The sequence below is a fragment of the Pseudomonas sp. SH10-3B genome, from assembly GCF_019891415.1.
Taxonomy (GTDB): Bacteria; Pseudomonadota; Gammaproteobacteria; order Pseudomonadales; family Pseudomonadaceae; genus Aquipseudomonas.
In genome coordinates this window covers 55948-169412 of sequence record NZ_JAFLXD010000001.1, presented here as the reverse complement: position 1 = coordinate 169412, position 113465 = coordinate 55948, and the positions used below count along the sequence as shown (strand labels likewise).

General features: G+C 61.1%; 105 protein-coding genes, 1 other RNA gene and 1 riboswitch (2 of these 107 only partly in view). Of the genes, 58 read left to right on the top strand and 48 right to left on the bottom strand.

The window, feature by feature from the left end:
• From J1G35_RS00810 to hisC, 7 genes are all read left to right on the top strand, one after another.
• On the top strand, window positions 1-542 hold the 3' portion of the coding sequence (locus J1G35_RS00810) for an ABC transporter substrate-binding protein (RefSeq protein ID WP_053131531.1). 106 nt of this gene lie to the left of the window's left edge; 542 of the gene's 648 nt are visible here — the last part of the coding sequence; its start codon lies off the left edge, out of view; it ends in the stop codon at window positions 540-542.
• Window positions 539-844, top strand: a complete 306-nt coding sequence (locus J1G35_RS00805) for an STAS domain-containing protein (RefSeq protein ID WP_223012956.1) — start codon at window positions 539-541, stop codon at window positions 842-844. The genes J1G35_RS00810 and J1G35_RS00805 overlap by 4 nt, the downstream gene beginning before the upstream one ends.
• Before the next feature lie 114 nt (window positions 845-958).
• Window positions 959-1198 carry a BolA family protein gene (locus tag J1G35_RS00800; RefSeq protein ID WP_027604803.1) on the top strand — a complete coding sequence of 80 codons (240 nt, stop codon included), beginning with the start codon at window positions 959-961 and terminating at the stop codon, window positions 1196-1198.
• 23 nt (window positions 1199-1221) lie between these two features.
• Window positions 1222-2487 (top strand): UDP-N-acetylglucosamine 1-carboxyvinyltransferase, encoded by a 1266-nt coding sequence (gene murA / locus J1G35_RS00795; RefSeq protein WP_024073479.1) that lies wholly within the window; start codon window positions 1222-1224, stop codon window positions 2485-2487.
• A gap of 212 nt (window positions 2488-2699) precedes the next feature.
• Complete coding sequence (gene hisG / locus J1G35_RS00790) at window positions 2700-3335, top strand: ATP phosphoribosyltransferase (RefSeq protein ID WP_003188599.1); 636 nt, start codon at window positions 2700-2702, stop codon at window positions 3333-3335.
• Window positions 3336-3463: 128 nt separating this feature from the next.
• Window positions 3464-4783 carry a histidinol dehydrogenase gene (gene hisD / locus J1G35_RS00785; RefSeq protein WP_053131525.1) on the top strand — a complete coding sequence of 440 codons (1320 nt, stop codon included), beginning with the start codon at window positions 3464-3466 and terminating at the stop codon, window positions 4781-4783.
• Between the two features lie 3 nt (window positions 4784-4786).
• Window positions 4787-5839: a histidinol-phosphate transaminase gene (gene hisC, locus J1G35_RS00780; protein ID WP_223012954.1), complete on the top strand. Its 1053-nt coding sequence runs from the start codon at window positions 4787-4789 to the stop codon at window positions 5837-5839.
• A 130-nt stretch (window positions 5840-5969) separates the two neighbouring features.
• Here the strand turns inward: hisC and J1G35_RS00775 are convergent, their stop codons facing one another.
• Window positions 5970-7244: a uracil-xanthine permease family protein gene (locus tag J1G35_RS00775; RefSeq protein WP_053131520.1), complete on the bottom strand. Its 1275-nt coding sequence runs from the start codon at window positions 7242-7244 to the stop codon at window positions 5970-5972.
• A gap of 2 nt (window positions 7245-7246) precedes the next feature.
• Entirely contained in the window at window positions 7247-7885 is a 639-nt protein-coding gene (upp, locus tag J1G35_RS00770; RefSeq protein ID WP_027604798.1) for a uracil phosphoribosyltransferase, read from the bottom strand.
• Window positions 7886-8049: 164 nt separating this feature from the next.
• Between upp and J1G35_RS00765 the strand changes: the two genes are divergently transcribed.
• The 3 genes from J1G35_RS00765 to J1G35_RS00755 all read left to right on the top strand — a co-directional run bounded on the left by J1G35_RS00765 (window position 8050) and on the right by J1G35_RS00755 (window position 9555).
• A complete protein-coding gene (locus J1G35_RS00765; protein ID WP_027604797.1) occupies window positions 8050-8607 on the top strand; it encodes a hypoxanthine-guanine phosphoribosyltransferase in 558 nt (185 codons plus the stop codon).
• A 60-nt stretch (window positions 8608-8667) separates the two neighbouring features.
• Window positions 8668-9153: a hypothetical protein gene (locus J1G35_RS00760; RefSeq protein WP_053131517.1), complete on the top strand. Its 486-nt coding sequence runs from the start codon at window positions 8668-8670 to the stop codon at window positions 9151-9153.
• A 114-nt stretch (window positions 9154-9267) separates the two neighbouring features.
• Window positions 9268-9555, top strand: coding sequence for a PA4642 family protein (locus J1G35_RS00755; protein WP_003188614.1), 288 nt, complete (start codon window positions 9268-9270; stop codon window positions 9553-9555).
• 128 nt (window positions 9556-9683) lie between these two features.
• Here the strand turns inward: J1G35_RS00755 and mqo are convergent, their stop codons facing one another.
• Together mqo and J1G35_RS00745 are read right to left on the bottom strand one after the other, a co-directional pair.
• The gene (mqo, locus tag J1G35_RS00750; protein ID WP_223012952.1) at window positions 9684-11210 is read right to left on the bottom strand and encodes a malate dehydrogenase (quinone); all 1527 of its coding nucleotides are present in this window, start codon (window positions 11208-11210) and stop codon (window positions 9684-9686) included.
• 727 nt (window positions 11211-11937) lie between these two features.
• Window positions 11938-12171 carry a hypothetical protein gene (locus J1G35_RS00745; protein WP_223012950.1) on the bottom strand — a complete coding sequence of 78 codons (234 nt, stop codon included), beginning with the start codon at window positions 12169-12171 and terminating at the stop codon, window positions 11938-11940.
• Window positions 12172-12365: 194 nt separating this feature from the next.
• On the opposite strand from J1G35_RS00745, the gene J1G35_RS00740 reads away from it, so the two are divergent.
• A complete protein-coding gene (locus J1G35_RS00740) occupies window positions 12366-12953 on the top strand; it encodes a YajG family lipoprotein (protein WP_053131509.1) in 588 nt (195 codons plus the stop codon).
• Window positions 12954-13010: 57 nt separating this feature from the next.
• Here the strand turns inward: J1G35_RS00740 and J1G35_RS00735 are convergent, their stop codons facing one another.
• Window positions 13011-13220, bottom strand: a complete 210-nt coding sequence (locus J1G35_RS00735) for a hypothetical protein (protein WP_053131506.1) — start codon at window positions 13218-13220, stop codon at window positions 13011-13013.
• 184 nt (window positions 13221-13404) lie between these two features.
• Here J1G35_RS00735 and J1G35_RS00730 point away from each other — a divergent pair, with 184 nt between their 5' ends.
• Window positions 13405-13662, top strand: coding sequence for a hypothetical protein (locus J1G35_RS00730; RefSeq protein ID WP_223012948.1), 258 nt, complete (start codon window positions 13405-13407; stop codon window positions 13660-13662).
• 60 nt (window positions 13663-13722) lie between these two features.
• Here the strand turns inward: J1G35_RS00730 and J1G35_RS00725 are convergent, their stop codons facing one another.
• Complete coding sequence (locus J1G35_RS00725; RefSeq protein WP_172681463.1) at window positions 13723-14886, bottom strand: 1-acyl-sn-glycerol-3-phosphate acyltransferase; 1164 nt, start codon at window positions 14884-14886, stop codon at window positions 13723-13725.
• A gap of 133 nt (window positions 14887-15019) precedes the next feature.
• Between J1G35_RS00725 and J1G35_RS00720 the strand changes: the two genes are divergently transcribed.
• The 4 genes from J1G35_RS00720 to J1G35_RS00705 all read left to right on the top strand — a co-directional run bounded on the left by J1G35_RS00720 (window position 15020) and on the right by J1G35_RS00705 (window position 17100).
• Window positions 15020-15199 carry a CPXCG motif-containing cysteine-rich protein gene (locus J1G35_RS00720; RefSeq protein WP_223012946.1) on the top strand — a complete coding sequence of 60 codons (180 nt, stop codon included), beginning with the start codon at window positions 15020-15022 and terminating at the stop codon, window positions 15197-15199.
• Between the two features lie 11 nt (window positions 15200-15210).
• Complete coding sequence (locus tag J1G35_RS00715) at window positions 15211-15471, top strand: DUF2007 domain-containing protein (RefSeq protein WP_053131492.1); 261 nt, start codon at window positions 15211-15213, stop codon at window positions 15469-15471.
• Window positions 15472-15507: 36 nt separating this feature from the next.
• On the top strand, window positions 15508-16128 hold the full coding sequence (locus tag J1G35_RS00710) for an SOS response-associated peptidase (RefSeq protein WP_053131489.1): 621 nt from the start codon (window positions 15508-15510) through the stop codon (window positions 16126-16128).
• Between the two features lie 153 nt (window positions 16129-16281).
• Window positions 16282-17100 carry a M48 family metallopeptidase gene (locus J1G35_RS00705; protein WP_053131485.1) on the top strand — a complete coding sequence of 273 codons (819 nt, stop codon included), beginning with the start codon at window positions 16282-16284 and terminating at the stop codon, window positions 17098-17100.
• A gap of 81 nt (window positions 17101-17181) precedes the next feature.
• Here the strand turns inward: J1G35_RS00705 and J1G35_RS00700 are convergent, their stop codons facing one another.
• The 3 genes from J1G35_RS00700 to J1G35_RS00690 all read right to left on the bottom strand — a co-directional run bounded on the left by J1G35_RS00700 (window position 17182) and on the right by J1G35_RS00690 (window position 20021).
• On the bottom strand, window positions 17182-17766 hold the full coding sequence (locus tag J1G35_RS00700; RefSeq protein ID WP_005784895.1) for a TMEM165/GDT1 family protein: 585 nt from the start codon (window positions 17764-17766) through the stop codon (window positions 17182-17184).
• Between the two features lie 89 nt (window positions 17767-17855).
• Window positions 17856-17975, bottom strand: a riboswitch (yybP-ykoY riboswitch).
• Between the two features lie 51 nt (window positions 17976-18026).
• On the bottom strand, window positions 18027-19025 hold the full coding sequence (locus J1G35_RS00695) for a class I SAM-dependent methyltransferase (RefSeq protein ID WP_053131482.1): 999 nt from the start codon (window positions 19023-19025) through the stop codon (window positions 18027-18029).
• Between the two features lie 30 nt (window positions 19026-19055).
• Complete coding sequence (locus J1G35_RS00690; RefSeq protein ID WP_053131479.1) at window positions 19056-20021, bottom strand: 2-hydroxyacid dehydrogenase; 966 nt, start codon at window positions 20019-20021, stop codon at window positions 19056-19058.
• Between the two features lie 84 nt (window positions 20022-20105).
• Between J1G35_RS00690 and J1G35_RS00685 the strand changes: the two genes are divergently transcribed.
• From J1G35_RS00685 to J1G35_RS00655, 7 genes are all read left to right on the top strand, one after another.
• Window positions 20106-20738 (top strand): LysE family transporter, encoded by a 633-nt coding sequence (locus J1G35_RS00685; RefSeq protein ID WP_223012944.1) that lies wholly within the window; start codon window positions 20106-20108, stop codon window positions 20736-20738.
• 199 nt (window positions 20739-20937) lie between these two features.
• Window positions 20938-22620: a fatty acid--CoA ligase gene (locus tag J1G35_RS00680; RefSeq protein WP_053131473.1), complete on the top strand. Its 1683-nt coding sequence runs from the start codon at window positions 20938-20940 to the stop codon at window positions 22618-22620.
• Window positions 22621-22951: 331 nt separating this feature from the next.
• Window positions 22952-24814: a DUF1302 domain-containing protein gene (locus J1G35_RS00675; protein WP_223012942.1), complete on the top strand. Its 1863-nt coding sequence runs from the start codon at window positions 22952-22954 to the stop codon at window positions 24812-24814.
• A gap of 29 nt (window positions 24815-24843) precedes the next feature.
• Window positions 24844-26208 carry a DUF1329 domain-containing protein gene (locus tag J1G35_RS00670; RefSeq protein ID WP_053131466.1) on the top strand — a complete coding sequence of 455 codons (1365 nt, stop codon included), beginning with the start codon at window positions 24844-24846 and terminating at the stop codon, window positions 26206-26208.
• A 241-nt stretch (window positions 26209-26449) separates the two neighbouring features.
• The gene (locus tag J1G35_RS00665; protein ID WP_223012940.1) at window positions 26450-29179 is read left to right on the top strand and encodes a LuxR C-terminal-related transcriptional regulator; all 2730 of its coding nucleotides are present in this window, start codon (window positions 26450-26452) and stop codon (window positions 29177-29179) included.
• 113 nt (window positions 29180-29292) lie between these two features.
• Complete coding sequence (locus J1G35_RS00660) at window positions 29293-29937, top strand: MBL fold metallo-hydrolase (RefSeq protein WP_223012938.1); 645 nt, start codon at window positions 29293-29295, stop codon at window positions 29935-29937.
• Window positions 29938-30153: 216 nt separating this feature from the next.
• Window positions 30154-30927 (top strand): OmpA family protein, encoded by a 774-nt coding sequence (locus J1G35_RS00655; RefSeq protein WP_053131457.1) that lies wholly within the window; start codon window positions 30154-30156, stop codon window positions 30925-30927.
• Window positions 30928-30995: 68 nt separating this feature from the next.
• Here the strand turns inward: J1G35_RS00655 and J1G35_RS00650 are convergent, their stop codons facing one another.
• From J1G35_RS00650 to J1G35_RS00635, 4 genes are all read right to left on the bottom strand, one after another.
• Entirely contained in the window at window positions 30996-31577 is a 582-nt protein-coding gene (locus tag J1G35_RS00650) for a BON domain-containing protein (protein WP_027604770.1), read from the bottom strand.
• Window positions 31574-32167: a phosphoheptose isomerase gene (locus J1G35_RS00645; protein ID WP_007904374.1), complete on the bottom strand. Its 594-nt coding sequence runs from the start codon at window positions 32165-32167 to the stop codon at window positions 31574-31576. The genes J1G35_RS00650 and J1G35_RS00645 overlap by 4 nt, the downstream gene beginning before the upstream one ends.
• 92 nt (window positions 32168-32259) lie before the next feature.
• Window positions 32260-32631: a YraN family protein gene (locus J1G35_RS00640; RefSeq protein WP_053131454.1), complete on the bottom strand. Its 372-nt coding sequence runs from the start codon at window positions 32629-32631 to the stop codon at window positions 32260-32262.
• On the bottom strand, window positions 32631-34442 hold the full coding sequence (locus tag J1G35_RS00635; RefSeq protein WP_223012936.1) for a penicillin-binding protein activator: 1812 nt from the start codon (window positions 34440-34442) through the stop codon (window positions 32631-32633). The genes J1G35_RS00640 and J1G35_RS00635 overlap by 1 nt, the downstream gene beginning before the upstream one ends.
• Window positions 34443-34618: 176 nt before the next feature.
• On the opposite strand from J1G35_RS00635, the gene rsmI reads away from it, so the two are divergent.
• The 18 genes from rsmI to lpxC all read left to right on the top strand — a co-directional run bounded on the left by rsmI (window position 34619) and on the right by lpxC (window position 54131).
• Window positions 34619-35524, top strand: a complete 906-nt coding sequence (gene rsmI, locus J1G35_RS00630; RefSeq protein WP_156338198.1) for a 16S rRNA (cytidine(1402)-2'-O)-methyltransferase — start codon at window positions 34619-34621, stop codon at window positions 35522-35524.
• A 96-nt stretch (window positions 35525-35620) separates the two neighbouring features.
• An RNA gene (gene rnpB, locus J1G35_RS00625) (RNase P RNA component class A) lies at window positions 35621-35974 on the top strand.
• A gap of 354 nt (window positions 35975-36328) precedes the next feature.
• Complete coding sequence (gene mraZ, locus J1G35_RS00620) at window positions 36329-36784, top strand: division/cell wall cluster transcriptional repressor MraZ (RefSeq protein ID WP_003171868.1); 456 nt, start codon at window positions 36329-36331, stop codon at window positions 36782-36784.
• Between the two features lie 2 nt (window positions 36785-36786).
• Window positions 36787-37728, top strand: a complete 942-nt coding sequence (gene rsmH / locus J1G35_RS00615) for a 16S rRNA (cytosine(1402)-N(4))-methyltransferase RsmH (RefSeq protein ID WP_085989259.1) — start codon at window positions 36787-36789, stop codon at window positions 37726-37728.
• The gene (ftsL, locus tag J1G35_RS00610) at window positions 37725-38018 is read left to right on the top strand and encodes a cell division protein FtsL (protein ID WP_003216203.1); all 294 of its coding nucleotides are present in this window, start codon (window positions 37725-37727) and stop codon (window positions 38016-38018) included. Before rsmH ends, ftsL begins: the two co-directional genes overlap by 4 nt.
• Complete coding sequence (locus J1G35_RS00605; protein ID WP_164673122.1) at window positions 38018-39760, top strand: penicillin-binding protein 2; 1743 nt, start codon at window positions 38018-38020, stop codon at window positions 39758-39760. Before ftsL ends, J1G35_RS00605 begins: the two co-directional genes overlap by 1 nt.
• Window positions 39760-41223 carry a UDP-N-acetylmuramoyl-L-alanyl-D-glutamate--2,6-diaminopimelate ligase gene (locus J1G35_RS00600; protein WP_223012935.1) on the top strand — a complete coding sequence of 488 codons (1464 nt, stop codon included), beginning with the start codon at window positions 39760-39762 and terminating at the stop codon, window positions 41221-41223. Before J1G35_RS00605 ends, J1G35_RS00600 begins: the two co-directional genes overlap by 1 nt.
• Complete coding sequence (murF, locus tag J1G35_RS00595) at window positions 41216-42586, top strand: UDP-N-acetylmuramoyl-tripeptide--D-alanyl-D-alanine ligase (protein WP_223012933.1); 1371 nt, start codon at window positions 41216-41218, stop codon at window positions 42584-42586. Before J1G35_RS00600 ends, murF begins: the two co-directional genes overlap by 8 nt.
• Window positions 42586-43668, top strand: a complete 1083-nt coding sequence (gene mraY, locus J1G35_RS00590) for a phospho-N-acetylmuramoyl-pentapeptide-transferase (RefSeq protein ID WP_003171875.1) — start codon at window positions 42586-42588, stop codon at window positions 43666-43668. Before murF ends, mraY begins: the two co-directional genes overlap by 1 nt.
• Window positions 43669-43674: 6 nt before the next feature.
• Window positions 43675-45021, top strand: a complete 1347-nt coding sequence (murD, locus tag J1G35_RS00585; protein WP_223012931.1) for a UDP-N-acetylmuramoyl-L-alanine--D-glutamate ligase — start codon at window positions 43675-43677, stop codon at window positions 45019-45021.
• Window positions 45018-46241, top strand: coding sequence for a putative lipid II flippase FtsW (gene ftsW / locus J1G35_RS00580; protein ID WP_053131437.1), 1224 nt, complete (start codon window positions 45018-45020; stop codon window positions 46239-46241). Before murD ends, ftsW begins: the two co-directional genes overlap by 4 nt.
• Window positions 46231-47301, top strand: a complete 1071-nt coding sequence (gene murG, locus J1G35_RS00575; protein ID WP_053131434.1) for an undecaprenyldiphospho-muramoylpentapeptide beta-N-acetylglucosaminyltransferase — start codon at window positions 46231-46233, stop codon at window positions 47299-47301. The genes ftsW and murG overlap by 11 nt, the downstream gene beginning before the upstream one ends.
• On the top strand, window positions 47294-48739 hold the full coding sequence (gene murC, locus J1G35_RS00570; protein WP_053131431.1) for a UDP-N-acetylmuramate--L-alanine ligase: 1446 nt from the start codon (window positions 47294-47296) through the stop codon (window positions 48737-48739). Before murG ends, murC begins: the two co-directional genes overlap by 8 nt.
• Entirely contained in the window at window positions 48736-49692 is a 957-nt protein-coding gene (locus tag J1G35_RS00565; RefSeq protein ID WP_223012929.1) for a D-alanine--D-alanine ligase, read from the top strand. Before murC ends, J1G35_RS00565 begins: the two co-directional genes overlap by 4 nt.
• Before the next feature lie 4 nt (window positions 49693-49696).
• Complete coding sequence (locus J1G35_RS00560; RefSeq protein ID WP_016974963.1) at window positions 49697-50566, top strand: cell division protein FtsQ/DivIB; 870 nt, start codon at window positions 49697-49699, stop codon at window positions 50564-50566.
• 15 nt (window positions 50567-50581) lie between these two features.
• Window positions 50582-51844: a cell division protein FtsA gene (ftsA, locus tag J1G35_RS00555; protein WP_027604757.1), complete on the top strand. Its 1263-nt coding sequence runs from the start codon at window positions 50582-50584 to the stop codon at window positions 51842-51844.
• A gap of 66 nt (window positions 51845-51910) precedes the next feature.
• Window positions 51911-53107: a cell division protein FtsZ gene (gene ftsZ / locus J1G35_RS00550; protein WP_053131424.1), complete on the top strand. Its 1197-nt coding sequence runs from the start codon at window positions 51911-51913 to the stop codon at window positions 53105-53107.
• 112 nt (window positions 53108-53219) lie between these two features.
• Complete coding sequence (gene lpxC / locus J1G35_RS00545) at window positions 53220-54131, top strand: UDP-3-O-acyl-N-acetylglucosamine deacetylase (RefSeq protein ID WP_003171886.1); 912 nt, start codon at window positions 53220-53222, stop codon at window positions 54129-54131.
• 113 nt (window positions 54132-54244) lie between these two features.
• Here the strand turns inward: lpxC and J1G35_RS00540 are convergent, their stop codons facing one another.
• The 6 genes from J1G35_RS00540 to J1G35_RS00515 all read right to left on the bottom strand — a co-directional run bounded on the left by J1G35_RS00540 (window position 54245) and on the right by J1G35_RS00515 (window position 63775).
• Window positions 54245-55741 carry a sensor domain-containing diguanylate cyclase gene (locus tag J1G35_RS00540; RefSeq protein WP_223012927.1) on the bottom strand — a complete coding sequence of 499 codons (1497 nt, stop codon included), beginning with the start codon at window positions 55739-55741 and terminating at the stop codon, window positions 54245-54247.
• 83 nt (window positions 55742-55824) lie between these two features.
• The gene (locus tag J1G35_RS00535; RefSeq protein WP_223012925.1) at window positions 55825-57153 is read right to left on the bottom strand and encodes an OprD family porin; all 1329 of its coding nucleotides are present in this window, start codon (window positions 57151-57153) and stop codon (window positions 55825-55827) included.
• Between the two features lie 285 nt (window positions 57154-57438).
• A complete protein-coding gene (locus J1G35_RS00530; RefSeq protein WP_223012923.1) occupies window positions 57439-58803 on the bottom strand; it encodes a heavy metal sensor histidine kinase in 1365 nt (454 codons plus the stop codon).
• Window positions 58793-59485: a heavy metal response regulator transcription factor gene (locus tag J1G35_RS00525; RefSeq protein WP_223012921.1), complete on the bottom strand. Its 693-nt coding sequence runs from the start codon at window positions 59483-59485 to the stop codon at window positions 58793-58795. Before J1G35_RS00525 ends, J1G35_RS00530 begins: the two co-directional genes overlap by 11 nt.
• A 31-nt stretch (window positions 59486-59516) precedes the next feature.
• On the bottom strand, window positions 59517-62612 hold the full coding sequence (locus J1G35_RS00520) for a multidrug efflux RND transporter permease subunit (RefSeq protein WP_223012919.1): 3096 nt from the start codon (window positions 62610-62612) through the stop codon (window positions 59517-59519).
• Entirely contained in the window at window positions 62609-63775 is a 1167-nt protein-coding gene (locus J1G35_RS00515; protein ID WP_223012917.1) for an efflux RND transporter periplasmic adaptor subunit, read from the bottom strand. Before J1G35_RS00515 ends, J1G35_RS00520 begins: the two co-directional genes overlap by 4 nt.
• A 213-nt stretch (window positions 63776-63988) precedes the next feature.
• Between J1G35_RS00515 and J1G35_RS00510 the strand changes: the two genes are divergently transcribed.
• Both J1G35_RS00510 and J1G35_RS00505 read left to right on the top strand, forming a co-directional pair.
• Window positions 63989-64222: a hypothetical protein gene (locus J1G35_RS00510; protein WP_053131410.1), complete on the top strand. Its 234-nt coding sequence runs from the start codon at window positions 63989-63991 to the stop codon at window positions 64220-64222.
• Window positions 64223-64387: 165 nt separating this feature from the next.
• On the top strand, window positions 64388-65170 hold the full coding sequence (locus J1G35_RS00505) for a transporter substrate-binding domain-containing protein (protein ID WP_053131408.1): 783 nt from the start codon (window positions 64388-64390) through the stop codon (window positions 65168-65170).
• Window positions 65171-65213: 43 nt separating this feature from the next.
• Here J1G35_RS00505 and J1G35_RS00500 read toward each other — a convergent pair whose 3' ends face one another.
• The 5 genes from J1G35_RS00500 to J1G35_RS00480 form a co-directional block, all read right to left on the bottom strand.
• The gene (locus J1G35_RS00500) at window positions 65214-65957 is read right to left on the bottom strand and encodes a YkgJ family cysteine cluster protein (RefSeq protein ID WP_223012915.1); all 744 of its coding nucleotides are present in this window, start codon (window positions 65955-65957) and stop codon (window positions 65214-65216) included.
• 108 nt (window positions 65958-66065) lie between these two features.
• Window positions 66066-66548, bottom strand: a complete 483-nt coding sequence (locus tag J1G35_RS00495) for a GNAT family N-acetyltransferase (protein ID WP_223012913.1) — start codon at window positions 66546-66548, stop codon at window positions 66066-66068.
• A gap of 3 nt (window positions 66549-66551) precedes the next feature.
• A complete protein-coding gene (locus J1G35_RS00490) occupies window positions 66552-67454 on the bottom strand; it encodes a chemotaxis protein (RefSeq protein ID WP_053131401.1) in 903 nt (300 codons plus the stop codon).
• A gap of 99 nt (window positions 67455-67553) precedes the next feature.
• Entirely contained in the window at window positions 67554-68528 is a 975-nt protein-coding gene (locus J1G35_RS00485) for a D-glycerate dehydrogenase (protein ID WP_053131398.1), read from the bottom strand.
• Window positions 68529-68741: 213 nt separating this feature from the next.
• Window positions 68742-69710, bottom strand: a complete 969-nt coding sequence (locus J1G35_RS00480; RefSeq protein WP_027604744.1) for a LysR family transcriptional regulator — start codon at window positions 69708-69710, stop codon at window positions 68742-68744.
• 183 nt (window positions 69711-69893) lie between these two features.
• Here J1G35_RS00480 and J1G35_RS00475 point away from each other — a divergent pair, with 183 nt between their 5' ends.
• From J1G35_RS00475 to J1G35_RS00460, 4 genes are read left to right on the top strand one after another with little or no spacing between them, the layout of a single operon-like run.
• The gene (locus tag J1G35_RS00475; RefSeq protein ID WP_223012911.1) at window positions 69894-71429 is read left to right on the top strand and encodes an efflux transporter outer membrane subunit; all 1536 of its coding nucleotides are present in this window, start codon (window positions 69894-69896) and stop codon (window positions 71427-71429) included.
• A gap of 26 nt (window positions 71430-71455) precedes the next feature.
• Entirely contained in the window at window positions 71456-73633 is a 2178-nt protein-coding gene (locus J1G35_RS00470) for an FUSC family protein (RefSeq protein WP_223012909.1), read from the top strand.
• Window positions 73623-73823, top strand: coding sequence for a DUF1656 domain-containing protein (locus J1G35_RS00465; RefSeq protein WP_053131390.1), 201 nt, complete (start codon window positions 73623-73625; stop codon window positions 73821-73823). The genes J1G35_RS00470 and J1G35_RS00465 overlap by 11 nt, the downstream gene beginning before the upstream one ends.
• 10 nt (window positions 73824-73833) lie before the next feature.
• On the top strand, window positions 73834-74694 hold the full coding sequence (locus J1G35_RS00460) for an HlyD family secretion protein (protein ID WP_167654752.1): 861 nt from the start codon (window positions 73834-73836) through the stop codon (window positions 74692-74694).
• Between the two features lie 40 nt (window positions 74695-74734).
• Here the strand turns inward: J1G35_RS00460 and J1G35_RS00455 are convergent, their stop codons facing one another.
• From J1G35_RS00455 to yaaA, 16 genes are all read right to left on the bottom strand, one after another.
• Complete coding sequence (locus J1G35_RS00455; protein ID WP_053131384.1) at window positions 74735-75136, bottom strand: hypothetical protein; 402 nt, start codon at window positions 75134-75136, stop codon at window positions 74735-74737.
• Entirely contained in the window at window positions 75137-75949 is an 813-nt protein-coding gene (locus J1G35_RS00450; RefSeq protein ID WP_223012907.1) for an SDR family oxidoreductase, read from the bottom strand.
• Window positions 75950-75963: 14 nt separating this feature from the next.
• Window positions 75964-76428: a multidrug transporter gene (locus J1G35_RS00445; RefSeq protein ID WP_131698358.1), complete on the bottom strand. Its 465-nt coding sequence runs from the start codon at window positions 76426-76428 to the stop codon at window positions 75964-75966.
• A 263-nt stretch (window positions 76429-76691) separates the two neighbouring features.
• Window positions 76692-78143 carry a mannose-1-phosphate guanylyltransferase/mannose-6-phosphate isomerase gene (locus tag J1G35_RS00440; RefSeq protein WP_053131371.1) on the bottom strand — a complete coding sequence of 484 codons (1452 nt, stop codon included), beginning with the start codon at window positions 78141-78143 and terminating at the stop codon, window positions 76692-76694.
• A 105-nt stretch (window positions 78144-78248) separates the two neighbouring features.
• Complete coding sequence (locus J1G35_RS00435; protein ID WP_053131368.1) at window positions 78249-78902, bottom strand: alginate O-acetyltransferase AlgF; 654 nt, start codon at window positions 78900-78902, stop codon at window positions 78249-78251.
• Between the two features lie 16 nt (window positions 78903-78918).
• Window positions 78919-80103 (bottom strand): alginate O-acetyltransferase, encoded by a 1185-nt coding sequence (locus tag J1G35_RS00430; RefSeq protein ID WP_223012905.1) that lies wholly within the window; start codon window positions 80101-80103, stop codon window positions 78919-78921.
• Between the two features lie 11 nt (window positions 80104-80114).
• Window positions 80115-81647 (bottom strand): MBOAT family protein, encoded by a 1533-nt coding sequence (locus J1G35_RS00425; protein WP_053131362.1) that lies wholly within the window; start codon window positions 81645-81647, stop codon window positions 80115-80117.
• A 155-nt stretch (window positions 81648-81802) separates the two neighbouring features.
• Entirely contained in the window at window positions 81803-82912 is a 1110-nt protein-coding gene (locus J1G35_RS00420) for a mannuronate-specific alginate lyase (RefSeq protein ID WP_082340950.1), read from the bottom strand.
• An 8-nt stretch (window positions 82913-82920) separates the two neighbouring features.
• On the bottom strand, window positions 82921-84369 hold the full coding sequence (locus J1G35_RS00415) for an alginate O-acetyltransferase (RefSeq protein ID WP_223013120.1): 1449 nt from the start codon (window positions 84367-84369) through the stop codon (window positions 82921-82923).
• 11 nt (window positions 84370-84380) lie between these two features.
• Window positions 84381-85949, bottom strand: coding sequence for a mannuronan 5-epimerase AlgG (gene algG, locus J1G35_RS00410; protein ID WP_053131355.1), 1569 nt, complete (start codon window positions 85947-85949; stop codon window positions 84381-84383).
• The gene (locus J1G35_RS00405; protein WP_053131352.1) at window positions 85949-87436 is read right to left on the bottom strand and encodes an alginate export family protein; all 1488 of its coding nucleotides are present in this window, start codon (window positions 87434-87436) and stop codon (window positions 85949-85951) included. The genes algG and J1G35_RS00405 overlap by 1 nt, the downstream gene beginning before the upstream one ends.
• On the bottom strand, window positions 87433-88824 hold the full coding sequence (gene algK / locus J1G35_RS00400; protein WP_053131350.1) for an alginate biosynthesis TPR repeat lipoprotein AlgK: 1392 nt from the start codon (window positions 88822-88824) through the stop codon (window positions 87433-87435). The genes J1G35_RS00405 and algK overlap by 4 nt, the downstream gene beginning before the upstream one ends.
• A 2-nt stretch (window positions 88825-88826) precedes the next feature.
• Window positions 88827-89993, bottom strand: coding sequence for an alginate biosynthesis protein Alg44 (locus J1G35_RS00395; protein WP_053131927.1), 1167 nt, complete (start codon window positions 89991-89993; stop codon window positions 88827-88829).
• Between the two features lie 41 nt (window positions 89994-90034).
• Window positions 90035-91516, bottom strand: coding sequence for a mannuronan synthase (gene alg8 / locus J1G35_RS00390; RefSeq protein ID WP_053131348.1), 1482 nt, complete (start codon window positions 91514-91516; stop codon window positions 90035-90037).
• 83 nt (window positions 91517-91599) lie between these two features.
• Entirely contained in the window at window positions 91600-92916 is a 1317-nt protein-coding gene (locus J1G35_RS00385; protein WP_053131345.1) for a nucleotide sugar dehydrogenase, read from the bottom strand.
• An 826-nt stretch (window positions 92917-93742) separates the two neighbouring features.
• Entirely contained in the window at window positions 93743-94522 is a 780-nt protein-coding gene (gene yaaA, locus J1G35_RS00380) for a peroxide stress protein YaaA (RefSeq protein ID WP_223012903.1), read from the bottom strand.
• Between the two features lie 119 nt (window positions 94523-94641).
• On the opposite strand from yaaA, the gene J1G35_RS00375 reads away from it, so the two are divergent.
• The 5 genes from J1G35_RS00375 (at window position 94642) to moaE (ending at window position 98761) form a co-directional block, all read left to right on the top strand.
• Window positions 94642-95766: a polysaccharide deacetylase family protein gene (locus J1G35_RS00375; protein WP_223012901.1), complete on the top strand. Its 1125-nt coding sequence runs from the start codon at window positions 94642-94644 to the stop codon at window positions 95764-95766.
• Window positions 95767-96113: 347 nt separating this feature from the next.
• The gene (locus tag J1G35_RS00370) at window positions 96114-97508 is read left to right on the top strand and encodes a PhoH family protein (RefSeq protein ID WP_032877681.1); all 1395 of its coding nucleotides are present in this window, start codon (window positions 96114-96116) and stop codon (window positions 97506-97508) included.
• 88 nt (window positions 97509-97596) lie between these two features.
• Complete coding sequence (gene moaC / locus J1G35_RS00365; protein ID WP_223012899.1) at window positions 97597-98070, top strand: cyclic pyranopterin monophosphate synthase MoaC; 474 nt, start codon at window positions 97597-97599, stop codon at window positions 98068-98070.
• The gene (gene moaD, locus J1G35_RS00360; RefSeq protein ID WP_223012897.1) at window positions 98067-98309 is read left to right on the top strand and encodes a molybdopterin converting factor subunit 1; all 243 of its coding nucleotides are present in this window, start codon (window positions 98067-98069) and stop codon (window positions 98307-98309) included. The genes moaC and moaD overlap by 4 nt, the downstream gene beginning before the upstream one ends.
• Window positions 98310-98311: 2 nt before the next feature.
• Window positions 98312-98761: a molybdopterin synthase catalytic subunit MoaE gene (gene moaE / locus J1G35_RS00355; RefSeq protein ID WP_223012895.1), complete on the top strand. Its 450-nt coding sequence runs from the start codon at window positions 98312-98314 to the stop codon at window positions 98759-98761.
• Window positions 98762-98889: 128 nt separating this feature from the next.
• Here moaE and rhlB read toward each other — a convergent pair whose 3' ends face one another.
• Both rhlB and J1G35_RS00345 read right to left on the bottom strand, forming a co-directional pair.
• The gene (gene rhlB, locus J1G35_RS00350; RefSeq protein ID WP_223013118.1) at window positions 98890-100353 is read right to left on the bottom strand and encodes an ATP-dependent RNA helicase RhlB; all 1464 of its coding nucleotides are present in this window, start codon (window positions 100351-100353) and stop codon (window positions 98890-98892) included.
• Between the two features lie 96 nt (window positions 100354-100449).
• Window positions 100450-101106: a dienelactone hydrolase family protein gene (locus J1G35_RS00345; RefSeq protein ID WP_223012893.1), complete on the bottom strand. Its 657-nt coding sequence runs from the start codon at window positions 101104-101106 to the stop codon at window positions 100450-100452.
• 345 nt (window positions 101107-101451) lie between these two features.
• On the opposite strand from J1G35_RS00345, the gene J1G35_RS00340 reads away from it, so the two are divergent.
• From J1G35_RS00340 to J1G35_RS00325, 4 genes are all read left to right on the top strand, one after another.
• Window positions 101452-102483 carry an amino acid ABC transporter substrate-binding protein gene (locus J1G35_RS00340; RefSeq protein ID WP_053131322.1) on the top strand — a complete coding sequence of 344 codons (1032 nt, stop codon included), beginning with the start codon at window positions 101452-101454 and terminating at the stop codon, window positions 102481-102483.
• 72 nt (window positions 102484-102555) lie between these two features.
• Window positions 102556-103737 (top strand): amino acid ABC transporter permease, encoded by a 1182-nt coding sequence (locus tag J1G35_RS00335; RefSeq protein ID WP_053131320.1) that lies wholly within the window; start codon window positions 102556-102558, stop codon window positions 103735-103737.
• Between the two features lie 10 nt (window positions 103738-103747).
• Complete coding sequence (locus tag J1G35_RS00330) at window positions 103748-104845, top strand: amino acid ABC transporter permease (RefSeq protein WP_223012891.1); 1098 nt, start codon at window positions 103748-103750, stop codon at window positions 104843-104845.
• An 11-nt stretch (window positions 104846-104856) separates the two neighbouring features.
• Entirely contained in the window at window positions 104857-105621 is a 765-nt protein-coding gene (locus J1G35_RS00325; protein WP_003171943.1) for an amino acid ABC transporter ATP-binding protein, read from the top strand.
• A 50-nt stretch (window positions 105622-105671) separates the two neighbouring features.
• Here the strand turns inward: J1G35_RS00325 and J1G35_RS00320 are convergent, their stop codons facing one another.
• Window positions 105672-106154: a type II toxin-antitoxin system MqsA family antitoxin gene (locus J1G35_RS00320; RefSeq protein ID WP_223012889.1), complete on the bottom strand. Its 483-nt coding sequence runs from the start codon at window positions 106152-106154 to the stop codon at window positions 105672-105674.
• Window positions 106151-106462, bottom strand: a complete 312-nt coding sequence (locus J1G35_RS00315) for a type II toxin-antitoxin system MqsR family toxin (RefSeq protein WP_053131314.1) — start codon at window positions 106460-106462, stop codon at window positions 106151-106153. The genes J1G35_RS00320 and J1G35_RS00315 overlap by 4 nt, the downstream gene beginning before the upstream one ends.
• Before the next feature lie 159 nt (window positions 106463-106621).
• Between J1G35_RS00315 and J1G35_RS00310 the strand changes: the two genes are divergently transcribed.
• Together J1G35_RS00310 and J1G35_RS00305 are read left to right on the top strand one after the other, a co-directional pair.
• Entirely contained in the window at window positions 106622-107281 is a 660-nt protein-coding gene (locus J1G35_RS00310) for a FadR/GntR family transcriptional regulator (RefSeq protein WP_053131924.1), read from the top strand.
• On the top strand, window positions 107271-108536 hold the full coding sequence (locus tag J1G35_RS00305; protein ID WP_223012888.1) for a CynX/NimT family MFS transporter: 1266 nt from the start codon (window positions 107271-107273) through the stop codon (window positions 108534-108536). Before J1G35_RS00310 ends, J1G35_RS00305 begins: the two co-directional genes overlap by 11 nt.
• Here the strand turns inward: J1G35_RS00305 and J1G35_RS00300 are convergent.
• The 4 genes from J1G35_RS00300 to J1G35_RS00285 all read right to left on the bottom strand — a co-directional run.
• A complete protein-coding gene (locus tag J1G35_RS00300) occupies window positions 108533-109183 on the bottom strand; it encodes a DUF1120 domain-containing protein (protein ID WP_223012886.1) in 651 nt (216 codons plus the stop codon). The genes J1G35_RS00305 and J1G35_RS00300 overlap by 4 nt on opposite strands.
• Window positions 109184-109200: 17 nt before the next feature.
• A complete protein-coding gene (locus tag J1G35_RS00295) occupies window positions 109201-110301 on the bottom strand; it encodes a DUF1120 domain-containing protein (RefSeq protein ID WP_223013117.1) in 1101 nt (366 codons plus the stop codon).
• A gap of 50 nt (window positions 110302-110351) precedes the next feature.
• Window positions 110352-112784: a fimbria/pilus outer membrane usher protein gene (locus tag J1G35_RS00290; RefSeq protein WP_223012884.1), complete on the bottom strand. Its 2433-nt coding sequence runs from the start codon at window positions 112782-112784 to the stop codon at window positions 110352-110354.
• A gap of 77 nt (window positions 112785-112861) precedes the next feature.
• Window positions 112862-113465 carry the 3' portion of a fimbria/pilus chaperone family protein gene (locus J1G35_RS00285; RefSeq protein WP_053131301.1) on the bottom strand. Its footprint extends 98 nt past the window's final position, so 604 of the gene's 702 nt are visible here — the last part of the coding sequence; its start codon lies beyond the right edge, outside the window; its stop codon occupies window positions 112862-112864.

Below are 113465 nucleotides of genomic sequence, written 5' to 3'. Positions count from 1 at the left end.
AGATGTTGGCTGACCTGACTGCCAATAAAGAGCAGTACAAGCAAGACCCGAGCAAATTCTACGAAGCGCTGAACACCATCGTCGGTCCTGTCGTCGATGCTGAAGGCATTTCGCGCAGCATCATGACGGTCAAATATTCGCGCAAGGCCACCCCTGCGCAAATGCAGACGTTCCAGGAAAACTTCAAGCGCGGCCTGTTCCAGTTCTATGGCAATGCGTTGCTTGAGTACAACAACCAGGGCATTACCGTCGCTCCAGCCGGGGATGAATCGGGTGATCGCACCAGCGTCAACATGAGCGTCAAGGGTAACAACGGCGCCGTCTACCCGGTGCAGTACACGCTTGAGAAGGTCAAGGGCGAGTGGAAACTGCGCAACGTGATCATCAATGGCATCAACATCGGCAAGCTGTTCCGTGACCAGTTCGCCGACGCCATGCAGCGCAATGGCAACGACCTGGACAAAACCATCAATGGTTGGGCCGGTGAAGTCGCCAAGGCCAAGGAAGAGACTGATAAAGCTGCCGGGAAGCCTGCGCAATGACCGAGTCGGCTGTTCGTCTCGGCGACGCTGGCGAGTTGTTCCTCAGCGGCGTGCTGGATTACCGCACCGGGCCTGACCTGCGCAAGCAGGGCCAGACGCTGATCAAGACCAGCACGGCCCCTGAGTTGGTGCTGGATTGCTCGGCGGTAACCAAGTCCAGCAGCGTCGGCTTGTCGTTGCTGCTGTGCTTCATGCGTGATGCCGAGGCGGCCAAAAAAACGGTCAGCATCCGTGCATTGCCTGAAGACATGCGTGAAATCGCCGAAGTTTCCGGTTTGACCGAACTGTTGGCGCATCCTTAATACACATTATCGATGAAGCCCCCCGTCAGAGTCCTGCTATGCGGGGTTCGCAGGCGCGGGGCTTTTTTGTATGATGTGCGACCCGTGCGCACTGGGCGCCGATAGAGGTTGATCATGCAGGCCCTAGAAGTTAAGAGCTTTCTCGAAGGAAAGCTGCCGGATACGAACGTAGAAGTTGAAGGCGAAGGCTGCAACTTCCAGCTGAACGTGATTAGCGATGAACTGGCGGCACTCAGCCCGGTCAAGCGTCAGCAGCAGATCTATGCCCATTTGAACCCGTGGATCACCGATGGCAGCATCCACGCGGTCACTATGAAATTTTTCAGCCGCGCGGCCTGGGCCGAGCGCACCTGAGCCCCCAAGGCGTCGAGATTCTTATGGATAAATTGATTATTACCGGCGGTGCCCGCCTTGATGGCGAGATTCGCATTTCCGGTGCGAAAAACTCTGCCTTGCCGATCCTGGCGGCGACCCTGCTGTGCGATGGCCCGGTAACCGTAGCCAACCTGCCGCACCTGCACGACATCACCACCATGATCGAGCTGTTTGGTCGCATGGGTATTGAGCCGGTAATCGACGAGAAGTTGTCCGTCGAAATCGACCCGCGCACCATCAAGACCCTGATCGCCCCGTACGAACTGGTGAAAACCATGCGTGCGTCGATCCTGGTACTGGGCCCGATGGTCGCCCGTTTCGGCGAAGCCGAAGTCGCATTGCCTGGCGGTTGCGCCATTGGCTCGCGTCCGGTGGACCTGCACATCCGCGGCCTTGAGGCCATGGGCGCGACCATCGACGTCGAAGGCGGCTACATCAAGGCCAAGGCGCCGGAAGGCGGCCTGCGTGGCGCGAACTTCTTCTTTGATACCGTCAGCGTGACCGGTACCGAGAACATCATGATGGCCGCTGCCCTGGCCAACGGTCGCAGTGTGCTGCAAAACGCTGCACGCGAGCCTGAAGTGGTCGACCTGGCCAACTTCCTGATCGCCATGGGTGCCAACATCACCGGCGCCGGCACCGATACCATCACCATCGACGGTGTGAAACGCTTGCACCCGGCCACCTATAAAGTGATGCCGGACCGCATCGAGACCGGTACCTACCTGGTTGCTGCTGCCGTCACCGGTGGTCGCGTCAAGGTCAAGGACACCGATCCGACCATCCTGGAAGCGGTCCTGGAAAAACTGCGCGAAGCCGGTGCCGAAATCACCACCGGTGAAGACTGGATCGAGCTGAACATGCACGGCAAGCGGCCAAAAGCCGTTAACGTGCGTACTGCTCCGTACCCGGCGTTCCCAACCGACATGCAAGCGCAGTTCATCTCTTTGAACGCGATTGCCGAAGGTACGGGTGCCGTGATCGAGACCATCTTCGAAAACCGCTTCATGCACGTGTACGAACTGCACCGCATGGGCGCGAAGATCCAGGTTGAAGGCAACACCGCCATCGTTACCGGCACCGAGAAGCTCAAGGGCGCGCCAGTCATGGCCACCGACCTGCGCGCTTCGGCCAGCCTGGTGATCTCGGCGCTGATCGCCGAAGGCGATACCCTGATCGACCGCATCTACCACATCGACCGTGGTTACGAGTGCATCGAGGAAAAACTGCAGATGCTCGGCGCGAAAATTCGCCGCGTACCGGGCTAGTCCCCACTGCATTGTAGGAGCGAGCTTGCTCGCGAAGAACTCATGGGCACCGCGTTGAGTCTGAATAAACGCGTTATCGTTGACGTTTTTCGCGAGCAAGCTCGCTCCTACAGACACTGGTTTGTTTCAAATCGAGGCTGTCATGGCCTCGATCTGTGTCTGGCGCCGTTTGCGACCGGACAGCAATAGCCTGATGAAGGACTGACGTTCCCATGTTGACCATCGCACTGTCCAAGGGCCGCATCCTTGACGACACTTTGCCGCTTCTGGCTGAAGCGGGCATCGTGCCGACCGAGAATCCGGACAAGAGCCGCAAGCTGATCATCCCCACGACCCAGGACGACGTGCGCCTGCTGATCGTACGGGCTACCGACGTGCCGACTTACGTTGAACATGGCGCGGCCGACCTCGGTGTCGCCGGTAAAGACGTGTTGATGGAATACGGTGGCCAGGGCCTCTACGAGCCGCTGGACCTGCGCATTGCCCTGTGCAAACTGATGACCGCTGGCCGTGTCGGTGATGTCGAGCCTAAAGGCCGCCTGCGCGTGGCCACCAAGTTCGTCAACGTCGCCAAGCGTTACTACGCCGAACAAGGCCGCCAGGTCGACATCATCAAGCTCTACGGCTCGATGGAGCTGGCGCCGCTGATCGGCCTGGCCGACAAGATCATCGACGTGGTCGACACCGGCAACACCCTGCGTGCCAACGGTCTTGAACCACAGGACTTTATCGCCGACATCAGCTCCCGGCTGATCGTCAACAAAGCGTCGATGAAGATGCAGCACGCCCGTATCCAGGCGTTGATCGACACCCTGCGCAAGGCAGTGGAGTCTCGACACCGCGGTTGACTCATCCGCGTAGCTGAAAAGCTGCGCCCGTCTATCCGCCTCATAGCCAGAATTCTCAGGTGCCCAAGCGGAAACGACTGCTAGTTTAGGGCGCCTGAGTTTTTGCCAATTCTATTGAGGCCCTCGCTATGACCACGTCCACTGCAATTGCCCGACTCAACGCTGCCGACCCGGATTTCGCCCATCATCTGGATCATCTGCTGAGCTGGGAAAGCGTGTCCGACGACTCGGTCAACCAGCGGGTGCTCGACATTATCAAGGCTGTGCGCGAGCGTGGTGACGCCGCGTTGGTGGACTTTACCCGCCAGTTCGACGGCCTGGACGTCAAGTCCATGTCCGATCTGATCCTGCCTCGCGAGCGCCTGGAGCTGGCCCTGACGCGCATCACCGCGCCCCAGCGTGAAGCCCTCGAAGTCGCCGCGACCCGCGTGCGCAGCTACCACGAAAAACAGAAGCAGGACTCCTGGAGCTACACCGAAGCCGACGGCACCGTGCTGGGCCAGAAGGTCACGCCACTGGACCGTGCCGGCCTGTACGTGCCGGGCGGTAAAGCCTCGTACCCGTCGTCGGTGCTGATGAACGCGATCCCGGCCAAAGTGGCCGGCGTGACCGAAGTGGTCATGGTGGTACCGACCCCGCGCGGTGAAATCAACGAGCTGGTGCTGGCTGCCGCCTGCATTGCCGGTGTCGACCGCGTGTTCACCATCGGCGGTGCCCAGGCGGTTGCAGCCCTGGCCTATGGCACCGAAAGCGTGCCGAAGGTCGACAAGGTGGTCGGTCCCGGCAACATCTACGTCGCCACAGCCAAGCGCCATGTGTTCGGCCAGGTCGGTATCGACATGATCGCCGGCCCTTCTGAAATCCTCGTGGTGTGCGACGGCCAGACCGACCCGGACTGGATCGCCATGGACCTGTTCTCCCAGGCCGAGCACGACGAAGACGCCCAAGCGATCCTGGTCAGCCCGGACGCCGAGTTCCTCGACAAGGTCGCCGCCAGCATCAATAAGCTGCTACCGACCATGGACCGCGCCGAGATCATCGAGAAGTCGATCAATGGTCGTGGCGCGCTGATCCTGGTGCGTGACATGGAGCAGGCCATCGAAGTGGCCAACCGTATCGCGCCGGAGCACCTGGAGCTGTCCGTGGCCGATCCACAGGCCTGGCTGCCGTCGATTCGCCATGCGGGTGCGATCTTCATGGGCCGCCACACCAGCGAAGCGCTAGGCGACTACTGCGCCGGTCCCAACCACGTCTTGCCAACCTCTGGCACCGCGCGTTTCTCGTCGCCGCTGGGGGTGTATGACTTCCAGAAGCGTTCGTCGATCATCTTCTGCTCGCCACAAGGCGCGTCCGAGTTGGGCAAGACCGCCTCGGTGCTGGCCCGTGGTGAATCCCTGAGCGCCCACGCCCGTAGTGCTGAGTACCGAATCCTGGAAGAGGGGAAATAACACATGAGCAAATTCTGGAGCCCCTTCGTCAAGGACCTCGTGCCTTACGTGCCCGGCGAGCAACCGAAGCTGACCAAGCTGGTCAAGCTCAACACCAATGAAAACCCCTACGGCCCGTCGCCCAAGGCGCTGGCTGCGATGCAGGCCGAGTTGAACGACAACCTGCGCCTGTACCCGGACCCCAACAGCGACCTGCTCAAGCAGGCCGTGGCCAAGTATTACGGGATCGACGCCGGCAAAGTGTTCCTCGGCAACGGTTCCGATGAAGTCCTGGCGCACATCTTCCATGGCCTGTTCCAGCATGACTTGCCGCTGCTGTTCCCGGATATCAGCTACAGCTTCTATCCGGTGTACTGCGGTCTCTACGGCATCAAGTCCGACCCGGTGCCATTGGACGAGCAGTTCCAGATCCGCGTGGCGGACTACGCCAAGCCCAACGGCGGGATCATCTTCCCCAACCCGAACGCGCCCACCGGCTGCGTCCTGGCGCTGGACGCCGTGGAGCAGATCCTCAAGGCCAGCCCGGATTCGGTGGTGGTGGTCGATGAAGCCTATATCGACTTCGGTGGCGAAACCGCCATCAGCCTGGTGGACCGTTACCCGAACCTGCTGGTGACCCAGACCCTGTCCAAGTCGCGCTCACTGGCCGGTTTGCGTGTGGGCCTGGCCGTGGGCCACCCGGACCTCATCGAAGCGCTGGAGCGGGTCAAGAACAGCTTCAACTCCTACCCGCTGGATCGCCTGGCGATTGTCGGCGCGGCAGCGGCCTTCGAGGATCGTGAGTACTTCGAGAAGACGTGCCAGTTGGTCATCGACAGTCGCAACCAGTTGGTCGCGCAACTGGAAGGCAAGGGCTTTGAAGTGCTGCCGTCAGCGGCCAACTTCATCTTTGCCCGCCACCCACGGCACGACGCTGGCGGCCTGGCGGCCAAGTTGCGTGAGCAAGGGGTGATTGTGCGGCACTTCAAGCAGGCGCGGATTGCCCAGTTCCTGCGGATCAGCATCGGTACGCCGGAGCAGAACCAGGCGCTGATCGATGGGTTGGGTGAGCTCTAAGCCACACTGAAGATCAAAAAATGTGGGAGGGGACTTGCCCCTGATAGCGGTGTATCAGTCAGCTAATGAATTGACTGACACACTGCCATCGGGAGCAAGCCCCCTCCCACATTAGGTTCTGCCATATGTGTTAGATCAGCGGCTCATCCGGCTTCTTGTTCTTCCAGCCATCATTGCCCGGCAGCAGCAGGTTCAAGCCAATCGCTACCACCGCACACAGGGCAATGCCCTTCAGGCCGAAGTCATCCGGACCAGTCCCGGTCCCCACCAGCACCCCACCAATCCCGAACACCAGGGTCACCGACACAATCACCAGATTGCGCGCTTCACCCAGGTCGATCTTATGGCGGATCAACGTGTTCATCCCCACCGCGGCAATCGAGCCGAACAGCAGGCACAGGATCCCGCCCATCACCGGCACCGGGATGCTTTGCAGCAGTGCGCCGAACTTGCCGATGAACGCCAGGCTGATGGCAAACACCGCCGCCCAGGTCATGATTTTCGGGTTGTAGTTCTTGGTCAGCATCACCGCGCCCGTTACTTCGGCGTAGGTGGTGTTCGGCGGGCCGCCAAACAGGCCGGCGGCCGTGGTGGCGATGCCGTCACCGAGCAAGGTGCGGTGCAGGCCGGGCTTCTTCAGGTAGTCGCGACCGGTCACGCTGCCCACCGCAATCACGCCGCCGATGTGTTCGATCGCCGGGGCCAGGGCCACCGGGACGATGAACAGGATCGCCTGCCAGTTGAACTCCGGCGCAGTGAAGTGGGGCAGGGCGAACCACGGTGCTGCGGCGATCTTCGCCGTGTCGACCACACCGAAGTAGAACGCCATGGCAAAGCCCACCAGCACGCCGGATATGATCGGCACGAGGCGGAAGATACCCTTGCCGAACACCGCCACGATCAACGTGGTCAGCAGTGCTGGCATCGAGATCATCATTGCCGTCTGGTAATGAATCAACTCGGCGCCATCGCCGGATTTACCCATCGCCATGTTCGCGGCAATCGGTGCCATGGCCAGGCCGATGGAAATGATCACCGGGCCGATCACCACGGGTGGCAGCAGGCGGTCGATGAAACCGGTGCCTTTGATCTTCACGGCCAAGCCGAGGAAGGTATAGACAAACCCGGCTGCCATCACCCCGCCCATGGTCGCCGCGAGGCCGAACTGGCCCTTGGCGAGAATGATCGGGGTAATGAAGGCAAAGCTCGATGCCAGGAACACCGGCACCTGCCGCCCTGTCACCACCTGGAACAACAACGTGCCCAGGCCGGCGGTGAACAGTGCGACGTTTGGATCAAGACCTGTGATCAGTGGCATCAACACCAGCGCGCCAAATGCTACGAAGAGCATTTGTGCGCCAGACAGGATCTGGCGCCAAAGCGGGTCGTTGAACTCATCCTGCATGCTCACGCGTCCTTCTGCTTGGTGCCGAAGATCTTGTCACCGGCATCGCCCAGGCCAGGGATGATGTAGCCGTGTTCGTTCAGGCGCTCATCGATGGAGGCGGTGTAGATCTGCACGTCCGGGTGGGCTTTCTCGACGGCGGCGATGCCTTCGGGAGCGGCCACCAGCACCATGGCGCGGATGTCCCGGCAACCGGCTTTTTTCAGCAGGTCTATGGTGGCGACCATGGAGCTGCCGGTGGCGAGCATCGGGTCGATGATCATCGCCAGGCGCTCGTTGATTTCCGGTACGAGTTTTTCCAGGTAGGTGTGGGCCTGCAGGGTTTCTTCGTTGCGGGCTACGCCGACGGCGCTGACCTTGGCGCCCGGAATCAGGCTGAGCACGCCTTCGAGCATGCCGATACCGGCGCGCAGGATCGGCACCACGGTGATCTTCTTACCGGCGATCTTCTCGACCTGGACGGTGCCAGCCCAACCTTCGATGTCGTAGGTTTCCAGAGGCAGATCTTTGGTGGCTTCGTAAGTGAGCAGCGCTCCAACTTCCTGAGCAAGCTCACGGAAATTCTTGGTGCTGATGTCGGCGCGGCGCATAAGGCCGAGTTTGTGTCGGATCAGCGGGTGGCGGATCTCGCGAGTGGGCATGGGAAAGGCTCCGGCGGCGGGCAAAAAAACCGGCCTAGATTAATCTATCCGAGGGTGTTGTCCTATAGACATCTAGTACGTTAGTCCATTAAGGCTTGCTCGGAACGCATGAGAAGCGTACCTTCGCCCGCTTTTCTTGCCACAGCACCCCCTTGGAGAGCGCCATGTCCGCTGATCTTGAGCATATCCGTCAAATCATGCGTGAGGCTGATTGCCTGTACACCGAAGCGCAAGTCGAAGCAGCGATCGCCAAGGTCGGCGCCCACATCACCCGCGAAATGGCCGACACCAACCCAGTGGTCTTTTGCGTGATGAACGGTGGGCTGATCTTCGCCGGAAAATTGCTCACGCATCTGCAATTCCCGCTGGAAGCGTCCTACCTGCACGCCACCCGTTATCGCAACGAAACCAGTGGCGGCGACCTGTTCTGGAAAGCCAAACCGGAAGTTTCGTTCATCGACCGCGACGTGTTGATCATCGACGACATCCTCGATGAGGGTCACACCCTGGGTGCGATCATCGACTTCTGCAAACATGCCGGCGCACGCAAGGTGCACACTGCCGTGCTGATCGACAAAGACCACGACCGCAAGGCACGCCCCGAGTTGAAGGCCGATTTCGTCGGCCTGCCGTGCATTGATCGCTACATCTTCGGTTACGGCATGGATTACAAAGGCTACTGGCGCAACGCCAATGGGATTTACGCCGTCAAAGGCATGTGATCCGGGCTCCGGCGCAGGGTGTCATGCTATCGTGCTTGGCCCCTGCGTCTGGAGCTGTCCATGAACCTGTTGATACGCACCTGCGCCACCCTGGCGCTGACCCTCAGTTTGCCCCTGGCCGCTGCTCCTGCGCCGATGCACAACCAATTCCTGCCGGCTGATGACCTGGCCCTGCGCGCCGAAACGCCGGACCAGCAGCAGTTGCTGCAAGTCGCCGAATACACTGTGGTGGTGGGCAACCAGCGTCAATCCAACCAGCAACCGATTCCGGTGACCTCACCGCTGATGATCCGCCTCAAGGGCAAGCCCCTGAACAAAGGCGCGACCATCAACCAGGTGGTGCTCAACTTCGATGCCGAAAGCAAAAGCCTGAAAAAGCCGGTGTTCGACGATAAGACCAAGACCCTGACCCTGTCTTACCCCGTTGCCCAATACCGGGTGATCGTCGACCTGCTGCGCAATGACACGGTGTATGTGCAGTTCCTCAGTTATGCCAATGGGCATATCTGGGCGGATTTGCATACCGGTGCTGTTCGTACCAAATAGCAAAAAATACTGAAGATCCAAATGTGGGAGGCGCGGTTCTTCAGCGCTTTCGAAGCCTGCGCCTCGCAGGTAGACTTCAAATCCCGTGTAAATGTCTGCTGGCTGGAGTCGGTAATGCGTAAAGATAAGAAACAGGTGATTGGTGACGAGATCGGCGACGATCAGATCAAGTTGTTCCTGGACTTTGAGCCGGTTGACGCGACTTCCCCGTCCCTGCACAAACTGATCAAGGCCTACCGTGGCCTGCGGATCGACGATTTCGAGCGCTTCCTGGGCTTTTTCAAGGAGGCCGGCCTGGACCTGGATGGCAAGGATGAACACGGTCAGACCTTCGTCGACCTGATCAAGGACCAGCGCAACGCCGCCGAGTACATCGAGCTGATCGACAACGCCCGCGGCTGATGCTTCCGGGCAAAAAAACGCCCCGTTCTCATCGTGAGAGCGGGGCGTTTTTGCTTTTTACTGTAGGAGCGAGCTTGCTCGCGAAAAACCAGAGAACGCCACGTTAAACCAGATGCGCTGCGTTATCGTTAACGATCTTCGCGAGCGAGCTCGCTCCTACCGGTCTCGGCGGCAGGTTCAACCAGCTCCAGGCTGATGTTGTTCTGCGCGTTGATCGTGCGATACAACTCAGCATCAGTCTCCAGGACTTTTTCCCGCGCCGGGAAGATCTCATGCAGCTTGGTGGCCCACTCACCGGCAGCTTTCTGCGGGAAGCAACGCTCGATCAGTTCCAGCATGATCGAAACGGTCACCGAAGCGCCTGGGGATGCCCCCAGCAGTGCCGCCAGCGAGCCGTCTTTGGCCGCGACCAGCTCGGTGCCAAATTGCAGCACGCCGCCTTTTTTCGGGTCTTTCTTGATGATCTGAACCCGTTGGCCAGCCACTTCCAGGCGCCAGTCTTCGGCTTTCGCTTGCGGGTAGAAACGACGCAGGGATTCCAGACGCTGCTCCATCGATTGCATCACTTCGCTGACCAGGTACTTGGTCAGGTCCATGTTGTCGCGGGCCACGGCCAGCATCGGGCCGATGTTGCCGGCGCGAACCGACAGCGGCAGGTCGAGGAACGAGCCGTGCTTGAGGAACTTGGTGGTGAAACCGGCGTATGGCCCGAACAGCAGGGATTTCTTGCCGTCGACTACGCGGGTGTCCAAGTGCGGCACCGACATCGGCGGCGAGCCCACGGCGGCCTGGCTGTAGACCTTGGCCTGGTGGTGCTTGACCACTTCCGGGTTGTCGCAACGCAGCCACTGGCCGCTGACCGGGAAACCGCCAAAGCCCTTGCTCTCTTCGATGCCCGAGGCCTGCAGCAGCGGCAGGGCCGCACCACCGGCGCCGAGGAACACGAACTTGGCATCCACTTCGCGGCTGTTACCGCTGTTGACGTCCTTGATGCTTACAGTCCAGCCCGCGCCGTTACGCTTGAGGCCGGTCACGCGCTTGCTGTACTTGACCTGGGCGTCCGGTGAACTGGTCAGGTGAGTGAGCAACTGGTTGGTCAGGGCGCCGAAGTTGACGTCGGTGCCGTTCATCACGCGGGTGGCAGCGATTTTTTCGTCGAGCGGGCGGCCCGGCATCATCAACGGCATCCACTCGGCCATCTCGTTGCGGTCTTCGGTGTAGTGCATGTCCGAAAATGCATGGTGCTGGCTGAGGGATTCAAAGCGCTTCCTGAGGAAGTCCACGCCTTTTTCGCCCTGTACGAAGCTCAGGTGCGGCACCGGGCTGATAAAGGATTTGGACGAGCCAAAGGTGCCTTTCTTGGTCAGGTACGCCCAGAACTGCTTCGACACCTCGAACTGGGTGTTGATGTGCACGGCTTTCTTGATGTCGATGGAGCCATCGGCGGCCTGCGGCGTGTAGTTCAGCTCACACAGCCCGGCGTGGCCGGTGCCGGCGTTGTTCCACGGGTTGGAACTTTCCGCGGCACCCGAATCCATCAGCTCAACGACTTCCAGCTTGAGGCCGGGGTCGAGCTCCTTGAGCAGTACGGCCAGGGTGGCACTCATGATGCCGGCCCCTACCAGTACTACGTCGACTGCTTCGTTATGCGCCATTTAACGCGTCTCCAAAATCTGCAGCACCAAATTGACGGCATGGCTGCCAGGAGTGACGGGGCGGTTCACGTGTTGCCCCAGGTTACCCATGGCCAGGATCGCCATGTCCGTTTCGCAATTCTTTGCAACTTCAGCACACGCTTCCTGCCAGCCTGATCTGCCTATGAACGCATTCATGGGCGCCTGTGGCAATTCGACTTATGGTCAAAGCGTGCGATTCGTGCAATCAATCCGTAGCGGACAGGCTCAAGCTCCGGTGTTTGCGGAGTACTCGGGCCTGTGTGGTTGGGCTGTTCCAGACGCTGATGGTGCTTGTACAAACGCCAAACTATTCATTTGCTCGCCACACTCTTGTGAAGTTGTGAAAACCCGTTTTTTTCACGCTCTTTTGAAGACGTGAACCTCAAAAAAGGGCTACCGCGGCCTGGCACCTGGCCCGCAAACCTCTGCCGACATGCGGCAAAACGGGCAAACAACTCAAGTGGCCGAGCGCAATGGCAGCTCTGGCAGATTCGGTAAAGGCGGGTGTTTGCAAAGGAAACAGCAAGCGCGCCAGCTTCACTCGATCTGTGTGGGCGGCTCTCTGTGGGCGATTCTTGGGGGTTAATGCCGTGGCATTAACGGTGTTGCGAGGCCCGATCAGGAGACGTCCTTATAATCGGGGGGAGATTGTAGCGAAGAACGTCAGACAAATGGGCGTGTTTTATGACTTTTATTAGGTCTTCGGTCAGGCGGCCAACGGCAGGTGGCGGGACGACCGCACAGGGCGTGGGCTTACACGGGCGCGGGCCGGCAATGGATGATGCATCCAGCTCAGGCGAATTTCTTCGATTTCCACCCAGCCTTCGCCGCTGGGAGGCTGGCAGCACTCTTTGAAGGCCTGGCAACGGCCTTGCGCATCGAGCAGGGCAAACTGGCGAAGGGCGGGCTTGCGCATAAACAGCGACCAGAGAAAACGCATGGCGATAGACCTCCTGAGATTGGGGCCAAGCATGCCTGTCGGGGATGACGAGCCGATGTAACGGCTATTACATATCGGTGACAACGAACCGCCGCCGGGGCGACGGGTCATAGGTTGTAACTGACGCTAGTTCCCTGCGGGGGCGCCCCGCTATACTGCCCGCCTGTCGGTACCTGATTTCTGGAGAGAAGCGCATGTTGCAACGCCTGTTGTTCGGTTTGATCACTGTGACCAGTTTGACCCTGGTTGGCTGCGCCAACAGCCCGCAACAACTCAGCCCGCAACCGAAGCTCACCACGCAGTTGGCCCCGGTGGGTCACGGTCAGCCGGTGTCGGTGCGTGTGGTGGACGGTCGTCCGTCGCCGACCCTGGGCTCTCGCGGAGGCCTGTACCCGGAGACCGCGCTCATCTCGGTGACCGGCCAGGACGTGCTGCCCAAGCTGCAAGCCCAGGCTGAAGCCGCCGTGCGCCTGCTGGGCTTCACGCCGAGCCCCAACGCCCCAGGCGCTCCGCAGTTGACCATCACCTTGGCTGAGCTGAAGTACCAGTCGCCCAAGGAAGGCCTGTATGTGACTGAAGCGGCTATCGGCGCAACGTTCAAGTCTGACGTCACCGCTGGCACCCGTCGCTATAGCGGCCGGTACGGCGCGTCGCTGAACCAGCGCTTCGGCATGTCGCCGAACCAGGAAACCAACACCAAGCTGGTCAGCGATGTCCTGAGTGACGCCTTGACCCGCCTGTTCAAGGATCCAAGCATCGGTTCATTGCTCAGCTCGCAGTAATCGCTCCAATAAAAAACCGGGCTCAGCGATGAGCCCGGTTTTTTTATGCCTTCAGTTTCACGCGGCAGTGTCGATACAGAAATCCAGCATGCTCACCCCCGTCAACAGATCGGCCTCCGGCGAGTCTGCATGCTGGTGCCCGGCCAGGGCGCAATACACCAGCCAATGGCGGTCCTGCACGTTGAACGCCAGGCCGCCGATCAGCGCCTCTTGCTCGTCGCTCTGGGCAATCAGATACAGCCGATCCTGGTTGTGCGCATGCAGCATGACAAGCTCCTGAATGTACGAAGGGCAACAGAGTGGCTTGTTAAGGTGACGTTCAGGTGACGGCGTAAATTACTGGATACATTGACCGTCCATGGGGGATGGAGAAGTTTTGGCGCTGGAGGCCACTATCGTTCAGGTTTGTATCTGAACCGATACCCAGACACTGTTTCACCCGAGGTTTGCGATGGCGCTGCCCGCACTGTTGATCAATGTTGTGGCTTTGTTGGTGGCCTGCCCAGGTGCAGCGCTGCTGTTCATTACCCGCCTGCGCGAACAACGCGCCATGGCTGAGCTGGCTGCGCAAAGTGAAGAGCGCGCGATTGACCAGCCCATGCTGTTTCTGGATGTGCGCACCGAGCGGGCGAATCGTGTGGCTTACCGCGTAGGGTTCGCCTGTCTTGGACTGGCGCTGGCTATTTCCTGGCTCAGCACCCGAATCTAAAAAAACGCAGAGCCAATGTGGAAGGGAGGCTTGCCCCTCCCACATTTTCTTGATCGGTGCTTACAGCGGGATTCCAGCCTTGACCCGATACTGATTGCGCACTGGTGTCGCGTATTGCACCACCAGGAACGGCCGGTGCTCGGCCGGGCAGTCGTTCAAGCGCCGCTCCCACTCTGCCTTCGCCTTGGCCAGTTCATCGGCCGGGAACACGTCGGCCGCCTTCGGCACCTGCAACTGCGGGTCGGCATCGCTCCACTGGGCGTACGCCAGGTAGTGCACCGGGAACAGCCGATAGCCGCCGAGAATCTGCCGATCCATTTCCACGGCCAGTACTTTGGTGTCTTCGAAGCGCTCGGTAATCGGCGCTGCGAAGTTGATATGTACGCGGCCTTTGTAGCCAGTGATGCCCAGGGCAATGCTGACGTCATCCTCGCCCGGTGCCTTGACGTAGGTGCCGGTGGTGGCGCGAATATACAGCTCACGTGCTTTGGCGGCATCGCACGGGTCGTACTCGTAGCTGATGGACACCGGCGTCAGGTTCAGTGACTGGATCACCTCGGCAAACGGCTCGTCCTTGCGGCTGACATGGAACATCTTGAGGATCGCCGACTCGGTGCGGTCATCCCCGTCCTTGGCGCGGCCTTCGGCCTGGGCGATCCAGATCGACTGACAGTCGTTGCGGATCGAATGGTTGATGTAGGCCGACAGCAGGTTGAACGCCGCCATCTTCTCCTTTCGCCCGGTGATCGAGCGGTGCACGATGAAGCTCTTGTTCAGGCGCATCAGGTCGCTGACAAACGGCTTTTGCAGCAGGTTGTCACCGATGGCGATGCGCGGTGTCGGCAGGCCGGCGTGGTACACGGCGTAGTTGACGAAGGCCGGGTCCATCACGATGTCGCGATGGTTGGCCAAAAACACATAGGCGGTGCCCGACTTGAGCTGTTCCACGCCGGTGTAGGTCACGCCGTCGGTCGCCCGGTCAATGGTATGGTCGACGTAATACTCGACTTTGTCCTGCAGCGTGGCCACGGTGGTGACGCCGGCGAACTCACGGCGCAGTTTGCGCGCGATCATCGGCTTGAGCAGCCAACCCAGGGCGCCGGCAAAGCGCGGGAAGCGGAAGTGGGTCAGGATGTCCAGAAAGGCCTTGTCACTGAACAGCCTGGCCAGCACTGCCGGGACTTCGCTGTCGTTGTAAGGTCGGATGGTATCGAATTCGCCCATCATGCTCTCTTGTTAGAAACGGCTAGGGTAAGTAGAGGAAATACCAGGGTGCGGCCTGAGTAATGGGCTCAGCCGATCTATAACCCTGTAAATAGACCGGCGATTATACGCACAAGTCACTTGGGAGACTGCGATGGAAGAGGAGTCGTACGAATGTCCTTATTGTGGGGAGCTGGTCACGGCGTTACTGGACCTGTCCGGGGGCGATCAGGAATATATAGAGGACTGCCCGGTGTGTTGCCGGCCGATCACTTTCCAGCTGCAGGTGCACGACCACGAGTGGATGCTGTTCGTGCGCAGTGAAAACGAATAACAGGTACACCCATGCAGCGAATCTACGAACCGGAAAACCTGATGGAAGGCGAGTTGCTGCAGCAAATGCTCGCCAGCGAGGGCATTGATGCGCATCTGGTGGGGCGTCATTTGCTCGGCGGCACGGGGGAGTTACCGATCTTCGGCCTGCTGGGGCTGGAAGTGGACAACGACCGGGCGGCTGAAGCCCGCGAGCTGATTACCGCCTATATCGGTGCGCAACCCCTGCCCGGCGATGAACCCGACAGCTTCCCCGACGTATTGGTCTGTTAGGCTGTCGGTCGGTTTACCCAAGAGTCGTGTTACCCCATGTGTGGACGTTATGCCCTGTTTCGCTGGAACCCCACCTTTGCTGCCTTGCCTGGCTTCCCGGCCGACCAGCAGGCCCAGTGGAACATCTCCCCGAATGATTCGGTGCTGATCCAGCGCCAGAGCGACGGCCAGCGCACCCTGGCCCGCGCTCGCTGGGGCCTGACGCCGCCCTGGCTGACGGACCTTTCACGCACTCCGGCCCATGCCCGTGCCGAAACCCTGGCCGAGCAACCGATGTTTCGCGAAGCGTTTCGCCAACGCCGTTGCCTGCTGCCGGCCAACGGTTTCTACGAATGGCGCGGCACCCAGCGCAAACGCCCGTACTGGCTGACGCCGGGGGAGGGCTCGACCCTGTTTTTTGCAGCGATCTGGGAGGCGTACCCGGTGCAGGAGCAGGTGTGGCTGAGTACGGCCGTGGTGACCCAGGCCGCCCAGAGTCAGCGCCGGCCGTTGATTCTGGACGCAGCGGGGCAGGCCGCCTGGCTCGATCCCGAGACGCCCTTGCATGTGTTGCAAGGCTTGCTGGCCAGTGAGCCGGTCGCGTTGCGCGAGCGGGTGCTGGCCAACATGGTCAATGATCCCAAGCTCAATGGGCCGGAATGCCTGACCCCGGCTTGAGCCTTGAACTGATTGGTCAAGCACCGTTGCCGAGTCTTGTGGGATGTGTCTGAAAATCAGCGGTTACACGTCTGGTGTATCTGGCGTTGATACACATGAGCGCCTACGATACGCGCCATGTTTTCAGGGCGTCTTTTCAGGGAGAGTGTATTGATGAAGAAATCATTGGTCGTAAGTGTATTGGCAGCAGGCGTGTTGCTGGCCGGGTGTCAGTCGGTCAACACCACCAGCGGCGGCGCCGTCGGGGTTGAGCGCAAGCAATATATGTTCAGCATGCTGTCGAGCCAGGAAGTCGACCAGATGTACGCCCAGTCCTACCAGCAGACCCTGGGCGAGGCCAGCAGCAAAGGCCAGCTGGACAAGACCAGTGCCAACGCCAAGCGTGTGCAGGCGATCGCCAACCGCTTGATCGCCCAGGCGCCCACCTTCCGCCCGGATGCAGCGCAGTGGAAGTGGGAAGTGAACCTGATCAAGAGCGATGAGATGAACGCCAACTGCGGGCCTGGCGGCAAGATCTTCGTGTACAGCGCGCTGATCGACAACCTCAAGCTCACCGATGATGAACTGGCTGCGGTGATGGGCCATGAAATCGCCCACGCCTTGCGTGAGCACGGCCGCGAAGCCATGTCCAAGGCTTACGGCATCGAGATGGCCAAGCAGGGTGCCGGTGCGTTGTTCGGTCTGGGCCAGGACAGCCTGGCACTGGCCGATACCGTGGCCAACTACGGCATGACCTTGCCCAACAGCCGCAGCAATGAAAACGAAGCGGACCTGATCGGCCTGGAACTGGCGGCTCGCGCCGGCTACAACCCGAACGCGGCCATAACCCTGTGGAACAAGATGGCCAAGGCTTCCGAAGGCGCACCACCGGAGTTCATGAGCACTCACCCGGCCTCTGACAGCCGGATCGCCTCATTGCAGGCGGCGATTCCGAAGGTGATGCCGCTCTACCAGAAGGCTAAGAAGTCCTAAGACTTCAAAGACAAGTAGCAAGCTTCAAGCTGCAAGAAAAAGCACTGCTTCTTCCTGCAACTTGAGGCTTGAAGCTTGCAGCTAGATCCAGCCACTGCTCTGCATGGCCTTGTACACCGCCACGATCGCCAGGACAAAAAACGCCGTCGCCGCCAGTCGACGAATCAACGTCAGCGGCAGTTTCTCCGCCGCGAAATTCCCCGCCAGAACCACCGGCACGTTGGCAATCAACATGCCCAGGGTGGTGCCGATAATCACCAGCCACAGCTCCGGGTATTGCGCCGCCAGCATCACCGTGGCGATCTGGGTCTTGTCACCGATTTCTGCCAGGAAGAATGCAATCAGCGTGGTCAGGAACGGCCCGAACTTGCGCGTGGTGCTGGCTTCGTCATCGTCGAGTTTGTCTGGCACCAGAGTCCACAGCGCGGTGGCACAGAAGCTGGCTGCGAGAATCCAGTGCAACACCGCATCCGAGAAGAAACTTCCGAACCAGGCCCCCACGGCACCGGCCGCCGCATGGTTGGCCAGGGTCGCGGCAACGATGCCGGCGATGATCGGCCAAGGCTTGCGAAAGCGTGCGGCAAGGATGAGTGCGAGCAGTTGCGTCTTGTCGCCGATTTCGGCCAAGGCAACGATTGCGGTTGGAACGAGTAATGAATCCAGCATCAGGTAGGTTTCCAGGGGCGGGTCGACACGGCTATGACACGTACAGCCTTCCCGCCCCGGGTAAGGTGTGCGTGTCATAGGTCTTGTCAAACCCCGGTCCGTCTGTGCGGACTCCTGGGTCGCATACGCCATGGCCTGTTGACCAAGTATGTTGACGTATGCCGGACGAGCGTGGCGCTCGTGGGAGACTACTCCCCTAGGACGGAGCGGATTCTGCCTAGGCAAAATCCATTCGGCAAGCCTTCTTTTTCAAATTGCGATCAGCCGCGTTTGGCACGGTAAATGCGAAAACCGTTGCCTTCGGCCTTGACCGCACATACGCCCAGATGCTCTTCGATCAGCGGCTGGTACTTCAGGAAGCTATTGGCGACTAGGCGAAGTTCGCCACCTTTTGCCAGGTGTTTCGCCGCTTTTCGCAGCAGGTTCTCGGTAGCGAAATAATCGGTGTGCACCCCGACATGGAACGGCGGGTTGCTCAAAATCGCGTTCAAACCCATCGGCGCGGCGTCAATACCATCACCGGTCAGCACCTCGGCTTCCAGCCCGTTGGCGGCCAGGGTCAGGCGACTGCTGGCAGCGGCGAAGGCGTCCACATCCAGCATCGTTACGGTGTTGTGCGGGTAGCGACGTTTTACCGCCGCCCCCAACACACCGGCGCCGCAACCGAAGTCCAGTAAATGACCGCTGGGCAGTTTATCCAGGTGCTCCAGCAGCAGCGCGGTGCCGCGATCCAGACGGCCATGGCTGAATACGCCCGGTAGGCTCACGACCTTCAGTGGCCCTTCGGCCAGCGGCACATCGAACACCTGCGCCAGGCTCTCCAGCTCGACCGCTTGCGGGGCGTCGGCCACGGTGATTTGCCACAGCTGGCAATGCCGTGCGTTGTCGAGCTTGCGCGGTTTGCCAAAGGGCGCCATCTGCTTGGCGGCGCTCTCGATACCGCCTTTTTTCTCCCCCACCAGGAACAGCTCGGCGCCGGGCAGGCGCGCGGCCACGGCGTTGAGCAGGTAGTCGGTGAGGTCCTTGGACTTGGGCAGGAAGATCACCGCCGCATCAAACGAACGCTCGGGCACGTTCACGCCGAATTGGCTGCGCTCCGGGAAGCGCGCGTCGAGCGCGGTCTGGTCGCCGGCATGCCAGCACCAGCCGTGGGCGTTGGGCAGGCGACCCAGTAGGTCGTCGGCGGGCAAACCCACCAGCAGCAGGTTGCCTTGAAAAAGTTCGGCCTGACGAAGCAGTACTTCACTGCGCGGATCCATGGTCTGCTCCTTGAAAAGGGGCGCAGTTTATCAACTGACGACGCGCAGCGGGGCGCCGCTGAAAAAGCCCCGGGCGTTTTCCGTCAGTTGGCCGACGATACGCTGCCGCGCTTCACGGCTGCCCCAGGCATTGTGGGGCGTGACGATCAGTCGAGGAATATCGCCGGCCAGCAGCGGGTTGCCATTGACCGGTGGCTCCACGCTCAGCACATCGGTCGCCGCGCCGCCCAGGTGGCCGCCGCGCAAAGCGTCGGCCAGGGCCTGTTCGTTGATCAAACCACCGCGCGCGGTGTTGACGATAAACGCGCCGGGCTTGAGCAGCGCCAGTTCACGGGCGCCGATAAAGTCGCGGGTGTGTTCATTGAGCGGGCAGTGCAAGGTGAGTGCGTCCACCTGCGTCAGCAGTTCATCAAGCGGCACGCGGTCGGCACGGGCAGGGCGCCCAGGAATCGCGCCGAGTAGCACGCGCATCCCGAAGGCTTCGGCCAGGCGTGCCACGGCACTGCCCAATTCGCCATGGCCCAGCAGGCCGAGGGTTTTGCCTTCCAGCTCTACAATCGGGTGGTCCAGCAGGCAGAACTGCTTGGCCTCTTGCCATTTGCCGGCGCTCACATCGCGTTGATAGTCCTTCAAGCGCGTCGCTAGGTTGAGCAACAGCATGATCGTGTGCTGCGCCACCGACGGTGTGCCGTAGCCCTGGCAGTTGCTCACGGTGATGCCATGGGCGCGGGCGGCTTCCAGGTCAATGTTGTTGGTGCCGGTGGCCGAAACCAGGATCAACTTGAGTTCCGGGCAGGCCGCCAGGGTTTCGCCGTTGAGTGGGATTTTGTTACTGATCGCCACCTGCGCGCCTTGCAGGCGCTCCACCACATTCTGCGGCGTGGTGCCTGTCAACAACTGCAAGTCGCTGAAGCTGCCGTGCAACTCGCTGAGATCCAGGTCGCCCAGATCCAGGGACGGGTGATCAAGGAAGACGGCGCGGCGATTGTTCGTCATCAACTGTACCTTTTGCGATAGGGTTCGAAGGCGTAATCTGCCGAGCCTATCAGATGAAATAATCCGTTACTTAATGGAGTGAGTATGTACGCCGCCGAGTTTTTGACCGTAGCCCTGATTCACCTGTTGGCGGTGGCCAGCCCTGGCCCGGATTTCGCGGTGGTGGTGCGTGAGAGCGTGACCCACGGCCGCCGCGCCGGGACCTGGACCGCGTTGGGCGTGGGCTCGGCGATTTTCCTGCATGTGGGCTATTCGTTGCTCGGTATCGGCCTGATCGTGTCCCAGTCCATCGTGTTGTTCAACGCACTGAAATGGGCGGCGGCGGCCTACCTGCTGTACATCGGCTTCAAGGCCCTGCGCGCGCAACCGGCCAAGCCTGTCGCCGAGGGCGAGTTGCACCGCGAAGCAGGCGAGCGCACCCCGCGTGGTGCGTTTACCGCAGGCTTTGTCACCAACGGCTTGAACCCCAAGGCGACGTTGTTCTTCCTGTCGCTGTTCACCGTGGTGATCAACCCGCACACGCCGCTGGCGATCCAGGCCGGTTACGGCGTGTACCTGGCGGTGGCAACGGCGTTGTGGTTCTGCCTGGTGGCGATGTTGTTCAGCCAACAGCGCGTGCGCGCGGGCTTTGCGCGTATGGGCCATTGGTTTGATCGGACCATGGGGGCGGTGTTGATTGCGATTGGGGTGAAGTTGGCGTTTACCAGCGCGAAATAAACGCTGTTCTCAAGTAAACACAATCCAGTGTGGGAGGGGGCTTGCTCCCACATTTGACCTCCATTGTCCCTGAATAATGGCTCAAAGCTAGCATTCCCCAGCCTCTGCAAATCATTCCTTTGGCTGATTTAGCTGAAACATATCCTCTCTACAGTGCAGGTCTTCAAGCCAAGACCATGCAGTCATAAAAGGGATTCGTATGTTGCAGACCCGTGTTATTCCGCCCGCCGAAGGTGCGTACCAATACCCGTTGTTGATCAAGCGCCTGTTGATGTCCGGAACCCGCTACGAGAAGACCCGGGAAATCGTCTACCGCGACAAACTGCGCTACACCTACCCGACCCTGATCGAGCGAGTCGCGCGCCTGGCTAATGTGCTCACCGACGCCGGGGTCAAGGCCGGTGACACCGTGGCGGTGATGGATTGGGACAGTCATCGTTACCTGGAATGCATGTTCGCCATCCCGATGATCGGCGCGGTAATCCACACCATCAACGTGCGCCTGTCGCCGGAACAGATTCTTTACACCATGAACCACGCCGAGGACCGCTTCGTGCTGGTCAACAGCGAGTTCGTGGGGCTCTACCAGGCCATTGCCGGGCAGCTCACCACCGTCGACAAGACGCTGCTGCTCACCGACGGCGAAGCCAAGACCGCCGAGTTGCCCAATCTGGTCGGTGAGTATGAAACCCTGCTGGCCGCTGCCAGCCCGAAGTACGACTTCCAGGACTTCGACGAACACTCCGTCGCCACCACCTTCTACACCACCGGCACCACCGGTAACCCGAAAGGCGTGTACTTCACCCATCGCCAACTGGTGCTGCACACCATCGGCGTGTCCACCATCATGGGCAGCATCGACAGCGTGCGCCTGCTGGGCACCAACGACGTGTACATGCCGATTACGCCGATGTTCCATGTGCATGCCTGGGGCCTGCCGTATGTCGCAACCATGCTTGGCCTGAAGCAGGTCTACCCGGGCCGCTACGACCCAGAATACCTGGTGGAGCTGTGGCGCAAGGAGAAGGTCACCTTCTCTCATTGCGTGCCGACCATCCTGCAAATGGTGCTCAACGCCAAGGCCGCCCAAGGCGTGGATTTTGGTGGTTGGAAAATCGTCATCGGTGGCAGCGCCCTCAACCGCACGCTGTATGAGGCGGCGAAAGCGCGTGGGATTCAGCTGACCGCCGCGTACGGCATGTCCGAGACTGGCCCGCTGGTGTCCTGCGCCCACCTCAACGAAGAGCTGATGGCCGGTACCGAGGACGAGCGCATCACCTACCGCATCAAGGCCGGCGTGCCTGGCCCGTTGGTGGAAGCGGCGATCATGGACACAGAGGGTAATTTCCTGCCCGCCGACGGCGAGTCCCAGGGCGAGTTGGTCCTGCGCGCGCCGTGGCTGACCGAGGGCTATTACAACGAGCCGCAGAAGGGCGCCGAGCTGTGGGCGGGCGGTTGGATGCACACGGGCGACGTGGCCACCCTCGATGCATTTGGCGTGATCGATATCCGCGACCGCATCAAGGACGTGATCAAGACCGGCGGCGAGTGGATCTCGTCCCTGGCCCTCGAAGACCTGGTCAGCCGTCACCCGGCGGTACGCGAAGTAGCGGTGGTGGGCATCGCCGATCCGCAGTGGGGCGAGCGCCCGTTTGCGCTGTTGGTGGTGCGTGACGGCCATGAGATTGGGGCCCGCGAGCTCAAGGAGCACCTCAAGCCTTTTGTCGAATTGGGCCATTTGAGCAAGTGGGCGATTCCGAGCCAGATCGCCGTTGTTACGGAAATTCCCAAGACCAGTGTCGGCAAGCTGGACAAAAAACGTATCCGTATCGACATCATCGAATGGCAGGCCAACAACAGCACCTTCCTGTCCACCCTCTGACGCTCCTCGCCGTGCCCGTTCGGGCACGGCAATGCTCTATCTTGCGCCTTTACTTGTGATTTGCCGATTTTCAGCCATCCTTGCCGCGTCGGCCTTCGCCGACATGGCGAAAGGGCTGTGGCAGACGGGTTGGTGATACAAATCACACTTTAGAGGGATCAAGCGGTACCCCCTGCTGGCTATAGTCCCACCCAGAGTTTTTCAAGGATGCGTCGCTTCGGGCCATGGAGGTTCAGTTGCCAGGCGGCATTGGAATCGTTGTATTCCGGCCGTTACAAGCATCACAGAACAAACTCACTGCCATAACAATAATGCACATGGAGTAGCGTCGATGACCTCAGTAAACCAGTTCTGGCGCCGGGCAAGATTGCCCCTGGCTGTCAGTCTCGCCTCTACGCTCGCCGGGCCCGCATTCGGCGTCAGTTTCAATATCGGTGAAATCGAAGGGAGTTTTGACTCGTCGCTATCTGTGGGGGCGAGCTGGAGTACCGCCAAGCCCAACCAGGACCTGATCGGCGCCAACAACGGCGGCAAGGGTCTGTCCCAGACCTCCGATGACGGCCACTTGAACTTCAAGCGCGGCGAAACGTTCTCGAAGATCTTCAAGGGCATTCATGACCTGGAACTGAAATACGGCGACACCGGTGTGTTTGTGCGCGGCAAGTACTGGTATGACTTCGAGCTGCAGGATGAGAGCCGCGAGTTCAAGGACATCAGCAACAACAACCGCAAAGAGGGGGCCAAGTCTTCTGGGGGGCAGATTCTCGATGCGTTTATCTACCACAACTACTCTATTGCCGATCAGCCCGGCAACGTGCGGTTCGGTAAGCAAGTTGTGAGCTGGGGTGAAAGTACCTTCATTGGCGGCGGCATCAACTCCATCAACCCTATCGACGTGTCCGCATTCCGTCGTCCGGGTGCCGAAATCAAGGAAGGCTTGATTCCGGTCAACATGTTTTACGTATCGCAAACGCTGACCGATAACCTTTCGGCAGAAGCGTTCTATCAGTTGGAATGGGACCAAACGGTTACCGACAACTGCGGCACGTTCTTCTCACAGCCGGATATCGTTTCCGATGGCTGTAAAGACAACCTCAGGGTGCTGAATAAGCGCTCGGCTGTCCCGGCGGCGTTCTTGCCTGCACTGACAGCCAGGGGCGTTGATATCAACAATGAAGGTGTCCTGGTTAAACGCGGTCCTGATCGTGACGCACGTGACAGCGGTCAGTGGGGCGCCGCGATGCACTACAACTTCGAGCCGCTCGACACTGAGTTCGGCGCGTACTTCATGAACTATCACAGCCGAGCGCCGATTTTCAGTGCACAAGGCGCTTCTCGGGCGGCGTTTGCCAGTGCGGCGCAGGTTGGGCAATTGGCGCCGCTGGTAGTAGCGGGTAACTCCAACTACTTCATCGAGTACCCAGAAGATATCCGTCTGTATGGCTTGAGCTTTTCCACCACCTTGCCTACCGGGACGGCCTGGAGCGGTGAGTTGAGCTATCGCCCGAACGCGCCGGTGCAGTTGAACTCCACTGACATTCTGTTTGCTGGCGTGAAGCCGCTTGGCGGCCCGGTGTTGGGCAATGCTTCGTTGCTCAATGGATCGCCAGGCCAGGATTTGCACGGTTATCGTCGTAAAGAAATCAGCCAGTTTCAGACCACGTTTACTCACTTCTTCGATCAGGTCATGGGCGCCAGCCGTTTGACCCTGGTGGGTGAAGTAGGTGTAACCCATGTGGGTGGCCTGGAAAGCAAGTCGGACGTGCGCTACGGCCGTGACCCTGTCTTTGGCCCGGGCACACTTCCGAACAATGCCTGTAACGCGTTGAATACCTCTACCGCACAAGGTGCCGGACTGGCCAACGCCAACGGCTTGAGCACCAACTGCAACAACGATGGCTTCACCACCGCCACTTCCTGGGGTTACCGCGGTCGGGCTATCTGGGAATACCCGGACGTTTTCGCGGGTGTGAACCTCAAGCCAAATGTGGCCTGGTCCCATGACGTGAAGGGCTATGCTCCTGGCCCTGGCGCTAACTTCGAAGAGGGTCGCAAAGCCGTCAGCCTGGGTCTGGACGCCGAGTACCAGAACACCTACACCGCCAGCCTGGCTTACACCAACTTCTTTGGTGGCGAGTTTACTACGGTGAATGACCGCGACTTCGTCGCTCTGAGCTTCGGCGCCAACTTCTAAGCACACTGTATTTTCAGGAAGACCAGAACATGAAAATAACCAAAAGTCTGTTGCACGTCGGTGTGCTTGGGCTGTCGATCCTGGCGAGTAACGTCATGGCGGCAGTGTCGGCGGATGAAGCCGCCAAGCTGGGCACGACCCTGACGCCGATGGGCGCGGAAATGGCCGGTAACGCAGCGGGCACCATCCCTAAATGGTCGCCTATGCCTACCAACGCCGGCGCCGTCGACGCCCGTGGGTTCCTGGCCAACCCGTACGCCAGCGAACAACCGCAATTCACTATCACCGCGCAAAACGTCGAGCAGTACAAAGACAAGCTGGCACCGGGGCAGTACGCGATGTTCAAGCGTTACCCGGAAACCTTCAAGATGCCGGTCTACCCGACCCATCGCGGCGCTACCGTACCGGCCGATGTGTTCGCCGCCATCAAGAAGAACGCCACCACCACCAACCTGGTGTCGGGCGGCAACGGCCTGGAAAACTTTGAAACCGCCGTTCCGTTCCCGATCCCGAAAAGCGGCGTGGAAGTTATCTGGAACCACATCACCCGTTATCGCGGTGGCAGCGTGACCCGCCTGGTGACCCAGGCCACGCCGCAAACCAACGGTTCCTACAGCCTGGTGTACTTCCGCGACCAGTTCGTGTTCCGCGATAAGATGAAGGACTTCGACCCGAAGAACCCGGGCAACGTGCTGTTCTACTTCAAGCAGCAAGTGACCGCGCCCGCACGTCTGGCCGGTGGTGTGCTGTTGGTGCACGAAACCCTGGACCAGGTGAAGGAGCCGCGTTCGGCGTGGGTCTACAACGCCGGCCAGCGCCGTGTGCGCCGGGCGCCGCAAGTGTCCTATGACGGGCCGGGTACCGCTGCCGACGGTCTGCGTACCTCCGACAACCTCGACATGTACAACGGTGCGCCGGATCGCTACGACTGGAAACTGGAAGGCAAGAAGGAAATCTACATCGCCTCCAACAGCTACAAGATCGACGATCCGAAGCTCAAGTACGCCGACATCATCAAGGCCGGCCACATCAACCAGGACCTGGCACGCTACGAGCTGCGCCGTGTCTGGCACGTGGTCGCGACCTTGAAGGAAGGCCAACGCCACATCTATGCCAAGCGTGACTTCTATATCGACGAAGACACCTGGCAAGCCGCAGTGATCGATCACTACGACGGTCGCGGCCAACTGTGGCGCGTCGCCGAGGCCCATGCCGAGAACTACTACGACAAGCAAGTGCCGTGGTACGCCCTGGAAACCCTCTACGACCTGCAGTCCGGCCGTTACCTGGCACTGGGCATGAAGAACGAAGAGAAACAGGCCTATGACTTCGGCTTCACCGCCACCACCAGCGACTTCACCCCAGCGGCCCTGCGCCAGGACGGTGTTCGCTAAGCTGCACGAGTAACTCAATGTGGGAGGGGGCTTGCCCCGATAGCGGTGTGACAGTCAGCGCATGCATTGACTGATCCGCCTCTATCGGGAGCAAGCCCCCTCCCACTTTTTGTTTGTGGCGATATTTCTTGTCTCAGTTCTTTTTCAGGCAAATGTTGCAAAGATCTACAAACCCACCGCTTTTACCGCTAGTCTGCGGACATCTGCAATGCCGACAACAGCCTTCTACAAGAGCCCGGCGATGACTGATCTGTCCCGAATCCAAGGGCCTGCCAGTAGGGTAATCCCGTCCCTGGAAGGTCGTTTCTACAGGCCTCCGCTGCCTGATGGCTATGTGCCGCGCCCCCGCCTGTGTGAACGGCTGAGCGCCGGCCTGGAAGGGCGGCTGCTGCTGGTCAGCGCCCCGGCGGGGTTTGGCAAGAGTTCGTTGGCGGTGGAGTTCTGCCAGGGCCTGCCGCCCCACTGGCAAAGCCTGTGGCTGGGCCTGAGCCCACGGGACAACGACCCGGGGCGTTTTCTTGAGCGCCTTCTCGAAGGGTTGCAGCACTATTTTCCGGCACTCGGCGCCCAATCACTGGGCTTGCTGAAAATGCGCCAGCGCCACCAACCCTTTGCGTTTGAAGAATGGCTTGATGGCCTGCTCGATGAGCTGACCGTCCACTTGTCCGCCCGTGCGCCATTATTGCTGGTGCTGGATGACTACCATCTGGCCCAGGGCCCCGTGCTCGACCGTTGCCTGCAATTTTTCCTCAACCACTTGCCCGATGGCCTGGTGGTGCTGGTCACCAGCCGCCAACGTCCGGACTGGCATCTGGCGCGCCTACGACTGTCACGGCATTTGTTGGAGTTGCACGAGCAAGACCTGCGCCTGACCCATGCCGAATCCCAGGCGTTACTGGATCGCCACAGCAGCGCCTTGAGTGGTGAAGCCCTCGACAACCTGATCCGTCGCAGCGAGGGCTGGGTGGCCGGTTTGCGCTTTTGGCTGCTGGCGGCTTCCGAAGCTGGCAATGACGGCGCCTTGCCGCAAGGCCTGCACGGTGGGGAAGGGCTGATTCGCGACTACCTGCTGGAAGAAGTGATCGACTGCCTGCCGCCCGAAGTGCAGGCGTTCCTGTTCGACACCGCGCCCCAGGACCGTTTTTGCAGCGAGCTATGCGATGCCGTTCGCGAAGCCCATGACAGCGCCGAAATCCTGCGTTACCTGCAAGCCCACCAAGTGTTCCTGGTGCCCTTGGACGACCAGGGGCACTGGTACCGTTATCATCATTTGTTTTCCGACCTGCTGCGCAGCCGCCGCGCGAGCAGCAATGTATTGCCGGCCGCCAGCCTGCACCTGCGCGCATGCCGGTGGTTCAACGCCCAGGGCTTGATCGACGAGGCGGTGGAGCAGGCGTTGCGCGCCGGGCACCTCGACGTGGCGGCCAACCTGGTACAGAACCTGTCCGAAGAACAACTGCTGGCCGAGCAGAATGTCGGCATGTTGCTGCGCTGGAAAATGGACTTGCCCGACAGTCTGCTGATCAGCACGCCGCGCCTGATTGTGCTGTACAGCTGGGCATTGGGGCTGGCCTGCCAGTTGGATGCGGCTCAGGAGTTATCGGCTTACCTCAGTCGCTTCCTGCCGGCGCCGTCTGCCACCGCGCAAAAGTCGATGCTGGCCCAATGGCTGGCGCTGAGCGGGATTATCGCCCGTGGCCGAGGTGATCGTGAATTGACTCAACGCTATTGCAGCGAGGCGCTGGAAAGCCTGCCGCAACGGCGTTACGGCCAGCGCCTGGTGTGTCTGTCGACCCTGTCCAACCTGGCCATCGCCGATGGCGATCTGTGGCGCGCCCGTGGCCTGAACCGTGAATCCCTGGAACTGGCGCAGCGGGTCGGCAACCCGTTGTTCGAAGCCCTGGCCCATTACGACCGTGCACGGGTGCTGCAGGCGCGTGGCGAAATCCTGCGCGCCCTCGATGAAGTGCGCCAGGGCCTGCAACGCCTGCACGGCCTGGCACCGCAGCGGCTGTATGCGGTGCGTGCGCGGCTGTCGCTCTACGAAGGCTATTTGCTGTTGATGCGCAACCAGCCTGAAGCCGGCATCGCCCACCTGCGCGCGGGACTGGCAGAGGCGCGTGCCTGCCGCGACATCAGCGTGCTGATCGGCCATTGCGTGATCGCCAGCTTTGAAGGGCGGCGCCATGACTTTCCCAAAGCCTTCGCCGAACTCGCCGAAGCTGAACGCTTGATGCATATCTGGGACGTGCCACCGATCTACTACCTGGCGATGATCACCCTGATCAAATGCGAACTGTGGCTGGCCCAAGGCCGTACCGACCTGGCGGATGCCTGGCTGACGCGGCTGGGACAGACCTACAACGGCGAAAAAGCCGCCGCGGCACCGGAATTCCACCCACACTTGCCGCAACATATCGGGCTGCAACAAGCTGCCCTCGACGCCACCCGCCATCAACCCCAGGCGGCGCTGGAGCGGCTCGAAGAACTGGCGCAACAAGCTCACGACAGTGGGCGCCAGATGATTGCCCTGATGGCGCTGACTCAGCAGGCGAAGTTGCTGCTGGAGTGCGGTCAGGAAGCCAAGGCGCGGCCGGTACTGGCCCAGGCGTTTGAGGCAGGCGCCGGGGGCGCTTTACAGCCGTTCCAGCGCTTGTTGGACGGGTATCCGGACTGGATGCGCGAGCAATTGGGCAAAGACCCGCAAGGTCCGCTGCACCAGAGCCTGCTCGCGCTTCTTCCAGCGGTGGTGGCGCCCGACGTTATGACCAGCCACGAAACCCTCAGCACGCGCGAGCTGGCGGTCCTGCAACTGATCGCCCAAGGCTGCTCCAACCAGGAAATCAGCAACCAGCTGTTTATCTCCCTGCACACCGTTAAGACCCATGCCAGTCACATCAATAGCAAACTGGGGGTGGAGCGACGCACCCAGGCGGTGGCGCGAGCCAAGGCGATGGGCTTGCTGGCGTGACTGCTGGGTGGTCTACGTTGCAGTCGGGCACGGAGTCAAAACGCTGCTCTTCAGGTCTGGCGCCGCGTCAACCATACTGTGCGGAATATGCCGTAAAGCCCGCAGGAGCACCGATGAATATTGAAAAAGCCGCGCTGATCCGCGAAACCTTTCCGGTCGGCCCGTTGCAGTGCAACTGCACGATCATTGGCGATCTCATTACCAAAAAAGCCATCGTGGTCGACCCGGGTGGCAACCATGAGCTGATCCTGGCACGTCTCGATGCGCTGGGGCTGAAAGTGGTGAGCATTATCCACACCCATGCCCATCTCGATCACTTCCTGGCCTCAGGTCAATTGAAGGAAAAGACCGGTGCCACCCTGCACCTGCATAAGGAAGACCAGTTTCTCTGGGACAACCTGGAGATGCAGTGCCAGATGTTCGGCGTGCCCTACACTCCGGTGCCGTCGCCGGATCGCTGGCTGGCCGATGATGAGGAGTTGGCCTGTGGGTGTGGTGTTGCGCTGCATACACCGGGGCACACGCCGGGCTCGATGAGCTTCTGGTTTGCCGATGCCAAGCTGCTGATCGCCGGGGACACGCTGTTTCGGCGCGGCGTAGGGCGTACGGATTTGTGGGGTGGGGACCAGGCGACGATTGTGCGTTCGATCAAGCAACGTCTCTACACGCTGGACGAAGGTGCGACGGTGGTGACCGGTCATGGCCCGGATACGCGCTTGGGGGATGAGATGCGTGAGAACCCGTTTGTGCGGGCGTGAAAGGAACAGTTCACACGGCAATCCGCTGTAGCAAAAACTCAGGCCGCGTTCAGCGTGTCTCTGCTACGGTTTCCGTAGCGGCGCAAGTCTCGAATGTTTTGTTACAGCTCGGGGCGCACCCGCGGAATTTTTACCGTTTGTCGCGTTCCAAACTCGGCACGGGTCCATTGCCAATGTCCTTTGCACCACACAATGCAAAAAGTAGGAGCTCTCTTCATGTTCACTCCGCGTCGTCTGCTTGTTGTCGCTACCGCTGTAGCCTTGTTATCCGGCTGCGCTTCACCTAATCCTTATGACGGCAGCAGCCAGGGACAGGCGAATAATGAATCCAGCGGTATGAGCAAGACCGCCAAGTACGGCGGCCTGGGGGCTCTGGCCGGTGCGCTGGCGGGTGCTGCCATCGACCATAACAACCGTGGCAAGGGCGCTCTGATCGGTGCAGTGGTTGCGGGTGCCGGCGCTGCGGGTTACGGCTACTACGCCGACCAGCAGGAAAAGAAACTGCGCGAAAGCATGGCCAATACCGGGGTTGAAGTTCAGCGCCAGGGCGACCAGATCAAACTGATCATGCCAGGCAACATCACCTTCGCCACCAACTCGGACGCGATCTCCAGCAGCTTCTACCAGCCGCTGAACAACCTGGCCAACTCCCTCAAGCAGTTCAACCAGAACACTATCCAGATCGTCGGCTACACCGACAGCACCGGCAGCCGCCAGTTGAACATGGACCTGTCCCAGCGCCGTGCCCAGAGCGTGGCCAACTACCTGACGTCCCAAGGCGTCAACGGTGCCAACCTCAGCGCACGCGGTGCCGGCCCGGATAACCCGATTGCCAGCAACGCCGACGTGAACGGTCGTGCGCAGAACCGTCGCGTTGAAGTTAACCTCGGCCCGATCCCCGGCCAGCAGTACGGCCAGCCAGGCGCACAGCAACAAGCGCCGCAGCAGAACAATCAGTTCCAGGGCAACCCGTACCAGCAATACCAATAAACGCTGGTCACTAAAAAGGGCGCCATGCAGTCAATGCATGGCGCCCTTTTTTATGGTTGCCGGTTACATCAGTCGATGTATTCGAACACCTTCACGATTTTCTGCACGCCGGACACACCTTGCACCAGGTTGGCTGCGCGCGTGGCTTCAGCCTGGGTCAGCAGGCCCATCAAGTAGACGATGCCGTTATCGGTGACGACTTTGATCCGCGAGCCGGGGATGGCGTTGTCGGTCAGCATCTGCGCCTTGATCTTGGTGGTCAGCAGGGCATCGTTGCTGATGGCCAGCAGGGTGATCGGGTCCATCACTTGCAGTTCGTTATGGACCTTCTTGACCCGCTGTACGGCCGAGGCAGCTTGTTCGGCTTGGGCCTTGAGGTCGGCGCGCGGCGTTTGGCCGGCGAGCAGTACCACGCCGTTGAAGCTGGTCACGACAATACGTGACGCGCCGTTGCCCAGGTCCGTGGCGGCTTTGGCGATATTGACTTCAACCTTGGTTTCGATCAACGAGTCGTCAATCTTGCTGCCGAAGGTACGGGTGCCCTTGTCATCCTGAATAGGGGTGTCACGTGTCGCAGTGATTGCCGTGCTGCAGCCGCTGATGCCGAGGCACAACGTAATGGCCAAAAGGCCGAGGCGGTTAACGGTCATTCTTCACTCCCAAACAGTTGGCTGTCGATCAGATCGCACAGGCAGTGGATCGCCAGCAGGTGGACTTCCTGAATACGTGCGGTGACATTGGCTGGGACGCGAATCTCAACATCTTCGGGCAGCAGCAGCGAGGCCATGCCGCCGCCGTCGCGTCCGGTCAATGCTACGACAATCATTTCACGATCATGTGCGGCCTGGATCGCTTGAATAATATTCGCCGAGTTACCGCTGGTGGAAATCGCCAGCAGCACATCGCCCGGTTGACCCAGGGCGCGGATCTGCTTTGAAAAGATTTCGTTGTAGCTATAGTCGTTGGCGATCGAGGTGATGGTCGACGAATCTGTAGTCAACGCGATGGCCGGCAGGCTTGGGCGCTCACGCTCGAAGCGGTTGAGCAGCTCGGACGAAAAATGCTGGGCATCGCCGGCCGAACCGCCGTTGCCGCACGAAAGCATTTTGCCCTCGTTGAGCAAGGCATTGACCATGACCTGACTGGCTTGCTCGATGTGCGGTGCAAGTACGTCCATCGCCTGTTGCTTGGTGTCGATGCTGGCCTGGAAAAGCTGGCGAATTCGGGATTGCATGTCCATCTGTGTGACCTTAAGTAGCGCGGCTGTTCGGCACAGAAATGTGCAGCCCGCAAAGCAAAGAGCAAAAGTGTGTGGTGAAGATGTCCGGTGAATCAGCTGTCGAAGGCATTTTGCAGCCAGTTCAGATCAACCTGACCAGACGGTGTGCTTTCCATGGCAACCACATCGAAACGGCAGGGGGCGTCGGCCCAGCGATGCTCTTTTTGCAGGAAAAACTGCGCGGCGAGTATCAGCTTCTGACGCTTGCGCTCGTCGATACTGGCGAGCGCGCCACCCCATTGTGCGTGTTTTCTGTAGCGGACTTCGACGAATACTACTGTATCGCCGTCAAGCATGACCAGATCAAGCTCGCCGCGTTTACACAACCAGTTCTGCGCCAGAAGGCGCAGACCTTGTTGTTGCAGGTATATCAGTGCTTGAAGTTCGGCATCCTTGCCGCTTTGTGCAGTGGACCGCTCGGGCATCAGCGCGGGGTGTCCGGCAGGCGTTGGATCTCGCCACCGACGAACTTCGCCCACGGCATCTGGCGGTCGACGCGCTGGTTGGCACTGATACCCAGGTTGCCCGAGAGGCCGTCAACCCGTGTATCCGGGAGTGCCTTCAACTGGCCCAGGCGTGGCGCCAGGCGGTAGGCGTCAACGCCCATCGCGTACAGGCGGCCAAGGCTGCCATTGGCTTGCGGCCATTGTGCGGCAACCTGGTTACGCAGCGGGTCGGTGGTGTTGAGCAACCAAGGGGTTTCGCAGAACATCACGTTGGTCATGTCCAGGTACTGGTTTTTGTCGCCGCTGGCGCTGAACACGTGGGACGTGGCGTACACGGGCACATCACCGGCGTACTGGAAGTTAAGGGTCGGTTTGATCTGCTGGGCCAGTTGCGGTGTGACGGCCAGGAAGATGAACTCGATATCCTGGCGACGCGACGGTTGCGCCGCTACGTCAGTGCCGACCGTGCTTTGCAGGCTCTTGGCGCGACCTTCGCTTTTACGCAGTTGGAACAGGTCGGCGATTTGCTGGGCGAGGGCGACGGGCTGGTCGACGTACTCGACACCGACAACCGTGCCACCGTTGGCTTCCCAATCCTGGCGGAAGGCCTTGTAGACACGCTCGCCCCATTCGCCACGGGGCACCATGGCAGCGGCGCGGTGCAGCCCATCGGCGCGGGCGCGGCGTGACACTTCGCGGGCTTCGTCTTCAGCAGCGAGGCCGAACTGGAACAGTTGCGGTGGGCTCTGGTCGGTCTCGCTGTAGTTCAGCGCGAGGGTGGTGATCGGCAATTGAGGACGAGCGCTAAGTTGTTTGACCAGCGGCTTCTCCAGCGGGCCGACCACCAGTTGCACGCCGGCGGCCTGGGCTTTGGCGTAGAAGTCGTCGATGGAGGTCAGACGCGAGCTGTCATAGAACTCAATGACCGGTGGCTTCTGCCCGGCTTGTTCCGCCTGGTAGTGCGCGGCCATGAAGCCTTCACGCAGCGCCTTGCCGACGGAGGCCAGCGGGCCTTCCTGCGGCAGCAGCAGGGCAATCTTGTTCAAGGGCTGGCTGGCCAGCTCCTTGAGCTTGGTCAGCGGGGTTGGCAGTTGCACGGCGGCCGGGTGGCCTGGGTTCTGTGCACGCCAGGTGTCGATAGCCGCCTGTTGTTGCTCAAGCGTACCGGCGCCCTTGACTGCTTGCGCCAGGGTAATCCAGCCGTCCAGGGTCGGGTTGCCGCTGGCTTGCAGTTGCTCGGCAGGCAGTGCGGCAATCAAGGTCCAGATGGCTTCGTGATTGCTGTTAGCAGCATCGCCGCTGAGCAATGGCGCCAGGGCGACGCGCTCACGAGCAGCGGCCAGCGTCTGGCCATCGGCTTCATAAGCGCGGGCATGCACGGTGCCGGTGCGGATCTGTTGTTCAGCCGGCAGCTCCTTCAGGCTCTGCAGGCTTGGATGGCTCAAGGCGGTCAACGCAGCCTTGGGTTGGTTGCGCGCCATGGCCAGTTCGGCGGCCAAGGTGCTGGCGAATACTTGCGCGGCGGGCTTGAGAACGTCCAAGGGCACCTGCGCAAGGATTTGCGCCGAGCGGCCTGGATTGTTCTGCTTGTAGGCCATGTCAGCCGCACTCAGGCGCAGCAATGCGGCCTTTTCTGGCGTCTTGGCGGTGGTGGCCTGTTCGAGCAATTGCTCGATACTGGCGTCCGGGGTCCGTGGAAGGTCGCCAAGGCTGGACGAGGGCGAGCTGGCACAAGCGGCCAGCAAGGCAGCGAGGCAGAGGGCGGAGAGCAGCCGCAGGCAAGCGATCATGTAAGTGTTCCTGATACCGATCAAATTAGCGTGGAATTGTACCCAAGCACTGGCCCAGGCGCGATGTTACTGGCGTGAAACCTTTGATTTAGGTCGTGCAAATGTTGCGATCAGCCAGAGGCGGCTGAAAAGGCATCGGCCTTGATGGCATATTTTCGAAGCGCCTACGCGCTACAATGTGGCTTTTGCCAACCATCGAGGTGTGCGTTTTGACTGCTCCAGGTCCTTTGAATTCCACTGCAGGCTCGCTTTTTGTCGTGGCGACGCCCATTGGCAACCTGGACGACATCAGTGCCCGGGCGCTGAAAGTGTTGCGCGAGGTTAAATTGATCGCGGCGGAAGACACTCGGCACTCCCAACGTTTGATGCAGCATTTTGGTATCAGCACGCCATTGGCGGCTTGTCACGAACATAACGAGCGCGAAGAAGGCAGTCGCTTCATCGTCCGCTTGCTGGCTGGCGATGATGTGGCGCTGATCTCCGATGCAGGCACACCGCTGATCTCCGATCCAGGCTATCACCTGGTCCGCCAGGCGCGGGCCGCTGGTATCAATGTAGTGCCTGTTCCGGGAGCCTGCGCGTTGATCGCTGCATTGTCGGCGGCGGGCCTGCCGTCGGATCGCTTTATTTTCGAGGGCTTCCTGCCCGCCAAGGCGGTCGGTCGTCGTGCGCGTCTTCAAGCGCTAAAGGAGGAACCGCGCACCCTGATCTTCTACGAAGCCCCCCATCGCATCCTTGAATGCCTGCAGGATATGGAGCTGGTCTTTGGTGGTGAGCGCTTGGCCCTGCTGGCCCGTGAGTTGACCAAAACCTTCGAAACCCTCAAGGGCCTGCCGCTGGAAGACCTGCGCGCTTTCGTTGAGGGTGACAGCAATCAGCAGCGCGGCGAGTGCGTGGTGTTGGTGGCTGGCTGGACTGCGCCGGAAAATGAAGACGCCGTAGGCAGCGAGGCCATGCGTATCCTGGACCTGCTGCTCAAGGAGATGCCCCTCAAGCGCGCTGCGGCGTTGGCGGCGGAGATTACCGGCGTACGCAAGAATGTGCTGTATCAAGTTGCGCTGGATAAACAGAAGGCCGAATAGTTCCGGGGTTAAACCGGTATTTCGTCCGAACGTGATGGCACTGCCGCACTTTTAATACTTGTCCTGAGGCCGCCGTGCCGTTAACCTGCGCGGCGGAGAGTCGATTGGACAGTCGCTGCCCTCTATGAAAATTAGGGGGGGGAGGAAAGTCCGGGCTCCATAGGGCGAAGTGCCAGGTAATGCCTGGGAGGCGTGAGCCTACGGAAAGTGCCACAGAAAATAACCGCCTAAGCGCTTCGGTGCCGGTAAGGGTGAAAAGGTGCGGTAAGAGCGCACCGCACGACTGGCAACAGTTCGTGGCTAGGTAAACCCCACTTGGAGCAAGACCAAATAGGGTCCCAAGGCGTGGCCCGCGCTGGGACCGGGTAGGTTGCTAAAGATGTCCAGTGATGGCCATCGTAGACGAATGACTGTTCAAGACAGAACCCGGCTTACAGATCGACTCTCCACCTTTTTCCTTCTGTCCGAATCTCGGGCAGAAAACCGGTAGTAACGCAAGAATCCCTCCCTGCCGAATCATTGGCAGATGCATCTTCGTAATACCAAAAAAATCTTACTCTTAATAAATTACTTTAACTTTGAGTTGTAGCTCTTTGAGCTATTTGTGCTTATCGAGCCAAAAATACCGCCTAACTCTGGTTTCTCCTCCTTTTACGCTCCTAAATCTCCGATCTGTAAGGCTTTTCCTTGAATCCGCGCCTTGACGGTGTGGTGGGCGCATTCCTATAGTGTGCGCAAGTGGCGGAAAGTGGCACAAAGTGGGTTTTTTGAACGTAAAACGCTAAAATTTGGAGAAACGCATCTGTGTTTCGCGGAGCTAACGCTATCAGTCTCGATGCAAAAGGCCGTCTCGCCATGCCGAGCCGGTATCGTGACGAGCTGATTTCGCGAAGTTCCGGGCAGTTGATCATCACCATTGATGCCGTTGACCCCTGTTTATGTGTTTACCCGCTCGATGAGTGGGAGTTGATTGAAACCAAGTTGCGCGCCCTGCCTTCATTGCGTGAAGAAAACCGCCGCCTGCAGCGTTTGCTGATTGGTAATGCCGTCGACCTCGAACTCGATGGCAGCGGTCGTTTCCTGGTGCCTCCGCGTTTGCGCGAGTACGCCAAGCTGGATAAGCGCGCAATGCTGGTCGGCCAACTGAACAAGTTCCAATTGTGGGACGAAGATGCCTGGGATGCTGTTTCTGCAGCTGACCTGGCTGCTATTCAACAACCGGGCGCTATGCCTGATGAACTGCGTGATTTGATCCTGTGACTATTGATAGCGGCTTTAACCACATCACCGTACTGCTTGACGAAGCCGTTGAGGCTCTCGCCGTACGCGCGGATGGCTGCTATTTGGATGGCACCTTCGGCAGGGGCGGGCATAGCCGGTTGATACTCAGCCAGCTCGGGCCCGACGGTAAACTCCTCGGGTTCGACAAAGACCCTCAAGCGATTGCCACCGGGCAAGCGCTAGCGGCCGAAGACGGCCGCTTTGTCGTTGTGCAGCGCAGCTTTGCCGAGTTGGGTGCCGAAGTCGCCGAGCGCGGCATGGCGGGCAAGGTGGCCGGGGTCTTGCTCGACCTGGGCGTGTCTTCGCCACAGTTGGATGATCCCGAGCGCGGCTTCAGCTTCATGAACGACGGCCCCCTCGACATGCGCATGGACCCCACTCGTGGCGTCAGTGCTGCGCAGTTCATTGCCACCGCGCCGGTGGAAGAAATCGCTCGCGTATTCAAGGAATACGGTGAAGAACGCTTCGCCGGCCGCATGGCCCGTGCCGTGGTCGAGCGCCGTGAAATCCAGCCCTTCGAACGCACCGCCGACCTGGCCGAAGTGCTGAAAGTCGCCAACCCTGCATGGGAAAAAGGCAAGAACCCGGCCACCCGTGCGTTCCAGGGCCTGCGTATTCACGTCAACAACGAATTGGGCGACCTGGAGGCTGGCCTTGAGGCTGCCCTCGAGGCGCTGGAAGTGGGTGGTCGCCTGGTGGTGATCAGCTTCCACTCCCTGGAAGACCGTATCGTCAAGCTGTTCATGCGTCGCCTCGTCAAAGGTGAGTCAGACAACCTGCCGCGCAATCTGCCGGTACGTTTCGAAGCCTTTGTGCCGAAAATCAAAATCCATGGCAAAGCGCAGTTCGCTTCCGAAGCCGAACTCAAGGCCAACCCACGTTCCCGTAGCGCCGTCATGCGCGTCGCGGAGAAGCTGCGGTGAGCAAGCTTTTCGCCAAGCCCCTCCCGGGCGGCAGCTTCTTTATGTTGCTGCTGTTTGTCGGCGTGCTGGTGTCCGCAATTGCGGTGTCCTACAGCGCCCACTACAACCGCCAACTCCTTAATACCCTCTATGGGGAATTGAGTGTGCGTGACAAAGCGCAGGCGGAGTGGGGCCGGTTGATCCTCGAGCAAAGCACCTGGACCGCCCATAGCCGCATCGAAGTGCTGGCCACTGAACAGCTGAAAATGCACATCCCGGGCGCGGCCGAAGTTCGCATGGTGGCGCCATGATGAAACTCGAAGGCGCCCTCTACCCATGGCGCTTCCGCCTGATGCTCGGCTTGCTGGCATTGATGGTCGGGGCGATTGCCTGGCGGATCATCGACCTGCAAGTGGTCGACCGTGACTTCCTGATCGGCCAGGGCGATGCCCGCAGCCTGCGTCATATCCCTATTCCTGCGCACCGCGGCCTGATCACCGACCGTAACGGCGAGCCGCTGGCCGTGAGTACGCCGGTGACCACCCTGTGGGCCAACGCCAAGGAATTGCAGGTTGCCAAAGACAAGTGGCCGCAACTGGCTGCCGCCCTGGGCCAGGACCCAAAGGCCTTGGCTGAGCGCCTTGAGGCCCAGGCAAATAAAGAATTTATCTACCTCGTTCGCGGCCTTACCCCCGAGCAAGGCCAGCAAGTGCTCGACCTTAAAGTCCCCGGTGTCTATGGCATCGAGGAGTTTCGACGTTTCTACCCGGCAGGTGAAACCACTGCCCATATGGTCGGCTTTACCGACATTGATGATCACGGTCGTGAAGGCGTGGAACTCGCCTACGATGAATGGCTCGCTGGGGTTCCCGGCAAGCGACAAGTCATCAAGGATCGGCGCGGCAGACTGATCAAGGATGTCCAGGTCACCAAAAACGCCAAGGCCGGCAAGCCCTTGGCGTTGTCGATTGATCTACGCCTGCAATACCTGGCCAACCGCGAGCTGCGTAACGCGATCATCGAGAACGGCGCCAAGGCCGGCAGCCTGGTGATCATGGACGTGAAGACCGGCGAGATCCTCGCCATGGTCAACCAGCCGACCTACAACCCTAACAACCGTCGCAACCTGCAACCGGCGATGATGCGTAACCGCGCGATGATCGACGTGTTCGAGCCGGGTTCGACCATGAAAGCCATCTCCATGAGTGCCGCCTTGGAAACCGGACGCTGGAAGCCCAGCGACAAGGTCGAGGTGTATCCGGGGACGTTGCAACTGGGCAAATACACCATTCGTGACGTGTCTCGTACTGAAGGTCCGGTGTTGGATTTGACAGGTATCCTGATCAACTCCAGTAACGTGGGCATGAGTAAGGTCGCCTTCGATATCGGTGGCGAAACCATCTACCACCTGGCGCAGAAGATCGGCCTGGGGCAACCCACCGGTCTGGATTTCCCTGGTGAGCGCGTCGGCAATCTGCCCAACTACCGCGATTGGAAAAAAGCCGAGACCGCCACGCTTTCCTATGGCTATGGCCTGTCGGTGACCGCAATCCAACTGGCCCACGCTTTCTCCGTGCTGGCCAACAACGGTCGCATGGTGCCGCTGAGCCTGATCCATGTGGATGAAGCACCGAAAGCCACACAGGTGATCCCGGAAAACGTCGCCAAGACCATGCAAGGCATGCTGCAACAAGTGATCGAAGCGCCGCGCGGGGTATTCCGTGCCCAGGTGCCGGCGTATCACGTGGCGGGCAAGTCCGGTACCGCGCGTAAAACGTCGGTCGGGACCAAAGGCTATGCCGAAAACTCCTACCGCTCGCTGTTCGCCGGCTTCGGTCCGATGAGCGACCCGCGCTACGCCATCGTTGTAGTGATCGATGAACCGAGCAAGGCCGGCTACTTCGGTGGTCTGGTCTCGGCGCCGGTATTCAGCAAAGTTATGTCCGGCACCTTGCGCCTGATGAACATCACGCCGGATAACCTGCCGCCGACCCAACAAGCGAACGCCGGACCACCGGCCGCAGCAGTAAAAGCCAATGGAGGGCGCGGCTGATGTCTCTTAGCCTCAACAAGATTTTTGCCCATGCCGGCCGCGATCTGCTGATTCGCGAGTTGACCCTGGACAGCCGTAACGTGCGTGCTGGCGACCTGTTCCTGGCGGTGCCGGGCGGCAAGTACGACGGCCGTGCGCACATCGCCGACGCCTTGCAGCGCGGCGCGGCGGCCGTGGCTTATGAAGTGGAAGGCGCCACCGTGCTGCCGATCACCGACGTCCCGCTGATTCCGGTCAAGGGGTTGGCCAAGCAGCTCTCCGATATAGCCGGGCGCTTTTATGGCGACCCGAGCCGCCACCTCAATCTGGTGGGCGTGACGGGCACCAATGGCAAGACCAGCGTGACCCAGTTGGTCGCTCAGGCCCTTGACCTGCTGGGCCAGCACTGCGGCATCGTCGGCACGTTGGGCACTGGCTTTTATGGCGCGCTGCAAAGCGGCCTGCATACCACGCCTAACCCTATTGCCGTGCAAGCGACCCTGGCCGACCTGAAAAAGGCCGGTGCCAAGGCGGTTGCCATGGAAGTCTCGTCCCACGGCCTGGACCAGGGGCGTGTCACCGCCCTGGCCTTTGATGTAGCGGTGATGACCAACCTGTCCCGCGATCACCTGGATTATCACGGCACCATGGAGGCGTACGCCGCCGCCAAGGCCAAGCTGTTTGCCTGGAATGACCTCAAGTGCCGGGTGGTCAACCTGGATGACGCCTTTGGCCGCCAACTGGCCGGCCAAGACAGCGAAGCGCGCCTGATCACCTACAGCCTGGAAGACTCCAGGGCGTACCTGTATTGCCGCGAAGCCCAATTCAATGACGAAGGCGTGCGTGCCACGCTGGTGACGCCTCAGGGCGAGCACCACTTGCGCAGCACCCTGCTCGGGCGTTTCAACCTGAGCAATGTGCTCGCCGCCATCGGCGCGTTGCTCGGCCTGGATTACGCCCTCGACGAAATCCTCAAGGTACTGCCGAAGCTGGAAGGCCCGGCCGGCCGAATGCAGCGCCTGGGTGGGGGGACTCAACCGCTGGTGGTGGTCGATTACGCCCATACCCCGGACGCGCTGGAAAAAGTCCTCGAAGCCCTGCGTCCTCATGCCAAGGGCAAGTTGCTCTGCCTGTTCGGTTGTGGCGGTGATCGCGATCGCGGCAAGCGTCCGTTGATGGCCGAGATCGTCGAGCGTCTGGCCGATGGTGTAGTGGTCACCGATGACAACCCGCGCAGCGAAGATCCGAGCCGGATTTTCGATGATATCCGCACCGGCTTCAAAGACGCCTCCAAGGCCACCTTCGTTGCTGGTCGCGGCGCGGCAATCGCCCAGTTGATCGCCAGTGCCAGTGCTGACGACGTAGTCGTGCTGGCCGGTAAGGGGCACGAGGATTACCAGGAAATCAATGGCGAGCGTCATGCCTTCTCCGATCTGGTCGAGGCCGATCACGCCTTGACCGCCTGGGAGGTCGCCCATGCTTAAGGCGATGACGTTCAGCGAACTGACCCAGGCCTTGTCGGCCCGCCTGCTGTCGAGCGATTGCAGCTTCAACGGCGTCAGCATCGACAGCCGGGCGATCAAGCCGGGGCAACTGTTTGTCGCCCTGGCCGGCCCGCGTTTCGACGGTCACGACTACCTGAATGAAGTCGCCGCCAAAGGCGCCGTAGGTGCCTTGGTACAGCGCGAAGTGGCCGAGTCCATCTTGCCGCAACTGCTGGTCGCCGATACCCGCCTGGCCCTCGGCCAACTGGGTGCGCTGAACCGCGCCGCTTTCGATAAACCCGTTGCCGCCATCACTGGCTCCAGCGGCAAGACCACGGTCAAGGAACTGCTCGCGGGTGTCCTGCGTACGCGCGGCCCCGTGTTGGCGACCCGTGGCAACCTGAACAATGATTTCGGCGCTCCGCTGACCCTGCTCGAACTCGCCCCGGAACACACGGCGGCAGTGATCGAGCTGGGTGCTTCGCGCATCGGTGAAATCGCCTACACCGTGGCGCTGACCAAGCCCCACGTTGCAATTATCAACAACGCCGGTACTGCCCACGTTGGCGAGTTCGGCGGCCCGGAAAAAATCGTCGAAGCCAAGGGCGAAATCCTTGAAGGCCTCGATGCATCGGGCACCGCAGTATTGAACCTGGACGACAAGGCCTTCGAGACCTGGCGTGTACGCGCCGCCGGTCGCAAGGTTCTGACGTTTGCCGTGCTTAACGCAGCGGCCGATTTCCATGCATCCAACATCACCGTCGATGCCCGTGGCTGCCCGTCCTTCACTTTGCATACCCCGCAAGGTGACGAACACGTGCAACTGAATTTGTTGGGCAACCATAACGTCGCCAATGCCCTGGCCGCCGCCGCTGCCGCCCATGCCCTGGGCGTGTCGCTGTTCGGTATCGCCACAGGCCTGGGCGCGGTGCAACCGGTCAAGGGTCGCACTGTGGCGCAGTTGGCAACCAACGGCATGCGTGTGATTGATGACACCTACAACGCCAACCCATCGTCCATTAATGCCGCTGTAGACCTGCTCAAGGGTTTTGACGGTCGCAAGGTGCTGGTACTGGGTGATATCGGCGAATTGGGCGACTGGGCTGAACAAGGCCACCGCGACGTCGGCGCGTATGCCGCAGGCAAGGTCGACGCCCTCTACGCCGTCGGCACGAACATGGCCCATGCGGTAAGCGCCTTCGGCCAAGGTGCGCGGCATTTCGCCACCCAGGCCGAGCTGATCCAGGCGCTGACTGCGGCTGAACAAGACAAACACACAACCATTTTGATCAAGGGATCGCGCAGCGCGGTGATGGAAAACGTCGTCGCGGCCTTGTGTGGCTCAAGTACGGAGAAACATTAATGCTGCTGCTGCTGGCTGAGTATCTGCAACAGTTCCACAAAGGCTTCGCGGTCTTTCAGTACCTGACCCTGCGCGGGATCCTGGGTGTGCTGACCGCGCTGTCTTTGTCGCTGTTTTTGGGGCCGTGGATGATCCGCACCCTGCAGAACCTGCAAATTGGTCAATCGGTTCGCAATGACGGCCCGCAGTCGCACCTGTCCAAGTCCGGCACCCCGACCATGGGCGGCGCACTGATCCTGTCGTCCATCGGTATCAGCACTTTGCTGTGGGCCGACCTGCATAACCGCTACGTGTGGGTGGTGCTGCTGGTGACCCTGCTGTTCGGCGCCATCGGCTGGGTCGATGACTACCGCAAAGTGATCGAGAAGAACTCCAAGGGGCTGCCAAGCCGCTGGAAGTATTTCTGGCAGTCGGTGTTCGGCCTGGCCGCCGCGATCTTCCTTTACACCACCGCGCCAAGCGCGGTGGAAACGACCTTGATCATTCCGATGCTCAAGGACGCCAGTATTCCTCTGGGCATCGGCTTCGTGGTGCTGACCTACTTCGTGATCGTGGGCTCCAGCAACGCGGTGAACCTGACCGACGGCCTCGACGGCCTCGCGATCATGCCGACGGTGATGGTCGGCGGCGCGCTGGGCATCTTCTGCTACCTGTCGGGTAACGTGAAGTTCGCTGAATACCTGCTGATCCCCTACGTGCCGGGCGCGGGTGAACTGATCGTGTTCTGCGGCGCCTTGATCGGTGCCGGCCTGGGGTTCCTGTGGTTCAACACCTACCCCGCACAAGTCTTCATGGGTGACGTCGGCGCACTGGCGCTGGGCGCAGCCCTGGGCACCATCGCGGTGATCGTTCGCCAGGAAATCGTGTTGTTCATCATGGGCGGTGTGTTCGTGATGGAGACCCTGTCGGTGGTCATCCAGGTAGCGTCCTTCAAGTTGACCGGACGCCGCGTATTCCGCATGGCGCCGATTCACCACCACTTTGAACTCAAGGGCTGGCCTGAGCCGCGTGTGATTGTCCGTTTCTGGATCATCACCGTGATTCTGGTCCTGGTCGGCCTTGCCACCCTGAAACTGAGGTAGAAACGAGTGTCCCTGATCGCTTCAGACCACTTCCGCATTGTTGTCGGCCTCGGCAAGAGCGGCATGTCCCTGGTTCGCTTCCTGGCGAACCGGGGCACGTCGTTTGCCGTCGCCGATACGCGGGAAAATCCACCGGAGCTGGTCACGCTGCGCCGTGACTACCCGCACGTGGAAGTGCGTTGTGGCGAGCTGGATGTCGAGTTTCTGTGCCGCGCCGATGAGCTCTACGTGAGCCCCGGCCTGGCCTTGGCCACGCCGGCCCTGCAAGCCGCAGCGGCCCGTGGTGTGAAACTGTCCGGTGACATCGACCTGTTCGCGCGTAATGCGAAGGCGCCGATCGTGGCGATCAGCGGTTCCAACGCGAAAAGCACCGTGACTACCCTGGTCGGCGAGATGGCGATGGCGGCCGGCAAGCGCGTGGCCGTGGGCGGTAATCTCGGCACGCCAGCGCTGGACCTGCTCAGCGACGACATCGAGCTGTACGTGATGGAGCTGTCGAGCTTCCAGCTGGAAACCACCCACGACCTGGGTGCTGAAGTGGCCACCGTGTTGAACGTCAGCGAAGACCACATGGACCGCTACAGCGGCCTGCCGGCGTACCACCTGGCCAAGCACCGGATCTTCCGCGGCGCCAAGCAATTTGTGGTCAATCGCCAGGATGCGCTGAGCCGTCCGCTGATGGGCGAGGGCATGCCGTGCTGGACCTTCGGCCTGAGCAAACCCGACTTCAAGGCCTTCGGCATTCGTGAAGAGAATGGCGAGAAATACCTGGCCTTCGAATTCCAGAACCTGATGCCGGTGCGCGAGCTGAAAATCCGTGGCGCCCATAACCAGTCCAATGCCTTGGCCGCCTTGGCCTTGGGGCATGCCGTGGGCTTGCCGTTCGACGCCATGCTGTCGAGCCTGCGCACCTTCGGCGGCCTTGAGCATCGCTGCCAGTGGGTTCGCGACCTGGACGGCGTCAGCTATTACAACGACTCCAAGGCCACCAACGTGGGGGCCGCATTGGCCGCCATCGAAGGCCTGGGTGCCGATGTCGAAGGCAAACTGGTGCTGATCGCCGGTGGCGACGGCAAGGGTGCCGATTTCAAAGACCTCAAGGCACCGGTGGCTGCGCATTGCCGCGCCGTGGTGTTGATGGGCCGCGACTCCGATTTGATCGCCGCCGCGCTTGGCGACGTCGTGCCCCAGGTGCGTGCCACCTCCCTGGACGACGCCATTACCCAGTGCAAAGCCCTGGCTCAACCAGGCGATGCGGTACTGCTGTCGCCGGCGTGCGCCAGTTTCGACATGTTCAAGAACTACGAAGAGCGCGGCCAGTTGTTCGCCCGCGCCGTGGAGGGCTTGGCATGAGCATTGATTTCAGAAACATCATCAAGCCGTACCCGTCGCCGATCATCACCGGGCGCGGCATCGACCTGGATTTCCCGATGCTCGCCGGTTGCCTTGCGCTGCTGGGCCTGGGCCTGGTGATGATCACCTCGGCCTCTTCCGAAGTGGCCGCCGTGCAGTCGGGCAACACCCTGTACATGATGATCCGTCACCTGGTGTACCTGATCATCGGCTTGGGCACGTGCATCGTGACCATGATGATCCCGATTGCCACCTGGCAACGCCTGGGTTGGCTGATGCTGATCGGCGCGTTCGGCTTGCTGATCATGGTGATCCTGCCCGGCATTGGCCGCGAGGTGAACGGCTCGATGCGCTGGATCGGCTTCGGTGCGTTCAACGTGCAACCGTCGGAAATCGCCAAGGTGTTCGTAGTGATCTACCTGGCCGGTTACCTGGTGCGTCGCCAGAAAGAAGTGCGCGAAAGCTGGATGGGCTTCTTCAAGCCATTCATCGTGCTGCTGCCCATGGCCGGCCTGTTGCTGATGGAGCCTGACTTCGGTGCCACCGTCGTGATGATGGGCGCGGCGGCGGCGATGCTGTTCCTCGGCGGCGTGGGCTTGTTCCGCTTCAGCTTGATGGTGGTGCTCGCGGTGGCTGCCGTGACCATTCTGGTACAGGCGCAACCCTACCGGATGGCGCGTCTGATCACCTTTACCGACCCTTGGTCCGACCAGTTCGGCTCCGGCTATCAATTGACCCAGGCACTGATCGCCTTCGGTCGTGGCGAATGGTTGGGCGTAGGCCTGGGCAACAGCGTGCAGAAGCAGTTCTACCTGCCGGAAGCGCACACCGACTTCGTGTTCTCTGTACTCGCCGAAGAACTCGGCGTGGTCGGCTCGCTGTGCACCGTCGCGCTGTTCGTGTTCGTGTGTGTACGCGGCATGTACATCGGCTTGTGGGCCGAGAGGGCCAAACAGTATTTCGCCGCTTACGTGGCGTACGGCTTGTCGTTCCTGTGGATCGGCCAGTTCCTGATCAACATCGGGGTGAACGTCGGCCTGCTGCCGACCAAGGGCCTGACCTTGCCGTTCCTCAGTTACGGCGGTAGTTCGTTGGTGATCTGCTGCGCCTGTCTTGGCTTGTTGCTGCGCATCGAGTGGGAGAGTCGAACCCACCTGGGCAGCGAAGAGATGGAGTTCAGCGAAAGCGACTTCGCCGAGGAGCCGACCCATGGGCGCTAACGTGCTGATCATGGCGGGCGGCACCGGGGGCCACGTGTTCCCGGCCCTGGCGTGCGCGCGGGAATTCCAGAACCGTGGCTACACCGTGCACTGGCTGGGTACACCGCGCGGTATCGAAAACGAGTTGGTGCCTAATGCCGGTCTGCCGTTGCATCTGATCAACGTCACGGGCCTGCGTGGCAAGGGCAAATTGTCCCTGCTCAAGGCACCGTTCGTGTTGCTCAAGGCAGTGTGGCAGGCGCGCAAGGTCATTCGTGAATTGCAGCCGGTATGTGTGCTCGGCTTCGGTGGTTATGTGACCGGCCCAGGTGGCGTCGCCGCCAGACTTGCTGGCGTGCCGGTGATCGTGCACGAGCAGAACGCCGTGGCCGGTACCGCCAACCGTTTGCTGGTGCCGTTGGCTGCGCGGGTGTGCGAAGCGTTTCCCAACACCTTCAGCGTCTCGGATAAGCGCCGTACCACCGGCAACCCGGTGCGCACTGAGCTGTTTATGGACATCGCCCGTGAAGCACTCGCAGGGCGCAAGGCGCACCTGCTGATCCTGGGCGGAAGCCTGGGCGCCGAGCCATTGAACAAGTTGCTGCCGGAAGCCGTGGCGCAACTCCCTGTGGAATTGCGCCCGGAGATCTTCCACCAGGCCGGCAAGAACCACGATGAAGTCACCGCCACGCGTTATCGCGAAGCCGGTGTGGAGGCCAATGTGCAGCCCTTCATCAAAGACATGGCCCATGCCTATGGCTGGGCCGACCTGGTGGTCTGTCGCGCTGGTGCGCTGACCGTCAGTGAACTGGCCGCCGCCGGTCTGCCGTCCTTGCTGGTGCCTTTGCCCCACGCCATCGACGATCACCAGACCCGCAACGCCGAATATTTGGCCGGGGAGGGCGCTGCCTTCCTGCTGCCGCAAAGAACGACTGGCGCCGCCGATTTGGCCGCACGCCTGACCGAGGTTTTGATGCAACCGGAACGACTCAACAACATGGCGAGCACCGCAAGCCGCCTGGCCAAACCTGACGCAACCCGCACCGTGGTCGATATCTGCCTGGAGGTGGCTCATGGTTGAGAATCAGAAAGCCATGCCACAGCCGGAAATGCGCCGCATCCGTCGCATCCACTTCGTCGGTATAGGCGGCGTGGGCATGTGCGGTATCGCCGAAGTGCTGCTGAACCTGGGTTACCAGGTGTCTGGCTCGGACTTGAAAGAGTCGCCGGTCACCGAGCGCCTGAAGTCCTTTGGCGCGCAGATCTTTATCGGCCACCGCGCCGAGAACGCCGCCGAGGCCGACGTGCTGGTGGTGTCCAGCGCCGTGAACACCTCCAACCCGGAAGTGGCTACTGCCCTTGAGCGCCGCATTCCCGTGGTACCTCGCGCCGAGATGCTCGCCGAGTTGATGCGCTATCGCCACGGCATCGCCGTCGCCGGTACCCATGGCAAGACCACCACCACCAGCCTGATCGCCTCGGTGTTCGCCGCTGGTGGCCTGGACCCGACCTTCGTGATCGGTGGCCGTTTGAATGCAGCCGGCACCAATGCCCAGCTCGGCACCAGCCGTTACCTGATCGCCGAAGCCGATGAAAGCGATGCCAGCTTCCTGCACCTGCAACCGCTGGTCGCCGTGGTCACCAACATCGACGAAGACCACATGGCTACCTACGACGGTGACTTCAACAAGTTGAAGAAAACCTTCGTCGAGTTCCTGCACAACCTGCCGTTCTACGGTTTGGCCGTGGTGTGCCTGGACGACCCGGTGGTGCGTGAGATCCTGCCGCTGGTCAAGCGTCCGACCGTGACCTACGGTTTCAGCGAAGACGCCGACGTGCGCGCGATCAATGTGCGCCAGGAAGGCATGCAGACCTTCTTCACCGTGCTGCGTCCCGACCGTGAACCTCTGGATGTCTCGGTGAACATGCCGGGCAACCACAACGTATTGAACTCCCTGGCGACCATCTGCATCGCCTCCGATGAAGGCGTCAGCGATGAAGCCATTGTCGAGGGCCTGTCGCGCTTTGCCGGTGTCGGCCGGCGCTTCCAGGTCTACGGCCAGCTGCCGGTGGAAGGTGGTGACGTGATGCTGGTGGATGACTATGGTCACCACCCGACCGAAGTCGCTGCCGTGATCAAGGCCGTGCGCGGTGGTTGGCCTGAGCGCCGTCTGGTGATGGTCTACCAGCCGCACCGCTACAGCCGTACCCGCGACCTGTACGACGACTTCGTCAATGTATTGGCCGATGCCAACGTATTGCTGCTGATGGAGGTCTACCCGGCGGGCGAAGAGCCGATTCCGGGCGCCGACAGCCGCAAACTGTGCAACAGCATCCGCCAGCGTGGCCAGTTGGACCCGATCTACATCGAGCGTGGTGTGGACCTGGCACCTATCGTCAAGCCGCTGTTGCGGGCTGGTGACATTTTGCTGTGCCAGGGCGCCGGTGATATCGGTGGCCTTGCCCCTAAATTATTGGCGAGCCCACTGTTTGCCGCCGAGAAGGGGACGTCGAAATGACCACTGACTACGGCTCCCTGTTTTCGACAATCGCGCCAGCCGACTTCGGCCGCGTAGCAGTGCTGTTCGGCGGCAAGAGCGCCGAGCGCGAAGTGTCGCTCAAGTCCGGCAATGCCGTGCTCGAAGCGCTGCAAAGCGCCGGTGTGAATGCGTTCGGGATCGACGTGGGCGATGACTTTCTCGCCCGCCTGCAGGCCGAGAAAATCGACCGTGCCTTTATCATCCTGCACGGCCGTGGCGGCGAAGATGGCAGCATGCAAGGCCTGTTGGAATGCGCTGGCATTCCTTATACCGGCAGCGGCATCCTCGCTTCGGCACTGGCCATGGACAAGTTGCGCACCAAGCAGGTGTGGCACAGCCTGGGCATTCCAACACCGCGTCACAGTGTCCTGTGCAGCGAAGACGATTGTATTTCTGCAGCCAAGGAACTGGGCCTGCCTTTGATCGTCAAACCAGCCCATGAAGGCTCCAGTATCGGCATGGCTAAAGTGAACTCGGCCGCCGAATTGATCGACGCATGGAAAGCGGCAAGTACCTACGATTCGCAAGTGTTGGTGGAACAGTGGATCCAAGGTCCCGAGTACACCATCGCCACCCTGCGTGGCCAGGTATTGCCGCCTATCGCATTGGGCACGCCCCACACCTTTTACGACTACGACGCCAAGTACCTGGCCTCCGATACCCAGTATCGGGTGCCATGCGGCCTTGACGCAGCCAAGGAACAGGAATTGATGGACCTCACGGCAAAAGCCTGTGAGGCGCTGGGTATCGCCGGTTGGGCGCGGGCAGACGTGATGCAGGATGACCAAGGGAATTTCTGGTTCCTTGAAGTCAACACTGCACCGGGCATGACCGACCACAGCCTGGTACCTATAGCCGCTCGCGCAGCCGGCCTGGATTTCCAGCAGTTGGTGCTGGCAATTCTGGCCGCCAGCATTGAGCCAAGAGGCTAAGGACATGAAAGGCGCATCGCTTCGTCATCAGCCTCCACAAGCACCGAGCCGCAAGCCGGTGCCACGGGGTGCCAGTCGAATGGTGGCTAAAGAGCCGATGTCGGCGCGCCTGCCGAAAGCCAACTTTGGTTTCCTCAAGGCGCTGTTCTGGCCGGTGTTGCTGGTGGTGTTGGGCTTCGGCACTTACGAAGGCGCGCAGCGTCTATTGCCGTATGCCGACCGGCCGATCACCAAGATCAGCGTGCAGGGCGACTTGAGCTACATCAGCCAGCAAGCGGTGCAGCAGCGTATCGGCCCGTACCTGGCCGCGAGCTTCTTCACCATTGACCTGGCCGGTATGCGCGCAGAGCTGGAACAGATGCCGTGGATCGCCCACGCCGAAGTCCGCCGCGTCTGGCCGGACCAGGTGACGATCCGCCTGGAAGAACAACTGCCCGTGGCCCGTTGGGGCGATGAGGCGCTGTTGAACAACCAGGGCCAGGCGTTCACCCCGCGTGAACTGGCCAACTACGAGCACCTGCCGCAGTTGTTCGGGCCGCAGCGGGCGCAGCAGCAAGTGATGCAGCAGTACCAGGCCCTGAGCCAGATGCTGCGGCCTATGGGCTTCTCCATTGCACGCCTGGAATTGCGTGAACGGGGTAGCTGGTTTTTGACGACCGGGGCAGGCAGTTCCGGCCCGGGCATCCAGTTGTTGCTGGGACGCGACCGCTTGGTGGAAAAGATGCGCCGCTTCATCGCCATCTATGACAAGACCTTGAAAGAACAGATTACGAACATTGCGAGCGTCGACCTGCGTTACGCCAACGGCCTTGCCGTCGGCTGGCGTGAACCGGCTGCGCCCACGGCAGCGCAACCCGCTGTCGCGAAGAATTAAGAAGAGGCAGGACCCATGGCAAACGTGCAAAGCGGCAAAATGATCGTCGGTCTCGATATCGGCACCTCCAAGGTGGTGGCGCTGGTGGGTGAGGTCGGGGAAGACGGCACGATCGAAATCGTCGGTATTGGCACGCATCCGTCCCGGGGCCTGAAGAAGGGCGTGGTGGTCAACATCGAGTCCACCGTGCAATCGATCCAGCGCGCCATCGAAGAGGCGCAACTGATGGCCGGTTGCCGGATTCACTCGGCGTTCGTTGGCGTGGCGGGCAACCATATCCGCAGCCTGAACTCCCACGGCATCGTGGCGATCCGCGACCGTGAAGTCAGCGCGGCCGACCTTGAGCGCGTCCTCGACGCTGCCCAGGCCGTGGCGATCCCGGCTGACCAGCGCGTGCTGCACACCCTGCCGCAGGACTATGTGATCGATAACCAGGAAGGTGTTCGCGAGCCCCTGGGCATGTCGGGCGTGCGCCTGGAAGCCAAGGTCCACGTGGTGACCTGCGCCGTCAACGCTGCACAGAACATTGAAAAATGCGTGCGCCGCTGCGGTCTGGAAATCGACGACATCATTCTCGAGCAGCTTGCCTCCGCGTATTCGGTACTGACCGACGACGAAAAAGAACTGGGCGTGTGCCTGGTGGACATCGGCGGCGGCACCACCGATATCGCGATCTTCACCGAGGGTGCGATCCGTCACACCGCCGTGATCCCGATTGCCGGCGACCAGGTCACCAACGACATCGCCATGGCGCTGCGTACACCGACCCAGTACGCCGAAGAAATCAAGATCCGCTACGCCTGCGCCCTGGCCAAGCTGGCCGGTGCCGGTGAAACCATCAAGGTGCCAAGCGTGGGCGACCGTCCACCGCGTGAGCTGTCGCGCCAGGCCCTGGCCGAAGTGGTCGAGCCGCGCTACGACGAGCTGTTCACCCTGATCCAGGCTGAACTGCGTCGCAGCGGCTACGAAGATTTGATCCCGGCCGGCATCGTGCTGACCGGTGGCACCTCGAAGATGGAAGGCGCGGTCGAACTGGCCGAGGAAATCTTCCACATGCCGGTACGCCTGGGTGTTCCCCATGGCGTCAAAGGCCTGGGCGACGTGGTGCGCAACCCGATTTATTCCACCGGTGTGGGCTTGCTGTTGTACGGGCTGCAAAAGCAGACCGACGGCATTTCCCTGTCGGGCCCGAGCAACCGTGACAGCTACCGCAGCGACGACGAGGCCAAGGCGCCGTTGTTCGAGCGGTTGCAGGCTTGGGTTAAAGGCAATTTCTAAAGATTTACCGCAACACCGTTTCAAGTAGTAGGCGAAAAAACTAGAGAAAACGAAAGGAGAGGGAACATGTTCGAACTCGTAGACAACATCCCCGCCAGCCCGGTCATTAAAGTGATCGGTGTCGGCGGTGGCGGCGGCAACGCTGTCAACCATATGGTCAAGAGCAACATTGAAGGCGTTGAATTCATCTGCGCCAACACTGATGCCCAGGCGCTGAAAAGCATCGGCGCGCGGACCATCCTGCAATTGGGCACAGCCGTGACCAAGGGCCTCGGCGCTGGCGCCAATCCGGAAGTCGGCCGTCAAGCCGCCCTGGAAGACCGCGAGCGTATTGCTGAAGTGCTGCAGGGCACCAACATGGTGTTCATCACCACTGGCATGGGCGGCGGTACCGGTACCGGTGCTGCGCCAATCATTGCCGAAGTGGCCAAGGAAATGGGGATCCTGACGGTCGCAGTCGTGACCCGTCCGTTCCCGTTCGAAGGTCGCAAGCGTATGCAGATCGCCGACGAAGGCATCCGTCTGCTGTCTGAAAGCGTCGACTCGTTGATCACCATCCCCAACGAGAAGCTGCTGACCATCCTGGGCAAGGACGCGAGCCTGCTGTCCGCATTCGCCAAGGCTGACGATGTACTGGCCGGTGCCGTTCGCGGTATCTCCGACATCATCAAGCGCCCAGGCATGATCAACGTCGACTTTGCCGACGTACGTACTGTCATGAGCGAAATGGGCATGGCGATGATGGGCACTGGCTGCGCCAGCGGTCCGAACCGTGCACGCGAAGCCACCGAAGCGGCCATCCGCAACCCGTTGCTGGAAGACGTGAACCTGCAAGGCGCACGCGGCATCCTGGTGAACATCACCGCCGGTCCTGACCTGTCCCTGGGTGAGTACTCCGACGTGGGTAGCATCATCGAAGCCTTCGCTTCCGAGCACGCGATGGTCAAAGTCGGTACCGTTATCGATCCGGACATGCGCGACGAACTGCACGTGACCGTGGTTGCTACCGGCCTGGGCGCAAAAATCGAGAAGCCTGTGAAGGTCATCGACAATACCGTTCATACCAGCCACGCCAGCCAAGCGGCTGCCGCTCCAGCGCCTTCGCGCCAGGAACTGCCGTCGGTGAACTACCGTGACCTGGACCGTCCGACCGTGATGCGCAACCAGGCTCAGGCCGGTGCTGCGGCGTCCCGTAGCCCGAATCCGCAAGATGATCTGGACTACCTGGACATCCCGGCATTCCTGCGTCGTCAGGCCGATTAATGGAATGTATCAGGGCTATGAAGGTGATTGGTGTTCAGCAAAGGTCTGGTCTGCTATTATCGCCAGCCTTTGTTGATACCAGTTCGCAATTTGCGCTGAAGCGGTCCAAGCCATGATTAAACAACGCACCCTGAAGAATATTATTCGTGCCACAGGTGTAGGTCTGCACTCCGGGGAGAAGGTATACCTGACCCTCAAGCCTGCACCTGTCGACACCGGCATCGTGTTTGTGCGTGCCGACCTGGACCCTGTGGTGCAGATTCCTGCTCGCGCGGAAAATGTTGGCGAAACCACGATGTCGACCACGTTGGTCAACGGTGACGTCAAAGTGGACACGGTGGAGCACTTGCTCTCGGCCATGGCCGGTTTGGGCATCGATAACGCCTACGTCGAGCTCTCCGCGTCCGAAGTCCCGATCATGGATGGCAGCGCTGGACCCTTCGTATTCTTGATTCAATCTGCCGGCCTGGAAGAACAGGACGCAGCCAAGAAGTTCATACGCATTCTGCGGGAAGTGACAGTAGAAGACGGCGACAAGCGCGCCACCTTCGTCCCGTTCGAAGGCTTTAAAGTGAGCTTTGAGATCGATTTCGATCACCCGGTATTCCGTGACCGCACCCAAAGTGCAAGCGTGGATTTTTCCAGCACTTCGTTTGTAAAAGAAGTCAGCCGCGCCCGTACCTTTGGTTTCATGAGTGACATCGAGTACCTGCGCAAGCACAACCTCGCACTCGGCGGCAGCGTTGAAAACGCCATTGTGGTCGACGCGGATGGTGTACTGAACGAAGACGGCCTTCGCTATGAAGACGAATTCGTGAAGCACAAGATCCTCGATGCAATCGGTGACCTCTACCTGCTGGGCAATAGCCTGATAGGCGAGTTCAAAGGCTTCAAGTCGGGCCACGCCCTTAACAACCAGCTGCTGCGCAAGTTGATTGAGCAGACAGACGCTTGGGAAGTCGTGACCTTCGAAGATGCCAGCACCGCACCGATCTCTTACATGCGTCCCGTTGCGGCGGTGTAAGTAACAACTCTCTTTCTTTAGTTTTTAAAGGCTGCCTTCGGGTGGCCTTTTTTTATGCCTCGGGGCCAGACACTGCGAATGACGAGCGAACTCGCCACATGAGTCCGCTGGCCTCATGGCAACGTCGTGGCATCCACAATCCGATTGCGCCCGGTGTGCTTGGCCTCATACAACGCCTGGTCCGCACTGAGCAGCAATGCCTCAAGGGGCATGCGACTGCGTTTGTCCCACGTGCTCATGCCGATGCTCACGGTGATCGGCCGCTCATCCCCGGCCACCCGTGGCAAGTGTTCTACGCTGCTGCGGATATGCTCGGCAATGACCCAGGCGCCCTTGGTGTCCGTATGGGGCAGCACCACCGCGAACTCTTCGCCGCCATAACGCGCCGCGAGGTCAGCCGGGCGACGGATATTGGCGCCGATTACCTGCGCCACGGTGCGCAGTGCGGCGTCGCCGCCGTGATGGCCGTGGCGGTCGTTGAAGGCCTTGAAGTGATCCACGTCGATCATCAGCAAGGTCAGTGGTTCGACCGAGCGTTGCGCGCGGTCCCATTCAAGGCGCAGGCGTTCGTCGAGGATGCGGCGGTTGGGCAAGCCGGTCAGGGCGTCGGTGGCTGCCAGTTCTGACAGCACGCGCTCCGCGCGATAACGGCGCCGCAGTTCGCGGCGCAGCATCCAGGTCAGCCATAACAAACCGATACACAGGATGCCAGTGGCGCCACTGGTCAGCAGAGCGGCGCGTTTCCAAGGGGCGAATACATCTTGGCTGGACAGTGCCACCACCACAATCAGCGGTAGCTCACCCACATTGGTGAAGGTGTACAGGCGCTCCTTGCCGCTGATGGCGGAGATGGCCTGGAAGGTGCCACTGCCTTCACGCAGTATTCTCTTGAAGTTCGGTCGCTCGCTCAGGTCCTTGTCGATCATGTCGCTTTCGAGCAGCGGCTGTTGGGCTAATAAAAAGCCTTTGTTATTAAGCAGGTTGACGCTGCTGCCGTTGCCGATGGTCACGGTGTTGAACAACTGGTCGAAATACGCCAGGCGCATGGTCGCGACCGCAACGCCAGCAAACTCACCATTGGGCCCCGACACTCGTCGACTGAATGCCATGCGCCAGACCTGGTCGCAGTTGCAATGAATCTTGAACGGTCGGCTGATAAACAAGCCGGCCTGGGCGTCCTTGGCATGTACCTGGAAGTAATCGCGGTTGGCAAAATTGCGCGGGGTCGGCTGCAGGGTCGAAGAGTCGGCGATCACCGCGCCATTGGCATCCAACAACAGCACTTCACCTTTGAAAGGCGCGGCGGTGGACAGGTCAAACTGCACCAGGTGCTGGATATTCGCGGAAACCTGGGACAGGTCATCGCGTTGCCTGGCAGCAATCAACCCCTTGAGGGCCAGGTCGTAGAGTTCGACGTTGCGCAGCACGTCGGCATTGATCAACTGCGCAATATTGGTGGTTGAGCGCGTCGCGGCCTGCAGGGTGCTGGCGTGTTCGCGGATCAGCAACGCCGCGACGATGACCACGATCAGGGCGACAGTGAGGCCACTGCCCAGAATCAGTAATAGCTCTGGGCGTGCCGGTAAGCTTCGAACGCGGGGTGGACTCATCGGGCAAACTTCAGCGGGGCAGTACTGGCAGTTTAGTTCTACCCGATGAAAATTAAATACTCGGTCAAAAAGAAAGATCCGTGTCAGAACACGTTGATCGGGTAGTCGACGATCACCCGGTATTCATCCACATCCCGATCCACCGCCGAGTAGCCATTGCTGCCGCGATTGGTCGCCCATTGCAGGCGCACCGCCAAGTCCTTGGCCTTGCCACCTTGCACCACATACTTCAAATCGATATCCCGTTCCCAGTGCTTGGCGTCCTTGCCGTCAGCGCTGTACCAGGCGCTGTAGCCACGGCTTTGCGGGTCGACTTTGGTCAGATCGGTCTTACCGCTGATGTAGGACACCGCCGAGGTCAGGCCGGGCATGCCGAGGCCCGCGAAGTCGTAGGCGTACTTGAGCTTCCACGAGCGCTCGTTGGGGCCGTTGAAGTCCGAGTATTGCTGGGAGTTATCCAGGTACACGCTGTCGCCCTGGCTGATGTAGTCGAACGGCGTGTTGCCGTTGACCCGCTGGTACGCGGCGGTGACGCTGTGGTGACCCACGGCTACGGTGAAATGCAGGCTGTAGGTGTTGTTGTCGATATCACCGAGCAGCGACTGGCCGGTGTCCTGGGTGTGGTAGTAGTGCAGGCCGGGATTGAGGCTGACCAGGTCGTTCAGCGCGTACGTGTAGTCCAGGTCGTAGTAGTACTGGTGCCACACGTCCTTGAGTTCGGAGGCGTACAGGTTGCTGGTGACACCAGGGATGCCGCTGAACGACACGCCGGCCCAATTCATGTGCTGGCTGTCAGCGTTGCTCGGCAATGCGCCGTAGCTGGTGCCGATGCGTCGGTGGCCGCTCTGGTTGTAGAGCTTGGTGAAGCTGGCCTGGCCGCCTTCGAGCATCCAGCCGTCGAAGCTGTGGTTAGTCAGGCTCACACCCCGGAAGGTCTGCGGCAGCATGCGCGTCATGCCGCCAGCGATCACCGGGTTGTTGAGGAACAGGTCACCGGCCTTCAACTCGGTGTCGAAGGCGCGCATCTTCAAGGTGCCCCCTGCGGTGGAAAACGAACCGGGCGCTTTGCCGCTGCCGTCAGCATTGCCGTAGGGAAGGATGCTGGAACCGTCGGTGCCGCCACCGCCGTCGAGCTTGAGGCCGAGCATGGCGTGGGCGTCCAGGCCGAAGCCGACGGTGCCCTGGGTGTAGCCGGATTCGAAGGTGCCAATAAAGCCTTGGCCCCATTCCTTACTGTCATCGGTGTGGAGGTCGCGACGGTCGCGGTTCATGTAGTAGTTGCGGGTGTTGATGTTGAGGTGCGCGCCTTCGACGAATCCGTCGGCGGGGGTGGTGTCTGCCGCGTGGGCAAGGGGAACGATCGTTGCTGCAATCGCGAGGAATAACGGGGTGAACGTCAGCGAGTTCTTCACCGGTAGAGCTCCTTTGGTCAATCGAAAACGGCCAATGTCGTGGGGTGTGCCTGGCCTTTTTTACGGCAAAAAAAAGCCGCTGAAGTCAGCGGCTTTAAGACAGATTCCCAGTGTAGAGCCCTGGAAATAAGTCGAGGGAAATTCGGGTAAGCGGGCAGCTGCCTTTGCCGTCGCGCTCATCGATGCGTCAAAGTAACGCAGGCGAGCGGTGCGATACAGAGTGTAACAAGATAATGACTGTTGCCCAAATCGCAACAGTGATGGCGGCGCCCATGTGGGAGGTGTCTAGACCGGCAGGGTCATGCCAAAGGTATTGCCACTGCCGTCGCTGCGCACGAACACATCGCCGCCATGCATCAGCGCAATTGCCTTGACGATCGCCAGGCCCAAACCGTGGTTCGCCCCGCTGTTGCTGCGCGACGCGTCCACCCGATAGAAGCGTTCGAACAAGCGTGGCAGGTGTTCGCTGGCAATCACATCGCCTGGGTTGGTCACGCCGATGGCTACCTGATGCTCCAGCACATCAATGTTCACGTCGATCACCTGCCCGGGCGCGGTGTGCTGCACGGCATTGCTCAACAGATTGATCAGGGCGCGGCGCAGGTGGGCTTTTTCAATCTGCACCTGGGCGTCACCATGAACCTGCACCCGGACCTGGGCGTCTTCGAGGATAAAGTCCAGGTAGTCGAGGGTGGTGGCGACCTCGTCGGCCAGGGAGCTTTCGATCAGCTTGGTGGCCTTGCTGCCCTGGTCGGCGCTGGCGAGGAACAGCATGTCGTTGATGATCGAGCGCAGGCGCTCCAGTTCTTCGAGATTGGATTGCAGCACCTCGAAGTAATGCTCGGCTGAACGCCCGCGTGTCAGGGCAACCTGGGTCTGGCCGATCAGGTTGGTCAGCGGCGAGCGCAGTTCGTGGGCGACGTCGGCGTTGAACGACTCCAGGCGCGAGTAGGCCTGCTCCACGCGGTCGAGGGTGGCGTTGAACGAGTTGACGAACTGACTCAGCTCCGGTGGCAGTGGTGACAGTTGCAGGCGCCCGGAGAGCTTCGGCGGGGCCAGTTTCTGTGCCTCCTCCGACAGCTTGCTCAGCGGCTTGAGGCCGATGCGCGACACCCAGAAACCCAGCAGCGCGGCCAGCACTACGCCGACCAGCGCCAGGCTGACCAGCGCGACCAGCAAATGGTGCTGGGTGGCGCGGAAGTTTTCGGTGTCGATGGCGATCATGAAGCGCAGCGGCGGGCGTTGCTCCTTGGCCGGGAACTGGCTCACCAGCACTTTGAACGGGTAGGCGTGGCCGGGCAGGTGCAGGTCTCGCTTGCCCGTGGGACCCTCGGCAAAGGCCCGCAGCTGCGCGTCCGGGTTGCCATATTCATAGTCCGGGTCGCTGCTCACCACCCAGAAACGGATGCGTTTGTCTTCCTCCGCCAACAGTTTGAGCTTGGCCTTGATTTTCACCCAATGGTCCGGCGTACCGAAGCGGTTCACCGACGATTCGAGCACGCTGTAGCGCGCGTCCAACTCTGCCCCCGGCAACAAGCCCAGGCCGCGATCGACCTGCTGGTACAGCGCGCCGCCGATCAACAGGAAGATCAGCAAGGCCACCAGGGTGAACATGCCGCTCAGGCGCAGGGCGATGGAGTTAGCCGCCACTTTGGTTCTCCAGCATGCGGTTCTCCAGCACATAGCCCATGCCACGAATGGTGTGCAGCAGCTTGTGTTCGAACGGCCCGTCAAGCTTGGCGCGCAGGCGCTTGATCGCCACCTCGACGACGTTGGCGTCGCTGTCGAAATTGATGTCCCAGACCATTTCTGCAATCGAGGTCTTGGAGAGAATCTCGCCCTGGCGCCGCGCCAATACGCTGAGCAACGAGAACTCCTTGGCGGTGAGGTCCAGGCGCAGGCCGTTGCGGCTGGCTTTGCGGCTGATCAGGTCGATCCACAGGTCGGCGACCGTGACCTGCACCGGTTCATGGCCGCCGCTGCGGCGGGTCAGGGCTTGCAGGCGCGCCACCAGTTCCAGGAACGAAAACGGTTTGCCCAGGTAGTCGTCGGCGCCTTCGCGCAGGCCGCGAATGCGGTCTTCCACGCGCTCGCGGGCGGTGAGCATGATCACCGGCGTCTGCTTGCGCGCCCGCAACGCCCGCAGCACGCCAAAGCCATCGAGGCCGGGCAGCATCACGTCGAGCACGATCACCGCGTAATCGTTCTCCAGCGCCAGGTGCAGGCCCTCGACGCCGTCGCGCGCCACGTCGACGGTGTAGCCTTGCTCCGTCAGGCCACGGTGCAGGTAGTCGGCGGTTTTCTCTTCATCTTCAACAATCAGTACGCGCATGAGCGTTTTGCTCCAGGGCGGTGCCTTGGCCTCAGTGTGGGGTCGCCAGCTCAACCGCTGGTTTGGGCCGGTGGAAAAACTTTTCAAGGTACAAGTATATGACCGGCGTGGTGAACAGCGTCAGCGCCTGGCTCACCAGCAAGCCACCGACCACCGCGATCCCCAGCGGCTGGCGCATTTCCGCGCCAGGGCCGGCACCGAGCATCAGCGGCACCGCGCCGAGCAGGGCGGCGAGGGTGGTCATGATGATCGGGCGGAACCGTGTCACGCAGGCTTCGTAGATCGCATCCTCCGGTGACATACCCCTGACGCGCTGGGCTTCCAGGGCAAAGTCGATCATCAGGATGCCGTTCTTCTTCACGATCCCGATCAACAGCACCAGGCCGATCAGCGCCATGATCGAGAAGTCCTGGCCCATCAACGACAGCATGATCAGCGCGCCCAACCCCGCCGAGGGCAAGGTGGAGATAATCGTCAGCGGGTGCACGAAGCTCTCATACAGCACACCCAGAATGATGTAGACCGCCACCAGCGCCGCGAGGATCAGCCAGGGCTGGCTGGCCAGCGAACTCTGGAACGCCTGGGCCGCGCCCTGGAAATTGCCGATGATGGTGGTGGGCATGCCGATTTCATTCTTGGCCTGGTTGAGCATGATCACCGCGTCACCCAGCGCCACACCGGGTGCCAGGTTGAACGACAAGTTGGCGGCGGGGAACATGCCGTCATGGCTGATGGACAAGGGCCCCACGGTCGGTGGGTCGACCTTGGCCACTGCCGACAACGGCACCATCTCATTGGTCAGCGGCGAGCGTAGGTAGAAGTAGTTGAGGCTTTCGGCCTTGCCGCGCTGCTGGGTGTCCAGTTCCAGCACCACCTGGTACTGGTTGATCTCGGTCTGGAACTCATTGATCTGACGCTGGCCGAAGGCGTCGTACAGCGCCTGGTCGACATCGGTGGCGGTCAGGCCAAAGCGCGCGGCGGCCTGTCGGTCGATGCTGATATGGGTGATGCTGCCGCCCAGTTGCAGGTCGTTGGACAGGTCGCGAAACGCCGGGTTGGCGCGCAGTTTTTCGGTGAGGCGCTGGGTCCAGGTATTGAGCGTCGGGCCGTCGTTGCTCTTGAGCACGTACTGGTACTGGGCACGGCTGGGGCCGGAGCTGAGGTTGATGTCCTGGCCGGCGCGCAGGTACAGGACGATGCCCGGCACTTTCGCGAGCTTGGGCCGGATGCGGTCGATGAACTGGCTGGCGGACACGTCGCGATCACCGCGGTCTTTCAAGGCGATCCAGAAGCGGCCATTGGCGATGGTCTGGTTGCTGCCGGTCACCCCCACCGAATGGGAAAACGCCTGCACCGCCGGATCATCCTTGACGATCTCGGCCAGGGCCTTGTGCTTGGCGACCATGTCCGGGTACGACACGTCGGCCGCCGCTTCGCTGGTGCCGAGCACAAAACCGGTGTCCTGTACCGGAAAGAAGCCCTTGGGGATAAACACGTAGCCGACCACCGCCAGGGCCAGGGTCACCACGAAAATGGCGGCCATGGTGCGTTGATGGGCCAGCGCGCGACGCAGGTTGCGCGCATAGCTGGCGAGCAGGCGCTCGCTGAAGCCGGGTTTGTCGTGGGCGGGATGGGTCGGGGCGCGCATGAACAGCGCTGCCAATGTCGGCGCCAGGGTCAACGAGACCACCACCGAAATCAGGATGGTCGAGGTGGCCGTCAGCGCGAATTCCTTGAACAACCGTCCGACCACACCGCCCATGAACAGCAGCGGGATAAACGCCGCCACCAGCGAGAAGCTGATGGACACCACGGTAAAGCCAATCTCGCCGGCGCCCTTGATCGCCGCTTCGCGCTTGTCGAGCCCCGCTTCCAGATGGCGGTGAATGTTCTCCACCACCACGATGGCATCGTCGACCACAAAGCCCACGGCGATCACAATCGCCACCAGGGTCAGGTTGTTCAGGCTGAAGCCCATCAGGTACATCAGCGCAAAACTGGCGACCAGCGACACGCCGAGCACGCTGGACACAATCAGCGTCGCCGACAATTGGCGCAGGAACAGCGCCATCACCGCCACCACCAGCAGGATGGCGATCAGCAGGGTCACTTCCACTTCATGCAGGGACGCGCGGATGGTCTTGGTGCGGTCGGTCAATACGCTGACCTGCACCGAGGCCGGCAGCATGCCTTGCAGGCGTGGCAACTCGGCCTGGATGCGGTCCACCGTCTCGACAATGTTGGCGCCGGGCTGGCGCGAAATCACCAGGTTGACCCCCGGGGTGTCGCCGGACCAGGCCTGCACGTAGGCGTTTTCCGAACCGTTGATGACTTTGGCGATATCGCGCAGTTGCACCGGTGCGCCGTTCTTGTAGGACACGATCAACTGCGCATAGTCCTCCGGGTGAAACAGTTGGTCGTTGGTCGACAGCGTCGACACGCTGTTCTCGCCGTAGATCGCGCCCTTGGCCAGGTTGAGGCTCGATTGCTGGATGGCCAGGCGCACATCGGCCAGCGTCAGGCCGATGGCCGCGAGTTTGTCGGGGGAGGCCTGCACACGGATTGCCGGGCGCTGCTGGCCGGTGATATTGATCTGGCCGACGCCGTCGATCTGGCTGATCTGCCGCGCCAGCAGGGTTTCCACATAGTCGCTCAGCTCGGTACTGGGCATGCTGTCGGAGCTCACACTGAGGATGAGTACCGGGCTGTCCGCTGGATTGACCTTTTTCCAGGTCGGCAGGCTTGGCATATCGCTGGGCAGCTTGCCGGATGCGGTGTTGATCGCCGCCTGCACTTCCTGCGCGGCGGTGTCGATGCTCTTGTCGAGGGTGAATTGCAGGGTCAACAGGCTTGAGCCCAAGGCACTGCTGGAGGTCATCTGGGTCATGCCGGGGATGGCGCTGAACTGCACCTCCAGCGGCGTCGCCACCGAGGAGGCCATGGTGTCCGGGCTGGCGCCGGGCAGTTGTGCCGTGACTTGGATCGTCGGAAATTCCGCCTCCGGCAGTGGGGCGATGGCCAGGCGCGGGAAGGCAATGATCCCGAGCAGCACCAGGGCGAAGGTCAGCAGCAGGGTGGCGACCGGGTGGTCGACGCACCATGCCGAGGGTGAGCGGCTGCCGTTCATGGCTGCACCTTGGCGTCGACGGTCTGGATCACTTGCGGCGGCTCCTTGAGCACCTCCACCTGGGCACCGGCCTTGAGGCGCGACTGGCCGTCACTGACCAGCACATCGCCGGCCTGTACGCCCTTGATGATGTTGACGTCGCTGTCCTGGTACGTCACCTGCACCGGCACCACCTCCACTTTGTCGCCACTGACCCGGTACACGAAGTGCGAATCCAGGCCGCGTTGCACCACGGTGGGTGGCACCACCAAGGCATTTTTGTCGAGGGCGGTCTGGATCTTGATGGTCACCAGTTGCCCCGGCCACAGGCGTTGCGAGGCGTTGTCGAACTCGGCCTTGGCGCGCAGGGTGCCGGTGGTGGAACTGATCTGGTTATCGATCAGGTTCAGGTGGCCTTCGCCGAGCAAATCACCGGTCTGGCCATCGGTGTCGGCGCCCAAGTAGGCGTCGACGCTGGCCTGGGTGGGCGCGGCGATCAGGCCTTGCAGGGTCGGCAGCATCTGTTGCGGCAGAGAGAACTCAACGGCAATCGGGTCGATCTGGGTCACGGAGAACAGGCCCTGGGTATCGCTGGTGCGCAGGAAGTTGCCTTCATCCACATTGCGAATACCGACGCGGCCGCTGACGGGGGAGCGAATCCGGGTGTAGGAAAGCTGTACCTGGGCCGCGTCGATTGCAGCCTGGTTACCTTGGGCGGTGGCCTTGAGCTGGTTGACCAGGGCTTGTTGCTGGTCGTAGGTCTGCTTGGACACGCCGTCGTCGATGCTCAATTCCTTGTAGCGCTTGAGGTTGACCAGCGCCACCTGCAACTGCGCCTGGCTCTCGCCCAGTTGCGCCTTGGCCTGGTCGAGGCTGGCGCGGATCGAGCGGTCATCAATAGTGGCCAGCAGGTCGCCGGCCTTGACCCGTTGGCCTTCCTTCACCAGCAATTGGGTGAGAATGCCGTCGACTTGCGGACGAATGATCACGCTGTGCAGGGACAACACGGTGCCGATGCCGCTGACAAAGCGTGGAATGTCCTGCTGCGCGACGCTCACCACTCGCACCGGGACCGCGGTCGGCGCCGCCAGTTTGGCCTTGGCTGGCCGGGTCAGTGCCCAGGCCGCAATCGCTATTACCACGAGGACACCCACGATCAGGGCGGTTTTTCGTTGAATCTGCATGGGTGAGGCGCCGAGGCAAAGGATGGGGAGAGTGAGTGGTCTTTATAGCCCTCCTACCCGGTCAGCACGGTGACGGCTAACTGACAGCGCTGTCAGTAAACTCTGACCATTCGTACGGGTGGTGGTTAAAGATCTGAAGCTCGCAGGTATACTGCGTGCCAGTGTGGCCCGCAATCCGGCCTCGCATCATTTTTTGCACGTTCCGGAGCTTTCATGACTTCCCCGACACAACCCCCTGTTGAAGCGACCGACATCGTTGATCCGGCCAGCGCTGAAGGCGTTGAAAAAGCCGAGATCCCGGCGTTCAAGTTTCCGTTCAAGCCGGGTGAGCTGGCAGGGGCCAAGAATGCGGCCCAGCCGTGGTACAAAAACGGCGCCAAGAACGGCCATACCAAGTCGCCAGGCATGGCCCCGCCGGGTACTCGGCGTTCGATGGGTAAACGCTGAGGTTTATAAGCCTAAGGCCGTATCGATTATGGCCTACAGTTTCTGCTGAAATTTCTGATTGTAGGCCTACGTCCGTTTCTTGAAAGCTTGCACAGCCTTTGCTCTGCCCCAGTGAATTCAGGGGGAGCACGGTGATGCTGGTCTTTCCGGAAAAGGATGTCCCCCGTGGCCCTGATACACATTTGTGTAGTGTTTACCCTGTTGCTTTCGGCTAATGCCCTTGCAGCCAATGACCCACCACGTCGCGAAATCCGTTTCGCCGTTGCCGCACAATTCCCCCCCTTCCAGAGCCGCGACCCGCAAGGGCAGTTGGTAGGCTTGAATATCGAGCTGGGCAACGCCCTGTGCGTGCAGTTGAATGCACGCTGCACCTGGGTCGACCAGGTGCTTGCCGAAGATTTCACCTCCCTTGAAGCCAGAAAATTCGACGCGATCATGGGGATGGCGCCTACGCCGCAACGGCAACGTTGGGTCAGCTTCACCGATAACCTCTACCCCTTCACCACGCGCCTGGTGGCCCGCCGCACATCAGACTTGCTGCCCCGGGTAGCGTCGCTCAAGGGCAAGCGTGTGGGCGTGTTGCTGGGGAGCAATCGCGAGGCTTTTGCGCTGTCGGCATGGGCCCCCAGGGGCGTCATCGTCAAGAGTTTCTGGCTCAATAATGAACTGGTCAGCAGCCTTGTAGCCGGTGAAATTGACGCGACACTGCAGGGCACCGTAGAAATTCGCGAAGCCTTGCTCGACACCGAAGACGGTCACGATTTCGACTTCGTCGGCCCTGCCATTTCATCCGCGCTTTTGGGGGATGGCGTGGCCATCGCAGTGCGCAAGCCCGACACCGCATTGCGCAGCGAACTCAACTGCGCCATTGAACAGCTGAAGCAGAACGGCGAGTACCAACGGATTATCCAACCCTACCGCCTGGACGCCGCGCCTGCCGAGTCGTGATGGCGGATTAATCGCCACCGCCGCGTGATGACACCAGCAGGGTTTACGCCGCCCGCAGCGAGATAAACGCGTAGTTGGCCGGCACCTCGGTGGCAATCTGCGCCCCGGCATCCAGCATCTGCTCGGCGATGTCCATCCCCGAGACATGAAACACCCACTCACTGGCCACGGACGGCTGGTCCACCGCCAGTTCAATCGCCTGGGCAAACGCGCTCATGTCCGGCAGGTATGCGGTAAATCCATCCCCCTTGAGCGCCGTGGTGCGAATGCCCAGCAAGGCGCACACCGCCTCTTTGGTCTGCACGTCGTCTCGGTCGGCCTGGCGTGAGCGCTGGATCAGCTCCGCCAGCTCCTGGTCCACCAATTCACCACCGACGATCAATGCCGGGCCCTGTTCCCAGGATTCCGGCGGGCAATCCTTTGCGGCGGGGTTGAGCGGGATATGCGGGTTGATCTCCATCGGGTAGATGCGGCACACCAACGGGCGGCGCTCATAAATGCGGCACAGGTTGTCTGCGTCAAGATTCCGGCAGCGCCCGGCGTTGTAGGCGGCAAAGGTGATTGCCACAAACGCCTCGGTGTTGCCGCTGGGTACCACCACCGAACGGCGCTCGGCATGTTCGCGCTGCTGCTGGGGCAGGCCCAGGCCATTGCTCAGGAAACCTTCCACCAGAACAATGACGTTACCGCCGTCCGCCGCCCACATACGGGCTTCCGCGAGGGTCAGGGGCACGTGATGATCGCTGCAGCATTTGCCGCAGCCGACGCAGGAAAAATGGGTGTTCATGGCGGATCTGTCACCGGGCTAGGTCAGAGGGCACGCAATTACGGTGACGGGTTTTTACCTCTATCCACCGTGGTGCTGCTCTGGAAGCAAGTTATGCGCCAGCGCCTGTCAGTCCTCGGCGACCACATCCCGCAACACAAAGACCATGCCCGCGCTTTCGTACAGTTGCCGAGCGCGCAGGTTGCCTTCCAGCACCTTGAGGTCGACATAGGGTTCGCCACGTTGCTTGAACACCTGGAAGCAGTGCAACAACAACGCCCGGCCCAAGCCTTGGCCTTGAGCGCAAGGATGCACGGACAGGTTCTTGATAAACGCGCTGGTCCAGCACTGCGCCACCCCGAGAATGCCATCGCCGTTGCTGGCCACCAGGCATAGCGTAGGATCGAATTCGGCATCGGTGACGAATTGCTGCTGCCAGGTTGGCAGATGAGGGACGCGGCCACCCCCTTGCTCTTGGGTCATGCGCAATACCGCATGGATCGCCGGGGCCAAGTGGTCGCGGTAATGATCCAACTGCGTATGGGCCGGCCATTGCGGCGCAGGCAGGCTGCCGGTGAGGTCGCGGCGCAGCAGTTGGAAATATTCAGCCACCGGTTACAGGCCTTGTTGCGCCACGGTCTGGGCGGCTACCACCAGGCATTTGGTCAGTTCGGGTGAGGAGAACTTGGTCAGCACCGCGTTGGCACCGGCCAGGCGTGCCTTTTCGCTGTTCATCGCGCTGTCCAGGGAGGTGTGCAGCAACACGTAAAGATCCTGGAAGTCCGGAGTTTCGCGCAGGGTGCGGGTCAGGGCGTAACCGTCCATTTCGGACATCTCGATGTCCGACACCACCACATTGATCTGCGCGGCCGTGCCTTGCAGCTCCAGCAGCACATCGATGGCTTCCTTGGCGCTGCGCGCGGTGTGGCAGGTCAGGCCGAGGTTGCGCAGGGTGTGCACCGATTGCTGCAGGGCGACTTGGCTGTCATCCACCACCAGGATCCGCGCATTGCCGAGCACTTCCGCCTCTTCCATGGTCAGGTCGGTGGGCGCCGCTTCAATCGGTGCCGGGGCAATGCCGTGGATGACTTTTTCGATGTCCAGCACCTGCACCAGGCCGCCTTCCACTTGGGTTACCCCGGTGATAAACGCGCGGTTGCCGCCGGAGCCGTAGGGTGGCGGGCGGATATCGGTGGTCAGGCAGTGCACGATCTTGCTCACCGCCTGCACATGCAGGCCCTGCTTGGAACGGCTCACGTCGGTGACGATCAGGCAACCGCCGTCCGGGTCCTCCAGGGGCATTTCCCCCAGGGCACGGCTCAGGTCGATCACCGCCAACGAGTTGCCTCGCAGGGTGGCGATGCCTTTGACGTGCGGATGGGACTCCGGCAGCTTGGTCAGCGGTGGGCAAGGGATGATTTCACTGACTTTCAGCAGGTTGATGGCCATGAGTTTGCCGCTGCGCAAGGTAAAGAGCAGAAGTGAGAGTGAGTCTGCGCGGGCTTTGGTGGTGGACATAAAAACCTTCTGAGGATCAGGGATGACGAACTTCTATTGAAGGTTATCGACTCGGGAGAGCCAGGCTTTAACCCGATTTTGTGTCGGGCTTGGCCCGTCTCAGCCCTTCCACACCTGCGGATTCACCAGGTCCTGCGGACGCTGGCCGAGCAGGGCGCTGCGCAGGTTGTCCAACGCGCGGTTGGCCATGGCTTCGCGGGTTTCATGGGTCGCCGAGCCGATGTGCGGCAGGGTCACCGCATTGCTCAACTGAAACAGTGGCGATTCGGCCAACGGCTCCTGCTCATACACATCCAGCCCGGCGCCGCGAATGGTCTGGTTTTGCAGGGCCTGGATCAGCGCCGGTTCGTCCACCACCGGGCCACGGGAGATATTGATCAGAATCGCGCTGGACTTCATCAGCCCCAATTCGCGGGTGCTGATCAGGTGGCGGGTCTTGTCGCTCAACGGCACCACCAGGCAGACGAAATCCGCCTCGGCCAGCAACTGGTCGAGGCTGCGGAACTGCGCGCCCAGCTCCTGTTCCAGCTCGGTCTTGCGGCTGTTGCCGCTGTACAGGATCGGCATATTGAAGCCCAGGCGCCCGCGACGGGCCACGGCTGCGCCGATATTGCCCATGCCGACGATGCCGAGGGTCTTGCCATGCACGTCACAGCCAAACAGTGGCGCACCGACGCTGGCTTTCCACTGGCCGGCCTTGGTCCAGGCGTCCAGCTCGGCCACCCGGCGCGCGCTGCTCATCAGCAGGGCGAACGCCAGGTCGGCGGTGCTTTCGGTGAGCACGTCGGGGGTGTTGGTGAGCATGATCCCGCGCTCGTTGAAGTACGGCACGTCGTAGTTGTCGTAGCCCACCGACACGCTGGACACCACCTCCAGCTTGCTCGCGCCTTCGAGTTGCGCGCGGCCCAGCTTGCGACCCACACCGATCAGGCCGTGGGCATGGGGCAGGGCTTCATTGAACTGTGCGTTGATATCACCCAGCTTGGGGTTGGGCGCGATCACCTCGAAATCCTGTTGCAGGCGTTCGATCATTTGCGGGGTGACACGGCTGAAGGCGAGGACGGTCTTTTTCATTGCAGGCGGGCTCATCGACTACGGGAGAATGCCAAGCACGCTAACATTCCTTGCCACTATTGTCAGGACACTGCAGACCTAAAGTGGGCAGGGAAAAATGTGGGAGGGGGCTTGCCCCCGATAGCGGTGCGTCAGTCGCCAGATGTATTGACCGATCCACTGCTATCGGGGTCAAGCCCCCTCCCACATTTGACCTGTATCACCTGGTAGCAATCAGTTCGCCAGCCGCGCACCACTCAGGCTGCCGCTCAACTCATACGCCACCAGCTCCGCCTGGTGCGCCGCCAGGATCTCCGGCAGCGAGCCGCGCAGGTATTCCACCCAGGTCTTGATCTTCGCATCCAGGTATTGGCGCGACGGGTAGATGGCGTACAGGTTCAGCTCCTGGGAACGATAGGTGGGCATGACCCGCACCAATGTGCCGTTGCGCAGGCCTTCGATGGCCGCATAGACCGGCAACAGGCCGACGCCCATACCGCTGGTGATCGCGGTTTTCATCGCGTCGGCCGAGTTGACCAGGAACGGCGACGTATTGATCGCCACGCTTTCCTGGCCTTCGGGACCGTTGAAGGTCCACTTGTCCAACTGGATCACCGGGCTGACCAGGCGCAGGCAGGCGTGGTTGAGCAAGTCCTGGGGCCTTTGCGCGCAGCCCTTGGCCTTGACGTAGTCCGGCGAGGCGCAGGCGATGCTGTAGGTGATGCCCAGGCGTTGGGAGACAAAACCCGAGTCTGGCAGTTCGCTGGCGAGCACGATGGACACGTCGTAGCCCTCGTCCAACAGGTCCGGTACGCGGTTGGCCAGGGTCAGGTCGAAGGTCACGTCCGGGTGGGTGCGGCGGTAGCGGGCAATCGCGTCGATGACGAAATGCTGGCCGATGCCGGTCATGGTGTGCACTTTCAGCTGCCCGGCGGGGCGGGCGTGGGCGTCGCTGGCCTCGGCTTCGGCTTCTTCGACGTAGGCCAGGATCTGCTCGCAGCGCAGCAGGTAGCGTTTACCTGCCTCGGTGAGGGCAATGCGGCGGGTGGTGCGATTGAGCAAGCGGGTTTGCAGATGGGCCTCAAGGTTGGAGACCGCGCGCGAGACGTTGGCGGTGGTGGTGTCCAGTTGCGCGGCGGCGGCGGTGAAGCTGCCCGCTTCGGCCACGCAACTGAAGGCGCGCATGTTTTGCAAAGTGTCCATGGAGAGTTCTCAGGGGAGATGCCAAATTGTGACAGAAAGTTACGCCGTCCAGTGATCCCTACCAACGGATTATCGCTTGAACGGTAACAAAGATTCACAGGAATGCCAGCTTATCGTCCTCCATGGCGCCGCCTAGAATTGCGCCACCTCCCCCCGCAACACCACCTCAGGAATTCGTTCGCCGTGCCGCGTCGCATCAGCAGAGAGCTGAAGACTCTCATTAACCGAGCGCTGAAGGCTCTCAGTGTTTGCGCTTTATCGTTAGCAATCAGCGGCTGCATCGGAACCGGAGGAATCGCCCCCCAAGACCAGGCCCTCAACGCCACTACCCTGGCCACCGACGAAGCGATCCGCAGCGCCGCCCAGGACGCCCATTGGCCCACCGCGCAGTGGTGGCAGGCCTACGGCGACCCCCAGCTCAATCGCTGGGTCGAACTAGCCACCCAAAGCAGCCCGAGCATGGCGATGGCCGCCGCGCGGGTGCGAGAAGCGCGGGCCATGGCCGGGGTTGCCGAGTCGGCCGAGTCGCTGCAGATCAACGCTGATACCACCCTCAAACGCCACAATTGGCCCAAGGATCAGTTCTACGGCCCTGGTGAATTGAGCGGTGCCAACACCTGGGACAACAATGCGTCCCTGGGTCTGAGCTACGCCCTTGACCTGTGGGGCCGCGAAAGCAACGCCACCGAACGCGCCGTCGACCTGGCCCACATGAGCGCCGCCGAAGCACGCCAGGCCCAACTCGAACTGCAGAACAACGTGGTGCGCGCCTATATCCAGCTGTCGTTGCATTACGCCAACCGCGATATCGTCGCAGCGACCTTGGCCCAGCAACAGCAGATCCTCGACCTGGCCAACAAACGTCTGGACGCCGGGATCGGCACCCATTTCGACGTGAGCCAGGCCGAAACGCCGCTGCCGGAAACCCATCGTCAATTGGATGCCCTGGACGAAGAAATCGCCCTGAGCCGTAACCAGCTGGCGGCGCTTGCCGGTAAAGGTCCGGGGGAGGGGGCCACCTTGCAGCGTCCGACGCTGTCCCTTGCCGCCCCCCTGAAACTGCCCTCAAGCCTGCCCGCGCAATTGCTCGGCCAGCGCCCGGATGTGGTTGCCAGCCGTTGGCAGGTCGCGGCGCAAGCCCGTGGCATCGATGTCGCCCACGCCGGTTTCTACCCCAACGTCGACCTGGTCGGCAGCCTCGGCTACATGACCACCGGCGGCGGCATGCTGGCGTTTCTCGCCGGCAAGAAATTCAACTACACCGTCGGCCCGGCGATCACCTTGCCGATTTTCGACGGCGGCCGCCTGCGTGCAGAGCTGGGTGAAGCCAGCGCCGGCTATGACATCGCCGTGGCGCGCTACAACCAGACCCTGGTCAATGCGCTCAAGGGCATCAGCGACCAGTTGATCCGCCGCGAGTCCATGGACAAGCAAGCCTCATTTGCCGCGCAGTCGGTGGCCTCGGCGCAGAAGACCTACGACATCGCCATGATCGCCTACCAGCGCGGCCTCACCGATTACCTCAATGTGCTCAACGCCCAGACCTTGCTGTTTCGCCAACAACAGATCGAGCAACAGGTACAGGCCGCGCGGCTTGGCGCCCATGCCGAACTGGTGACCGCCCTGGGTGGCGGTCTCGACGCCGGCAACGACCAGCCGCAAGACGCCAAGACCCTCCCGAGCAAGACCCCGGCGGCGCTTGCCATGTTTGATCACTGAATAGTTTGGTCACTGAGTAGGATTTAATGACTCCGATGCCTGCACCGCTGCGCTGGCTGCATTCCCTTGAGTGGCGCCGTGGTTTTTTCGACTGGGCACGCAGCGACGGCGTGACTTGGGTGTACATCTTCAAGGTGCTGATCGCCGCGTTCCTCACGCTGTGGCTGGCCATGCGCCTGGAACTGCCGCAACCACGCACCGCGATGATCACCGTGTTTATCGTGATGCAACCGCAGAGCGGCCAGGTGTTCGCCAAGAGCTTCTATCGTTTCCTCGGCACCCTGGCGGGGTCGGCGGTGATGGTGTTGTTGATCGCTTTGTTTGCGCAGAACACCGAGTTGTTCCTCGGCGCGCTGGCGATCTGGGTCGGCATTTGCACCGCTGGCGCGACACGCAATCGTAACTTTCGCGCCTACGGGTTCGTGCTCGCGGGGTATACGGCAGCGATGGTCGGCCTGCCGGCCCTGGCTCATCCGGACGGCGCCTTTATGGCAGCGGTGTGGCGGGTGCTGGAAATCTCCCTGGGGATCCTGTGTTCCACGCTGGTCAGCGCGGCGATCCTGCCGCAGACCTCCAGCGCCGCGATGCGCAATGCGCTCTATCAGCGCTTTGGCGTGTTCGCGCTGTTTGTCACCGACGGCCTGCGCGGGCGCAGCCAACGTGAAGGGTTCGAGGCCAGCAACGTGCGCTTTATCGCCGAGGCCGTGGGCCTGGAAGGGCTGCGCAGCCTCACGGTGTTCGAAGACCCGCATATGCGCCGGCGCAACGGTCGGCTCAGTCGCCTCAACAGCGAGTTCATGAGCATTACCACGCGCTTCAATGCCTTGCACCAGTTGCTCGAACGCCTGCGCACGGATTCCGCGGATCATGTGGTGGCGGCGATCAAACCCGGCCTGCAGGACCTGGCCGAAGTGCTCGACGGTTTCTCCGGTCGCGCCCTCACCAGCCCCGACGCGGCGCGCCTGGTCAACCAGCTCAGCGCCTACAAGGACAGCCTGCCCGCCAAGGTCCGCAGCCTGCGCGCGACCTTCCAGGAGGGCAACCCGAGCGAGGCCGAACAGCTGGATTTTCACACCGCTTATGAACTGCTCTACCGCTTCGTCGATGACCTGCACAACTACGCGCAAACCCATGCCTCCCTGGCCGATCACAGCCATGCACGGGAGCAATGGGACGAAACCTTCAGCCCGAAAACCAACTGGCTGGCCTGCGCCGCCTCGGGGATTCGCGCGTCGTTCATCCTGATCGTGCTGGGCAGTTATTGGGTGGTCACGGCCTGGCCCAGCGGCGCCACCATGACCCTGATCGCCGCCGCGACCGTCGGCCTGTCCGCCGCCACACCCAACCCCAAGCGCATGGCCTTCCAGATGGCCTGCGGCACCTTTATCGGCGCGTTGGTGGGCTTTGTGGAAATGTTCTTCGTGTTCCCGTGGATCGACGGCTTCCCGCTGCTGTGCGTGATGCTTGCGCCGGTGATCATCCTCGGTGCGTTCCTCGCCTCACGCCCGCAATACGCCGGGGTCGGCGTGGGCTTGCTGATTTTCTTCAGCACCGGCTCGGTGCCGGACAACCTCACGGTCTACAACCCCTACACCTTTATCAACGACTACATCGCCATGATCATTGGCATGCTGGTGTGCGCGGCGGCGGGAGCGATCATCCTGCCGCCCAACAGCCGCTGGCTGTGGCGCCGCCTGGAGCAGGACCTGCGCGAGCAGGTGGTGTATGCCATCAGCGGCAAGCTCAAGGGGTTGGCGTCGAGTTTCGAAAGCCGCACCCGTGACCTGCTGCACCAGGCCTACGGCCTCGCTGTCGGCCAGCCGCAAGTGCAACGCGACCTGCTGCGCTGGATGTTCGTGGTGCTGGAAGTCGGCCACGCGATCATCGAGTTGCGCAAGGAACAGGCGATCCTGCCGGTGCATCCGGCCTACGCCGAGTCCCAGCCCTGGCGCCAGGCAATCCGGGTGATGGGCCGCTCGTTGGTGCGACTGTTCCTGCAACCCAGCGCCAGCAACCTGGAGCGCGGCCTGATCGCCGTCGACCACGCGATCAGCCGCGTGCAGGCCACCGACGAACCCTTCGCCCCGCACTTCGACACCTCGGCCCTGCGCCGCGTGAAAAGCTACCTGCACTTTATCCGCACCTCGCTGCTGGACCCGCAATCGCCACTGGCGGCCCTCAAAGGAGCCCCGCATGCCTCGTGAAATCGCCTTCCACGGCCTCTATATGCCGACCATGACCCTGATGTTCCTGATCGCGGCCGTGCTGGCCTGGGCCCTGGACCGCTTTCTGGCCGGGTTCGACCTGTACCGTTTTTTCTGGCACCCGGCGTTGCTGCGCCTGAGCCTGTTCGTTTGCCTGTTCGGCGCCCTGGCGCTGACCGTCTACCGTTGAGAATGCCCCGATGAAAAAGTTTTTCAGCCTACTCGCGACCTTGCTGGTACTGGCTTTGGCGATCTGGATTGGCCGCACGTTGTGGGTGCACTACATGCAAACGCCGTGGACCCGCGACGGCCGCGTGCGCGCCGACATCATCAATGTGGCCGCCGACGTCACTGGCGAAGTGGTCGACGTGCCGGTGCGCGACAACCAGTTGGTGAAGAAGGGCGACCTGCTGATGCAGATCGACCCCGAGCACTACCGCATTGCGGTCAAGCAGGCGCAATCGCTGGTGGCTTCGCGCAAGGCCACGTGGGAGATGCGCAAGGTCAACGCTCACCGCCGCGCCGACCTGGATGCGCTGGTGATCTCCAAGGAAAACCGCGACGACGCCAGCAACATCGCCGACTCGGCCCTGGCGGATTACCAGCACGCACTGGCACAACTCGAAGCGGCCGAACTCAACTTGAAACGCACCCAGGTCGTGGCGGCGGTGGACGGCTACGTCACCAACCTCAACGTGCATCGCGGCGACTACGCACGCATCGGCGAAGCCAAGATGGCCGTGGTCGATATGAACTCGTTCTGGGTCTATGGCTTCTTCGAAGAAACCAAGCTGCCCCATGTGAAAGTCGGTGACAAAGCCGACATGCAGCTGATGAGCGGCGAGACGTTGAAGGGGCACGTAGAAAGCATCTCGCGCGGCATCTACGACCGCGACAACCCGGAGAGTCGCGAGCTGATCGCCGATGTGAACCCGACCTTCAACTGGGTGCGCCTGGCCCAGCGCGTGCCGGTGCGGATTCATATTGATGAAGTGCCGGAGGGGGTGTTATTGGCGGCGGGGATTACCTGCACGGTGATCGTTAACCAAACGCCGAACTGAAATGTGGGAGGGAGCAAGCCCCCTCCCACATTTGACCGAGTCAGGCCTTGATAAATGTTTCATGCAGATGACGCCACAGCAGTGCGCCACTGGCCTGTTTCTCAAACACCACGGTGGCACGGCGGTCCGTCCGGGTGCCGCTGGCATCGATCTGATGCTCGCGATAAGTCACCGTGGCCCCGCGTGCATGTCGGTCAATCCCGGTCATTTCACTCAAGGTGATCTTCAACCCTGGACGCATGCCGCCCAGGCGAGTGAACAGCGCGTTGACCCCGGCTGCATTGACGCGTGTGCCGGTGGCGGGGGCGATCATGCTGAACTCCGGCGAGAAGCGCGCCAGCAGGCTTTGCAGGGTGCCTTCTGGCGCGACACCGGCAAACCATTGCTCGATCTCGACGTGGGTTTGGATGACTTCTTCGAAAAAGTCGCTGTAGTCGATCATTTACAAACTCCTATTCAAACCAAAGCGTTTTTTCAACACAGCTTCCAATAATCCTTTGGGCAACAACGCCGCCATTAATGGCAACGCCCGGCTGCCATTACCCGAACGCAACAGGCGCGGCGGCTGTGGTTGTTGCACCGCCTTGAGCACATCCATTGCAAACACGCTGGCGGGTGTCGGCTTGTCCTGAGAGGCCTGGCTACGGGCGCGGATACCCTCGCGCAATGGCCACCAAGGGGATTTTTCGTTGATCAACAGTTCGGCCTGGGCGCCGGCGTTTTTTGCGAAGCTTGTATCGATGGCGCCGGGCTGCACTTCCATTACGCGGATACCAAAGGGTGACAGCTCCATGCGCAATGCATCACTCAGCGCATGCACCGCCGCCTTGGAGGCGCAGTAGGCACCGGCAAACGGCGTGACCAAGACGCCGGAAACGCTACCGATATTCACCACCAGGCCTTTGCTGCGGCGCAGGGCCGGGAACAGTGCCTGGGTCACGCCGACGATGGAAAATACATTGGTCTCGAACTGGCGCTGCATCGCTTCGGTGCCGCCATCGAGCAGCGGGCCCATGGCGCCGTAGCCGGCGTTGTTGACCAGTACATCCAGCTCGCCCAGTTGTTCGGCCAGGCGCTGTAAAGCGGTACTGTCGTTGACGTCGAGTTCGACTGCATTGAAACCCGCGGCGGCGAGGGCGGTGACGTCTTCCGGGCGGCGGGCGCTGGCCCACACGTTGAAACCGGCGGACTTGAAGGCATCGGCCAGGGCACGGCCAATACCGCTGGAGCAACCGGTGATCAGTACATTGGGCATGCATCAGTCCTTTGTCAGTCCGAGAAACTGCCTTGCAGGTGCTCGGCGCGAAATTCCAGGGTTTGCGGGCGGTAGCCGGGGCGCAGGGGCGGGGTGGGCAGGCAATCGTCCCAAGTGGCGCCGGCCTGCAACTCGCCGGGGCCGCGATAGCGTGGGGCAGCATAGACGTTATCGGCGAGGTTGACCGTGTCGCCCGGTGCATAGGCGGCAACGCGCCAGCGCAGTTCGGTCAGCGGCACGTCGTTGCCATTGTTCAGGGTCAGTTTCAATGGGCGGTCGGCAGGGCATTCCTGCGGGGCGTAGCTGATGCGCAGTTCAAGGCGCGCCAGTTGCGAGGCTTCGCGGCTGTCCAGCCAGACCACCCAGACGGCCACGCAACCCAGGCCTGCCAAGGCCGCAAGGGAAACCGGAAGGGCCTTGGCCGGGTAGCGCAGCAGGAGGATCAGCCAGGTGATGATCAGGAGAACGCCGAAGAACATGGAGACCACCTCGAATAGGGAACGAGCATCCTAACTTAAGCGTAGGTGGGATTGGCTACCTTGAGTGCTGTGGTGGGTGTGCCGGACTCATCGGGGGCAAGCCCCCTCCCACATTTGAATGTATTCGCAGATCAAAGGTGGGAGGGGGCTTGCCCCCGATTGGGCCCTGATAGCCAGCGCAAGCCCCAAACAAAAAGCCCCCACCCAACCCACTGCGGATAGGGGACGCAATGGGCTGGGCGAGGGCTTCTTGTACGACTGTTTTATTGCGCGATAGTTTTCACCGAAACGCCACGTTCAACCGGCGTCGAGCGCCCGTAGATGTCTTCGAAACGTTCGATATCGTCTTCGCCCAGGTAGCTGCCCGATTGCACTTCGATGATCTCCAACGGGATCTTGCCCGGGTTGCGCAGGCGGTGCACCGAGGCGATCGGGATGTAGGTGGACTGGTTCTCGCAGAGCAGGAACACGTTCTCGTCACAGGTGACTTCGGCGGTGCCGCTGACCACGATCCAGTGTTCGGCGCGGTGGTGGTGCATTTGCAGCGACAGGCACGCGCCCGGCTTGACCGAGATGTGCTTGACCTGGAAGCGGCCGCCCATGTCCACCGAGTCGTAGGAGCCCCACGGACGATAGACTTCGCAGTGGTTCTGGGTTTCGCTGCGGCCCTGTTCGTTGAGGGTGTTGACCATCTGCTTGACGCCCTGGACCTTGTCCTTGTGGGCAATCATCATCGCGTCCTTGGTTTCCACCACGACGATGTTTTCCAGGCCGATCACCGACACCAGTTTGCCGTTGCCGTGGATCATGCAGTTCTTGCTGTCCTGGATCACCACGTCGCCCTTGGTGACGTTGCCGTTGGCGTCTTTATCGTTGACCGCCCACAGCGAGGCCCAGCAACCCACGTCGCTCCAACCGGCGCTCAACGGCACCACGCAGGCGCGCTGGGTTTTTTCCATCACGGCGTAGTCGATGGAGTTGTCCGGGCAGCAGGCGAAGGTGGCTTCGTCGAAGGTCACGGTGTCGGCATCTTGCACGCTGCGCTCCAGGGTCAGCACGCAGGTGTCGTAGATGTCCGGATCGTGCTTTTTCAGCTCTTCCAGGAAGCGGCTGGCGCGGAACAGGAACATGCCGCTGTTCCAGAAATAACCGCCGCTTTTGACGAACTCGACGGCGCGTTTTTCATCGGGTTTTTCCACGAACTGCTGCACGCGGCTTACGCCTTCCGGCAGCAGCGAATCGTTGGTGGACTTGATGTAGCCATAACCGGTTTCCGGACGGGTGGCCGGCACGCCGAACAGCACCATCTCGCCACGCTCGGCGGCCACGGTGGCCAGGGCCAGGGCGCGTTGCAGGGCTTTCTGGTCGTCGATCACGTGGTCGGCCGGCAGTACCAGCATCAGTTCGTCACGACCTTCGTTGACCAGCATCATCGCGGTCAGGGCCACGGCCGGCGCGGTGTTGCGGCCGAAGGGTTCCATCAGGATGCGCTGGCACTCCAGCTTACGGGTGCTCAGTTGCTCGTTGACGATGAAGCGATGGTCCTTGTTGCAGACCACGATCGGGGAGTCCATGCCTTCGAATACCAGGCGTTCCAGGGTTTGCTGGAACAGCGTGTGCTCGCCGGTCAGGGCCAGGAATTGTTTGGGGAACTGTTTACGGGAAAGCGGCCAAAGACGTGAGCCGCTACCACCGGAAAGGATTACTGGGATCATGTGTTTCTCCTTGAATCAATTTGGGTCAGAGCTACGAAGGTTTGTCGTTTCACTCTTGTTTTTGTCTCGTGTCCGGGCCGGCCGCAGCCGACCCGGAAAATTCATTCAGCGGGTCGACACCGGGCGTTTTACCCAGACTGGCGAAATGCTCGAACCCGAACCGGTGACGTACAGCACCGCTGCTTCACCGCGTTCCAGGGCCACTGGCTTGACGTCGCCGACTTTCTTGTCGCCGTCATACAGCGCCAGGCTGACCTTCACCGGGTTGATTTCGCGCTCGCCACGGCCTTTGGCGGCCACCGACTTGACCACGTCGGTCTTGCCGTCGGCGGTTTTCAGGGTCAGGGCCTTGTCGCTGAGGTTCTGCACGCGCACCAGGGATTTCTGCTTGTTCTTGAACGGCGGTTCTTCGATCAGTTGTGGCTGGCCGCTGTTGTTGTTGACCAGGGTGTAGTAGTGATCCGGCGCGAGTTTGACCGGCACGGTCTGGCTGCCGATCTTGGCGCTGTAGTCGCCGCCGGGCATGAAGCTGAAGTCACTGCTGGCCAGCGGGGCCACTTCGCTGAGGTTGGTGCTGCCGACTGTCGCGCTGACTTCCTGGTTGGAGGCGTTGTAGACACGCACGAAACTTGAGCCTTTCGGTGCGACTGGGCCGTACAAGGCAGCGTCACCGGCGAAGGCGGACAGGGATACCAAGCTCATACCGGCAGCCAGGGCCAGAGTCTTAGCGAGACGACGCGGAGTAGTAGTGAAAGTCATGTGAGTTACCTCTCTTTCAGTTTTGCGCCCGGTCGGGCGTCTCGGATTTTGGGTTTTTAGCTGGGGTGTTCAGTGCCATGTTTTGTTGGCGCGAACCGGCTTGTTTAAGTTGCGCAACCCACGATGGGTCGGCATCACCGATTTCGTTGTTCACGGGCAGATAACGTTCAGGAAACTCCCAGATCAGCACCTGTGGCGGGCTGTTCTTGAAGTCGTCACTTTTCAGGTAGCTGAGCATCGGCAGGATCGGGCCGTGGCCGTCTTCGGCGTAGCTGACCACGTCGCTGCCCAGGGCTTGCTTGAGGGCGCCGACGAAGTTCCAGTTGGGGTTGGCGCTGTAGCTGGTGCCCACCAGTGCCACCGGGGTTTCGCTGTCGCTGAACAGCGCGTCGTCGCCTTTGGTTTCGGCCAGGTGCGTGACGCGTTTTTCCAGCGGCTCTTTCGGCGGCATCAGGTTTTCGAACAGCGGGTCCAGGGGCAGGAACAGACGCAGGTCGCCTTTATGCGGCTCGGTCTTCTCGGCCTCGGTGACAAAACGCTGCGGCTCGCCATGGAGCGGGGTCTTGGCGGCGATGGTTTTAGCCAACTGCTTGGCAGCGATTTCGGCGCCGTCCGGGGTCCAGTGGGTGTCGGTACGCAGGAACACCTGCTTGCCGCCCAGCTTGGCCTGTTGCAGCGGGCCGAGCAGGTCAGGAGCGATGATCTTGTCGGCAGCGACACGGGCGTGGAAGTCCTGGTACAGGTTGGCGTGGATGCTCGCCGGTTTCACTTCACCCAGGTGTTCCGGGTACAGGCGCACCTTGGCCGGCACGATCGCCATCACCAACTGGATGCCCTGGGCCTTGAGCTTCTGGCGTACGCCTTCGACCAGCGCGTAGTTGTCCTCAAGGTTCTGGTCTTCGTTGACGGCGGGGTTGAACTCCTCGTCGCTGTACAGCCAGTGATCGCGGCCCAGCACCACGCCAGGGCGGCCTTCATTGAACAGCTTGTAGTCCAGCGCGGCCCAGAGGTTGGTGCCCAATCGCTTGATCGGGAACTCCTCGTCGTAATGGGTCTCGACGGCCTTGGTCCAGCGACCGTTGAGCACGGTCGCGTCGGCGTTGGTGCTGAAGCCCAGAAAACTGCGCAGCGACCAGGCGCCCAGGGCCAGCAACACCACCAGAAACAGGCCGATATAGAGGACGCGTAATGAACGGGTCATGGTCGGCTCCCTCAGAATTGGAAGTAAAGGAACGGCGAGAAACTCTGCGCCGACAGTTTGAGAATCGACGCCACGAACAGCAGCAGCACCGCCGCGCGCATGGCGTAGCGTGGCCAGTCAGCGGTCCAGTAGGCCGGTTGCACGGCAGCGTCACGGCCAACGGTGAAGCCTGGCTCGTGGATGCTGCCGGGGTTGTCGCCCGGCACGGCCTTGATCAGGCTCGGGTCGGCCGGCTTGGTTTTTTCCGCAGGGCGGTTGGTGTAGAAGTCGCGCAGGCCGAAGAACGCCAACGTTGCGTACGCCACCACCAGGGTTGCCACTTGCAGGCCGGTGAGGTTGGCGCGGTTGAGTTCCGACAGCGACCACTCGCCAAAGCTGAACATCGCACCGTACATACGACCGGCGACGTGCAGGTTTTCGGAGCGGAAGATCACCCAGCCCATCACCACCAGCAGGAACGTGAAGGCCCAGCGTAGGACGTTGAAACTGCGTGGCGCGGTGTTGAGGCCGATGGCTTTTTCAATCGCCAGCCACATGCCGTGCCACGCACCCCACACGATGTAGGTGATGTTCGCACCGTGCCACAGGCCACCGAGCAGCATGGTCAGGAACAGGTTGCGGTAGGTGGTCAGCGTGCCTTTACGGTTGCCGCCCAACGTGATGTACAGGTAGTCACGCAGCCAGGTGGACAGGCTGATGTGCCAGCGGCGCCAGAACTCGGTGATCGACTGGCTGATATACGGCTGCTTGAAGTTTTCCATGAAGCGGAAACCCATCATCAAGCCCAGGCCGATGGCCATGTCGCTGTAGCCGGAGAAGTCGAAGTACAACTGCGCGGTGTAGGCCAGCGCCCCTAGCCAGGCATCGCCGGTGGTGGGGTTTTGCAGGGCGAAGCAGTGGTCGGCCACCACCGCCAGGGTGTCGGCGATGAAGACCTTCTTGATGAAACCCTGCATGAACCGCGTGCAGCCCTCGGAGAACTTATCGAGGGTGTGGGTGCGGTTATTGAACTGGTCGGCCAGGTCGCGGAAACGCAACACCGGGCCGGCGATCAAGTGCGGGAAGATCGCCACGAACGCTGCGAAGTCGATGAGGTTGCGGGTGGCCGGGGTATCGCCACGGTACACGTCGATGATGTAGCTGATGGACTCGAAGATGTAGAACGAGATCCCGATCGGCAGCAACACGTGGGTGAGGATAAACGGCTCCAGGCCCGCCGACTTCATCATCACGTTGATGCTGTCGACACCGAAGTTGGCGTACTTGAAGTAGCCGAGGATGCACAGGTCGACCACCACGCCGAGCAGCAGCCAGCGCTGGGCCGGTTTGGTGCGCACGCCGGCGGCACCGACCTTGAGGCCGATCCAGTAGTTCCACAGCGTGACGGCGGCGAACAGCGCCAGGAAGTCCACTCGCCACCAGGCGTAGAACACATAGCTGGCCAACAGCAGCAGCAGATTGCGATAGCGTTGCCCGCTCAAATAGTACAAGCCGAGAAAGATCGGCAAGAACAGAAACAGGAACACATTGGACGAGAAAACCATCCCGATCTCTCCATGTTTAACCAACAGTCAAGGGCCAGAGCCCCCCCAAACCCCCCACGAAAAGACGGGGAGGGCGGTACAACATTCCTACTGACGAAACCGGCTCAAACTGTGGGAGGGGGCTTGCCTCCTCCCACATTTCTAACCGAGTTTGCTCAGGAACCTTTGTTGCCTTTTTCATGCGTCGGGTCGTAGACCTTGGTCAGGTCACCCCCGAGGCGGAAGGTCTTGAACGGCTGCATGCCATGCTTGCGCTCGATCACATCCGGGGCGCAGGTGTAGAGGGTGCAGAAGGGTTCGAGCCAGGCGAATTTCATGTCCTGCTTCAAGTCCTTCATGTCCTGCTCCTTGCCGTTCTTCTGTTCGAAGATCTCCGGGTCCTTGACCCCAGCCAGCACTTTGTCGCCCAGGCGCTTGAGCGCACCGTTGTTTTCCTGGCGCAGATCAACCCCGTTGACCAGGGCAAAACTGGCGATCATCGCCAGCGGCGGCAACGCGTAGTTGTGGTACGACAGGGCACGTTGTTGACGCTTCAACTCGTTCGGCAAGAAGCCTTGGTCGTCGACCTGGTTGGCGCCGACCTTGTATTCCTTCACGGCCCAATCAAACAGGTCGCGACGGTTGGTGGCGATGGAGGTTGCCATTACCGACCAGGCGGCCCAGTAGGAGTGGTTGTTGGTTTTTTCCAGCGGCAGGTTGTCCCAATCGCTCACCACCTGATCGGCCAGTTTGTTGAACCAGGCTTCGATCAGTTGCGATTCCTGCTGGTGATTGGCCAGTGGGCGGGACTCGGAAAACTTCAGGCGTACATAGGCCGAGGCCATGCTGCCCAGTGCCCATTTGCGCATGGACTTGCCGGTGTGGTTGAAGTCCTTGGACATCAACGCATCGGCCTTGGCCCAACTGGTCAGCCAGTTGAGCGTGCATTCCAATTGTTCCGGACGACCGTCGCGCATGAACTGCATCACGCGCTTGCTGGTGTCTTTTTCCAGCTTGGTGATGTCGGCGGTGCTGTCGCGAAAGGCTTTTTCCGACTGCACGTTCAGCGTCGAACGGGCCTTGTCCGAACCTTCGTACTTGCTGCGAAATTGCAGCGAGCCGGTGTACGGCGCGGGCATGGCATCGCAGTCATTCTTGAAGTCGCCGGTCTTGAACGCTTCAATCGGTGCGAAGTAGCCCTGGGGCGGACGCAGCGGGGCGGCGGCGTTGGCTGCACCGGCGAAGATCGCCAGGCCCAGCAACGATGGAATCAATAACTTCTGCATAAGTAACCTCATTGCCCTGTCGAGGCGGTCTGTTGACCACCCGCTGGGAATACGTTGCGTGTGCAAATTTTCGCTTCGACCTTCTGCGCAGCAGCGCCCGCTTCGGGACCCTGCACTTCCACGGCCAGCAAGTTCTGCGAGGCCCAGTCTTCATCGGTGCGCAGTTCAAAGGCGAAACGCCCGTCTGTATCGGATGTTTCGGGTTTCTCGATCTTGATGTCCTCGTGGCGCCCGTTCATGTACCAGAGGGTGGCTTGCAAGGTTTTCACCGAGGGATCGGCGAAGCGGATATCAACCTGATGGTTGGCGTTGCGCAGGTCTTTATTCGAACTGTTAACCATCAATTCGTTCTTGCCGGGTTTCAACGTGGTGCTGGCGCTCATCTGCGCGCTCTTGCCTTCGCAGCCGTTGTCGAGCAGCGACATCATCTGGCGGTAGATGGTCTCCTGGTCCAGGCGATACAGCGGCGAGAATTCCCAGATCAGGATTTTCGGCGGGCTCTTCTGGAATTCGTCGCTGCCCAGGTACTGGATCATCGAGCCTTCCAGGCCGCCGCCGGGGAAGGCGACGTTGAGGATGTCGGCACCGATTTCCTGTTCCAGGAAGCCGGCGAAGTTGTAGTTCTTGCCGCTGTGGCTGGTGCCCACCAGGGTGATCTGCGGGTTGCCCGAATCGCCGAACAGGTCGCCGTCACCGGCTTCGCCTTTCGGCTCGGTGGTGAACTGGTCCATGTACTGGATGGCGTAGCTGGTGCCACACAATTGCCCGGCCATGTTGTGCAGGGTGCCGGTCTTGCCCATGCGCCCGGAGCGTTTGGTCTCGAATTCGCGCTTGGGAATATCGGCGAACTCAGGCATTGCACGCACCTTGGCACCGACGATTTTCGCCGTGCGCTGGGCGCCGTACGGGGTCCAGTGTTGGTCACCGCGGAAGTAGAAGTCGTGGGCCGGCAATTCGTCCGGCAGTTGTTCGTTGGTCAACGGCGACAGGTCCGGCACTACGTAGCCCATCTTGGCGAAACGGCCGAGCATGGTCTTGTAGTTGCCCAGGGCCTTGTCGAAATCGAACTTGGCTTTCTCTTCCGGGTTGAGCTTGTTGCGGTTCACCAGGCCACGGGTCGGCTGGTAGACCACCACCAGTTCCACGCCCTTGGCCTTGAACGCATCGTGTAGCTGCTGCATGCGCTTGTAGCCGGCCGGGCTGGTGTCGAATTCGGTGCGCAGGTCTTCCTGGGTACGGAACAGCCAGTCGCCCTGGGCTTGGACCAGGGTGGTGAAGTTCTGCTGGTAGCGCGTGGTGTAGTTCTTCGCGTCGTGGGCGGCCGGGCACAGGCTGCAGCACGGTTCGGCGGTGAAGGTTGGCGCCTTGATTTCGTCGGCGCGCACGCCCTGGCTGGCTGCGAGCAGGCCGAGGGTCAGACCCGAGAGGCTCAGCAGTTTGATCATGTGTGGGTGCATAAGGGTCATCCTCAGTCCTGCATTTCGGTCTGGCGTTCGACAGGGTCGATCAGCACGGCTTTCTGCTGGCGCACCAGCAGGTCGAGAATTTCTTCCTGACGATCGCCCAACACGCCGGAGAAGCTGATGCCGCTGGATTTGGTCGGCGCCAGCATCGATACGCGGTACAGCTCGATACTCAATGGCGAGTCGATGGACAGCGGCCCGCTGCCGTTACCCGCCAGTTCACCGCCGACCACGATCAGCGAGACCTTGGCGTCGAAGGGGTCGAGGGCGATGTCGCGGTCGGTGTCGGTCAAATCCTTGATGTGGCCGTACACGCCGGTCAGGCCGTTGGCCATGGCGGTGTTCTCGTACAGCTTGATGTTCACGCTGTTACGTATGCGGATGCCGTGGCGACGGTTGCTGATCACTTTGTTGCCCCACAGCAGGTTGTCGCCGCTCTCATAGAGGGTGATGCCGTCGGTGTGGTTGCGGTAGATCTCGTTGTCGGCGATCAGGTTGTTCACGCTGTTACGGTCGATCACCAGGCCCGAAAGCTTGTTGTCGTAGCTGCGGTTGTTGAAGATGAAGCTGTCGTTCACCTCACGGGAAATGATGATGCCGTGCTTCTTCTTGGTGCCGTAGACGGTGTTGTCCGCGATGATCAGGCCGTGGGAACGGTCATGGGGGTCAATGCCGTAGACGATGTTGTCTTTGTAGGTATTGCCCTTGATTACGAAGCCCGTGGTCTCGTAGCAGTAGAAGCCGTACCACATGTCCGAGAACTCGGAATCGATGATCCAGCCGGTCGGCTCAGGGCGCTTGAGCACCTTGGCCATGTTCGGCGTGTACTGGGAAATACTCACCCCGTACGACTTACTGTTGGCATAGCCGAAGCTGGCCATCTTGGTCTTGGAGACGTAAGTCTCGGTGCCGCCCCAGGCCAGCAGGAACGGGCGGAATTCCTTGGGCGACTTGAACAGCGCCGGCCCGTTGGCTTTTTCGTCCCAACCGGTGATCTTGGTGTCACGCACAAACAGCTGGCCGTCGTTGATCAGGAACGAACCGGCTTGCTGGGACAGGCGCAGCTCCTGGGTGTTTTTATCGATGTCCAGGATGCCCTTGCGGCCGACCACGATCGGCAATTTGGCCAGGAACACGCCCGGCGAGGTTTCGCTGAAGTACTGCTTGGGCACTTTGCCGAGCAGGTCCTTGAGGTTCATGTAACCGTCGTCGACAAAGATCGCCTGGGGAATACCGTGCTGACGCACCACCCATTCGGCCATCTTGTTGTCGCCGCCGATAAAGTCCTTCAGGGCGTCTTCCTGCATCATGCGGCGGATGCTGATCTTGCCGGGCTTGGTGCGTACGATCTTCTTTTCCATGGCTGCGGCGGTGTAGCCCGACAGGTCCGGCAGGGCTGGCTTGGCCATTTCCAGCGGCGCGGTCGGCGGGCTGGAAATGGTGTAGGTCTTGGCCTGTTGCAGTTCCTTGGCGATGGTCGGCGCCTTGGCCGCCGTATCGGCAAACGCTGTGGCACTGGCCATCAGCATTGCCGCGACGAGTAGGCTTTGAGCATTCATTGCGCAGGCTCCCATCAGAATTTCCAGATCACGTCGACAAACGCGCGGTGCATGTACGAGTCGACCTGGCTGCCGTAGGCATCACCTGGCTTGAACACACCGGCACGGAAACGCACCAGGGCCGACGGCTCGTCGATCGACTGGCTGAGTGCGGCTGGCAGCAGGCCGGTCTTGAAGTACTTGGTGACGACCAGGTCCATCTCCTGGCCCAGGTCTTTCTTGCCGTCTTCAAGGGGCAGGGAAGTGCTGGACAGGATCGCGCCGGTGACGTCATCGGTGTTGTTCTGCACGGCGTCGATGCCGTTGCTGCCGACTGGCTTGTTGCCGTCGACGCGCCAGAACTTGTGGTACACCAGGCTGGCGTCGTAGTCCTCGCGCAGCTGCCAGGAACCGAACAGGCTCATGGACTGCATGTTGTTCATCTCGCCACGAAACGCTTCGCCGAAACGGTGCACGCGGGACTGGGTGCCGGTGAAGTTCGAACGGTTGCTTTGCAGGCCGTTCTGCTCGTACTCGGCACTGGCGCGGGCATAGGCCGCACCCACTTGCCATTGCGGGTCCAGACGCAGGCGGATACCCAGGTCGGTCGCCCAGCCACTGACGTCATCGCTGCGCTTGGCCTCTGTCGGGCGGGTGCCGTCGGCGTTCAAGGCATTGACCGAGTCGCGGTCGCCTTTCATGCCGGTGACGCTGGCCCAGTAGTTGACGGTGTTGGTGTTGCGCCAGTTGTAGGCGTCGCTGTTGGCTTCGATGCCGAGCCAGGTCAGGTCACCGTTCTCACGCTTGTCCAGAGAGTCGGTGGCCACGCCCGGTTCCGGGTAGTCGAGCTTGCCGTTGTCATGGGTGTGGTGGCCGCGCAGGCCGATCCACTGGCCTGGCGTCCACTGGTAGGACGCATCGGCGTAGAGGTGCTGACGGTCCTTGTCCTTGGGCGACAGTTCCTTGAGGTCGGTGCGGTATTCGCTGAAACGTTCGGCGACGCCGACGTTGGCCTTGAGCAGGGTGGTGTCGAAGGTCCAGTTCAGCGCTTCGATGTTGGTGTCGCGCCATTGGCCGTCGTCGTTGCGCAGGCGTTGGCGACCGAGCTTGAGGATCTCGCCGGGGTAGGGCGTGAAGCCGCTGTAGCCAACCCAGAACTCACGCATGGCCAGGTAGTTTTTCTTGGTCTTGCGGTCGTTGTTGGTGGTTTGCTGGTTTTCGTCATCCGCCGACTGTTGCAGGGTGTCGGTCTCGATGATGTCGCTCGAAGCCACCGCCTGGCCCATGGCATAGGCGCTCCAGTTGCCGCTTTCGCCGTAGATCCACGGGCGCAGGTCGAGGCCGATGCCGTTGACGTCGCCGCCTTTCTGGGTGCCGAGGTCGCGGTCATCTTCGGACTGCGCGGTGGCTTTGACTTCCAGGCCGAAGTTCTTGGCTTCGGTCAGCGCGGCCAGGGTCGGGCACGACCACAGCAGGGCGAAGGTCAGGCCGATGCCGGCCTGCACGAATGGATTGAGCTTCATAGGGATTCCTCGCCGTCTTCTTCTTCCAGGGCGTGCAGTTGCAGTGCGCTCTGGGCCAGGGTGCCGCGCGCGGCCAGTTCCTGTTGCACCAGGCGTTGGCCTTGGGCGCGTTGTTCTGGTGTGAGCGGGGCTTCGAGCTGCGTGGCCAGGTCATTGGCCTCTGGCGTGTCCTGGGCTTTCGCCAATTGGCTGAAGACATAGGCATTCAATGGGTCGGGCTTGGTGCCCTTGCCTTGGGAAAACAATTGGGCGATGGCGAAGTCGGCGCTGTTCTGGCCGTTGCGCGCAGCGGTCAGCAGGTGGTCCAGGGCCTTCTGGGAATAGACCTGGCCCAGGTAACCACGGCGGTAGATCTGGCCGAGGTAGTAGTCGGCAGCCACTTCGCGGCCCACGGCTTTCTGGAAGTGCGCTTCGGCCGCCTTGGCGTCCGCCGGCACCCACTTGCCTTCGTAGTAGAGCTTGCCCAGCAACAGCTCGGCGCGCGGCTGGTCGGCGGCGCGGCCGTTGTCCAGGTACTTCATCATCTGGTCGACGTCGCCCAGTTCGGGGAAGTCGTAGAGCAGTTGTGCCAGGCTGACCCAGGAAGCGGGGTAGCCGGGGGCGATTTTTTCCAGCAGGGCCTGGGCGGTTTTCTCGTCAGTCTTGCCCAGTGTGGCGTCGCCCAATACGCGGGCTACGCTGTCGACGCGTTGGGCGGTGACGGTGCCGCGGCTGTAGCCGGCTTCCATCTGCTTGAGCAGTTCGGCCTGTTTTTCCGGCTCGGCTTTTTTCTGGTAGACCGTGGCCAACTCGACATAGCAGATATCGGTGGTGTTCAGCGCGGCCTTGCAGATGCGCTCAACGTCATCCAGATGCTGGTCGTAGGTGTCCTGGGTGCGATACAGCAGCACCTGGGCCAGGCCGGCTTCCGGGTAACCGGCGGCCTGCCACTTGCTGATCTGTTGCTGGGCATTCACGTTGGGGAAGCTGTGCGGGTATTGCAGGTACAGCATCGCCAGCGGGATCAGGGTGTTGCCTTCGCCATTGGCAAAGGCTTTTTTCAGCAGGCCTTCGGCTTCATGGTGTTCGGCTTCAGTGGAGCCTGGCTTGGCCACCAGCAGGCGACCGAGACGGGCCTGGGCGCGCGGCGAGGTATCCGCCGCAGCGCGGTAGGTGGCCTCGGCCTGTTTGATTTGCGCCGGATCGCGGGTGCCTACCTGGATATCGGCCAGGCCCACTTGGGCCTCGCTGTAGCCCAGGTCTGCCAGTTGCTGGTAATTCTGCTGCGCGGTGACGGTATCGCCACGCTTGAGCGCTTCATTGGCCAGGCGTTGGTCGGGCAGGCCGGCGCAACCGGCGAGGGCGATGGCCAGCGCCAGGGGCACCGGCAGGGTTCGAAGGGCGCTCATGATTAAAGACCTGCAGCCATGGCTTTATCGATCAGCCAGTTCAGGGATGGGCCACGGTCGCTGGTCACTTCCACCGGGCGGCCGGCGTAGGCGCTGTCCAGCGGGGCGTCAGGCTTGATCTGGACGCGGATGTCGGAGGACAGGTCGGCGCTGTTCAGGCTGGTGCTGCTGACGATGGTGCCGGTGCGCACTTGTTCTTCGTCGGCCACCTGGAAGCTCACCGGGGTACCTGGGCGCACGTCACCGAACTGGCGATAGGTAAAGCGAGCTTCGACGTTAGCCTGGCTGCCGCGTGGCACCAGTTGGAAGATCACATCGCCTTTGCTGGCGTACTGGCCGTCGGCGACCAGTTGCTGCGCCACCACGCAATCGCATGGGGAGGTGAGCGTGCCGGTCATTTGCTTGCCGAACAGTTCTTCGACCTTGGCCGGTTGCAGTTGGTCTTCGTCCAGATGGCCCTTGAGCACATCCAGCATGCTGGTGCTGAAGGTCGCCAGTGGCGCGCCTTTGGCTGCAATCGCGTCACCCTTGAGCAGGCTTTGCACGGTGCCGTCGCGCGGCATGGTCACGTTCATGCCAGGCACGCTCACCAGGCCGGCCTGAGCGTGGCTGACGAAGTACATGCCGTACACCGACTTGAAGACAAACCCGAACGCGGCGAGGCCGACCAGGAAGATCGCCAGGCTGAATGTCACGGCGCGCAGGCGGCCGAAGGCGCTCATGTTGCTGCCGCCGTCCTTGACCTTGCGCGCCTTGGTGAAGTTGTCGCGTTGGAGGGTCGCCAGCACATCACCCATGGTCACGATGTCGCCCGACAAGTGCGAGGTGATCAGGTGGCGCAGGGTGGAAATATCCTGGGCGTCGAGGTTCTGGAACTGGCAACCGGTGCGGCCGCTCTGGCGGTCGTAGGAGCGGATCTGCAGCTCCACATCCATGGCCAGGCCGAGGTTATCGATGACGAATTGCAGGCGACCCTTGTGCACTTCACCCACGGTCAACGGCTGGGTGGCGGTGAACGCCAGGCCGCCGGCCGAGAGGTCGATCACCCGTGCTTCGGTCTGGGTGCGGTCGGTGTTGAAGAAGCGCAGCTTGGCCGGGATTTTGACCCGGGCATGTTGGCGCTGGGCTTCGGATTCGTGGACAACGTTGGCGTTTACTTGACTGTTTATGCTCATTAGGGATAGCTCCTTGGTTAATTCAGGCTTGGCTGTCAGACCATCATCAGCAACACGGCAACGAAGATGCTGCCGGCGGAGAAGGTCATGGTCCGAGACGACCAGGTGTTGAACCAACGTTGAAAGCTGGCCAAATCGCGGGTCAGTTTGGTGTCCTGGCGGGTCCAGGACTGTTGATCAAGGCGGAAGAACACGTAGATCTTCACCAGCGCGCCCATGATCTGGTTGTAATAGAGAATCACCGGGTACGCCGGGCCGATCTTGTGGCCGGAGCACGACAGCAGCAGGGTCAGGATCAGGCGGGTGATGCCGATCCACAGCAGGTACGCGAGGATGAACGCGCCGCCGTACTTGAAGGTGGCGATGATGGCCACGGTCAGGCCGAGCAGGGAGGTCCACATCGACACGCGCTGGTCGAACAACACGATGCTGGTGAACAGGCCGAGGCGGCGTACACCCAGGCCGAGGGCGCGGGAGTTCTGGCGCAGGTTGTTGCCGTACCAGCGGAACATCAGCTTGCGGCTGGCCTTGATAAAGCTCTTTTCCGGCGGGTGTTCCACGGTGTGGATCGCCGCGTCGGGCACGTAGAAGGTGTCGTAGCCCAGGCGCATCAGGCTGAACCAGCTGGACTTGTCGTCACCGGTGAGGAACTTGAAACGGCCCAGGCGCCAGTGTTGCAGCGAGTCGCTTTCCACGTCGGCGATAAAGCCGGGGTCAGTCACGACGTTGGCACGGAACACCGACATGCGACCGGTCATGGTCAGTACGCGCTTGGACAGGGCCATCGAGCACATGTTGATGTGGCGCTGGGCGAAGCGCAGTTTGTGCCACTCGCTCATGATGTAGCCGCCGCGCACTTCGCAGAACTCGTTGGTGGTCAGGCCGCCGACGTTGCCGAACAGCTGGAACCACGGCACGGTCTTGCGCACGACGCCTTCGGCGAGCACGGTGTCGCCATCGATCACGGCAACCACGGCACGGTCGTCCGGCAGGTGGCGCGAGATGGCGCGGAAACCGAAGGCCAGGCCGTCGCGCTTGCCGGTACCGGCGATCCGCACGAAGTCGAGCTTGACGTGGTCCGGCGGGTTCATGCGTTCCCACAGGCTCTTGACCAGCAGCTCATCGGACATTTCCACCAGCGAGCAGACCACGGTGGTGGGGAAGCCGCATTCGATGGCCTCGCGAATCACCGAGCTGTAGACCTGCGCGGTGGTCAGCGCATCGATACGGAAGCTGGTGACCATCAGGAACACATGGGACGGGTCGGCAGCCTTGCCCAGCTTGCGCACTTTACGGCGCAGGTGGGGGTAGACCACGTACAGGAACAGCATGCCGCGAAAGAAATGCGTAGCACCCATCGAGTAGCGCCAGATACCGACGGCGCCAATCAGGAAAATAAAATTCTTCGACTCGGAGTCGAACGTACTCGCCGGCAACAGCAGGGCGAGACCCATCAGCAGGCTCAGGAAGAACAGCCAGCCGGCGGAGTGGAGCAGTACGTGTTTTAACTTGGACATAAGCGTCATCCGAAGGTGAAGAAGGCTTCGAGCTGCAAGCGCTGGGGATTGGTACGCCTGCAGCCCGAAACTTGCCGTTGCTGTTACCAGCAAATGCCTTCGGTACGGCCGGTCGCACAGGTGGCCTTGGACATGAAGCCCACCAGGTCGATCACTTGCTTGCCGTGCGGTGCGTTCTGCGCCAGGGCACGGAACTTCTCATCGCGGTTGCCCAGGATGATCACGTCGGAGTTGTTGATCACTTCGTCGAAGTCCGAGTTGAGCAGGGACGACACGTGGGGGATCTTGCCTTCGATGTAGTCCTTGTTCGCGCCGTGGACACGGGCGTATTCGACGTTGCTGTCGTAGATGCTCAGGTCGAAGCCCTTGCCGATCAGCATTTCCGCCAGCTCTACCAGCGGGCTTTCGCGCAGGTCATCGGTACCGGCCTTGAAGCTCAGGCCCAGCAGCGCGACTTTGCGTTTGTCGTGGCCGGCGACGATGTCGAAGGCGTTCTGCACCTGGGATTCGTTGCTGCGCATCAGCGAGTTGAGCAGCGGCGCTTCCACGTCCAGGGAGCTGGCGCGGTAGGTCAGGGCGCGTACGTCCTTTGGCAGGCACGAGCCGCCGAAGGCGAAGCCTGGGCGCATGTAGTACTGGGACAGGTTGAGGGTCTTGTCCTGGCAGACCACTTCCATCACTTCGCGACCGTCGACGCCGACGGCCTTGGCAATGTTGCCGATCTCGTTGGCGAAGGTCACTTTGGTGGCGTGCCACACGTTGCAGGTGTACTTGATCATCTCGGCAACGGCGATGTCCTTGCGGATGATCGGTGCGTCGAGCTCTTCGTACAGGGACTGCAGGACATCGCCGGAGGCTTTGTCGAATTCGCCGATGACGGTCATCGGTGGCAGGTCGTAGTCGGCAATGGCGGTGGATTCGCGCAGGAATTCCGGGTTGACCGCAACACCGAAATCGACGCCGGCTTTCTTGCCGGAGCAGTCTTCGAGGATTGGGATGACCACGTTGGCCACGGTGCCTGGCAACACGGTGCTACGTACGACGACGGTATGGCGGGTGGCTTTGTCACGCAGGACAAAACCGATCTCGCGGCACACGGCTTCGATGTAGTCGAGTTCCAGGTCGCCATTTTTCTTGCTTGGCGTGCCGACGCAGATCATCGACAAGTCGGTATCGCGGATGGCGTCGGCGAAGTTGGTGGTGCCGCGCAGCCGACCGGTCTCGATACCCTGGCTCAACAGCTCGCCCAGACCTGGCTCAACGATTGGCGATTTGCCTGCATTGATCAGGTCGATCTTATCCTTGGAGATGTCTACGCCGACCACTTCGTGGCCACGGGCAGACAGGCAACCGGCACACACTGCGCCAACGTAACCCAAACCAAATATGCTGATGCGCATCGCAATTACCTCTGTATTTAAATCATGCCATTAGATGGCTGGAGTTCATGTTTGCAAACGTCACAAATGCCGCGAAAGTTGGGCGAATAGACGCCGACTTACCGCGTACAGGCATGTTGAATAACGAGTGACTAACTATTGCACTCAAGTTGTGCGCAACTTGGCCTTGTTATTGGGGCCTGCCCTGAAATGCAGCCAGCCTTCCTGGGAGAAGGGCCTGGCGCCAGTGCCGCAGGGCTTTGATAGAGGCCGTAAGCCTTTAAGTATCAATGCCTTGGGTTGTCTCACTGACCCATTAGGGTAAGCACAGCCTTGGCCTTATAGTTCGTGGCAATTAATCCTTATCGCCGCTCTCAACTAATCGGTTGGTGATGTGACCACTGAGTCAAAGTTCAATGTGACAACTTTGCTACTTCCGTTGGTCCGCCTTGTAAGTCATCTCCTACAGAAACAGAGAATTTCGTTACCGGTGGTATGAGCGGTGCTTTAGGACGAAGTTCCTGGCCGCTCATCCTGTTTGCGGAAATTTCTTGAAATATTAGCGAAGATGGCACTAGTACTATATTGATAGCACTTGCTATTTGGGCCAGTAGTTGTGGGGAGTTGGCGCGCAGGGATAGTTTTGTGCCACTACTGATTTAAAAAAGTGGTGCCACTACGAAAAAAAATCGGAAATGTCGAGTGAAAAAAATGTTAGGGATGCGAGCGTGTGTTTTTTGACGTCAAATAATTGGCTTATCTTGGTTTGAAGCGCGGGCAAAATGTGGGAGGGGGCTTGTCCCCTCCCACATTTGGATTTCATCGTCTGAAAGAGGCTGGTACGGCCTTATTCCGGTGCGTGATCGCGCAGGAACACCAGATTATCCGGCTTGGACTGCTCCGCATTGAAGCGATAGCCCTGCACATCGAACTGCTTGAGCTTGGCCGGATCGTTGATGCGCTCTTCGATCACGAAGCGGCTCATCATGCCCCGGGCCTTTTTCGCGTAGAAGCTGATGATCTTGTACTGGCCGTTCTTCAGGTCCTTGAACTCGGTGTTGATGATCCGCGCGTTCAGGGCCGTGCGCTTGACCGCCGAGAAGTACTCGTTGGAGGCCAGGTTGAGCAGTACGTCGTCGCCTTGTTCGGCCAGCGCTTCGTTCAGCCATTCGCTGATGCGCGTGCCCCAGAAGGCGTACAGGTCCTTGCCACGGGCGTTGGCGAGTTTGGTGCCCATCTCAAGGCGGTACGGCATCATCAGGTCCAGGGGGCGCAGCAGGCCGTACAGGCCCGAGAGCATGCGCAGGTGGTCCTGGGCGTAGCTGAAGTCGGCATCGGTGAAGGTGTCGGCGTTGAGGCCGGTGTACACGTCGCCCTTGAACGCCAGCAAGGCCTGCTTGGCATTCTCTGGGGTGAAGGCCGGGGTCCAGCTGCCGAAGCGGGCGGCGTTGAGGCCGCCGATCTTGTCGGATACGTGCATCAATTCGCTGATCTGCGCCGGGCTCAGTTCGCGCAGTTGCTCGATCAGCACCTGGGAATGGTCCAGGTACTGTGGCTGGGTAAAGCGCTGGGTCGCCGGCTTTGACTCGAAGTCGAGGGTTTTGGCGGGGGAAATCACCATCAGCATGAAGTCGTCTCCTGTAATCGTGCGGGGATTCTAGGGGTTGGGGCGTTTTGACTCCACCTATGATGGCGATAGGCGCGATCCGCTATGATGGCCGGTGACTCTGGAGAGGGAGACCCTGCGTGCGAATAGCGCTTTTGTTGTCGGCTTGCCTGCTGTGCCTGAATGCCCAGGCGGCGCCGGTGGATGTAGCCAGCCTGGACCGTGGCACCTGGCCGGAAAAACTCAGCAGCCCGGCGCTGTTCGATGTGGCCTCGCGTGCGGAAATCCTGATGTTCGCCCACAGCCTGCTGGCCAGTGAAGCCCTGGATGAAGCTGCACTCAAGCAGCGCCTGGGCTTGAAGATCATCAACCTGGCCGCCATCGACGACCTGCGTCGCGAGCTTTGGCAGCGGTTGTTGGAGAACTACACCTTCGCCCAGCAGAGTTGCGAAGTTGACGCCTCGTTCTGCTACCTGGTGGAGAGCATGGACGACCTGCGGGAGCAGGCCGGCAAGTTGGCGATCAGCGAAGACTCTTTCTATATAGGCTGGGCAGCCCCCAGCCATGCCTTCCATGAGCGTTACCTGGACGAACTGCTGCGCAAGGCCGCGCTGTTTCCGCAGATCAGCAGCGAAGTTGCGCGCTTTGGCGACCATGAGCGTAATGGTGACGAGTTCAACGACCGTCTCTTCCTGCTGACCTTCGACGGCGGTCCGGCGCCGGTCAGCGGCAATACCGACTGGCTCGCCGACTACCTGCGCAAGCAGAAGATGAACGCCACCTTCTTTGCCCTCGGCAGCAGCCTGCAAACCCGCGTGGAGCGCAGTTCCGCCGCTGAGGTGGAGGCGTTGTACCAGGGGCAGTGCGTCGGCACCCAGGGCTGGCAGTACCGTTCCCATAGCCATTGGGTCGACTGGCAAGGCTCCATTACCCGCAGCGCGCAGTTGGTGCAGAACCTGATGCCGGAAAACTACGTGCCGCTGTTCCGTCCGCCTTACGGGCAACGTCGCGCGGACAGCCAGGGGTTTTTCCAGTCCCAGGGCTTGCAGGTGGCGTTATGGGACATCGATTCCCAGGACGAGCCGGGCAAGCTCAAGGCGGATGAGTCTGCGCAGCGGGTGCTCACGTTGATGCTGTTGTGGCGCAAAGGCGTGATTGTGTTTCACGACACCCAGGACAAGGCGCGGGTGGCATTGCCGATGTTGCTGCAAGCAACGGCGCAAAGTGGGCTGGGTTGGCAGGACTGCCGGGAAGCATTTCGTTAAAAAGATGAAGTGCCCGGCCCTGTTGGGTGCGAGGCATTTTTGCGCTGATTTTTTGCAACATTTCGATGCAGGCGGACTTCCGACTTTAACGGTGCATCGGGCACTCGGCTAGTGCTATTCGTCATCCTGAAAAATAAACTTCAAAAAAGCGTCAAAGTGCTTTTTCCTGTCATGGGTTTTGCGGTATTACGAAGTCAGATCGCCGAAACCTGCAACACAGGTGGCGTCTTCCAAGACTCCTCATGTGGGCACTGCGCTTGACGTCACTCAGGTGCAGTCGGTGGTCGAATCGAGGCGCAGCACTGTCGTGGTATTGCGTCGACTGGCTCCCACAAAGGTGACCGAGTATGGATGATCATGGACGCACCCCTTCTTCCGACCAGCCAATCCTTTATGTGCTTGATACCAATGTATTGATCCACGATCCAAACGCACTGCTTAACTTCGAAGAACACCACGTCGCCATTCCGATGATCGTGCTTGAGGAGCTCGACAAACTCAAAAGCGGGCACCACAGCGTGGCTGCCGAATGCCGCCAGGCCATCCGCCTGATCGACAAGACCCTGGGCGAAGCGTCACCCGAGGACGTGGAAGTCGGCGTGCCGATCCAACGCGGCAAAAGCGGGCCCAAGGGCTTGCTGTCGATTCTGATGAGCAAGCGCAGCGAGCCCAACAGCCTGCTGCCGGAAAACCTCAACGACAACAAAATCATCAACCAATTGATCGACCTGCATGCGCGCGACAAGGACCTGCGCGTGGTGCTGGTGACCAAAGACATCAATATGCGCCTTAAGGCACGAGCGTGTGGGATCGCTGCCGAGGACTACAGTACCGACCAACTGGTCGATGACGTGTCGATGCTGTCCCGTGGTTATCACATGATGACCGGCTCGTTCTGGGACCGTGTCAGCAAGGTCGAAACCCGTCAGGATCACGGCCGCACCTGGCACCAGGTACAACTGATCGACAACCTGCCGGCCGTGCATATCAATGAATTCATCGTCGACGAACAGGGCTTTGTGGGCTGGATCAAAGAGATCCAGGTCGACAAGCTGCTGATTCTCGACCTGCATCAGGAACCCTTGTTGCACCAGGAAGCCTGGGGCCTGAAACCGCGTGACATCTACCAGAGCCTGGCGCTGTATGCGCTGCTCGACCCGGATATCCACCTGGTCAACCTGACGGGTGCTGCCGGTTCCGGTAAAACCATCCTCGCCCTGGCCGCCGCCATCGAGCAGACCATGGTGACCAAGCGCTATCGCCGCATCATCGCCACCCGCTCCGTGCAGGGCCTGGACCAGGAAATCGGTTTCCTGCCCGGCACCGAGGCGGAAAAAATGGAGCCGTGGCTGGGGGCGATCACTGACAACCTCGAAGCCTTGCACATGGATGACGAAAACACCCATGGCAGCGTCGACTACATCCTCAGCAAAGTGCCGTTGCAGTTCAAATCCCTCAACTACATCCGAGGTCGCAGCTTCCAGCAGAGCCTGATTTTGATCGATGAATGCCAGAACCTGACCCCGCACCAGATGAAAACCATCATCACCCGTGCCGGCGCCGGTTCCAAAGTGGTGTGCCTGGGCAACCTGGCACAGATCGACACCCCTTACCTGTCCGCGACCAGCTCCGGGCTGACTTACCTGACGGAACGCTTCAAGGATTTCCCGAACGGCGTGCACATTGCGCTGCAAGGGGTGCCTCGCTCGATTCTGGCCGAATACGCCGAATCGCATTTGTAAACGCGGTCAGTGTGGGAGGGGGCTTGCTCCCTCCCACATTTGTTATGCATTGGGTTTACAATCGCTGCTCCTGATCAGGAGTATCCCTGTGCTGACTCATCTCGATTCCCAAGGTCGCGCCCATATGGTCGACGTCACTGACAAGTCCGTGACGTTCCGTGAGGCGGTGGCCGAAGCGCGGGTGCGCATGCTGCCCGAGACCCTGAAAATGATTGTCGACGGCGCCCATCCCAAGGGCGACGTGTTTGCCGTGGCTCGCATTGCCGGGATCCAGGCCGCGAAAAAAACCAGTGATTTGATCCCCTTGTGTCACCCGCTGATGTTGACCGGGGTCAAGGTCGAACTGAGTGCCGATGGCGCAGACTCGGTGCACATCGTCGCGCGCTGCAAGCTGTCCGGGCAGACCGGGGTGGAGATGGAAGCGTTGACGGCGGCCAGCGTCGCCGCGCTGACCATCTATGACATGTGCAAGGCCGTGGATCGCGGCATGACCATCGAAAACATTCGCCTGCTGGAAAAGCTCGGCGGAAAGAGCGGGCATTTCAAGGCAGACCAGGCATGAGCATCAACGTATTGTTTTTTGCGCGTTACGCCGAAGCGGTGGGCCTCGATTCGCTGGAGATGGAAGGCGAGTTCGCTACCGTGGATGCCGTGCGGCTGGCATTGGCCAGCGACCCCGAGTTCGCCGTACTTAACGAGGCGAGCGTGATGTGTGCGCGCAACGAGGAGTTGTGTGATCTCGATGAACCGGTGTTGGCCGGTGATGAAGTCGCGTTCTTCCCGCCCGTGACCGGAGGCTGAACATGGCCATTCGTGTACAGGTCGAACCGTTTGACCCCGGTGCTGAAGTCAACGCGATGCACGCGGCGAATGTGGGCGTGGGCGCGGTGGTGAGTTTTGTCGGCTATGTGCGCGACTTCAATGACGGTCGCGAGGTGGCGGGGATGTTCCTGGAGCACTACCCCGGCATGACGGAAAAAGCCTTGGCCAAGATCGCCGTCGAAGCCGAGCAACGCTGGCCGCTGCTCAAGCTCGAAGTGCTGCATCGTATCGGTGCGCTGCAGCCAGGTGAGCCGATTGTGTTTGTGGCGGCCGCCAGCGCTCATCGCCAGGCGGCGTTCGATGCCTGTGCGTTTGTGATGGATTACCTGAAAACCCGTGCGCCGTTCTGGAAGAAGGAAAATACCAGCGAAGGTGCGCGTTGGGTGGAAGGTCGGGACAGCGACCACGCAGCTGCTGATCGCTGGAAATAGCCAGCCGAACACAGAACCAAATGTGGGAGGGGGCTTGCTCCCGATAGCAGTGGGTCAGTCACAGATAAAGTGACTGACACCCTGCTATCGGGAGCAAGCCCCCTCCCACATTTTTATTGCATTTCAGCTTACGGGCGTTTGCGTTCTACAGCCCGCAGCAAGTGCGTCGGCGGTGTCTCGCAACTGATCTTGCGCCCCAGCAACGTCTCGATCGACGGCAACTGATACGAGTCATCTTCCCCGGCAAAGCTGATCGACACACCCGCAGCGCCCGCCCGGCCGGTGCGGCCAATGCGGTGCACGTAGTCGTCCGGCACTTCCGGCAGGGTGAAGTTGATCACGTGGCTGATGCCGTCGATATGAATCCCGCGCCCGGCCACGTCGGTGGCCACCAGCACGCGAATCTTGCCTTCGCGGAAGCCTTCCAGAGTCTTGATGCGCTTGTGCTGCGGCACGTCGCCGGACAGTTGCGCGGCATTCACGCCATCGCGCACCAGGCGTTCTTCGATGCGACGCACCTCGTCTTTGCGGTTGGCGAAGACCATCACGCGCTCCCAACCGTTGTCGTTGACCAGGTTGTAGAGCAGCTTGTACTTGTCGGCACCGGCCACGGCGTAGATGTGCTGTTCGACGTTTTCGCTGGCGACGTTCAGCGCTTCGATTTCGACGATGGACGGCTCAGTGGTCCACTGCTTGGCGAGGTTCATCACGTCTTCGGTGAAGGTCGCGGAGAACAGCAGGGTCTGACGTTCGTTTTTCGGCGGGGTCTGGCGAATGATCTGGCGCACTTGTGGGATGAAACCCATGTCGAGCATGCGGTCGGCTTCGTCCAGCACCATCACTTCGACCATGTCCAGGTGCACGTCGCCGCGCTGGTTGAAGTCCAGCAGGCGGCCAGGAGTCGCCACCAGGATGTCGCAGTGGCGGGCTTCGAGGTGCTTGAGCTGCTTGTCGAAGTCCATGCCGCCCACGAACGTCATCACATTGAGGCCGGTGTACTTGGTCAGGTCGGCGGCGTCCTTGGCGATCTGCACCACCAGCTCCCGGGTAGGGGCGATGATCAGCGCGCGCGGTTCACCCATGTAGCGTTCTTTCGGCGGCGGCGTTTGCAGCAGCTGGGTGATGATCGAGATCAGGAACGCGGCAGTCTTGCCGGTACCGGTCTGGGCACGACCGATGGCGTCTTTGCCGGCGAGGGTGAAGCCCAGGACCTGCGCCTGGATCGGCGTGCAGTACGGGAAACCCAGGTCCTGAATGGCGTGCATCAGTTCCGGGGCGAGTTTGAAATCGTGGAAGCGAGTCTTGCCTTCCTGGGGCTCGACGACGAAGTCTTCGAGTTTCCACGGGATCACCGGCGGTTTTGGCGCGCGTTCGCGGCGAGGCTTGGGGGCGGGTGCGGCTTCAGCCTCAGGTTTTGCCTGTTCGGGTGGTGTCACCGTCGGTGTCTGCGGCTGGGCGACAGGTGCAGTCCGGCCGGGCTGTTGACCGTCATTGCGGCTGCCGGAGGAGGGCACAGGAGCACTGGGAACAGGCGCGAGCGGCTCAGCCTCGCTTTTGCCGAACATCTTCTTGAGTGCTTTGAGCACGGTGATCTCATTAATTGGTTAAGGAATGTACGCCGGCCAGTGTAATGCAAGAATCGGGCGCGGCGTAGTGCGTCTGTCATACGGCTACATAAACACGGGTTTTCAGCCCAGGCGCGCCGTCAGCCAGGTACCTATGTCGTGTATCTCCTGGGGTAACACTTCGTGGCCCATTGGGTATTCCTGCCATGTCACGGTGACACCACGGCTCTTCAGATGCTCATACGCCGTGCGCCCCATGGCGTTCTGCACCACCTCGTCGTACTGGCCGTGCAGGCAGAGGGCGGGAATGCGTTGCTGGCTGGCGGACAATTCCAGCTCATCACTGAAGGTGGGCGCATAGGTAGAGAGGGCGATCACGCCACCCAGCGCGCCCTGCCATTTGGTAAACGCTGTGTGGAATACCACCGCGCCACCTTGGGAAAAGCCTGCGAGGAAAATTCGCGAAGCGTCTATTCCGTCGCTTTTTTGCGTCTTGATCAGTTCGGTGACCATTTTCGACGACTCATCCAGTTCTTCCAGGCTGATCGAACGCGCCGGGCTCATGGCCTTTATGTCGTACCAGCTGGGCATCTCGTAGCCGCCGTTGATCGTCACCGGACGCGTAGGCGCCTGGGGCAACACAAAGCGGGTGGACAGCAGGCTTTCCTGCAGCGCCTCGGCCACCGGTAGGAAGTCGTAGCGATCGGCACCCAGGCCATGCAACCAGATTACGCAGGCGTCTGCGGGCTTGGCGGGCTGAAGAATCAAGGGTTCGGTCATGTCTGCTCCATAAATGTGCGTGCGCTCCGATTAAGTGCGACGGAACGGTGCGCGACAGGTTGATCTGTTAAGAGAATGTCGCAAGGTTGAATCTTTTTCTATTGACCATGGGCTGAAACGACTCAGCGACCACTCTGGTACGCGCCTTGCTATGTGTAGGTCGATGTCAGAACTTTCCTGAGACGGTAACACTATCAGTGACTGCCGCTTTCGGGATAGCAGCTGGAATTACCGCGAAAGCCTCATGCCGCTTGACCCTAAAAAAAGCCAACACGGGTCGATATCGCCTCATAAGGGTGCGCTGAGGTTGGAGCTTCGACACAACAAGAGCAACTGGAGGTTTGAATGAAGGTATTGAAATCCACCCTGGCCATCGTTTGCGCGGCGGCTGTACTGGGTGTCAGCGGTTTCGCCCAAGCCGGCGCTACTCTGGACGCTGTGCAGAAGAAAGGCTTTGTGCAATGTGGCGTGAGTGACGGCTTGCCGGGTTTCTCGGTACCGGATGCCAGCGGCAAGATCCTCGGGATCGATGCTGACGTTTGCCGTGCCGTGGCCGCTGCTGTTTTCGGCGATGCCACCAAGGTCAAATTCAGCCAGTTGAACGCCAAGGAGCGTTTCACCGCGCTTCAGTCCGGCGAAGTCGACATCCTGTCGCGTAACACCACCATGACCAGCTCCCGCGATGCGGGCATGGGTCTGAAATTCCCGGGCTTCATTACTTACTACGACGGCATCGGCTTCCTGGTTAACAACAAGCTGGGCGTCAAAAGTGCCAAGGAACTGGACGGTGCAACCATCTGCATCCAGGCCGGTACCACCACCGAGCTGAACGTTTCCGACTACTTCCGTGGCAACAACCTCAAATACACCCCGATCACCTTCGACACCTCCGATGAAAGCGCCAAGTCGCTGGAATCCGGCCGTTGCGACGTACTGACCTCCGACAAGTCCCAACTGTTCGCCCAGCGCAGCAAGCTGGCCGCGCCGAAGGACTACGTGGTTCTGCCGGAAACCATTTCCAAGGAACCGCTGGGCCCGGTCGTGCGTAACGGCGACGACGAGTGGCTGGCCATCGTGCGCTGGGTTGGCTACGCCATGCTCAACGCTGAAGAAGCCGGTATCACCTCCAAAAACGTTGAAGCTGAAGCCAAGTCCACCAAGAACCCGGACGTTGCACGTCTGCTCGGTGCTGACGGCGAATACGGCAAAGACCTGAAAGTGAAGAAAGATTGGGTTGTACAGATCGTCAAGCAAGTCGGTAACTACGGTGAAGTGTTCGAGCGCAACCTGGGCAAGAGCACCCCACTGGAAATCGACCGTGGCCTGAACGCGCTGTGGAACAACGGCGGCATTCAATACGCACCACCTGTGCGCTGATCGCTGATGGTTCTGTCACCCGGTGGGCCAACCGCCGGGTGATGTTCTGTTCCATTCTCTCCGGGGCACTTCATGCAAAATCAAATCGGCGCACCAAAGCAGAAGCTCAGCTTCAGCGATCCCAAAGTGCGTGCGTGGCTCTTCCAGATCATCACGATTGTGGCGGTGGTCTCGCTGGGCTGGTACCTCTTCAATAACACCCAGACCAACCTTCAACACCGGGGCATTACCTCGGGTTTCGACTTTCTTGAGCGCAGTGCCGGCTTCGGCATCGCGCAGCATCTGATCGACTACACCGAATCGGACAGCTACGCCCGCGTCTTTGTCATCGGCTTGCTCAACACCTTGCTGGTGACCGTGATCGGTGTGGTCCTGGCGACGCTGCTCGGCTTCATCATCGGCGTGGCACGTCTGTCCCCGAACTGGATGATCAACAAGCTGGCGACCGTGTATGTGGAAGTGTTCCGCAACATTCCACCGCTGCTGCAGATCCTGTTCTGGTACTTCGCGGTGTTCCTGACCATGCCGGGGCCGCGCAACAGCCATAACTTCGGCGATACCTTCTTTGTCAGCAGCCGTGGTCTGAACATGCCGGCAGCGCTGGCCGCTGATGGCTTCTGGCCGTTTGTGGCCAGCATCGTGGTTGCCATCGTGGCAATCGTGCTGATGGCGCGTTGGGCCAACAAGCGCTTTGAGGCGACCGGTGTACCGTTCCATAAGTTCTGGGCGGGCCTGGCGCTGTTTATCCTGATCCCGGCGTTGTGTGCCTTGATCTTCGGCGCGCCGCTGCACTGGGAAATGCCTAAGCTTTCAGGTTTCAACTTTGTCGGCGGCTGGGTACTGATCCCTGAACTGCTGGCGTTGACCCTGGCGCTTACCGTGTACACGGCAGCGTTTATCGCCGAGATCGTGCGTTCGGGCATCAAGTCCGTCAGCCACGGCCAGACCGAAGCCGCGCGCTCCCTGGGCCTGCGCCCTGGGCCGACGCTGCGCAAGGTCATCATCCCGCAAGCCCTGCGGGTGATCATTCCGCCGCTGACCAGCCAGTACCTGAACCTGGCGAAAAACTCGTCGTTGGCCGCCGGTATCGGTTACCCGGAAATGGTTTCGTTGTTTGCCGGCACGGTGCTCAACCAGACCGGCCAGGCGATCGAAGTCATTGCCATCACCATGAGCGTGTACCTGGCGATCAGCATCAGCATTTCCCTGCTGATGAACTGGTACAACAAGCGCATTGCGCTGATCGAGCGGTGAGGAAACGCACATGAGTTCGCATACTTTCAAACCTGATATGCCGCCGCCGAGCAAAGTCTTCGGACCGGTGGCCTGGATGCGCGCCAATCTGTTTTCCAGTTGGCTCAATACCCTGCTGACGCTGTTGGCGTTTTACCTGATCTACCTGGTGGTGCCGCCGATCCTGCATTGGGCCATCCTCGATGCCAATTGGGTCGGCACCACGCGCGCCGATTGCACCAAAGAGGGCGCGTGCTGGGTGTTTATCCAACAGCGCTTCGGGCAGTTCATGTACGGCTACTACCCCGGCGACCTGCGCTGGCGTGTGGACCTGACCGTGTGGCTGGCCATCGTTGGCGTGGCGCCGTTGTTCATCTCGCGTTTCCCACGCAAGGCGATCTACTGCCTGAGCTTCCTGGTGCTGTACCCGATCATCGCCTACTTCCTGCTGCACGGCGGGATCTTCGGCTTGACCAACGTGGCCACCAGCCAATGGGGCGGCCTGATGCTGACCCTGGTCATCGCCACCGTCGGCATCGCCGGTGCCTTGCCACTGGGCATTGTGCTGGCGTTGGGACGGCGCTCGAACATGCCGGCGATTCGTGTGGTCTGCGTGACCTTCATCGAGTTCTGGCGCGGCGTGCCGCTGATCACCGTGCTGTTCATGTCCTCGGTGATGCTGCCGTTGTTCCTGCCTGAAGGCATGGGTATCGACAAGCTGCTGCGGGCGTTGATCGGCGTGATCCTGTTCCAGTCGGCCTACGTGGCCGAGGTGGTGCGTGGCGGTTTGCAGGCGATCCCTAAAGGTCAGTACGAAGCGGCCGCGGCGATGGGCCTGGGTTACTGGCGCAGCATGGGCCTGGTGATTCTGCCGCAAGCCCTGAAGATGGTGATCCCGGGCATCGTCAACACGTTTATCGCGTTGTTCAAGGACACCAGCCTGGTGATCATCATCGGCCTGTTCGACCTGCTCAACAGCGTCAAGCAAGCCGCCGCCGACCCTAAATGGTTGGGTATGGCCACCGAAGGCTATGTGTTTGCCGCCCTGGTGTTCTGGATTTTCTGTTTTGGTATGTCGCGCTATTCCATTCATTTGGAACACAAGCTCGACACAGGCCACAAGCGTTAGGAGTTGATGTTATGAGCGAAGCGATCAAACAGCCTGTGAGCCCTGAAGGCATTATCCAGATGCAGGGCGTCAACAAGTGGTACGGCCAGTTCCACGTGTTGAAAGACATCAACCTCAACGTCAAGCAGGGCGAGCGTATCGTGCTGTGCGGCCCCTCGGGTTCGGGCAAGTCCACCACCATCCGCTGCCTCAACCGTCTGGAAGAGCACCAGCAGGGCCGCATCGTGGTCGATGGCGTGGAGCTGACCAACGACCTCAAGCAGATCGAAGCGATCCGCCGTGAAGTCGGCATGGTGTTCCAGCACTTCAACCTGTTCCCGCACCTGACCATCCTGCAGAACTGCACGCTGGCGCCGATGTGGGTGCGCAAGATGCCCAAGCGCAAGGCCGAGGAAATCGCCATGCATTACCTGGAGCGTGTGCGCATCCCGGAGCAGGCCCACAAGTTTCCGGGGCAACTGTCCGGCGGCCAGCAACAGCGAGTGGCGATTGCCCGTGCCTTGTGCATGAAGCCGAAAATCATGCTGTTCGACGAACCGACCTCGGCCCTCGACCCGGAAATGGTCAAGGAAGTACTCGACACCATGATCGGCCTGGCCGAAGACGGCATGACCATGTTGTGCGTGACCCACGAAATGGGTTTTGCCCGCACCGTGGCCAATCGCGTGATCTTCATGGACAAGGGCGAGATCGTCGAACAGGCGGCGCCGAATGACTTCTTCGACAACCCGCAGAATGACCGGACCAAGTTGTTCTTGAGCCAGATTTTGCATTGATCGATGTTTGAAAAAATAAACCCGGCCTGGCCGGGTTTATTTTTGTCTGTTCAGGAGGCCTTGAGCGCCTCCTGCCCTGTGTTCACGGTATGAGTGAAGCCCCGCAGGTCAGCGCCTTCGGCCAATATCTTGGCGTCGGCGAGCAAATGAGGGTAACGGTCCAACAATCGCATTAACAGAACCAGTGGCTTCGGTGGCAGAAGCTCACCGCGTTCATAACGTGAAAAAGCGTTGTGACCGCCACCGGACAGCAGTTGCACGGTTTCTTTTTGCGTAAGGTGCAGCTTGCGACGGATGCGTTTCATCTCGTTGCCGATCATTGTCCGCGCGGTGCGGACCAGTTCATCGCTGGCGGCGCTATAGCGGTCGGAGCTGTCAGGGTCATGCATGCCGTCGCCGCACAGTTGGCATTCCCAGCCAGACAGGTCGTCGACACGTCGTTCCATACCGTTGACACGGAGGGTTTCGCTGCGGCTTTCGAAGCGCGTCATGGCGTTGGGTGCACCGCAAATGAAGCAATGTTGAGTGTTCATGAGCTCTTCTTCTTGAAGGAGATCACTGGAGGGTTACCGGCTGTGCAGTAAGTGACCTTGATGTAAATCTCCAGACCGTGTGAATTGATGTGGTACACGTCCTGCCACACCCGGTGATCGGCATACGTGGTCATCGATTTGTACAACATCCTGTTTTGTAGTTCGAAAACGACCTCTTGCATCTCCTTGATATTCAGGCCGAGCCGCGCGCCTGTTTCCTTTGCTGCGAGCGTAAATGCCCGGCCTCCAAGCCGTCTGACATCCGCCTTGATCACCGCCAGATCGTAATGAGGTGTGTACTTTTCCATAAGACACCTGAACCGAATAATTACCCTCTAAGGGTAATTTTACCAATCGAAAATACTGCTCCTTTTGCTGCCTAAGAACCCTAGTGCGTTGCCTTTGTGGGCAACTCTGAATAGGCTGTAGGAAAATTCATCCTATGATTGGACGAAAGCCTGCATCCCATGACAGACATCGCCCCCCTGATCAAACGCTCCCTGGTGGACCAGGCCCTGGAGCAGTTGCGCTGGCGCATTACCGAAGGCAAGTGGGCCATCGGCGAACGCTTGCCCACCGAGCCGGAGCTGTCCGCCGAGCTGGGCATCAGCCGCAATACCGTGCGTGAGGCCATGCGCGTACTGGCGTTTTCCGGGTTGATTGAAATCCGCCAGGGCGACGGCAGTTACCTGCGCTCGATGACCGACCCGCTGGGAGCTATGCGCGCGTTATCCCACTGCAGCCTGGAGCAGGCGCAGGAGACGCGGCAGATCCTGGAAGTGGAGGCCGTCGGGCTTGCGGCGATGCGTCGTACCGAAGCCGACCTCACCGCTTTGCATGAGGCACTCAAGGCCAGCGCGGTGCTGTACCACGGTGACCTGGAGGCCTATATCAGCGCCGACCTGGTATTCCATAAACGCCTGGTGGATGCCGCGCACAATCCGGCATTGAGCGAGCTGTACCAGTATTTTTCCGCGATTGTCGGCGCCCAGTTGCGCCAGACCCTGAACATCTCGCCGCGCCGCCAGGCGGTGTTCGACCTGCATATCGCCCTGCTCGAAGCCGTGGAACACCAAGACCCGGAACGCGCCAAATCCCTTTGCCGGCAGTTGATCAATGAACCCTGAAACCAAACGCACGACCGAGTTGGAAGAACTGTTGATTGACGCCGAAGCCGACGACGAAGTGGTGCAAGCCAGTCACCCGCTGGTAAGCCGCCCTTGGCTGTTGCTGCTGGGCCTGATCCTGGTGGCCTTGAACCTGCGCCCGGCGTTGTCGAGCGTGGCGCCGTTGCTGGCCGAGGTTTCCAGCAGTCTGGGATTGTCGGCGGCCCAGGCCGGTTTGCTGACCACCTTGCCGGTGTTGTGCCTCGGCTTGTTCGCGCCAATGGCACCGGTCCTGGCCCGGCGTTTTGGCGCCGAGCGGGTGGTGCTGGGAATCCTGCTGACCCTGGCCGCCGGCATCATCCTGCGCAGTTCGTTTGGCGAAGTGGGGTTGTTCGCCGGCAGCCTGATTGCCGGTGCGAGCATCGGCATCATCGGCGTATTGCTGCCGGGCATCATCAAGCGTGATTTCGCCAGACAAGCCGGCGCCATGACCGGTGTCTACACCATGGCCCTGTGCCTGGGCGCAGCGTTGGCGGCGGGCGCCACGGTGCCGCTGAGTCATTACTTCGGCGACCGCTGGACCATTGGCCTGGGTTTCTGGGTGCTGCCGGCGTTGGTGGCAGCGTTGTTCTGGTTACCCCAGGTCGGCCAGAAACACGGCGCCCACCAGGTCGCCTACCGGGTCAAGGGCCTGTTGCGTGACCCGTTGGCCTGGCAAGTCACCGTGTACATGGGCTTGCAATCGTCCCTGTCGTACATCGTGTTTGGCTGGCTGCCGTCGATTTTGATCGGCCGCGGCCTGAGCGCGACCGAAGCCGGGTTGGCATTGTCCGGCTCCATCGTCATGCAATTGTTCAGTTCCCTCGCAGCGCCCTGGCTCGCAACCCGTGGCAAAGACCAGCGCCTGGCGATTGTGGTGGTGATGCTGCTGACCCTCGGCGGCCTGTTCGGTTGCCTGTATGCGCCGCTGGACGGACTGTGGGGTTGGGCGATCCTGCTCGGCCTGGGCCAGGGCGGCACGTTCAGCCTGGCGCTGACCTTGATCGTGCTGCGCTCGCGCGACTCCCATGTGGCAGCCAACCTGTCGAGCATGGCCCAGGGCATTGGTTACACGCTGGCGTCCGTAGGCCCATTGGCGGTAGGCCTGGTGCACGACTGGACGGGCGGTTGGTCGGCCATCGGCTGGATTTTCGCGGTGATCGGCCTGGGCGCGATCGTCGCCGGGCTGGGCGCGGGGCGAGCGCTGTATGTGCAGGTCAGCAGCGAAAGGCTCTAGAGGTACAGCACTTCCAGGGTTGCCGAGCCGTCGAGCCAGGTGTCGCTGCTCAGGTCCAGGTTCTGCTTGGCGTTGATCACCGCCTCGACCTTGACGGTGCTGGTCAACGCCTGGATCGCCGAAGGTCCGCTGGTACTGCCTTGGGTGTCGGTGAACCCCAGGTAACTGTTGGCGCCGATGTCGATCGGGTTGAGGTTGGCGGTGCGCCAGGCCAGGCCGCCGGTGGTGGATTCGGTACCGTAGGCGGTCGCGAGGCTGTCTACCTGGGTCTGGCGAGGGTCGAAACTCAGGGAATACAGGCCAATACGGTTGCCACTGTTGTCCAGCCCCAGCCCGTAGTAAATCTCGCTGTTGACCGTGGCCGTGCCGTCGCGGTTGTCACGCATGCGCAGGGCAAAGCGGTTCGGCGCGTTACAGCCGATACTGACTTGCAGGTGCTTGACCGGTAATCGAGTGCCCTTTTCGACGTTGAGGTCCTGCTGGGAAATCTTGCCGTAGTCGATCAGTCCGTTGCTCGACAGCAGGGGGGTGCAGGCGGTGGGCGTCAGCCGGCCTTTGACACTCAGGTCCACGCTGGAGGCGGCCAGGGTGTGGGGGGCTGTGGTGAGTACCGTCAGGGCGCAAACGACAGTGCAATACGTGTTCATAGGGGGAGCTCCAGAGGTCAGGGGTAGATGATTTCAAGGGTGCCCGAACCGTTGATGTACACCACGTTGCGCAGGTCCAGTGATTGGGTCGGGGCCAGGTAGGCCTTGATGCGCACCGTACCGACGAGGTGCTGGATCGGCACCGGCCCACGGGTATTGCCGACGCTATCGGTAAACCCCATCAGGCTGTTGGCGGCGATGGGGATCTGCCGGGCACTGGAACTGCTCCACGCCGCCCCGCCACTGGTGGAGTCGGTGCGATACAGGGTGCCGAGGGCGTCGGCGCTGAACTCGGCCGGGTCGATGTTCAAGTAGAAGCGCCCAATCTTGTTCTGGCTGCCGTCCAGATCCAGGCCGTAGGCGGTTTCATCGATACCGCCGGTGGCCGAGCCTTTGCGGTTGTCATGCATCTTCAGCGCGAAAGACGTCGCCGCGTCGCAACTCACGGAGAGTTGCAAGGTGCGGGTCGGCAGCGGGGTTTCATTGCTGGTATTGAGGTCCTTGGCCAGCAGCGTGCCGTAATCCACCAGCCCGCCGTTGGACAACTGCGGTGTGCACGCGATGGGGGCGAAGTGGGCGCGCAAGGTGAGTTCCCGCGAGCGGTCGCCCTGGCGGGTATCGAACGTCCCGGACACTTCCCAGGTGGTCGCCTCGCGCACCCGGGTCGCGGCGACGTCGGCCCAGGCGCTGAGGCTCACGTGCAGCGCGAAGTGCTTGCCCTGTACGACGCGGGTGCCTTGCACGGGGGCCACGCCGTGGCCTGGCAGCCAGCTCAACGTCGTACCGACCGCGGCCGGTGCCTGGCCGGCCGCCGGCAGCAAGCCCAGCTCCACCGCCTGGCCGTCCAGCACGCCGTCGCTGACCTGCAGAGCGTAGGTGCCGTGCTCGGTAAATTGCAGGCGTTGGGCACTGGCCGCGAGGGCGCGATAGAACACACTCATGTCCGCCGGTTGCGGGCAGTTGAGGTTCAGGCTCAAGCGGCGTTCGCCGAGCAGACGCTGTGGCGCGGCGTCGTGTTGTGCAAGGCGCTTCATCAGGCCGAAGTCGAGTACCGGCTCGCTGATGTTCAACCGGCACTCGTCGTCGGCCCACACGTTAGCGACGAGGCCGATGCTCATCAATGCAGCCGTCAGCCAGGGGGCGCGGAAAAGGGGCATGGTGATCGTCCTCATAGGGGGTTGCAGCGCGCGGGCGCGGTTTCGAAATACACCTGGGGATCGCCTTTGGCCGGCACCTCGAAGTGCAACCGGCAGCGCGTCATGCCGGGCGCGCTGACCCACAGTGCGGATTGCTCCAGCACATTGGGCAGGAACACCTGGCCGCCGTCCTGCACCAGGGTCACGAACTCGCCGTCGGCGGTGCTGACGGAGGCGCCACGGGGCAGCAGTACGCCTTGTTCGGTACGTGCGGTGAGCAACACTCGGCGAGTCAACGTCACCCCGAACTCGACCCGGTCCACCGCGCCACGCCCGGCCGAGATCATTGCCAGGCCGTTGTTGATATCGGCATTGCGCGGCAGCGAGCGGGTCTGCACTTCCACCGGGCTGCGGCCATAGGCGTTCACTTGGGGCACCACGGCCTGGCCTTGCCAGTCGGTCCACACCGGGCCGCTGGGGGTGCTCAACTTGATGCCGCCCATATCGCCCACCGAGACCACGGCGAAGGTGTCGCGCACCGGGTAGGGCGAGAAGGTCACTCCGTCGCCATGCACCACCACGCCACCCCGGGCACTGCCTTGATAGCTCGATCGCTCGGCATCGGAGCGGCTGTAGCTGACGTCGAGTTGGCTGTAGCGCGGCAGGGCCGAGAGCCCGAGGGTGGTTTCCACCTGTTGGTCGCGGGTGTCGTGTTCGGCGCTGACGCGATAGCTCAATTGATCATCGATCTGTTCGTTCAGCCCCAGGCCGGTGCGATGTTCGCCGCCCGAGTTACGCACCCAGGCGCGCACGCGACGACTTTCGCCCAGGGGCAGGCTGACATTCAGGTACACCGCGTTGTCCTGTTGCTGGCGCCCGCCTATCTGCCATTCGGCACTGGCCGACAACGACACGCCACCGACGCTGGTGCCCCACGCCGCCAGGCCTCGGCTGCTGCTGTCGCCATCAAAGCTGCTGGAGCGCGACAGCCCGGCACTGAATGCCCCCAGCCACGGGTGCGACCAACCGACCGTGGCGCTTTGTTGATCGCGATAACGTGAGCGCCGTTGCTGAGTGATTTCGGCTTCGTAAGTGGCTTCTTCCAGTTCCCGATAGCCGGATGTGCGCCAGGAGTTGGCGACGCTGAATGACCATTGGTCATTCAGGCGCTGAGACCATCCCAGGTCGGTCTGCACACCACGCACCTTGTGCCGTGCCTGGGTATCGGCAAGCTGAGTGGTCAACTGCACCTGACTGTCCAGCCATGGCAGCCACCCCAGGCTCACGCCCGCCGCACGGTATTCGCTGGACGCCAGCACCCCGCTGCCCAAGGACAGTTGCGGGTGCACGGCGCCGGTCCAGCCTGCGCTGACCACCCAAGGATCGTCACCCTGGGCATCGCCGATAGTGCGCACGCGGCCCGCTGCCACCGAGTACCCCGGCGCCGCGAGCCCGAGGCCGAGCATGGCGGCGGGAACGGTGAAACGGCGCTCGCCGCCGCTGCTTTCCTTGACCGTGACTTCGACGTCCGAGCGTGAGTTCAGGCGCCGCACATCCGTCAGGGAAAACGGCCCGGCCGGCACCACGGTGGAGTGAATCAACGCGCCGTTCTGCCGCACCTCGACCTGGGCCGGGCTGTTGGCGATACCGTCGATGGTCGCGCCCTGGCCTTGCTCTTGAAGTGCCTGTTCGGTCAGTACCTGCATCCCGGTGATCTGTGCACCCGACAACACCGGGTTGTAGAGATTGATCTGCCCGGCTTGCAGGACTGCCTGATGGCTGGCAAAGGTGCGTTGGGCATACGCCTCAAGGTGGGTGCTGCGCGACAGGCCATCCTGCCAGGTCTGTACCTGGCGGCTGCGCACGATCCAGTCGCCCGCGTTGAAGCCCACCTCGGTATTCGCCGAGCCAAAGCGGCTGTCGTCATCGCTGAAACGGTTATAGAAACCCGTGAGGTCGTAATTGAGCAGGGCGGCGACACCACCGGTTTGATAGCCGGAGATGTCCTGTTGCAGCGGTCGCAGCGCTTCGCTGGGCACCACCAGCGATACGGTGAGGCTGGCCGGGTCCTGCTCCACCAGGCTTTGGGGGTACTGCGCGAACAGGTCATGGCAGGGACCGCTGTCGCCGGGCACCCTTAGGTTGGCGGCGTCCAGCAGGGCCTGGTCAAAGCAGAGTTGGCCGTGTTGATCGAAACCGACTTCCAAGCGCCCCCTGGGCTGGCCGTTGACCCGCAGGCTCACCGCGTGCCGGCCAGCGGCAAAGCGCGGTGCGTCCAGCAGCAGGCTGGCCAACTGCGGGTCTATGCCGCGTTGGTGCAGGGTGGTCGCATCGAAGCTGGTGCGTTCTTGGGCCCAGGCTTCGGCGGGCAGCAGGGTGCACGCCAGCAACAGCGCTGGGAAGGCGCTGCGGGCGGGTATGTCGGGCACGGCATCGCCGTCACGGTAGCTCAATACTGTTTTCACGAAAGGCACTCGAATGATGGGCGTCTGCGCGCCCCGGTGACGGTCTTGGCGCCGTCACTTCGTGATGCAGGCGTTGGTCAGGTGAGGGGGGCTTCGTAGGCGGCCACGGCAAAGCCATACACCGTGGCCGGTTGCAGTCGCACTTTAGTGGCGGCGCCACCGGTGGCGGGTACGCTCAAGGTTTCCCCCGGCAACACGTAGGTGCGCGGCAGCATGGCCTTGCCGTCGCCAGGCAGCAGGCGCAGCTCCTGGGCCAGGCGCACCACATACGGGCTGTCGTTGCGTACCTGCAAAGTGCTGCCGTGTTGTGACCAGGTCAGGCGCGTCCAGGGCGTGCGATTAAGCGCCAGGCCCTTGGGATGAATGATCACCGGCAGGTTCTGGCGCACGGTCACGCCCACCCGGGCATGCCCGGCTTCGGTGGCGGGACGGCCCTGGGGCATGCCTTCGAAGATCGCGCGCTTGAGCCGCTGTGTTTGCAGTGGTTGCTGGCGTTGCAGGATGAACCGCACCAGTTGTGATTTGGACGCTTCCACCCGCGACAGGGGCGGGGTCACCACCAGCAACGGCTCGCGGTCTTCGGGAATGTCTTCCAGGGTGACGTGCAGCAGGGCCAGTTGGGCGTCGGTGTTAGTGACCGAAACGGCCGCCTCCCCTTCGGCTTCGTAGACGATGACCACG

Excerpts from the sequence above, each read along its gene's own strand:
- J1G35_RS00805 (WP_223012956.1), top strand. The coding sequence starts at position 539 with ATGACCGAGTCGGCTGTTCGTCTCGGCGACGCTGGCGAGTTGTTCCTC.
- J1G35_RS00800 (WP_027604803.1), top strand. The coding sequence starts at position 959 with ATGCAGGCCCTAGAAGTTAAGAGCTTTCTCGAAGGAAAGCTGCCGGAT.
- murA (WP_024073479.1), top strand. The coding sequence starts at position 1,222 with ATGGATAAATTGATTATTACCGGCGGTGCCCGCCTTGATGGCGAGATT.
- hisG (WP_003188599.1), top strand. The coding sequence starts at position 2,700 with ATGTTGACCATCGCACTGTCCAAGGGCCGCATCCTTGACGACACTTTG.
- hisD (WP_053131525.1), top strand. The coding sequence starts at position 3,464 with ATGACCACGTCCACTGCAATTGCCCGACTCAACGCTGCCGACCCGGAT.
- hisC (WP_223012954.1), top strand. The coding sequence starts at position 4,787 with ATGAGCAAATTCTGGAGCCCCTTCGTCAAGGACCTCGTGCCTTACGTG.
- J1G35_RS00775 (WP_053131520.1), bottom strand. The coding sequence starts at position 7,244 with ATGCAGGATGAGTTCAACGACCCGCTTTGGCGCCAGATCCTGTCTGGC.
- upp (WP_027604798.1), bottom strand. The coding sequence starts at position 7,885 with ATGCCCACTCGCGAGATCCGCCACCCGCTGATCCGACACAAACTCGGC.
- J1G35_RS00765 (WP_027604797.1), top strand. The coding sequence starts at position 8,050 with ATGTCCGCTGATCTTGAGCATATCCGTCAAATCATGCGTGAGGCTGAT.
- J1G35_RS00760 (WP_053131517.1), top strand. The coding sequence starts at position 8,668 with ATGAACCTGTTGATACGCACCTGCGCCACCCTGGCGCTGACCCTCAGT.
- J1G35_RS00755 (WP_003188614.1), top strand. The coding sequence starts at position 9,268 with ATGCGTAAAGATAAGAAACAGGTGATTGGTGACGAGATCGGCGACGAT.
- mqo (WP_223012952.1), bottom strand. The coding sequence starts at position 11,210 with ATGGCGCATAACGAAGCAGTCGACGTAGTACTGGTAGGGGCCGGCATC.
- J1G35_RS00745 (WP_223012950.1), bottom strand. The coding sequence starts at position 12,171 with ATGCGTTTTCTCTGGTCGCTGTTTATGCGCAAGCCCGCCCTTCGCCAG.
- J1G35_RS00740 (WP_053131509.1), top strand. The coding sequence starts at position 12,366 with ATGTTGCAACGCCTGTTGTTCGGTTTGATCACTGTGACCAGTTTGACC.
- J1G35_RS00735 (WP_053131506.1), bottom strand. The coding sequence starts at position 13,220 with ATGCTGCATGCGCACAACCAGGATCGGCTGTATCTGATTGCCCAGAGC.
- J1G35_RS00730 (WP_223012948.1), top strand. The coding sequence starts at position 13,405 with ATGGCGCTGCCCGCACTGTTGATCAATGTTGTGGCTTTGTTGGTGGCC.
- J1G35_RS00725 (WP_172681463.1), bottom strand. The coding sequence starts at position 14,886 with ATGGGCGAATTCGATACCATCCGACCTTACAACGACAGCGAAGTCCCG.
- J1G35_RS00720 (WP_223012946.1), top strand. The coding sequence starts at position 15,020 with ATGGAAGAGGAGTCGTACGAATGTCCTTATTGTGGGGAGCTGGTCACG.
- J1G35_RS00715 (WP_053131492.1), top strand. The coding sequence starts at position 15,211 with ATGCAGCGAATCTACGAACCGGAAAACCTGATGGAAGGCGAGTTGCTG.
- J1G35_RS00710 (WP_053131489.1), top strand. The coding sequence starts at position 15,508 with ATGTGTGGACGTTATGCCCTGTTTCGCTGGAACCCCACCTTTGCTGCC.
- J1G35_RS00705 (WP_053131485.1), top strand. The coding sequence starts at position 16,282 with ATGAAGAAATCATTGGTCGTAAGTGTATTGGCAGCAGGCGTGTTGCTG.
- J1G35_RS00700 (WP_005784895.1), bottom strand. The coding sequence starts at position 17,766 with ATGCTGGATTCATTACTCGTTCCAACCGCAATCGTTGCCTTGGCCGAA.
- J1G35_RS00695 (WP_053131482.1), bottom strand. The coding sequence starts at position 19,025 with ATGGATCCGCGCAGTGAAGTACTGCTTCGTCAGGCCGAACTTTTTCAA.
- J1G35_RS00690 (WP_053131479.1), bottom strand. The coding sequence starts at position 20,021 with ATGACGAACAATCGCCGCGCCGTCTTCCTTGATCACCCGTCCCTGGAT.
- J1G35_RS00685 (WP_223012944.1), top strand. The coding sequence starts at position 20,106 with ATGTACGCCGCCGAGTTTTTGACCGTAGCCCTGATTCACCTGTTGGCG.
- J1G35_RS00680 (WP_053131473.1), top strand. The coding sequence starts at position 20,938 with ATGTTGCAGACCCGTGTTATTCCGCCCGCCGAAGGTGCGTACCAATAC.
- J1G35_RS00675 (WP_223012942.1), top strand. The coding sequence starts at position 22,952 with ATGACCTCAGTAAACCAGTTCTGGCGCCGGGCAAGATTGCCCCTGGCT.
- J1G35_RS00670 (WP_053131466.1), top strand. The coding sequence starts at position 24,844 with ATGAAAATAACCAAAAGTCTGTTGCACGTCGGTGTGCTTGGGCTGTCG.
- J1G35_RS00665 (WP_223012940.1), top strand. The coding sequence starts at position 26,450 with ATGACTGATCTGTCCCGAATCCAAGGGCCTGCCAGTAGGGTAATCCCG.
- J1G35_RS00660 (WP_223012938.1), top strand. The coding sequence starts at position 29,293 with ATGAATATTGAAAAAGCCGCGCTGATCCGCGAAACCTTTCCGGTCGGC.
- J1G35_RS00655 (WP_053131457.1), top strand. The coding sequence starts at position 30,154 with ATGTTCACTCCGCGTCGTCTGCTTGTTGTCGCTACCGCTGTAGCCTTG.
- J1G35_RS00650 (WP_027604770.1), bottom strand. The coding sequence starts at position 31,577 with ATGACCGTTAACCGCCTCGGCCTTTTGGCCATTACGTTGTGCCTCGGC.
- J1G35_RS00645 (WP_007904374.1), bottom strand. The coding sequence starts at position 32,167 with ATGGACATGCAATCCCGAATTCGCCAGCTTTTCCAGGCCAGCATCGAC.
- J1G35_RS00640 (WP_053131454.1), bottom strand. The coding sequence starts at position 32,631 with ATGCCCGAGCGGTCCACTGCACAAAGCGGCAAGGATGCCGAACTTCAA.
- J1G35_RS00635 (WP_223012936.1), bottom strand. The coding sequence starts at position 34,442 with ATGATCGCTTGCCTGCGGCTGCTCTCCGCCCTCTGCCTCGCTGCCTTG.
- rsmI (WP_156338198.1), top strand. The coding sequence starts at position 34,619 with ATGTGGCTTTTGCCAACCATCGAGGTGTGCGTTTTGACTGCTCCAGGT.
- J1G35_RS00605 (WP_164673122.1), top strand. The coding sequence starts at position 38,018 with ATGAAACTCGAAGGCGCCCTCTACCCATGGCGCTTCCGCCTGATGCTC.
- J1G35_RS00600 (WP_223012935.1), top strand. The coding sequence starts at position 39,760 with ATGTCTCTTAGCCTCAACAAGATTTTTGCCCATGCCGGCCGCGATCTG.
- murF (WP_223012933.1), top strand. The coding sequence starts at position 41,216 with ATGCTTAAGGCGATGACGTTCAGCGAACTGACCCAGGCCTTGTCGGCC.
- mraY (WP_003171875.1), top strand. The coding sequence starts at position 42,586 with ATGCTGCTGCTGCTGGCTGAGTATCTGCAACAGTTCCACAAAGGCTTC.
- ftsW (WP_053131437.1), top strand. The coding sequence starts at position 45,018 with ATGAGCATTGATTTCAGAAACATCATCAAGCCGTACCCGTCGCCGATC.
- murG (WP_053131434.1), top strand. The coding sequence starts at position 46,231 with ATGGGCGCTAACGTGCTGATCATGGCGGGCGGCACCGGGGGCCACGTG.
- murC (WP_053131431.1), top strand. The coding sequence starts at position 47,294 with ATGGTTGAGAATCAGAAAGCCATGCCACAGCCGGAAATGCGCCGCATC.
- J1G35_RS00565 (WP_223012929.1), top strand. The coding sequence starts at position 48,736 with ATGACCACTGACTACGGCTCCCTGTTTTCGACAATCGCGCCAGCCGAC.
- J1G35_RS00560 (WP_016974963.1), top strand. The coding sequence starts at position 49,697 with ATGAAAGGCGCATCGCTTCGTCATCAGCCTCCACAAGCACCGAGCCGC.
- ftsA (WP_027604757.1), top strand. The coding sequence starts at position 50,582 with ATGGCAAACGTGCAAAGCGGCAAAATGATCGTCGGTCTCGATATCGGC.
- ftsZ (WP_053131424.1), top strand. The coding sequence starts at position 51,911 with ATGTTCGAACTCGTAGACAACATCCCCGCCAGCCCGGTCATTAAAGTG.
- lpxC (WP_003171886.1), top strand. The coding sequence starts at position 53,220 with ATGATTAAACAACGCACCCTGAAGAATATTATTCGTGCCACAGGTGTA.
- J1G35_RS00540 (WP_223012927.1), bottom strand. The coding sequence starts at position 55,741 with ATGAGTCCACCCCGCGTTCGAAGCTTACCGGCACGCCCAGAGCTATTA.
- J1G35_RS00525 (WP_223012921.1), bottom strand. The coding sequence starts at position 59,485 with ATGCGCGTACTGATTGTTGAAGATGAAGAGAAAACCGCCGACTACCTG.
- J1G35_RS00520 (WP_223012919.1), bottom strand. The coding sequence starts at position 62,612 with ATGAACGGCAGCCGCTCACCCTCGGCATGGTGCGTCGACCACCCGGTC.
- J1G35_RS00515 (WP_223012917.1), bottom strand. The coding sequence starts at position 63,775 with ATGCAGATTCAACGAAAAACCGCCCTGATCGTGGGTGTCCTCGTGGTA.
- J1G35_RS00510 (WP_053131410.1), top strand. The coding sequence starts at position 63,989 with ATGACTTCCCCGACACAACCCCCTGTTGAAGCGACCGACATCGTTGAT.
- J1G35_RS00500 (WP_223012915.1), bottom strand. The coding sequence starts at position 65,957 with ATGAACACCCATTTTTCCTGCGTCGGCTGCGGCAAATGCTGCAGCGAT.
- J1G35_RS00490 (WP_053131401.1), bottom strand. The coding sequence starts at position 67,454 with ATGTCCACCACCAAAGCCCGCGCAGACTCACTCTCACTTCTGCTCTTT.
- J1G35_RS00485 (WP_053131398.1), bottom strand. The coding sequence starts at position 68,528 with ATGAAAAAGACCGTCCTCGCCTTCAGCCGTGTCACCCCGCAAATGATC.
- J1G35_RS00480 (WP_027604744.1), bottom strand. The coding sequence starts at position 69,710 with ATGGACACTTTGCAAAACATGCGCGCCTTCAGTTGCGTGGCCGAAGCG.
- J1G35_RS00470 (WP_223012909.1), top strand. The coding sequence starts at position 71,456 with ATGACTCCGATGCCTGCACCGCTGCGCTGGCTGCATTCCCTTGAGTGG.
- J1G35_RS00465 (WP_053131390.1), top strand. The coding sequence starts at position 73,623 with ATGCCTCGTGAAATCGCCTTCCACGGCCTCTATATGCCGACCATGACC.
- J1G35_RS00460 (WP_167654752.1), top strand. The coding sequence starts at position 73,834 with ATGAAAAAGTTTTTCAGCCTACTCGCGACCTTGCTGGTACTGGCTTTG.
- J1G35_RS00455 (WP_053131384.1), bottom strand. The coding sequence starts at position 75,136 with ATGATCGACTACAGCGACTTTTTCGAAGAAGTCATCCAAACCCACGTC.
- J1G35_RS00450 (WP_223012907.1), bottom strand. The coding sequence starts at position 75,949 with ATGCCCAATGTACTGATCACCGGTTGCTCCAGCGGTATTGGCCGTGCC.
- J1G35_RS00445 (WP_131698358.1), bottom strand. The coding sequence starts at position 76,428 with ATGTTCTTCGGCGTTCTCCTGATCATCACCTGGCTGATCCTCCTGCTG.
- J1G35_RS00440 (WP_053131371.1), bottom strand. The coding sequence starts at position 78,143 with ATGATCCCAGTAATCCTTTCCGGTGGTAGCGGCTCACGTCTTTGGCCG.
- J1G35_RS00435 (WP_053131368.1), bottom strand. The coding sequence starts at position 78,902 with ATGACTTTCACTACTACTCCGCGTCGTCTCGCTAAGACTCTGGCCCTG.
- J1G35_RS00430 (WP_223012905.1), bottom strand. The coding sequence starts at position 80,103 with ATGACCCGTTCATTACGCGTCCTCTATATCGGCCTGTTTCTGGTGGTG.
- J1G35_RS00425 (WP_053131362.1), bottom strand. The coding sequence starts at position 81,647 with ATGGTTTTCTCGTCCAATGTGTTCCTGTTTCTGTTCTTGCCGATCTTT.
- J1G35_RS00420 (WP_082340950.1), bottom strand. The coding sequence starts at position 82,912 with ATGCAGAAGTTATTGATTCCATCGTTGCTGGGCCTGGCGATCTTCGCC.
- J1G35_RS00415 (WP_223013120.1), bottom strand. The coding sequence starts at position 84,369 with ATGCACCCACACATGATCAAACTGCTGAGCCTCTCGGGTCTGACCCTC.
- algG (WP_053131355.1), bottom strand. The coding sequence starts at position 85,949 with ATGGGAGCCTGCGCAATGAATGCTCAAAGCCTACTCGTCGCGGCAATG.
- J1G35_RS00405 (WP_053131352.1), bottom strand. The coding sequence starts at position 87,436 with ATGAAGCTCAATCCATTCGTGCAGGCCGGCATCGGCCTGACCTTCGCC.
- algK (WP_053131350.1), bottom strand. The coding sequence starts at position 88,824 with ATGAGCGCCCTTCGAACCCTGCCGGTGCCCCTGGCGCTGGCCATCGCC.
- alg8 (WP_053131348.1), bottom strand. The coding sequence starts at position 91,516 with ATGTCCAAGTTAAAACACGTACTGCTCCACTCCGCCGGCTGGCTGTTC.
- J1G35_RS00385 (WP_053131345.1), bottom strand. The coding sequence starts at position 92,916 with ATGCGCATCAGCATATTTGGTTTGGGTTACGTTGGCGCAGTGTGTGCC.
- yaaA (WP_223012903.1), bottom strand. The coding sequence starts at position 94,522 with ATGCTGATGGTGATTTCCCCCGCCAAAACCCTCGACTTCGAGTCAAAG.
- J1G35_RS00370 (WP_032877681.1), top strand. The coding sequence starts at position 96,114 with ATGGATGATCATGGACGCACCCCTTCTTCCGACCAGCCAATCCTTTAT.
- moaD (WP_223012897.1), top strand. The coding sequence starts at position 98,067 with ATGAGCATCAACGTATTGTTTTTTGCGCGTTACGCCGAAGCGGTGGGC.
- moaE (WP_223012895.1), top strand. The coding sequence starts at position 98,312 with ATGGCCATTCGTGTACAGGTCGAACCGTTTGACCCCGGTGCTGAAGTC.
- J1G35_RS00345 (WP_223012893.1), bottom strand. The coding sequence starts at position 101,106 with ATGACCGAACCCTTGATTCTTCAGCCCGCCAAGCCCGCAGACGCCTGC.
- J1G35_RS00340 (WP_053131322.1), top strand. The coding sequence starts at position 101,452 with ATGAAGGTATTGAAATCCACCCTGGCCATCGTTTGCGCGGCGGCTGTA.
- J1G35_RS00335 (WP_053131320.1), top strand. The coding sequence starts at position 102,556 with ATGCAAAATCAAATCGGCGCACCAAAGCAGAAGCTCAGCTTCAGCGAT.
- J1G35_RS00330 (WP_223012891.1), top strand. The coding sequence starts at position 103,748 with ATGAGTTCGCATACTTTCAAACCTGATATGCCGCCGCCGAGCAAAGTC.
- J1G35_RS00325 (WP_003171943.1), top strand. The coding sequence starts at position 104,857 with ATGAGCGAAGCGATCAAACAGCCTGTGAGCCCTGAAGGCATTATCCAG.
- J1G35_RS00320 (WP_223012889.1), bottom strand. The coding sequence starts at position 106,154 with ATGAACACTCAACATTGCTTCATTTGCGGTGCACCCAACGCCATGACG.
- J1G35_RS00315 (WP_053131314.1), bottom strand. The coding sequence starts at position 106,462 with ATGGAAAAGTACACACCTCATTACGATCTGGCGGTGATCAAGGCGGAT.
- J1G35_RS00310 (WP_053131924.1), top strand. The coding sequence starts at position 106,622 with ATGACAGACATCGCCCCCCTGATCAAACGCTCCCTGGTGGACCAGGCC.
- J1G35_RS00305 (WP_223012888.1), top strand. The coding sequence starts at position 107,271 with ATGAACCCTGAAACCAAACGCACGACCGAGTTGGAAGAACTGTTGATT.
- J1G35_RS00300 (WP_223012886.1), bottom strand. The coding sequence starts at position 109,183 with ATGAACACGTATTGCACTGTCGTTTGCGCCCTGACGGTACTCACCACA.
- J1G35_RS00295 (WP_223013117.1), bottom strand. The coding sequence starts at position 110,301 with ATGAGCATCGGCCTCGTCGCTAACGTGTGGGCCGACGACGAGTGCCGG.